Below are 87,888 nucleotides of genomic sequence, written 5' to 3' on the forward strand. Positions count from 1 at the left end.
AGCCCCACACACAAACAACTTGACACGCTCTGATAAAGGCGCGGGCGATGCCTCGTGTCTGGGGCCGATGTCGGGGCTGGAGAAGAATCGGCAAACCTATCACGAGGCGGTCGCCGCTCTGTCTGACCCGGCACAAACTTCACTGGTTCTGGTGGCCAGAGCTCAAATCTCGACTCTGCAGGAAGCTAACCGTTCCACCGGTGAACTACTTGAGATGGGAATCGAACCGGCACTGTTGGTGATCAACGGCATCCTGCCAGTAGGCGCCGCTACTGATCAGCTGTCAGAGTCAATTTATGCCAGGGAGCAGGCATTACTTGATGGCCTTGCCACAAATCCTGAGCTGAGCGCGATCAATAGTATTCCAACGGTACGGCTCGAGTTGAAGGCTAACCCGGTGATGGGGGTAGACGGCCTATTACACCTGGGCGAGCCTGACGATAATGAAAGTTCGAACGCGGGTCGCGCCCTAGAGCCGGGCTTGACGCAGTCCGTTTCAAATTCGCACGTTGATTTATCCAATCTGGTGGATGAGCTAGCAGAGGGGAAACCGAAACTCGTCTTGTGCATGGGCAAAGGTGGGGTTGGCAAAACCACCGTGGCGCAAATGCTGGCATTGGAGCTCGCTAAGCGCGGCAAGCCGGTACATCTGTCCACCACGGACCCTGCGAATCACCTCGATGGTTCCCTCGAAGACAGCGTCAAAGGTTTGACGGTGTCATCTATCGATCCTGACGCGGTGACGGCTAGCTACCGAGAAGAAGTGCTCGCCAGCAAAGGCGCTTCTCTCGATGCCGACGGGTACGCACAGTTGGAGGAAGACCTGCGCTCCCCGTGCACAGAAGAAGTGGCCGTTTTCAACGCATTTTCTGAGGTCGTATCAACGGCTGAAAACCAATGGGTTGTCCTCGACACCGCCCCCACCGGGCACACCCTGCTGTTACTGGACGCCACTGGGTCCTACCACCGCGAACTCATGCGTCAATCTGGACGTGACGATTCTGCGACCACGCTCCAACACTTGCAAAATGCGGAAGTGACCCGGCCAATCCTCGTGACACTGCCAGAAACCACGCCAATGCTCGAGGCGCAATCCCTCGCAGCTGACCTGTCGCGAGCAGGTATTGAGTCGTGGGCATGGGTAATCAACCAGTCGCTCCCAGCAACCGAGACCTCCTCACCGTTCCTGTTACGACGAGCCAATGCGCAACAGGGGGTAATTAATTCGGTCGTTGACCAGGCAGGGGTACAAGTGGTTCAACTACCCGTCATACCCGACTAAGAACTATGCAAATATCGATTTGCCGAAGCTAAGTCGTATAGGTCACCTCGTCTCTTCAGCCAGTTTTAAACTGTTGGATAGACGAAGTGGCCGTTTTTCTGAGACTTGAATAGCTTTGTTCACCGCTGCAGTCGACGAGTACATCCAGTGGTACAACACGCAACAACTCCAACAACGACTCAAGGGCCTGGCCCCGATGCAATATCGGAGTCAGACCCTTGAAACCCTAACCGCCTAGAGTTAAACCAGTCCAACTTTCGGAGGCAAGTTCAATCCGTCAGGCATGGGACGATCTTCGCCCCATGCTCCTTCCGATGATCATCGGCGTGGCCATCGGTGCATTCATCTACGGGGTCGTGCCCGAAGACGGCCTGAGATTTATGGCCGGTGGAAACGTCTGGTGGCTGATTCCACTGGCTGCGGCGATCGGTATCCCGCTGTATGTCCGACTGGAGACGATGCTGCCGGTCGCCTTGGCTTTATCGGGTGCCGGGGTGGCCATCGGCCCGATCTTCGCGATGATGATCAGCGGGTCCGGGGCCTCGCCACCGGAAATCTCGATGTTGGAGGCAGTGTTCAAGCCGAAACTGTTGGCTACCTTCGTGATCACGATTCTGCTGCCGGCCATGCTGGCTGGCTACGCGATGACGATCATCCTCTAAACCACGTACCTCTAACGAAAGGAGACCCTCATGGGCTTCAAAGAGCTGTTTCACAAGAAGAATACGAACTCCGATTGCTGCAGTATCGAGATCGTCGCCGACGACACCGACACCACCAGTGGCCAGGAGGAGGAGCATCCGCAGGCTCAGTCCTAACCTGCCACGCTCCTGGTATCTACCAGCATGTCCGGTTTCAGGCCGACGACGCTGATGATCAGTTCAGGCATCAACGACCCCGCGCGAGTTCGCGCGGGGTCGTTGATGGTGTGAGGTGGGGTGATCAGTTCTCGAGCAGCTCGGCAACGAGCCGGCGTACACGCGTGTCGATATCGTCACGGACCAGACGCATGCGCTCGATCCCCTCTATCCCCCTCCTAGACGGCTCGTCGGTCACCCACCGTTCGCACGTTCCGTGGGCGTCGTCGGGAAGCTCCAGCTGGGCATCACCTCCCAGGATGATCACGCGGTCAACCTCGCGCAACAGCTGTGGATCTACACCCTTAGGATGGCCTGCGGACATGTCGGCACCGGCCTCGGCGATCACCTCGACGGACTGGGGGTTGAGCTTCGTGCCGGGTCTCGTGCCGGCGGAGTGGATCTCGATCCGGTCACCAGCGTGCTTAGCGGCTAGGGCTGCGGCCATTTGGGACTTGCCGCCGTTGCCGACGCAGACGAACAGAACTGTTGGGCGGGTGCTCATGAGGTGAAGGTCTCCTTCTCGGATACAGCAGTTTGCGAGGACGGTGTCGAGGATACGGGTAGGGTCGGATCCTGGGGGAAGAGTTTCGGTCCCAGCCACCGCATGGTGTAGACCAGGCCGACAAGCACCGGGATCTCGATCAACGGGCCGATCGTACCGGCCAGCGCCTGTGCGGAGGTCGCCCCGAAGGTGCCGATGGCCACGGCGATGGCCAGCTCAAAGTTATTGCCCGTGGCCGTAAACGACACCGACGCCGACTGGGCGTAATTCATTCCCGACGCCTTCGCAGCAATCAGTCCGACGGCGAACATGCCGACGAAGTAGGCCAGCAGCGGCACAGCCACGCGGGCCACGGTCCACGGCTGGGAGGTAATCTGCTCGCCCTGCAGGGAAAACAGCAGCACGATGGTATAGAGCAGGCCGACCAGTGCCAGCGGGGAGATCTTCGGCAGGTAGGTGTTTTCGTACCAGGCACGGCCCTTGGTTTTTTCACCGATGATCCGGGAGGCCACTCCGGTGGCCAGCGGGATGCCAAGGAATACGAGCACGGAAGCCACGATCGACCAGAAGGAAAATTCGGCCGAGGTAGTCTCCAGGCCCAGCCAGGCCGGCAGGACCTGGAGGTAGAACCAGCCGAGTACGCCGAGCATGATGACTTGGAACACCGAGTTAATCGCCACCAGCACGGCCGTGGCTTCCCGGTCACCACATGACAGATCACTCCAGACGAGCACCATCGCAATACACCGAGCCAGGCCGACGATGATCAACCCGGTGCGCAGTTCCGGCTGATCTGGCAGGAAGATCCAAGCCAAGGCAAACATGAAAGCCGGACCGACCAGCCAGTTGAGGACGATGGACACCGTCATCAGGCGTTTATCGGCGGCGATCTCGGCGGCCTTGTCGTAGCGAACCTTCGCCAGTGGCGGATACATCATCACCAGGAGGCCAAGCGCTATCGGCAGGGAAATCCCACCGACCTCTAAAGCGCCCAAGGCGTCACTAATACCGGGGACCACCCGGCCGATGAGTAGGCCAGCGGCCATCGCGAGAATGATCCAGACCGGCAGGAAGCGATCTAAAAAGGTCATGCGTGGGCGGTTATCAACATTCATATTCATACGAGCCTTTCACAGTATTGACAAGCATCAATACAAAAAGTAGCTTTCATATTGATGATTGTCAATATAGAATGGTTGGTATGACACTCTCGCAGACTCTCCCGCTGGCGGACTTGTCCGACTGTTGCTCACTGGGTGCTGGCCCCTTGACCAGTGGTGAGGCCGAACGCTATGCCACATTGTTCAAGGTGTTGGCCGATCCCGCCCGCCTGCGTTTGCTATCGCAGTTGGCGGCCGAAGGCTGCGGCCCGGTCAGCGTCGGGGAGCTAACAGAGACGTCGGGGTTGAGTCAGCCGACCGTGTCGCACCACCTGAAGCGGTTGACCGAGGCCGGGTTATTGGACAAGGTCCGGGTCGGTCGGACGGTGACCCATCAGGTGCGCCCGGAGCTGTTCGCGGAGCTGCGCACCGTGTTGCAAATGGACTGAATCACCACCGACGAGAAGGAGATGACCATACACGTGACCAGCAAAGACTTCGAGGCGATCATTATTGGCGGTGGCCAGGCGGGGCTGGCCACCGCCTACTACCTGCTGCGAGCAGGCGTGGACATCCTGGTCCTCGACGATCAGGAGGATGCGGGTGGGGCGTGGCGGCATGTGTGGCCATCAATGACGTTGTTTTCCACCGCGGAGTTTTCCAGCCTGCCGGGCAAGCCTATGCCAGCCTACGAGGGGTTTCCACCGTCGGACCATGTCATCGACTACCTTGCCGACTATGAGCAGCGCTACCGGATCCCCGTCGAGCGCCCCGTGCACGTGGACCGCGTCGAGCGGGTGGCTGGAGGCTACCGCCTCCACGCCGGTGATCGGTCGTGGACGGCTCCCCATGTCGTAGCCGCCACCGGTACCTGGTCTACTCCCTTCGTTCCGGCCTACCCGGGATTGTTTACCGGCACGCAGTGGCATTCGGCGAACTATCCGGGGGTGGGCCCCTTCCAGGGGTCGTCCGTGGCTGTGGTGGGGGCGGCGAACTCCGCCGCGCAGATCGCCGCCGAGCTCACCGGTGTTGCCGAAGTCATCTGGTATACCCGCCATCCACCACGGTGGATGCCCGATGAGGTCGACGGACGGGTGCTGTTTCGCCGGAACCGGCAACGCGCCCTGGCCGTCCAGCGCGGCGAGACCGATCCAGGGGCCGACTCGGAGCTCGGCGACATTGTCGTGCTGCCTCAGGTGCGCGCTGCCCGCGACGCCGGATGGTTGGCGGCGACGCCGATGTTTAACTCCCTCAACGAAGTACGGGCCGATCATCTGATCTGGTGTACCGGGTTTCGGCCGTCCCTCGGGCCGGTGCGCCGGCTCCTAGCCGGCACGACCCCAAAATACCCGGGCCTGCACCTGGTCGGTTACGGCGACTGGACCGGCCCCGGATCCGCCACGCTCACCGGGGTAGGCCCCTACGCCAAGCAGACCGCACGGACCATCGCGGACTCATTCGGCATGACCGTCAAGTAATCCCCGCCTGGCTGGCAACCCCGAGGGGCATTCTGTCGTCAGCACAACGAGAGGAGTGGAGTTTCGATCGCTGCAGGAAACACCGACACCTCATCCTCCGGGGGCCGAAAAGTGTTCCACATCTTCCCGCCCGGCGGAGTTTGAATGTGATCCGATCCGGGAGCGGAGACAGGCCGGTCTGGAGGCTGCCTGGGTTCGTGGCCGCACGGAAAGCCGGCCACCACTGCTCAGCGGGGACAAGCTGCGCACCGCGCGGGAAAATCCGCGAGAAGGTCAGTTACCACCCCTGAACCCTCGCGGTGGCGTGTCAGAAGTCGGTATATCTATCGTCGGGACATCCCCAGTTCTTCGGCGACCGCATCAGCAGTGCTTACTCCGACACGAGCTCTAGGCCACGGGCTTCGTCCTCGTTTGAGAACCAGCCGGTGGCCTTGGTCGGGCTACGCCGCAAGCGGTGGCGCGTTGGGGAAAGCGTCGGTGCTAGTCTCATTGCGTCCGCGGGTGAAATTGGGTAGCCGAAAGTTTAATTGCTGGGATTCTGTAAACTCTGTGTGATTAGATTCACACGCCCCGACAGCGCTTCAAAAAGACCTTCCAGGTGTTATAGGAGCCACCGATAACGCCCGGTCGGGGCCGTTTGGAACGCTGCCGCTACGTCAGAGCCCGAAGGCTCCGCCGCTGACGAGGATCACGATACCGAGGCCGATGAGAACGATGGGAAAGAGGATGTGCTCAAAGCGTTCGAGCACTTCCGCGATCGGGGGGCGGGTTGCGACGAACCTTGCCAGGGCCACCAGGACCGCAACGAGCGCGAGGAAGATAACACAGTAGGCGACTACTGCGAGAGGCTCCACGCTGAGGAATACAGGGGTGTAGACGCCGATATTGTCGCCGCCGTTGGCAAAGGTGACGCCTGCGACCGCCCCCACGCCGACCTTCTTGCCGGCAACCTTGGCCTCGTCATCGTCGTCACCGTCTCCGCGCCAGGCCTCCCATGCAGCCCAGAGGCCGAGGCCCAGAGGGATGAGACCAAAGTATGGAATGGCTGCCGGGGGCAGAAATGCTCCGGCGCCGGTGGTCACAAGGATCGCGGCGACGAGGATGCCCGCGAATCCGAGGTACTGGCCGGCCAGAATGCGGGCGGTGGTGCCGCGCCGGCCTGCCCCTCGCGCGAAGAAGAGGGAGAGCACGATGATGTCGTCGATGTTGGTAGCTGCGAACAGGCCTATCGCCTGCAAGACCGAGGTGAGGATCATGCGTCCTCCCCAGCTGCGTAGCACCCGGGAAGCGTGCAGACGGGATCGATGCACGGGGCGTCTTCGTCTACTGCCAGGGTGGCATCGACCAGTGCTGTCAGTGCCTGTGCCAGGTGCGGATCGGCGATCTCGTATCGTGTCCGACGCCCCTCTGGCTCGGAGACGACAATCCCACAATCGCGCAAGCATGTCAGGTGGTTGGACACGTTCGGGCGTGTCAGGTCCAGATCTCGGGATAGTTCCGCCGGGTAGGCGGGATGGTCGAGCAGGGTCAAGATGATCCGGGATCGAGTGGGGTCGGCCAGTGCACGACCCAGGCGGTTCATCACGTCGAGACGCGAAGCAATAGTCAGCATGCGCTGAACTATACAGCGATCGCTGAACTAGTCAAGTTCCGGGTAGCGGTGCAGCTGTGTGCGCTGCTGAAGAGACAGTGAAAGTAGCAGAGATGGCGCAGATTCCGGCAAAGTTGCGAAAACAGCTGAACCACGCTCGTTTCTGATGATCGGCCCATGTGCGATTTGTGCCGCGCCGAAGGCAACCGAATTGGCTCGAAGTTCCGTAGCGTTGAAAGTTTCCGCTCGAACCATAAGTCACCGGAGGTGCTCACCTTTGACGAACTTGTCGAACGTTCACCGTGGAGCGTGGAGCTTGCCGAGAGGCAGGAAGAGTCGGAAGCGGAATTTCCTGACTTCCCGTTCTCAGGAGCGCTCCTGCTCACGTCAAAAATTTACTTCTGTTGTGTAACCCGAGGCGAAACTGCGTGTAACCGGGGTGTTGCCGCGGACCTAATACATCTGGTCAGGAAGTTTCATAAAAGCCCCTCGTCCGTCACGGGGCTTTCAAGAAACATCTTCAATCTTTCCACGAAACCCCTGGCCGGCCGAAGGAAAACGGCGCTCAATAAAAGGAAACTCCCCTAGTGCTTCTCGTCGTTGGAAGCACTAGGGAAGAATCCATATCCGCAGTACGGGATATGCTCTTTAAAAAGCCATGCTGAGCTGCCATCGTGAACATCACACCATCGAAATCCGGAGATGGAAACCACAGAAGTTTCCACTCCGGTTCTTTTTATTTTTCCTAGTCGCAGTTCTTCTGCTTAGTACGCAGCATATCCATGCTCATCAATCATGTACTGGGTAGCAGTATTTAATTCCTGCTGGGAAATATCCCGCAAACTCGGCCCCGCCGCTGACCCTCCCCAGTGGTCGTAGTAGCGGGGGTTGGGGTGGAGTTCGGATAGTCCTGCGAAGTGCTCATAGCACTAAGGCAACCACACCCACGCCCGCTACGAAAGGCCAACCACACTAACCTTGTGGACAACCCGCACAGGGCTAGTGTGGTTATCCACAGAAATCCACGTTGGTTGCAGTGTTCGATAGCGTTTAGGCGGGCATGTCGGTATGGGCCTCTTGGCTTGAGGCATAGGCTTTTTAGAAAACCTCCTCAACCGCTACACCCCACGCATGCCGTGCGAGCCGGTCTTTGCGGTCATTGATACCGAAACCACCGGCTTTAACAAGCGCTATGACCGCATCATTGGACTTGCTGCCATGCGCGCTGACGCGAACTTCAATCCCGTTGACTCCTGGCACACATTGCTCACCCCTGACACCAACGCCGTGTTCACTACTCGGGGGACACCCCCGCCCACCTCGGCATTCAACCCTGCTGTGGGGGTTACTCGTAGCGAAGCGAGCTGAGCATCCCGGTTTCCATGTGATAGGCGTTATGGCAGTGAAATGCCCACTCACCGGGGTTGTCAGCGATCAGGTCGGCGATCATGGTTTCACCGTGGCGGAGAAGGACGGTGTCCTTGCGTAGTCCGCCGCTGCCGGGCAGCGCCCACGTGTGGCCGTGGATGTGCATGGGGTGGGGCATCATGGTCCTGTTGCGCATGACCATCCGCAGGCGCTGGCCCTCCTGCACGGTCGCGGAAGAGGATTGGCCGTCGGTGAGAATGCTCCATTCGTACGGCATCATCTGCCCGCCCAGGTCGATGCTGACTTCTCGGTCTGGTGTGTCCTCGGGTAGGAGTGCACGGTCTGCTGGCTTCAGGGAGGACAGAAGCAGTCCGGTGGACGACAACTCGGGGAAGTCGACATCGGGGTGGGGGGCCTGGCCGCCGGCGGTGCGGATGACGGCGAAGGCGCGGTCGTCCTTACCCACCGCCAAAGCCGTGAGCGGGAAGATGCCGTCGCCGAGGATGACCTCGACGTCGACACGCTCGCCCATCGACAGGTAGATCGATTCGGTCTCCCGGGGCTGGACGGGGAAGCCGTCGGTGTGGGTGACGGTCATGCGGTGACCACCGAGGGCCACCTTGAAGATGGTGTCACCGCCGGAGTTGATAAACCGTAGGCGGGCCTTGTCGCCCGGGTGAGCCTCGAAGGTCCGGTGAGCACGGGGGATACGTCCGTTGATGAGGTAGTGCGGATACATCACATCGCCGGCATCCCCGCCCAGTACCCGGTCCGGGATGCCGTGCATCATATGGCCGTGGCCTCCCATCCCCTTCTTCCCGTTATGGTCGCCCGAACCCATTCCGGTGAGCTTGTCGAGCTCATCGTCGGGAGTGCCCTGAATGCCATCGACCCAGTCGTCGAGCACGATGGTCCACTCGACGTCCTGGTCCTCAGCGTCTTGCGGGTCACGGACTATCAGTGGGGCGTGGAGGCCGCGATCAAGCTGCAGGCCGGAGTGGGAATGGTAGAAGTAGGTGCCACCGTGGGGGACTTCAAAAACATAGGAGAAAGACTCGCCAGGTTCAATGGGGTCCTGGGTCATGCCGGGCACACCATCGGCTGCGTTGTGGAGTGCGATGCCATGCCAGTGGATGGAGGTGCTCTCAGGCAGTTCATTGGTGATATCGACCTGGAGGACGTCGCCGGCGGTGGCCTCAATGGCCGCATCCCCGGTGTCAGAGACGTATCCCCACGTCTTGGCTTCGATGCCGCCGATATCCAGAGAGAGGGGCCGGGCGGTCAGTGTCCGGCGCACCGTCGGCTCACCGAGCGCAGTGGGGGTGGGAGTGGGGCGAAGAGAGGAACCTGGTGCCGAGGCAGCGGGTCCAGGGTCGCTGGTGCAGGCGGCCACGGCCCCGGTGCCGGCAAGGACGAGCCCGCCGAGCAGAAACTGTCGTCGGGAAAATCCGTTCATCATGATTTAACCTTCCTTGGTGTTAGATTTCAGTGACACGGGAGACAGGCGCAGGTGAGGACCCTGCTGAGCCATCACGTCAGGTGCAGGTCTGTGACACAGGTGGCACCGTCGTCGGCGGTGGAAAACTCCGCGGTGCCGGTGCGCCCTTGGTAGCTGACCTCAATCAGGCCGGTGGCATCATCGGGAAGCCAGAAGCCAATAAACCCGTTGTCGAAGGTGGTTGTCGCCTCGTCCACCAGCACCTCACCGGTCGCCTCATCGGTGATCGTGACCTGGATATCCTCATTGTCGAGTTCCCCCAGGCAGGTCGTGAGGCTGTGGTAGAAGCAGTCGTGGGTGGAGGTGAGATAGGGTGCGATCGAGACATACGTCTGATTGTCGGGAAGATCGACCACGACTTCCTGGTCATCGCTCGAGAGCAGCAGTTCATCGGCACGCACTGAGGCGATCAGATCCGTGGGACGCTCAGTGACCTTCTGCCGGTCGAGGTGATCAATGATCTCCACCGCGTCCATGGCGGCCAGGCCATGGGTAGTCAGGAATGTATCCTGGGACACCGTCCCGTCGGCGGTGGGTTCCGGGTCCGCGGCCGAACACCCCGTGAGGGCGAGGGCGGCGGCTGCGATCGCTGCTCGTTTCACGTCAATCTCCTTGGATCGTGGTAAGACCGTGAGAAGGCACCGCCTCAAGGTCGATGCCATACCTTTATCTAGCACGGGTGCCTGACGGACTAGAAATCAAAAACCCTGCTCACAGCTTTATAACAGGGCGAAAAGAGGGTGAATTCGGTGGGCTGGGTCACCACCGGGACACCACCCCACAGCCGTGGGCGATGTCCTTCTACTCGCCCCGGGTATGCGGTGCAGGCAGTGAAATCCCTGGTGGCTCCTGCTGAACCGACCAGGGGAGGCGATGCTGCTGGCCCGGGGTGGGGCACAGGGGCGACGGCGGTCGAAGGGTGATGTTTGAAGATTTGATGAAGATTTCCCCGCCGGGCACTGAGCGAGGGTGGTATTCCCCCTGACCGGAGCGATACTGGGGTCTATGGCTGACCGCACACCGACCACCACCACGCCCCCGGGGCGGGTGCTGGTCGTCGATGATGAACAACCCCTGGCTCAGATGGTGGCCTCCTACCTCATCCGGGCCGGTTTCGATACCCGCCAGGCGCACACCGGCACCCAGGCCGTGGACGAGACCCGTCGCTTTTCCCCCGATGTTGTGGTGCTGGATCTGGGGCTGCCCGAACTCGACGGCCTGGAGGTGTGCCGACGGATCCGCACCTTCTCGGACTGCTACATCCTCATGCTCACCGCGCGTGGCAGCGAGGACGACAAGATCAGCGGTTTGACCCTGGGGGCGGATGACTACATCACCAAACCTTTTAGCATCCGGGAACTGGTGACCCGGGTGCATGCGGTGCTGCGCCGCCCGCGCACCAGCACCACCCCACCGCAGGTGACCACCCCCTTGATCGTTGGTGACCTCATTCTTGACCCCGTCGCCCATCAGGTGCGGGTGGGGGAGACGACTGTGGAGCTCACCCGCACGGAGTTCGAGCTGCTGGTTGCCCTGGCCCTGCGCCCCGGCCAGGTGCTGACCCGCCACGACCTGGTCACCAAGGTCTGGGACACCACCTGGGTCGGTGATGACCGTATCGTCGATGTCCACATCGGCAACTTGCGTCGCAAGCTCGGCACCGACACCCAGGGCCGGGGGTTTATCGACACCGTGCGTGGCGTGGGCTACCGGGTGGGGCAGCCATGAATCACGGACCCGGCCTGACCTTCCGCTTCCTGGCCGCCCAGGTGTTGGTCGTGGTGATTAGCCTGCTAGTGGCCGCGGCCGTGGCCACGATGGTGGGCCCGACCCTGTTCCATGATCATATGTTGATGACCGGCCGGGAGGACCCCTCGCTGGAGCTGTTCCATGCCGAGCAGGCCTACCGGGGCGCTAACCTGATCACCCTGGTCGTCGCCCTGCCCACCGCCTTGATCTGCGCCCTGCTGGCCAGCCTGTGGTTATCGCGTCGTCTGCGCACCCCCCTGCAGGATCTCACCCGCGCCGCTACCAGCCTGACGGCCGGCAACTCCCGTATCCGCGTGCCCGCCGGAAAAGCAGGCCCCGAGGTCACCACCCTGGCGCATGCCTTCAACACCATGGCCGACCGGTTGGAACACACCGAACAGGTCCGCCGCCAGATGCTCTCTGATCTGGCCCACGAAATGGGCACCCCCTTATCGGTGCTCACGGTCTACCTCGATGGTCTCCAGGACGGGGTCGTGGACTGGAATAATGCCACCCACACGATCATGGCTGACCAACTCACCCGCCTGACCCGGTTGATGGAAGACATTGACGATGTCTCCCGGGCCCAGGAACACCGGATCGATTTGGACCTGGCGGAGGAAGGGCTCGGGAATCTGCTCCATACCGCCGCTGCTGCCGCGGGGGAAGCTTATGCTGACAAAGGCGTCGATTTACAGGTCGAGACCATTACAGACACCGCCCGGGTGCTCGTGGACCGGCAACGCTTCGGCCAGGTGATGAGCAATCTCCTGTCGAACGCGCTACGGCACACCCCGGCCGGCGGACAGGTCCGGATCAGCGTCCACCGACAGGGGGCGTCCACCGCGCTCATCCACGTCGCCGATGACGGCGAGGGCATCCCATCTGACCAGCTCGGACACATCTTCGAACGCTTCTACCGGGGGGATGCCGCCCGCAGCCGGGACGCCGCCGGGGCCGGTATCGGTCTGACCATCTCCAAGGCATTGATCGAGGCCCACGGCGGCACTCTCACAGCCACCTCCCCCGGACCCGGTCGCGGAGCGGTGTTTGCCCTCCACCTCCCGCTGTCCCCTTCCGACAGTGAGGAGGTTGCTCGGTGACCACACCCTGCCCCGCGTGAGGGCCGCGCCCTCCACCCTTGAAAATATACCCCGGGGGGGTATGCTGAAAATATACCCCCTGGGGGTATACGCTAGAGGGCGGCATCTCCGCACCCCACCGAACCGAAGGAGCTTTCCCATGATCACCTCCCCGCCCCGCCTTTTGCCGATGGCCTCCCACGGCTGCAGCTGTTGCGGACCTGCCTCACGTGCCGACACCGCCTCCATCCCTGCCGCCAGCGACTCGTCAGCAGGAGGGTCCTCCCCTAGCTACCAGGTCACCGGCCTGACCTGCGGGCACTGCGCGAAAAGCGTGACCCAGGCCCTTCAGGCCCTCCCCCAGGTCGACGACGTCCAGATTGATCTCGCTGCTGGTGGAGTTTCCACCGTCACGGTCACCGGTGTCGTACCTCCGGAGATGGTTTGCCGGGCCATCGAGGAGGCCGGCTACACCGTCTTATCCTGATCAGTCTTACCCATCATCTCGATCCCGACCGGGTTGAGCGAAAGGAACGTCATGAGCACTCCCCACCATTCCGGTGATCACCATGGTGATCACCCCGCTCCGGAAACAGACCACACCCACCACCCAGATCATGCCAGCCACGAACACCACGCAGATCCCGACACCCACGGCCAGGCGATGCCCCACGATCACCCGCACTCCGCCCTGGACGAAGACCACCACGTGCATGGTCACGGCGAACACGCCGGACACAGCACCGCAATGTTTCGGGACCGCTTCTGGTGGTCTCTGATTCTGTCCATTCCCGTCGTTATTTTCAGCCCCATGGTCGCCCACCTGCTCGGCTACCACCTCCCGGCATTCCCCGGATCCACCTGGATCCCCCCGGTGCTAGGCACAATCATCTTCGTCTACGGCGGAACGCCTTTCCTCAAGGGCGGATGGAAAGAACTGAAATCCCGCCAACCCGGGATGATGCTCCTGATCGCCATGGCCATCACCGTGGCGTTTGTCGCCTCCTGGGTCACCACTCTGGGGCTGGGCGGTTTTGAGCTGGACTTCTGGTGGGAGCTGGCCCTGCTGGTGACCATCATGCTGCTGGGCCACTGGCTGGAGATGTCCGCTCTCGGGGCCGCGTCCTCCGCGCTTGATGCGCTGGCTGCCCTGCTGCCGGATGAGGCCGAGAAAGTCATCGACGGGACCACCCGCACCGTGGCCATCTCCGAGCTGGTCGTCGACGACGTCGTGCTGGTGAGGGCCGGTGCCCGGGTGCCGGCCGACGGAACCATCCTCGACGGAGCCGCCGAATTCGATGAGGCGATGATCACCGGCGAATCCCGTCCCGTCTTCCGCGACACCGGTGACAAGGTGGTCGCCGGTACCGTGGCCACCGACAACACCGTCCGCATCCGGGTGGAGGCTACCGGCGGGGACACCGCCCTGGCCGGGATCCAACGCATGGTTGCTGACGCCCAGGAGTCCTCCTCCCGGGCCCAGGCCCTGGCGGATCGGGCGGCGGCGTTGTTGTTCTGGTTCGCGCTGATCTCCGCTCTGATCACCGCGGTGGTGTGGACCATCATCGGCAGCCCGGACGATGCCGTGGTGCGCACGGTCACGGTGCTGGTCATCGCCTGCCCGCACGCCCTGGGCCTGGCGATTCCGCTGGTCATTGCGATCTCCAGCGAGCGGGCTGCGAAATCCGGGGTGCTCATCAAGGATCGGATGGCGCTCGAGCGGATGCGCACCATCGACGTGGTGCTCTTCGACAAAACCGGTACCCTGACCGAGGGTGCGCACGCGGTCACCGGTGTCGCGGCAGCTGTCGGCGTCACCGAGGGCGAGCTGCTGGCCCTAGCCGCCGCCGCGGAGGCCGACAGCGAGCACCCCGTGGCCCGCGCCATCGTGGCGGCCGCGGCCGCCCATCCCGAGGCCTCCCGTCGGCAAATCCGTGCAACTGGTTTCAGCGCCGCCTCCGGCCGGGGGGTTCGGGCCACTGTCGATGGCGCTGAGAGCCTCGTGGGCGGGCCGAACATGCTGCGCGAGTTCAACCTCACCACCCCGGCCGAGCTCACCGACACCACCAGCGCCTGGACCGGGCGTGGGGCCGGTGTGCTCCATATTGTCCGCGACGGTCAGATCATCGGTGCGGTGGCCGTCGAGGACAAGATCCGCCCCGAATCCCGCGCCGCCGTGAAAGCCCTGCAGGACCGCGGGGTGAAGGTCGCGATGATCACCGGCGACGCGCAGCAGGTGGCCCAGGCGGTTGGTCAGGACCTAGGCATTGATGAGGTCTTCGCCGAGGTCCTGCCCCAGGACAAAGACACCAAGGTCACGCAGCTGCAGGACCGGGGTTTGAGCGTGGCCATGGTCGGTGACGGTGTCAATGACGCCCCCGCTCTGACCCGCGCGGACGTCGGTATCGCCATCGGTGCCGGCACGGATGTGGCCATGGAATCTGCCGGGGTGGTCCTAGCCAGTGATGACCCGCGGGCAGTGCTGTCGATGATTGAGCTGTCCCAGGCCAGCTACCGCAAGATGATCCAGAACCTGATCTGGGTCTCTGGCTACAACATCCTCGCCGTGCCGTTGGCCGCCGGAGTGCTCGCCTCGATCGGGTTCGTGCTGTCCCCGGCCGTGGGCGCGATCTTGATGTCTGCCTCGACCATCGTGGTGGCCCTGAACGCCCAGCTGTTGCGCCGCATTGATCTGGATCCGGCTCACCTGGCTCCGACCGATTCGAAAGAGGAACACACCACGCCTACTCCGGCATCCACCGCCGTCCACTGATCCACCACTTCTCTCCACTGCCCCCATATGACCCTGAAAGGTGCTGTTGCAAAGTTGGGGCAGTAGGAAGAGTGACGTGAAATAGTCACAGCCATGGGTATCTTTTCCGGTCGTCATTTCCCCCGTGACATTATTCTGTGGGCAGTAGGTGGTACTGCCGCTACGGGGTGAGCTACCGCGCTCTGGAGGAAATGATGACCGAGCGGGGCGTGCCGGTCGATCACACCACGATCTACCGCTGGGTCCAGAAATACGCCCCTGAGCTGGACAAGCAAACGGCAGGTACCTGACTGGCAGGCCAGTTCCTGGTGGGTGGATGAGACCTATATCCGGGTCGGCGGCAGGTGGTGCTACCTCTATCGGGCGATCACAGCCGGTGGCCAGACCCTGGACTTTTACCTCTCTCCGAAGCGAAACGTGGCCGCAGCGAAGCGTTTCCTAGCCAAGGCCGTCAGATCAAGACAACAAGCAAGATGACTTGTTGACACCATCGAAAACAAAAGTACGAAAGCCGAGAGTGGGAGTTCGGATGTAAATCCCCACACTTGCAATCCTTGACCGCCAAAGTTCAGAAAAACAAAGAAACCGAAGGTCACGAACCCTTTCGAGTTTGTTACCTCCGGTGTCACAGTTTGTACAACTGCTCAGCGTGCCCGGGGCGGGACTTGAACCCGCACGTCCTATAAGGACACTGGCACCTGAAGCCAGCGCGTCTGCCAATTCCGCCACCCGGGCTGGGTACCTAAATGTCTTGGCGACCAATTAACATTAGCACGCAGTAGCTAAGAATCTACAAATCCGCAGGCAAACACGAAGTTTTCTGGGGAAAAGCCCCTTAAAAGCATCGGAACTTTAGGCGGCGCGGCTACGTTTAGAAGGGGTAGGCACCCTATAATTAGCCTGTCATAGAAAAGGAGGACAGCACGTGGCAATTTTTGAAAAGCTCGCGAAGCTGGATTCCGCCATGCAACGAGGCTTGGACAATGGCATGGCCTTTGTCTTCGGAGGCAAGGTCGTTCCCGCGGAGATTGAAGAGCTCCTCAAGCAGGAGGCGCAGGACAATCTCGCACGCGGTGATGACGAAAACCTCTACAGCCCCAACGTCATGACAGTAGGCGTATCTTCCAAGGACTTGGAAAACCTCTCCCGTGACCCAGATCTGCCCGCAGATTTCGCCGACCAACTCACCCGCTTTGTTAGAAACCACGGCTGGTCATTCGCCGGCCCGGTCATCGTACGCATCGCGGAGGAATCAGGATTACGTACAGGACAGCTTCGAGTGTCTTCGTTTATTGATCACGAACCCGCCGAGGAAACCGGATTCGACGCAATCTTCCACGAAGACGATGGTCAGGAGGACCACATGAGTAACCCGTTTAATGCAGACGAGGCAGCAACCACCACTTTTATGGCACCGGATCAAAATCCAGAGCAGCCACACTCGCAGGGCCCCGCAGTGAACTTGATGCTGCAGGATGGTTCCTCCCGCGTGTACCACGTGCGGGAAGGTTCCAACATCATCGGCCGCAGCAACGACGCCGACCTTCGCCTGCCCGACACTGGCGTTTCCCGCCAGCACGCGGAGATTACGTGGAACGGACAGGATGCCGTCTTGGTAGATTTGCAGTCCACCAACGGCACCACTGTCAACGAGACGCCAATTGAAAACTGGCTGCTAGCCGACGGAGACGTCATTACCATGGGACACTCCCACATCGAGGTCCGTATCACCGGCACCGAGAACAACCACAACTACTAAACCCCGCCGAGAAAGTAAGGAGGTCACCATGGATTCAGTCGTTTTGCTAGCTCTTCGCATCGGCCTTCTGGCACTGTTGTGGCTTTTCATCTTGGTGGCCTTGAACGCAATGCGCCGGGACGCCAATAAGGCTGCCGGCGTCTACCAGCCTTCGGCGCAGGCGAAGGCCACTCCGCGGCGTCGCGAAACGCCCAAGCAGATCAACATCGTGGACGGGCCCCTGCGTGGCTCCCACATGCAGCTCGGCACGCTCGAAGAGTGCACCATGGGCCGTGCGCAGGACTGTGACTTTGTCACCGGCGATGACTTTTCTTCCGGTCATCACGCGCGCCTGTTCCGCCGCGGCAGCGAGTGGTTTGTGGAAGATCTGGAATCCCGCAACGGCACCTTCGTGGGTGGCGTTCGCATCGATCAGCCGGAGCGAGTTGGCGTTGGCACCGACATCAAACTTGGCCGCACGACCGTGAGGTTGATGGCATGACTTTAAGCCTTAAATTCACCGCGATCACAGATCGCGGTCTAGTACGCCAAAACAACGAGGACAGCGCCCACGCTGGTCCCCATCTTTTGTTATTGGCAGACGGAATGGGCGGCCACGCCGCCGGCGAGGTGGCCTCCCAGCTCATGGTTGAGCACTTGGAGCACCTCGACCAAGACCCCGAAGACAATGACATGCTCGCGCTGCTGGGCGCCGCGGCGGAGGATGCAAACGCGTCCATTTCCGCACACGTCGAGCAGCATCCAGAGACCGAGGGCATGGGCACCACGCTGACCGCGATGATGTTCAACGGCACCGAGTTCGGCGTGTGCCACGTGGGTGACTCCCGCGGCTATCGCCTGCGCGACGGCAAGCTGACCCAGGTAACGCGCGATGACACGTATGTGCAGTCCCTGGTGGATGAGGGTCGCCTCGACCCCGAGGACGTTTCCTCCCATCCGCAGAAGTCGCTGATTCTTAAGGCCTATACCGGCCGCCCGGTGGATCCCACCTTGTTCATGCTGGATGCCAAGGTCGGAGACCGCCTGCTACTGTGCTCCGATGGTCTTTCGGATCCGGTTACGGCAACCACCATCGAACTGGCACTTTCGCAAAGCACGCTTGACGACGTCGCGGTTACCCTCCGCGATCTCGCCCTGCGTTCCGGCGGCCCAGACAACGTCACCATCGTCTTGGCCGAGGTAGTCGAGGGCAAAGGCGATAGCTCGCCGGTCAAGGTCGGCGCCATCGCAGGCGTCGTACCTGAGCCGACACACCCGGATTCCTCCGCCAGCCGCGCGGCTGCGCTAACAAGGCCACGGGAGGCGTCGCCTGCGCCCCAAGAAGAGGAAGACGACACCGAGGAACCTCACAGTCCAAAGAAGAAAGTTGGTTGGAAGGTAATCGGCGCCCTCGTAGTGGTGCTCGCGCTCGTCATCGGCGGCGGATTCTGGACCAAGAACGAGATTTCTAACAACTTCTACGTCGCCACCGACGAAGAAGGGGCACTCAGCATCGAGCAAGGCGTAGATTTCTCAGTCTTTGGGCGTTCTTTGCACCACAAATACCAAAATGCGTGCGTCGATAAAGCAAACACGCTGCGTCTCGGATCCACTCCGTGTGAGGGGGATTTCGCCCCGTTCAAGGTCACTGACCTGCCAGATTCCGAGCGCGCGGCCGTAGATAACCTGCCTTCGGGTTCCTATGCCGAGGTACAAACCCAGCTTTCGAGCCTGTCCTCCAAGGCACTCAAGCCGTGCATCAGCACGCCGAGCAAGAAGACGGACGAGAAGCTAGAGAAGAAAACCGCTAAACCAGGAATCACGTGCCGGGAGGTGAGCTAAGTGAAGAAGATCTTTTCCCGCGGCACTGAGCTCGGGCTGCTGATTCTGGCGGCCGTGGTCTTTGCCATCACCACCGTCAGCCTGGAACTTTCCCAGGGCAATATTTTGACCATGGATGTCCTCTACCTCATCGGTGGATTCATCGGCGTCTTTACCGTCGCCCACCTGGTGCTGTGCTTCCTGGCGCCGCATTCGGATCAGCTCATGCTGCCGATTGTGTCTCTGCTCAACGGCACCGGCCTGGTCATGCTGGCGCGCCTCGACCTCGTCAATGACGGCGACCTGGCCCGGCGGCAAGTGATGTGGACGATCGTCGGCCTTATCCTCTTCGTGCTGGTGCTGGTTGTATTGCGGGATCACCGCTCCCTCACCCGCTACTCCTACATCCTGGGCGCAGCCGGTCTCATCCTGCTGGCGCTGCCGCTGGTGTGGCCGCAGCCGCCGGGAGTCGAGGCGCGTATTTGGCTGTGGCTGGGCCCATTTTCTATCCAGCCTGGCGAGTTCTCGAAGATCATGCTCATCTTGTTCTTCGCCATGTTGCTTACCCAAAAGCGCTCGCTGTTCACCGTTGCCGGTTACCGCTTCTTGGGCCTTTCCCTGCCGCGTCTGCGTGACCTCGCGCCGATTCTGGTGATTTGGGGAATAGCCATCGTCATCATGGGCATCTCCAATGACTTCGGCCCGGCGCTGCTGCTGTTCACCACCGTCCTCGGCATGCTGTTTATGGCAACTGGCCGTGTCAGCTGGCTGCTCATTGGCCTGCTCTTGGTAGGCGTTGGTGGTTTTGGCATCTACCAGATCTCTTCGAAGATCCAAACGCGCTTTTCCAACTTCCTGGACCCGCTGGGCAACTACGACAGCGGCGGTTATCAGCTTTCCCAGGCACTGTTCGGCATGTCCTCCGGCGGCATCTCCGGAACGGGCTTGGGCCAAGGCCACCCAGAGATCGTCCCAGTGGCGCACTCCGACTTCATCCTCGCCGGCATCGGTGAGGAGTTCGGCCTCATTGGCCTAGCCGCCGTGCTGGTCATGTTTGGCATGCTGGCTTCTCGCGGTTTCAATACCGCGCTGAAGTCCCGTGATTCCTACGGCAAGCTGGTTGCATCCGGTTTGTCGCTGACCCTGGCAGTCCAGGTCTTCGTGGTCACTGGCGGTATTTCCGCCATGCTGCCGATGACCGGCCTGACCACCCCATTTATGTCGGCTGGCGGTTCCTCGCTGATGGCTAACTACATGCTTCTGGCAATCCTGCTGCGCATCTCTAACGCGGCTCGTCGCCCAGCGCGTGAGACCAGCAGCAATGCGCCTACCGATACTTCCATGTTCCCCGCCGTACAGGAGGCAACCCGATGAATAAGTCGATCCGCCTCGTCTCTCTCTTTGCCATCCTCTTGACCGCAGTGTTGCTCGTAAACCTCACCGTGGTGCAGGCATTTTCAGAGGACAAGTACGCACATAACCCGAAGAACATGCGCGGTTTCTACGCCATGCAGACCACCCCGCGTGGCCAGATCTTCGCCGGCGATACGGTGCTGGCTAAGTCCACCGAGGATTCCGAGGGCAAGTACTCGCGTTCCTACCCCACCGACTCGCCAGCCTTTTCCAACATCACCGGCTACCTTTCCACCCAGTTCGGTGCTTCCCAGTTGGAGGCTTCCCAGAATGAGATCCTCAACGGCACCGACGATTCCCTCCTCACCCAGAACTGGCTCGACACCATTTCCGGCAAGGAAAAGGTAGGCGCCAACGTTGAGGTCACCATCGATCCTGCGCTGCAGCAGGCCGCCTATGATCAGCTGGTTGGCCCGGGTTACAACGGCGCGGCGGTGGCCATCCAGCCTTCCTCCGGCAAGATCCTGGCCATGGCTTCCTCGCCGAGCTACAACACCAATGATCTCCTCGGTGAAAACGCCGACGAGACCTGGAGAGCGCTGCAAGAGCAGGAGGGCACCCCGCTGCTCAACCACGCCACGCAGGAAACCCTGCCTCCTGGTTCCATCTTCAAGATCATCACCACGGCCGCCGGCCTCAACAATGGTTTCAACCCCGGCTCCTCGCTGACGGGTGCTAATTCCATCGTGCTGCCGGACTCCGTGACGGAGCTGACTAACTACGGCAACCAGATGTGTGGCGGCTCCCAGTCCGTTACCTTGCAGACTGCCTTCGCCCTTTCCTGCAACACCGCCTTCGTGGAGATGTCCGAGTCCATCGGCGCTGATGAGCTGCGCAAGTACGCGGAGGCTTTCGGCGTGGGCGAAAAATATGATCTCGGAGTTAACAGTGCCGCCGGTAATTTGGGCGAGCTTGCCGACGGCGCGCAGGTTGCCCAGTCCGCCATCGGTCAGCGAGACGTGACCATGTCTGCACTGCAGGCGGCCATTATGGCCGGCACTGTAGCCAACAAAGGCAAGCGCATGGAGCCTTACCTCATCAACCGCATCACTGATGCGCAGATGAATGAGATCCGCGCGACCAAACCCCGCCAAGCCGAGCAAGCGGTAACGGAGGATGTTGCGAACACGATCAAGGAATTGATGTACGGTTCGGAGCACTCGACCTTCGGCTACGATGGCAACTCCTTTGCTTCCAAGACCGGCACCGCAGAGCACGGCGATGGCCTGGCTCCACACGTGTGGTACGTCGCGTTCGATCCGGACCGCGACATTGCCGTCGCCGTCGTGGTCAAAGACGGTGGCAATCTCGGCGAGTCTGCCACCGGCGGCCAGGTTTCTGCCCCTATCGGACGCACCATCCTGCGCGCATATGGAGGACAGTAAAAGTGAGCAACTCAGATAATAAAGAGCATCTCCAAGCCCTCATCGGCGATGACTACCAGCTGCAGTGGATCATCGGCCACGGAGGCATGTCCACCGTGTGGCTGGCTGACGACGTCCGCGGTGACCGCGAGGTAGCAATCAAGGTACTGCGCCCTGAGTTTTCCGACAACACCGAGTTCCTCAGCCGTTTCCGCAACGAGGCTCAGTCGGCAGAGTCGATTACCTCTGAAAACGTGGTGGCCACCTATGACTACCGCGAGCTCGAGGACAACGGCCGTACCTTCTGCTTCATGGCGCTCGAGTACGTCCGCGGCGAGTCCCTCGCCGATCTTCTAGCCCGCGAGGGCGCCCTGCCGGAGACCCTCGCGCTCGATGTCATGGAGCAGGCAGCGCATGGCCTCGCCGTGATCCACCGCATGGGTTTGGTGCACCGCGATATCAAGCCCGGCAACCTGATGATCACCCAGAACGGGCGGGTCAAGATCACCGACTTTGGCATCGCCAAGGCAGCAGCTGCGGTTCCTCTCACGCGCACCGGCATGGTGGTCGGCACTGCGCAGTATGTCTCCCCAGAGCAGGCACAGGGTCTCGATGTCACGCCGGCTTCCGATGTCTATTCCTTGGGCGTCGTGGGCTACGAAATGCTCGCCGGCAAGCGCCCGTTTAGCGGCGATTCCTCGGTGTCCGTCGCGCTCGCGCACATTAGCCAGGCACCGGAGCCACTCTCGACGTCGATTAGCGCCCCTGCTCGTGAGCTCATCGGGATTTCTCTGCGCAAGGATCCCACCACCCGTTTTGCGGACGGCAACGAGTTCACCAACGCCGTCGCCGCAGTGCGCAACGGCCAACGCCCGCCACAGCCTAAGTCGGGGGCATTGGCACCAATGGCGGCCGAGCCTTCCCCTTCCGCATCCACGGAGATGCTCGCCAGCGTGGCCAACCCCAAAACCGCCACCCCGGAGCGCGCCCCAGTCAAGGACACCCCACACCCCGTGCCAAAGGAGAAAAAGAAGAGCTCTGGATTTGGTGTAGGCCTTCTTATTGCTGCCGCATTGGCCGCCTTGGCGGCATTGGGATTCTTCGCGGCAAACTTCTTCAAAGGCGCAGGCGAGTCCACGGAGCCCACCACTCCGCCGGAATCCATCGTGGTTACGGAGTACCGCGATCCCGTAACAACCGAGGTCGTTACCCCCGAAGAAACCACGGAAGATACCCCTGAGCAGGTCACTGTCACCACCACGCACTCGGTTGAGGAGGAGACACCTACGCAGGAGAAAAACACCCCGACCCGGCCGGTTCATACCCCCACGCAGCAGGAAATCCCTACTACTGTCCAGCAGGAGACCGAAGTCAATGAAACACCAACGTCTCCAACCGCAGTAGACTCGCTGCCTGATAACCCCCTAGAAAATCTACTACCCCAGGATGGTGCCTAGAACATGGTCAATGACCGCTACCACCTTCGCCAGGTCATCGGATCCGGCGGCATGTCTGAGGTTTATGACGCCGAAGACAAGGTTCTGGGGCGCGCGGTTGCTGTCAAGATGCTGCGCCCCGAAATGGCGCGTGACATTAATTTCCGCGAGCGCTTCCGCCGCGAGGCTCAAAACTCCGGCAAACTGAACCATCCCAACATCGTCTCTGTTTTCGATACCGGTGAAAAGACCGTCGATGGCATGGCGATCCCCTACATCGTGATGGAGCTGGTTAACGGCCGTACCCTGCGCGATATCGTTCGTGAAGACGGCCCACTTCCAGCTCAGGAGGCAGCGCAGCTACTGGCACCCGTGGCAAATGCACTGCAGGCTTCCCACGAAGCCGGCATCATCCACCGCGACATCAAGCCCGCCAACATCATGCTCACCAACACCGGCCAAGTGAAGGTGATGGACTTCGGCATCGCGCGTGCGCTCGATGATTCCACCTCCGCCATGACACAAACCTCTGCGGTCATCGGCACCGCTCAGTACCTGTCTCCTGAGCAGGCCCGTGGCAACCCAGCGGATGCACGCTCCGATGTCTACGCATTGGGCTGCGTGATGTACGAGGCCGTCACCGGCCGCACCCCTTTCGAGGGCGAGACCCCGTTCGCGGTGGCGTACCAGCATGTTCAAGAAGAGCCGGTTCCGCCTTCGCAGTACATCGACACGACGCACCTGACTAATACCCAGCGCCTCAACATCGATGCGGTCATTCTGACTGCCATGGCCAAGCACCCGGCGGATCGGTACCAATCCGCCTGGGAGATGAGCGAAGACCTGCAGCGCATGGCCAATGGCCAGCTCACTGAAGCTGCGCGCGGCCACGTTAGCGAGGAAGAGCAAGCGACTTCGATGGTCTCTCCCGTTGTGGGTGCACATCGCGCTCCTGTGCAATCCACTCGCCCGGAAGAGGAAGAAGAGGGCGGCAATGGCTTGAAGTGGCTCGCGCTTTTCTTGGCGGGCCTGTTGGTTGCCATCATGGGCTACTTTGCTTGGGACTTCTGGAATGCCTCGCGCGAGGAAGATCGTGCTGCTCAGCAGCAAGAGGAGGCGACCGCCCGCGCCAATATGGTCGTTGTTCCCGAGGTAGAAAAGCGCCCACGCAACGAGGTCGTCGCCGAACTCGAGAAGATGGGCCTGCTGGTTACCGTCAACGAAGAAGCTAACCCGGATATTAAGCGTGGCCAGGCAATCCGCGTGAACCCTGCGCCGGGTTCGGAGCTGCAGAAGGGTTCCTCGATTACGTTGACTGTTTCCTCCGGTGACGAGATCACCGATGTGCCGGATCTCTCCGGTATGACCTTGGAAGAGGCGGGCAAGGCGCTTAGCGACGCCGGGCTTTCCCTCAACGAGCAGGTCGAAGAGAAAAACGACGATGCTCCTGCCGGCCAGATCATTTCTCAGAATCCCGCCGGCGGCTCGCAGCTGTCTAAGGGCTCAAAGGTCAAGGTCACCGTGTCCAAGGGCAAGGAGGAGGCGAAGGTCCCTGACGTAACCGGTATGCCACAAGACCGCGCTGTCAGCATGCTGGAGTCGGTGGGCTTTGAGGTCAACGTCAACGTCGTGGACTCCCAGGAACCGGCAGACCGCGTTCTATCCGTCAGCAGCCAGGGCGGCAAGCTGGCCAAGGGTGAGACCGTCACGATTGAGGTCTCCAATGGCATGCTCATCACGGCACCGAACCTGTTGCACAAAACGCCTTCTGAGGCTGAGTCCGCACTGCGCTCTGCCGGCTGGCAGGGTAGCGTGCGCACCGGCCCCGTTGTTCCTACCGGTGCGCTGGTGGATAACGGCCGCGTGGGCTGGGCTTCTGTGAATGCGGGCGATACTATTCGCAAGAACGCAACCGTGGAGCTCCGCGTCTGGGAGTTCACCACCACGGAGCTGCTCCCGCGCTAGTAGCAGGCGAATTTCGCCTGCTAAAGTAACCGTTAAAAAGAATGCCTAAAGAAAAGTTGAAGGTTTAGCAATGCCAAAGTCAAAGATCACCCAGAGCTCGGGCGTTCCGCAGTCCTCTAGCTCTGCGACCAATCGCACTCCGGTCAAGATCAATTCCGAGGGCACGCCGAAGTGGTACATCGCCATCATGCTAGGCCTGATGATCATCGGCCTGCTGTGGCTCGTGGTCAACTACTTGGCCGGCGAGTCCATCCCATTCATGCAGGAACTGGGCCCATGGAATTACGGCATCGGTTTCGGCTTAGCCATCATCGGCCTGCTCATGACGATGGGCTGGCGCTAAACTTCATCCCCAGACCATGAACTCTACGAGGTTCTATCGTTTCGCTGGCGTCGGCTGCATCATCGTGGTGATGCTGACCGTCGCCGTCGATCCATCTTCCCTAACTCCTGGCGCGCTATTGCTTGCTGTCCTCGGCGTGGCTCTTACCCCGCTCGGTATGAACCACCCACTTTGGGCTGCTACTGCATATAGCGCACTTTTTGGTATTTGCACATGGCATACTGAATGGCGCTCGTTCTTATTGGTCGCATGGAGCGCAGTCATCGTTGGGCTAATTTCCTACCGACGTCCGTGGACTCACGCCGTTATCCCAGGGCTGGTGCTGGTACTTCTTTCCATTATCGATCCTGCACAGGGCATCTGCACCTCGCTCGACCTCTTTAGCTTTGTTCTGGTGTCCGCGATCAATTTGCTGGGTATCATTTTCGGCGTTTCGCTTAAAAAGGCGCGCCAACGCAGGCTCGCCGCTGAGCAGAGGAACCAGGAATACCGCCACGCGCTGATGACCACGCTGCATGATTCCGTGGCAACGACGTTAACCTCGGTGATCATGCGCTCAGAAACACTCGGCCTTCTAGAAACCAACCCGAAGGTGGCTGAGAACTCCACAGCCATCGCGGATGACGCGCGCAAGGCAATGGGTGAGGTCCGCGATCTGCTGCACCTAATGAAAAACGAGGACCTTCCAACGTTAAAGAAAGCACGCTCCACCATCGCAGAAGAACTGGAAGTAATGCAGAGCTTCCTGAAAAGCCATGGTTTCGAATGCACTGTGAAAGGAAAGCTCGGGAAATTAGCGCGTTCCATGGCTTTGCCCAACGATCTGCATTTGGTCTTTTCAGAACTTAGCGCCAACTTGATCAAATATGCCGAAGCAGGTTCCGAAATCACCATCCGGCTACAACGCAATTACCGCGGTCTCGATATAGAAGTCCATTCACTCATCGCTGGAGCCCAGGCAGATCATCATATGACGACTAGACTGGGTCTTTCAGAAATCGAAAAAAGAGTTGCCGCAGCAAACGGCACTTTCAGCAGCGGCCCCCACAATGGTAAGTGGGTAAGTACGCTTTATATCCCAATTTCCAGCATGGTGCGCAGATAAACTTACCTTGTAGTAGGCTAAGGCCCATCGTCTTTATTTCTCTCCCCAATAGGAGTATCCACATGCGTTTTCGTTCTGCTGCAGCCGCTGCCGGTGCGGCCCTGTGTTTGATGGGCACCCCGTTTGCTAGCGCTGCTTCTTCCTTCGGTTCTTCCAATGCCGCTGAGTCTGCTACTCAGACAGAGACCGCCTACACCGGTGGCTTCACCTACTACACCTCTCAGGCAGAAGACTTTGCAAACGTATTCCGCTGCTCCACCAGCCCGCAGCGTTGGTGGTGTGGTCGTAGCCACTAAGCCTCGATGTCCATAAGAGTCTTTCTCGTTGATGATGACCCGCTGGTCCGCTCATCGCTACGACTTTATTTCGAAACCACCGATGACATCGAGGTGGTAGCTGAGGCAGCTAATGGCGCAGAATGCCTCTCGATGCTGGACAACGTTGATGCCGACATCGTCTTGGCAGATATTCATATGCCCACGATGGACGGCATCACTTTGCTGCGCAAAATCAAGGAAAGGCCCTACCCGCCAGTTTTCTTGGCGGTGACATCCTTTGACTCCGATGACACCATGCTCAAGATTCTGCAAGAGGGCGGCGCTGGTTACATTCTGAAAAATCAGCGACCGCAATCCATCATCGATGCTGTCCGGGAGGCCATCCACGGCGGCACCGTCGTTGCACCCGTAGCGATGCACCGCCTGGTGGGATACATCGGGGATGCGCCCCGTAAGGATCCGGTCGCCACCGCCATCGAGACGCATCACCTCAGCACCAACGAGATCAATGTGCTCAAACTGCTGCTACAGGGCAATTCGAATTCCGAGATCGCAGCAGCGCTAGAGATCTCAGAATCTTCGGTGAAAAAGCACGTCTCCAGCCTCATCGTCACCTTTAACGCAAGCACCCGCCTAAATCTTGTGACCAAGATTTTAGGCGGGGCAGGTAGCTAGGCACTGAGGCTAGAACACGGCTTAATACACCGGGGCGTCGTCAATGCGTAGCTCCGAATAGCGCGAGTACGGTGCGCTGACAAAGTACGGCGCACCCTTTTCTATCCACTGCTGATCCTCGGAACAACGCACATCCTGCGAATCCGCGTCGAGCATCATAAAGCCCCACACGAGCTTGCCTTGCTGATTGGCTTCCAAATCGTAGGGGCCAATTTTTTGACCGAGGCTCCAATGGATCTGGTGGACGAAGTTAAAGCCAAACGTGTTCGACATGTACTTTTCAATGTCACCGATTGGCTTCACCGAAACGCTGACCTCAGTGGTCTGCGTACGCTTATCAGTCACGGTGTGGCTAACTGGAACAGTGTAGTCGTTGCGATTAGCCACGCTGGCGGCATCAGTCTGCTTAAACCACATGCGCTCCGCCGTGACATAGGTGCCCTGTGCGCCCGGTGTTGCACAGTGCGTGCCCGGCTTGTAGTCATCGTTCCAGCGCTGCGGCAAGCGGTAAGAAGCCGCGCCGTCGACAGCCTGCGCAGCCGGAGTGGCCGCGCTTACTGCCACCAGCAATGCTGCGGCGATGCGTGCAAACTTGCGCACAGTTGCCTCCCTTAGTTGAACTTCATGTTGTCGCGAGTGGAGACCTCAACGTGGCGCTCTGCTGGCAGAGACGCGGTGAAGGTCTCGCCGGTGCCCTGCCAGGTTCCGTCCTGGCCGCACACGGTCTTCTCACCTTCAAAGTCGGAGACAACCCAGCCCGCGCGCATGACGGCGGTCTTGCCAGGTGCAACGTTGTACGGACCGACAGTCTCGCCCACCTCGTAGGTCTGGGAATCGGTGTAGCCAGCGTTGAACTTGATGTTGACCAGCTTCAGGATGTCGAAGTCAACGCCTACGGAAACGTTCCAGGTCTTGGTCTTGGTCTCCTTGATGGCGCGGGTCAGCGGCAGTGGCTCCGCGTTGTAGTTGGAGACGGTCCAGGTGCCTGCGGAACCATCAAAGTAGGTGCGGACAATCTCAACGGTCTGGCCGGTATCGCCTGGGTTGACGCACTTTTCACCGATGGTGGTCGGGTTAGCAGCGCCGTGGTTGACGGCAGGCAGTGCCATTGCCGGTGCAGCGGCGATGGAAGTTGCAGCAATTGCGGATGCTGCCAGTGCGAGAGTGCGGTTAAAGCGCATGGTGTTACTCCTATTTAGTGAGAAAGAAAGTGAGGTTGGTAGGCGGTGTCGTGGTGTTAATAAGCGGTCTGGGTCGCAACTGGTAGGTCACGCCACTCATCTGGGGTGACGTCAACCTTGCGGGTCGAGCCATCCTTGCCAGTGACGGTGGCTTCTGCCCAGAAACCTGCCGGCGCGGAGGCCTGCTTGAAGTCGTGGACGAGGCTGTACTTACCGTCGCGGCCGCAGTGCAGCTCGCTGTAGTTCACGCGCATCATGGTGGTGCCGTATTCGATGCGTGCGCGCTCACCTGGCTTAAGGTCGAGTGGCGCCAACGCGGTACCCACCGGCATGTAGGCACGCTGTACAGCACCGATGGAGCCGAGCCAGCCCTCCGGCAGGCGGCCTTTATTGCCCAGCCAGTTCATCTGGCCGTTGTACTGCGCGCCCACCAGGTGGTCGGTGATGCCACGATAGGTGTAGTCAGCCTCAGTCCAGTTCATGAAGTCCTGGGAAAAGCCCGGCTTTCGGAAAGTAGGAGCTACGCCCTCAATGGTGTTCGGGTACCACTGCATATCACCAGCGGTGCACTCTTCGCCTTCGCTCGGCCAATTCTCGCGCTGCAGGTCGGTCGCAGGGTTGACCACATGGTCCTGCTTTTCATCGGCAATCTTCTCCAGGCTTGGGCCGGAGACGGCATTGTAGCCACCGTCAACAACCTTGCTGTTCGCACCCGGCGCGCGGGAAGGAATCTCAAGCGCTTGGTCATCAACGGTGCCGTCGGCGTGGATTACGGTTGCCCAGGCATAACGCTCGGCCGGTGCGGTACCACGGATGACATTTGCACCCGAGATATTGGTATAGATGCCATCCTTGCAGTCCACGAACATGGAAATGAAGTCTTTTTCCACGGTGCCGTATTCCACGCGGAAGGAATCGCCAGGCGCAAGCTTGATCGGCCCGATGGTTTCCCCCTCTATCCAGCCGTTGGACAGAGTCAGACCGATGTCTGCCTTTGCGGTGGTGTTCCAGTTGGAAGGCCACTTGGCGGCAGAGTTTGCTTCGATCTCGTGATTAGTACCGGATTCGACGGTGGCGGTGTACGGAACCGTCTGCTTGGTGGTGTTGGTGAACTGGATGGTGCCATCCGAAAGGTAACGGCGGCCAGTTTCACCAAAGTGCCAATCTGGATAGCCCGCTGCATTAGCTTCTGCTGGGCTGCACTCCTGGTAGAGATTCTCAATCGGATAGCCCTGTGGCATGGCGGGGATCTCTGCGTGCGCCGCAGCGGGGGCAACGAGGCTTGCCGCAGACAGTGCGGCGGCTGCTACGTAGTAGCTGAGACGGAGGCGGGGAATGCGCATCACTACGTTTCCTTTTATTCACTATTTTTTGAAGTTTGAGGTTCACAGCGGCGCGGTCTCTCCCTCCACGCGCTGTGAACTACTCACATGACGCTAGTAGGCCACCATCGCATCCTTCAATACCTCAGATACTTTCGGATAATCGCCACTTGAGCTTGCATTTTCCAGAATTTTCCCAGCTATTTTTGACTCCGCGCGCAGCCAAAATTGTCCTTTCGTACACACCCGCTTCTGCCCCCTTCCCGAGTTGCCAACAAGATGGGAAGAAAGTTATCCACAGGCTGGGGATAACTCTGTGAAAATCAAATTCCCCAGGTTTCTTCCACAGCCTGTGGATAACTGTTTTCACCCACTTCCACAGGGGTTAAATTGCAAGGATGTAAGTCTTCTTGCCTGCGTGATCAGGCAAAACTCCGGCCATGCGTTCGAGAAATTACAAAAATGTAGTTATCCACATTGTGGATAACTACTGTGGAATTCTTTCGCACAAGCGTTTGGTGAATAACTCGCCGGAGTTATCCCCAAAACCCAGCTTGAAGGCCTAAAAAGAAACTTAAAGCCAAGAAAACCGTGAAAACTCCGGTCCATCGCACTCCCCGACGGCTGTTAAAAACAAAAAATGCGAGAATCACGCCTGTGAACAAACCACCCAAATGACCCCATAGGGATACACCGGACATCAAAAACGTATAAGCCACGTTGGCCACTACAAGAACAATGGGTGCCCGCAGATCCATACCGCGAGAGTTGTAGAGCCCTACCAGCAAAGCGAGCAGTGCATAGATAGCTCCCGAGGCCCCCACCGTCGGTGTTTGGTAATCCATCCCTAGCATGGCCGCTGAGGCGCCCAGCAAAGAGAGCAGATATACACAGGCATACAACGCCCCGCCTAAGGCCTGTTCGATTTCGCGGCCTACAAGCAGCAGAAGGAACATATTGACAGCGAGATGCCCGAGATCGATATGCATGAACCCGGCGCTTAGCGCCGTCAACGGCGCAGCCTCAAAGTCCGGGCCCCACAGCGTCCAGTCATAGGCCAGCGAAGAGCCGTAATAGGACGCAGTAAGCGAATGCGACTGGATGGCGGTAGCCGCCCACGTCAAGGCGCAAAAGGCGATGACTGTTGCGGTGACCGGCGCTTGTTTTAGGTAGCTTCGCAATGTCTTTTCCATATTTTCCCCAAAAACTTCAATGAGCCCACCGCCACTTTTAATAAGTGGTGGTGGGCTCAGTTGTTAAGAGCTCTTAGGCGATCTCGATGGACTCGATGATGACGTCCTCACGCGGGCGGTCCATGCGGTCCGTATCAACCTTGGCGATCTTGGACACGACTTCCTGGGATGCCGGGTCGGTGACCTCACCAAAGATGGTGTGGTGGTTGTTCAGGTGCGGGGTCGCAGCCACAGTGATGAAGAACTGGGAGCCGTTGGTGCCTGGGCCAGCATTTGCCATAGCCAGCAGGAATGGACGGTCGAACTGCAGCTCTGGGTGGAACTCATCCTGGAACTGGTAGCCAGGGCCGCCACGGCCGGTGCCGGTTGGGTCGCCACCCTGGATCATGAAGTTATCAATGATGCGGTGGAAAATTGCGCCATCGTAGAACGGTCCGGACTGCTCGCCCTTTGCGTTCTGGGTGGAGTAGTCCTTCTCGCCCTTTGCCAGGCCGATGAAGTTCTCCACGGTTACCGGTGCATGGTTACCGAACAAGTCGATAACGATATCACCGTGATTGGTGTGCATCGTTGCAGTTGCGGTCTTCTGAGTCATGCCGACTATTGTATGGAATTTCTTGCTCGCGCGCCGCAAATGACATAACGCCCTAAGCGATCACTATGCTTGAGCCTATGATTCGCGCTGTGCTCTTCGACCTCGATGACACTTTGATGGACCATACCTCGGCTATGCGCGAGGGTCTCGACGAATGGTGCCGCGAGCTAGGGCTTCCCACTGGCCAACATGAACGCTTTGCCGCCATCGAGCGCAAGTGGTTCGCCGCCTATGAGCGCGGCGAGGTCACCCATCATGGCCAGCGCATCGCCCGCTGCCGCGAGTTTCTAGAAAAAGACCTTTCGGAGCACGACGCATTGCAGGCCTATTCGGGTTATCTTGCCGCATACCAGCGCAATTGGCGCGCTTTTGCCGACGCCCTGCCCGCCCTGCAGCGAGCCCTGCAAGCAGGTCTTCGCGTTGGCGTCCTCACCAACGGCGCCCGCGAGATGCAGGAGGCAAAGCTGCGGGCCGGCAAGTTAGATCTGCCAGAGGTGCGTCTCATCGCCACGGTGGATCTGGGAATCCCTAAACCGCAGGCCACCGCCTACCTGGCAGGCTGCCAGGAGGTGGGTTCTACTCCCGCAGAAACGCTGATGGTGGGTGACTCGCTGGCTAACGACGTCGAGGGCGCCCGCGCCGCCGGGCTGCAAGCGGTGCACCTGCGTCGCGACGGCTCGGGCGATATTTCTGGCCTAGACCAATTGGGGTTCTAGCGCGGAGGCCAGCACTTCCTCGCGTGCCAAGACGAGATTGCGCAAAGCCGCTTCCGTCTCGGCGTAGCCGCGGGTCTTAAGACCACAGTCTGGGTTAATCCACAGCCGCTCAGCCGGCACATGGCGTAATGCTGCACGGATGAGCTCGGCCATCTCCGCCACGGATGGGATGCGCGGCGAGTGGATGTCATAGATGCCTGGGCCAATCTCCGAGTGGAACTTCTCATCGATGTCTTGCAGCAGCTCCATGCGTGAGCGCGCCGCCTCGATGGAGGTGACATCGGCATCGAGGCCTGCCACCGCATCGATGATCTGCCCGAACTCGGAGTAGCACAGGTGCGTATGAATCTGAGTGGTCGGTTGCGCCTCGAGGGCAACCAAACGGAAAGCACGCACTGCCCAATCAAGGTAAGCCTGGCGTTCTTCTTGACGCAGCGGCAGCAGCTCCCGCAGTGCGGGCTCGTCGATCTGGATGATGCTGATGCCGGCGTCTTCGAGGTCATGCACCTCGTCAGCCAGCGCCACACCCAGCTGATCCGCGGAGACTGATTGATGCACGTCATCGCGGGTAAAGGACCACGCGAGGATGGTTACTGGACCGGTGAGCATTCCCTTGACGTGCTTTGCAGATAGCGACTGCGCGTACTTGGCCCACTCCACCGTCATCGGCTGCGGGCGGGAGATGTCACCGACAACGATTGGCGGACGAGTACAGCGCGAGCCATAAGACTGCACCCAGCCATTTTCAGTGACCACGAAGCCATCGAGCAGCTCCGCGAAGTACTGCACCATGTCATTGCGCTCCGGCTCGCCGTGCACGAGTACGTCCAGCCCTAGACGTTCTTGCAGGTCGATGACCTGCGCGACCTCCTTGCGCAACGCCTTTTCATAATCGGCGTCGGAAAGCTCGCCCTTGCGGTGCGCGGCGCGCGCGGCACGAATCTCCTGGGTCTGTGGGAAGGAACCGATCGTGGTGGTCGGAAGCTGCGGCAGGCCCAGGGACTTCTGCTCCTCGATGCGCTCGGCAAACAGCGGCTGACGCTGGACCTGCCCTTCCGGCAGCCCTGCCGTGCGCTTGGCGACGTCCCGGTTATGCGTGCGCGCCGATTCCGCCCGGGTACGCACCGCGCGATCGGCCTGGGCATAAGCCTCTGGGGCATCAAGCGGGCCGGCGAAAAGGGCCACGACCTCGCGTACCTTTTCATCAGCGAAGGAGAACCACGTCGCGACGTCAACTGGCAATGTGGTTTCGGCAACGACGGTATGCGGAACGTGCTGCAAAGATACCGAGGTAGTAACCGAGGCGCCCGGAAGCTGCTCCAGCTTGGCACGCAGATCGCGCAGGTTCGCCGCCCACACATTGCGGCCATCAACAAGGCCCGCGCTCACGTGCACCGGCAACTGCGCTACGCGCTCCAAATAATCTGGTTCCAGCGCCAGGGTTCCCACGCTCAAGTCCACCTGGACTGCTTCTGGGCGTAGCTTCGCAATCGCGTCCAATCCCCTGCGAGCTGCGCCATAAGGCGTGGTCAGGTAGATCTGTGGGCGCTTCGCAGTGCCGAGGATGCGTTCGTAGGCCTGAATAAGGGCGTCGGCAAGCGTAGCGTCATCTGCTGCCTGCAGATCAGCCACCAGCGCAGGCTCGTTGAGCTGAATCCACTCCACGCCCGCCGCATGCAGGTACCCAAGCACCTCGATATAGGAATCCACCAGCTTGCCCAGATGCTCGAGAGGCTGGGTGTGGGAACCTTCCGCCGGCTTGGACAGTGCAAGCAGCGTCACAGGACCCACCAGCACTGGGCGCACCTTGTGGCCTGCTTGCCGGGCTTCCTCTACCAGCTTCAGCACGCGCTGCGGACGCGCCTGAAACTCCTGCTCGTCAGCAATTTCTGGGACGATGTAGTGATAGTTGGTGTCGAACCACTTGGTCATCTCCAGTGGTGCTGCCTGTGCATTTCCGCGCGCTAGACGGAACTCATCGGCAAGGGTTTCGCCCTCGACTGCGCCCACCGTCAGCGCGGTTTCGAGGACGTGATCGTAATAGGCCACGTCCGCCGGGATGGCATAATCCTCGCTCAGTCCAAGGTCATGCAGGCGGGCATAGGTATCAAGGCGCAGCGAGTGCGTGGCCGATTCGAAGGTCTCCTCATCGATCTTGTCGGCCCAGAAGGCCTCGAGTGCGCGCTTTAGCTCGCGGTTCGCGCCGACGCGCGGATAGCCTTCGATGGTTGTGTGAGGAAATGGTGCGTTCATCGATTTACTCCGATTCTGCTCAGTAGGTCTTGGGTGATGGCTGGGTTGTTATGCGTATATATATGGAGGCCCTCCGCGCCCGCGCGCAGAACGCCGCGCGCGAGTTCAGCCGTGAGCTCCATACCGATTTCTTGTTCGTCTTCTGGGGTTTTCGCTGCCGCGAGCGCTGCCCGCACTTTTGGCGGGACGTCGAGCCCGGACAGCCCCGCCATTCGCTCAAGGCGGGCCACGCTGGTCATCGGCATGATTCCGGGGATAAGCGGAATGCGCACGCCGGCGAGCCGAGCGCGTTGATAAAAGCGCGCATAGTCTTCCGGGTCGAAGAAGAGCTGAGTTATGGCGAAGTTCGCGCCCAGGCGCTGTTTGGTCAGCAGGACATCGATGTCTTCATCAGCATTGGCTGATTCCGCATGACCATTGGGATAGCACGCCACGCCGACGGCCAGGTTGCCTGCGGCGAAACGTGCCGCTTGCGCTGCTTCCCGACGCCGAATGAGCCGGATTAGCTCATCAGCATGCTGCAGGTAGCCCGCGGGCATGCCGTCTTCCGGAAGATCCCCGCGCAGTGCGAGGAATCCGCGGACACCGGAATCGACGAGTACGTCGACCCACTCGCTAAGTTCCCCTGGGCTACCGGCAGTGCAAGCAAGATGCGCCAGGGGACGCATCGAGGTAGTGCGCGCAATCTGCTCAATGAACGCGGCCGTGCCACGCAACCATCCGGAGCGCTGCGAGCTGGTTACTGCGATGTAATCAGGGTGATAGCTCTGCAACACTGCAAGCAGTTCAGATATCTTGCTCGCATCGGCGTCGTTGCGCGGCGGAATCACTTCGAAGGAAAGCGCGGTGCGCTGACGCACCCGAGCCGTCCATTCATTGATTTGGTCTAAAGGCGCAGAGGCCGAGAGTCGCGGCGTCATGCCCACCTCCTTCGCTGGTCACTTCGATTTCGTTGAGATGAAATGTACCAAGCGGTCTATTAAGAAAGGAGGGCTAAATTTTAGATACTATCTTTAAAACGGTTCTGCCTGCGGGGTTAACGCTTATTTGCGCGAATAAAAATCGCCCAAAATGAACCAAGCTGTCTATCCAAAAGGCGTGGCGGCGGGGGTAACCGGCCTGAAAAAGCAGTAGAATCAAGGCCAATTCCCAATGGCAGACTTGTCTGTACCACCTCTCTTAAACAAGTTGCGACCAGCTCCAAACGCAAACGACATCGAGGCTCTCTCTTGAAAAAACATAAGATTTTGACCAAGCTCTCTGCTGTCTGCGCTGCAGTAGTAACCACCGCAGCTCTTGGAACGGCAGCCGCATCAGCTCAGCAATCCGAGACGGTCCTCTTCGGCGACTCTATTTTTGCCAACCCCACCTTCGATCAAATCGGCTCCCCCATTGCCGAGCTGTCTAGCGCCATGAAGATCGGCAGCGACCCAGGCGCTCCGAGCCCACAGGGCTGCCCGCAGGGCGCATCCAACGTTGGCCGCGAGCTCGGCCGCGCCTCGGGCCAGCGCGTCATCAACTACGCTTGCTCCGGCGCTACCGCTGCTGGCTCCACGCCGCGCTCGGACTTTGTCCAGCAAGTTAACCACGCAGTGGATACCCACACCCTCAACCCGGGCACGCGCAACGTGCTGATCCAGTTCGGTTTCAATGACGTCGTCAACACGAACTTCATCCTTGACCCGAACCGCACGGCTTATAAGAACGCGATGCGCAATCAGATAAACCGCATCCGCGCTGCCGCCCCGAACGCCAAGATCACCCTGGTGGGCTACCCAGCCTTCTCTGCGGCAAACGGCTCCATTTGCCCAATCCGCATCAAAGAGAACCCAGGCCTAGGCGCTAACCTCTCCGCGCTGGGCAGCGTACGCACCATCGAAGACAACGTTAACCATGCGATGTTCCAGGCCGCCCAGGAAAATCATGTGGACTATTTTGACCTACGTTCGGCCACCATCGACCACAATATGTGTGCGCCGACCGGCATGCGCTGGATGGGAGGCGTCTACGAGTTTGCGGAGCCGCATAACTTCTTCAACCACCTGACCCACTCCGGCAACGTTGGCGTGGCGCGCATCCTTTCGGATCGCGTCCTCGCACGCTAGGAAATCCACATAAGGATTAATGGCTGATTAATGGCTATAGTGGCGGGGCCCTCGCGCCGTCACTACGCTGGGGTGAAGCGCACCATAAACTAATTTAAGGAGCATCTGGGATGAACCCCACCGCAATTTCCGCCTCCATCGGTCTAGCGAACAATCTGTGGAGCCGTTTCAAGGATTACCGCGAGGAAAAAGAACTCGAAGCTTATGCTGCCCTTGAAGGCGCCGCCGCACGTGCGGAAAGCCGCAGCAAGGATCTCTTCCCAGAGGCACGCCGCAACGCCGGTGCTGTAACCCAGGCTGCCCACGAGCGTCTCGAGCGCACCATCGCCGAGCTCAAGGAGCGCGGCCAGGAAGCTGGCAAGCAGGCATCTGAGCGCTTCGAAGAGGCTCGCAAGGATGCCAAGAAGGTACAGAAGAAGACCAAGAAGCAGGCAAAGAAGCAATCCAAGGCTGCACGTAAGGCCGCAAACAAGGCGCAGAAGCAGAGCGCAAAGAAGCTGAATAAGGCAAAGAAGGTCAACTTCCGCAAGGAAGACAAGGGCTCCAAGTTCTGGCCATTCGCTCTTGTCCTGACTCTTGTCTCCGCAGTTGCCGGCGGCGCTTACTACTTCTTCAAGATCCGCAAGGAAGCTCCCTCCGAGGTTCCACCTCGGGTTGAGGACTTCGGTGGCGGCGCAGACGCAGCGGCTGAGGGCTCCACCTTGGTCTACACCTCCACCTCCGAGCAGGACCTCAAGAAGGATTCCGACCTCGCTGAAGAGGGCGTCGTCGAGCGCGATGAGGAGCTGCTGGGCTCCATCGATGAGCAGCTGGCAAAGCACAAGGAAGAAGCTGCGGCCGCTGAGGCCGATACCTCCCGCATCACTGATGACCGCGAGGATGAGGGCAAGCACCGCCTGCAGACTGACGAGCAGGAGTAGTAATATCCCCCGAGCAAGGGGGTAGCACTCAAGTTGTCTTGATCTCAATTCTTTGATTAAGAGACCTAGAGCTGATTGAATTCTTGAGTATTTCGAACCTATCTCAAGGAGAGTAAATGAGCTTCGAGTCTCTCATTGTCAAGCTCAAAAGCGGAGCGACCTACTACTTCCCAGCCGGCTCCGTCAGCGGGGATCCTTCACATCGTGTTGACAATCTCCGCTTTGCAATTGAGAACGGCACTATCTTCCATTCTGTTGATGACAACGGTATCGACCGCGAGTTCTCTGGATACGACGTATCGAATTACCACCTTGCATAAAACCTGCAGAGCATAAAACCTGCTAAGGCTGCCTTTCTTTCCGGATAATCCGAACAAAGGAAGGCAGCCTTTCTTATAGGATAAGCAGCTATGACTGTCTATCCTCGCATGAAAACCTGGTCTTGGTACCTGCCAAGCCAGCCACCCGCCGGGGAGACCTCTCTCACCGAAACCACCAATTGGTCTAAACCCCGCAGCGCAACCCGGCGCCTGCTCTTTGCGCAGCCGGTGGGCGTGGCCGGCATTCTCATCTCCGCCGCCATCAACGCGCCATTGGGCGCGCTTGTCTCCGTGGTCATTGGCCAAGCCACGCAATACGCATTCAGCGACCCTTCCTGGCGCACACTCGCCATTCCAGTGGCGTTGACCGCACTGCTGCTTTTCATCGTCTATCTCGCCGAAGCCACCGCGGATGCCTTCACCGATCTCAGCCAGGCCCGCACCACGCATACGCTGCGGCTCGGGCTGCTGGAGAAGCTGCTCGGCGCTTCTACCTCCGGACTTAACCCAGGCCGCCTGCTCAACACGATGGACGAGGATTCCCATTACATCGGCCAGCTCAAGCAGGTGCTCAACTTTCCGCTGACCATGGTGGGCTATCTGCTGGGCGCGATTTTCAGCCTAGCGCCGATCTCGCCCGTGGTTTCCATCGTGCTTTTGATAGGTGCCGTCGTCACCGCGGCAGTATCTTGGGCCACCGCAAAACCGTTGACGAGTGTGGCGGCAGCTCGCCGCCAAAAGGAAAACACGGCGCTTTCGCTTGCAACGGACTACGCGCAGGGCTCCCGCGTTATTAAAGGTCTAGGCGCTAACGAGGTGGCCAAGCAACGCTTTGGCACCGCTGCACACACCGCCCTCGACGCCATGCTGCGCGAGCTAAGGCTTAGCGTCTGGTTGAACTGGTTGCGTCAGATGGTACCCACCGCGTTTACCATCGGTCTGCTCGCATGGACCTCATGGCAGATGTACCTGGGCAATATTTCCCCAGGTGGGATGATGAGTATCACGATGCTCGCCCCACCGGCGCTCAACGTCCTTGGGATCGCGCTGGGCCATCTCACCGAGGCGTGGGCGCGGGCCCAGGCCTCCGTGGAGCGCATCGGTGAGTTGCTGGAGGACCTGGATAAAGGCGACGTCGCAAAGCACGGCGATGCGCTTTCCTTAAGCCCTGGCTTGCAGGTCTGGGTACCGGAGACCACCAAAGGGCGCGCGCTTGTCGACGCCACCATATCCCGCCTTTCTGCCCACGGCGCCCTGTGCCCGCCGCACCGGATTTCCGTGCTGGAGGGGACGCTGGCCGATAACATCAATCCGCTCGGCAACATCCCGGCATCGCAGGTTCGCGCGGCGCTTGAGGCCGCGGCCTGCGAGGACATCGTCACTCGTCTCGGCGGTTTCGATGACTCTGGCGCCTTGCCGGATGCCCCCATCGGGGAGGCTGGACTGAACCTGTCGGGCGGTCAACGCCAACGCGTTGCGCTTGCCCGCGCGCTTGCCACAGACCCGGAAATCTTGGTGCTTGATAACCCCACTACGGGCTTGGATTCGCTAACACTCGCGACGGTAGCTGAGCGCGTGGCGCGCTTGCGCAAGGACCAGATCACCGTCGTAATCAGCGGCGCGTCGACGTGGGCGGCTAACGCGAAGGAGGTGCTAGAACTATGAGTAAACCCGCAGCAGATGCCCTAGCTCCTGCCTCCGCCCGTGAGTCCTGGCAGTTCCTTCGCACGCTGCCTTCCGCTCCGTCGAAGGCGAAGCTGGCCGTGGTATTTGGCATCTTTACGCTGACCATCGTGATGATGAACCTGGGCTCGCAGGTACTCGGCCGCCTCGTGGACATCATCCAGGGCGGCGAAGTCCCTGTGATTGGCTCTGGGCGCAATGCGATGATTACCGCATTATGGATCATCGCAGCCTGCCTCATCGTTGAGGTCAGCGGCCGGGCGCTCGGCGGCTATCTCATCAACGCCCGCACGCGCCGACTGGCTGTGGATCTGCGCACCGCAGCTCTAGACTCGGTGCTACGCGCGCCCGTACCGCGCGTGATGGAGCTGGGAACCGGCAACGTGATCACGCGCTTGTCTAAGGACATCGACACCGTGGTCACGGCGGTGGCCATGATGGGCGAGCGTCTCGCCGTCACCATCTTCATTCTGCCGCTTACTTTCCTGACCATGGCTTTCATTCACCCGGCTTACCTTTTACTGTGCATGCTCGCAGTCGCCGTGATGTATCCGTTTATCAAGGGAACGATTCGCGATATCCCCGCCGTGGCTAACGCCGTCTCCACCGTAGAGGCCCGCCGCAACAACGTATTGCTCGATACCATTCGCGCCTTGGAGACCCTCCGGATTTTCCGCCTCGACGGCTGGGCCACGCGCCGCATGGAGAACTATTCTTGGAATACCGTGCAGGCCTGGGGCGATAAGGTGCCGCTTATCAACCGCATCATCGGCCAAGGCAGCATTGCTTTCGGCGTGCTGCTCCTCGGTTCACTCTCCATGTCAGTGCCCATGGTGGCCTGGGGTTGGCTCACACAAGGCCAGGCCACGGCCGCGGTCTTGCTGGTCATGCGCCTAGAGATGCACGTTTTCAACATCTTGTTCTTCGCTGGGGAAATTCAGCATTCCGCAACTTCCTTGGGCCGCGCTGTGGCGCTGGCTCTGCTGGGCGCTGACGTGCCAACCAAGGAAGTAGCGCCGCTCGAGCAAGCCCCCGCGGTGCATATCGACGCCATGAGCTACTCCTACCCCGGCGGCGCCAAGGTCTTAGACGGCATTAGCCTCACGCTGGCGGCCGGCACCACGACCGCGCTGGTGGGCACCTCAGGCGCGGGCAAGTCCACCTTGGCCGCACTAGTGGCCGGGCTGCAGTACCCCACTGCGGGCAGCATCCGCCTTGACGACGTCGACACAGCAACGGTGCCCAATACCTGGGTGACCGAGCACGTCGCGCTGATTACCCAGGAGGTTCACCTCTTCTCCGGCACGCTGCGCGAGGATCTTCTGCTCGCCCGGCCACATGCTAGCGATGCGGAACTATGGGCAGCCCTCCACGAGGTGGGATTGACGGAAGACTCGCGCTGGCTGCCTGACGGCCTCGATACCCGCATCGGCGCCGGCAACGAGGAGATGGGCGCCGAAGCCGCCCAACAGATCTCGCTGGCGCGCATGGTGCTGCGGCAGCCGCCGGTGCTCATCATGGATGAGGCCACCTCAGAGGCCGGCTCTGAACACGCCGCCGTGCTTGAGGAAGCTGCCCGGGCCGTCACCCGCGGGCGTACCTGCCTAGTAGTGGCGCACCGCTTGGACCAGGCTCGTGAGGCGGACCGCATCATCGTGATGGAGCAAGGAGAAATCGTCGAAGACGGCGACCACGCCTCACTCATGGCGCGCGGTGGGCGCTACGCCAAGGCCTATGCGCAGTGGGAGCACGGCCACTAAGCCAGAAGGCTTAGTCTTGTTCCAGGTCTTGTTCCAGCCACTGCTCCAAACTTGGCCCGGCTAAATTTCCTCCCCTCCCCTTCTCTCCTTCACTTCTCCTCTCTTCGAGAGATGGTCCTCTTTGCTTGGCTCCCTTTGTGGGGGACGCAGAACCGAGTCTCGGAAGAGGCGGGCCGAGGGCAACGCAGGAACGACGAAACCCGGCACCGAATGGTGCCGGGTTTCTGGGCTGTGGAGCATAGGAGAATCGAACTCCTGACCTTCTGCTTGCAAAGCAGATGCTCTACCAATTGAGCTAATGCCCCAGTGCGTTTAATGCTACCCCAGGGGTATCGCAGAAAGAAAATCGCTGGCCCGGCCGGGAGTCCCATCAGTCACAGTAATTAACTCTTTTCACTCTGGTTGCGTGTCACTACGGCTTTTAGAAACGGCGGCGACCATAATCAAGGAACAGAAACACCCTCGTTAGAAAGGCTTTTGCATGCGCCGCCTCGCTGCCGCTACCGCTGCACTCTTACTTACCGCTGCACTTCCAGTCTCAGCCCACGCAGCGCCGGCAGCGCCCTTCCCGGTCCCCAACTTGCCGCAGATGCAGCTGCCGAACCTCCAGCAAGAAGCCGAGAAGCTCAACAATGACTTCCTAAACTCCTTGCCACCAGAGCTCGGTTCATCGAGGCCGGCACCACAAAAGCGCACCCCGAGTCCAGCACCTGCACCGACGCAAAAGTCTGACTGCTCCAACTGCGTCGCCATCACCTACGACGACGGCCCCAGCACCCTAACCAACCAACTGCTCGACACCTTGCGCGAAAAACACGCACACGCCAGCTTCATGGTGCTCGCCCCTAACGCCACAGCCCACCCAGAGCTGCTGCGCCGCATGCAGGCAGAGGGGCATACCATCGGCAACCACACCAACACGCACCGCGAGCTGAACAAGCTCGCCGCCGGCGACGTAGACGGGGAAATCAAGGCAGGTGCCGGCGCCATCAAGGCGGCAACCGGCCAGAGCCCTCGTTGGCTGCGCCCACCGTACGGCGCCACCAACGGCACTGTCGACGCCGCGGCCAAAGCCAACGGCCAAGCCGAGGCCATGTGGTCCGTGGACACGCTGGACTGGAAGGACCGCAACCCCGAGCACGTATGCAGCGCTGCAGTCAGCGGCGCGCAGCCGGGCGGCATCATCCTCATGCATGACATCCACGCCACCACGGTTAATGCTGCCAACTGCGTCATCGACGGCCTGCGCGCCAAGGGGCTCGAGCCGGTTAGCCTCGATACTCTTATCCCCACCCCACAGCCGGGGAAGCAGTACTACTCTCGGGGCTAATGATTGATTTCTCGGCTCCCGCAGACGTGGTGGCGCCTCAGCTTTTGGGTGCCACGCTCACCTTCAATGGCGTCAGCATCCGCCTGACGGAAGTCGAGGCCTACCTTGGCGCCGAGGACCCCGCCGCGCACACGTACAACGGCCCGACCCCGCGCAACGCCACGATGTTCGGCCCGCCCGGGCGCCTTTACGTCTATGCCTCCTATGGCATCCACCGCAACGGCAACATCGTGTGCGCCCCGGAGGGCACGGGCCAGGGTTGTCTGCTACGCGGCGGCGAGGTCATCGAAGGTACCGAGCTCGCTTTCCGACGCCGCGGCACCACCGACTTCCATAACCTCGCCCGTGGGCCGGGGAACCTCGGTAAGGCGTTAGGACTCGACCTCACAGACAACGACGCTATCCCCACGATCAAGGAAAGGGCCTCCGAACCGGAATGGGTTCGAGGCCCTCGCATTGGTATCAGTAAGAACAAAGACGCACCACTGCGCTTTTGGATTCCTTTCGACAAGACCGTCTCGGCGCGCAGAGGCCTGCCGCCGAGCTAATGAGGCCTAGTAACGCCCGCCGTAGCGTTCATCGCTCTCGATGGCCGCGAGGATGCGATCGTTGATCTGGTTGAGCTGGCGCACCTGCGTGCGGGTGAGGTTGTCCATCACGGAACGACGCGCCTGGGCGGCGTGCCCAGGCGCGGTGGCGACAACCTTGTCCCAGCCGGCGTCGGTAAGCTGCGCCAGCGTTGTGCGGCCATCATTCGGATCTGGACGGCGCGTAACCCAACCTTGCTTCTCCAAGCGCGTGACCACCTGGCTAAGCCGTGAGAGCGAGCCGTTCGCCGTGTACGCAAGGTCGCGCATGCGCATCTCACGATTCTCCGACTCAGAAAGACGAGACAGAACGGTGTACTCGAAGAAGCTCAAGCCGGCGTCGTCACGCAGCTGGGCATCCAGAATGTTGGTTAAGCGGATGGTGACTCCCATGAGGGATACAAAGGAAGCGAGTTCCTCCTCATCGAGCCACTTCTTATCCTTCTCGGTCATGAAATTAATTCTAGCAATGAAGCTTTATTTGTTAAGCATCTGCTAGGCAGATTTCAGCGCTTCCCGGAGAAGCTGCGCCGCCTGGCTCGGGGTTTTGCCGACCTTCACGCCGGCCTCCTCTAACGCAGCCTTCTTGCCCTCTGCGGTTCCGGATCCTCCAGAGACAATCGCTCCTGCGTGCCCCATGGTTTTGCCGTCCGGCGCGGTAAAACCAGCAATGTTGGCCACCACCGGTTTGGTCACGTGCTCCTTGGTGTAGTCGTCCAGTAACTTCCATCAAACACGAGAGTAAACTTAAGTACTGCCACCCGTGAGTTTACTGGCCTATTTAAAGACCAGCCCGCCGAGCATGAGGACATCACCGTTCCAGACTTTCTCAACCGCGAAGAACTCGACGCGACCGCCACCGGACAGATGCTGAACAAACTTTTCGGACACGAAGCGGCCAAGATGGGACACCAGATCCTCGACCAGGCCGAGCCGTTTAACGCTGCCCACACCACCAACTGGGGACTACCTTGCAAGCCCACCGTCACGTGCGGCTAACGCACACGAGTCCACCGGCCGATAAAAACGCCCAGTACGCGTGTGTATCATGCGCGTGCTGGGCAACTTTCGCTTTCAGTGTGATGTCCTCCTTTTAGGATGCTGCGAGCTTTTGAGCGCGCTGGTAAGACACGCCGAGGACTGTTCCCATATCTCGTACGGTCATTCCAGCGTTTCTCATTGCAACAGCGAGGTCATGAGTGCTTGCCTGTGCTGCAGCGGCCAGTCGTGCCGCTTCTTCGCGTTCTTTTTCGGCGCGAGCTTTCATTTCCGCAAGGTCCGGTGGAAGAACAACATCAACAATAATGTTGAGTTCGTCTGGGTCTAGGCCTGCCTGGTAGGCCAGTGCTTCGCGCATCTCGTCGGCAGCATTAGCCAGCCGCTTAGTTTGAGACACTGCCCCTAGTTCGGCGCATTCGAGCACCCATACTCCGCTGGTTCCACGTTCTGCGGTTACTGTGTATGTCGTGGTCATTACCTCCACCAGCCTTTCCCTAATTCTTGGGCGTATTGGTCAAAAAACTTCTTGACTGTCACATCGTCAATCTCACGGTGCCTACCTAAGGTTCGGGTTGTGCTGCCTACCCGATAAGCGTCATGGCGCGATAGGGCGATTTCCTCAAATTCAAGACCACGCCGCTTAGCTTCCGCTTTCAATTTCTTGATGACGGCGTTTCGCTTCATAACGGTAGTCTACCGACAGGAGACTGAACAAGTCAACCATGGGTTGACATTTTTCTTGATTATGCTCCTTCGCCAATTGAACTGGGCACTACCCCACAAACCAACCCTCCAGCGCCCCTAAGGCGTGACTGACAAAGTGCGTCAAAGCCGCTGAAATATTGCAACCGCAAAACGGCCCAGGCCAACAGCATAAGAACGATGAACAGGCCAGCGACGGCACCCCAGCCCACCTTGACAGTCCACGTGGCCGATCTGCTCATGGCAAACACCGCGACAAGCACCGGCAGAGCTAGGAAAACTTCGAGAATCAAAATCGTCATAAGTTAAGTGTCGCAGGCGGGTGTGCACATTCTCGGTCACCAGCAACAACACCATTTCCGAGGACTAGAAATAACGAAATTTTGCTACTTAGCCCCCCGGAACGGTGCACACCCCAAAACAACAAAGAAACCCGACACCATTACGGTGCCGGGTTCCGAGCTGTGGAGCATAGGAGAATCGAACTCCTGACCTTCTGCTTGCAAAGCAGATGCTCTACCAATTGAGCTAATGCCCCATTGTTCCGTGGTGGGCCTAGCAAGAATCGAACTTGCGACCTCATCGTTATCAGCGATGCGCTCTAACCGACTGAGCTATAGGCCCCTGTGCGGAACGAGATGTAACTTTACATACCGATCCGGCAAATACACAAATCGCCAGCGCAGCCAAGGTTTTAGAAGGTTGTTTAAAAAGCGAAACCGGCACCGTCTCTTAAGAATTTAAACCTAAAAGACGATGCCGGTTAGATGTGGGCTAGCGGGCTCGGGCTTTAGCCATGACCAGACTGGATACCCAGCTTGAAACCACCGAAGACGTCCACGATGGCGTTATAAAGTACCGCGAGCAGCGGCGCCAGCAGCATGTTGAACACCGCCACGATTGCGCCGAAGAGAGCAGAGATAGACAAGACCACACCGAAGGTCACTTCGAAGGCGCCGCCCACTCCGCCGACAAGGCTGTTGAGGGAATCCCAGATTCCTGCCTGATCGAGGCCGAAGTAGAGCAGGCACACGGCAAGCAGCCATGCTATAAGCCCGACGAGGGACATCGCCAAGCCCACGCGGAAGGCCGAAATCGGTGAGATCCGCGTAAGGGTTACGTCTCGTCTTGCCATGGATTACTCCTCGCTATCTGCTGCGTTCTTGGAATCCGCAACCTTGAGGTGTTCCTGCTGAACGTCCTCAACGGATTTCTCGCCCTTGGCCACAGCCTGTGCATCTTCCTCACCATCGTCCTCAACGTTGCGGTCGATTGCAAGCAATTCGACGTCGTCGGAGAGATTGACCAGGCGCACTCCCATGGTGGCGCGGGAGGAAGGACGAATCTGGCCTACCTCGGTGCGGATGACGCCCCCAGCGGAGGTGATAGCGAAGATCTCGTCTTCCTCATCGACGGAGATAGCGCCGATGAGCTTGCCGCGCTTCGGGGTGTACTTGAAGGTCATAACGCCCAAGCCACCGCGGCCCTGTGGCGTGTACTCCTCGATAGCGGTGCGCTTGCCGTAGCCGCCGGAGGTGGCAACCAGCAGGTACTCGCCATCGTGAACCACGGACATGGACAAAAGCTGGTCATCGTCGCGGAAGCGCATGCCCTTCACACCGGCGGTAGCACGGCCCATCGGGCGCAGCTGGTCGTCGTCAGCGGTGAAGCGGATGGCCTGGCCCTGCTCAGAGGTCAGCAGGATGTCATCGCCTTCGTCGACGAGGGACGCGCCGATGAGCGCATCACCCTCGTTGAGGTTAATGGCGATTAGACCGGCAGAACGTGCGGACTCGTAATCGGTGAGGCGGGACTTTTTGACGCGGCCCTGCTTGGTGGCCAAGACGAGGTAAGGAGCGTCCTCGTAGGACTGAATCTGAATGACCTGTGCGATCTTCTCCTCCGGCTGGAACTCCAGCAGGTTAGCCACGTGCTGACCACGTGCGGTACGGCCTGCCTCCGGCAGCTCATAAGCCTTGAGGCGGTAAACACGGCCAAAGTTGGTGAAGAAGAGGATCCAGTCGTGTGTGGAACAGACAAAGAAGTTCTTGACGATGTCGTCCTGCTTGAGTTCCGCACCGCGCACGCCCTTGCCGCCGCGCTTCTGCGCCTTGTAGGCATCAACCTTGGTGCGCTTTGCGTAGCCAGTGGAGGTGATCGTGACGACCACGTTCTCGCGGGCGATAAGATCCTCGTCGGTGACGTCGCCAGAAGCGGCCACGATCTGGGTACGGCGCTCATCGCCGTACTTTTCAACGATCTCAGCGAGCTCGTCGTGGACAATCTGACGCTGGCGTTCCTCGCGGGCGAGGATGTCCTTGAGGTCAGCAATGATCTCTTCGATCTCAGCCAACTCGTCAATGATCTTCTGGCGCTCCAGGGCTGCCAGCTTACGCAGCTGCATCGCGAGGATGGCGTCTGCCTGTACATCATCGACGTCGAGAAGCTCCTTCAACCCTTCTCGCGCTTCGTCGACCGTTGGGGAACGGCGGATAAGCGCGATGACCTCGTCGAGCATATCGAGGGCCTTGACCAAACCACGCAGGATGTGGGCGCGCTTTTCGGCCTCATCCAGGCGGTACTGGGTACGGCGAACGATGACCTCGATCTGGTGCGCAACGTAGTAGCGCAGCATCTGGTCCAGGCGCAGGGTGCGCGGCACGCCATCGACGATGGAGAGCATATTGGCGCCGAAGGAGGTCTGCAGCTGGGAGTGCTTGTAGAGGTTGTTGAGCACGACGCGAGCGACGGCATCGCGCTTCAGGGTGACCACGATGCGCATGCCAACTCGGTCGGAGGACTCGTCCTCAATCTTGGAGATACCGGCGATCTTGCCGTTGGCCACGGACTCCGCGATGTTGGAGATCATGTTATCCGGGTTGACCTGGTACGGCAGCTCGGTAATAACGATGGTCTGGCGGGAGCCAGACTCCTCGATGGAGGTCACACCGCGCATACGGATAGAGCCGCGGCCGGTGGTGTAGGCATCCTTGATGCCCTGGTCACCAACGATGAGGCCGGCGGTTGGAAAGTCCGGACCCTTCACGCGTTCCATGCAGGCTGCCAGCGCCTCTTCGTCGGAGGCCTCTGGGTTATCCAGCAACCAGAAGATAGCCTCAGCCAGCTCGTTCAGGTTGTGCGGCGGGATGTTGGTGGCCATACCAACGGCGATGCCGCCGGAGCCGTTCATCAGCAGGTTTGGAACGCGGGAAGGCAGGATGTCCGGTTCCTGGGTCTTACCGTCGTAGTTCGGGGAGAAGTCGACGGTGTTTTCGCGAATGTCACGGACCATTTCCATGGCCAGCGGGGTCATGCGGCACTCGGTGTAACGCATTGCCGCTGGGCCGTCGTTGCCGCGGGAACCGAAGTTACCCTGGCCGTCGACCAGCGGGTAGCGCATGTTCCAGGACTGCGCCAGACGCACCAACGTGTCATAAATTGCGGAGTCACCGTGCGGGTGGAATTGACCCATGGTGTCCGAGACCGGGCGGGCGGACTTCACGTAGCCGCGATCGGGGCGGTAGCCGGAGTCGAACATCGCGTAAAGGATGCGGCGGTGCACCGGCTTCAGGCCGTCGCGTACCTCTGGCAGAGCACGGCCGACGATGACGGACATGGCGTAGTCGATGTAACTCGACTCCATCTCCTCGTTGATATCAATCGGTTGAATACGATCAAAGAGATCGTCATTTTGGTCACTCATAACGGCAAATTCTACCCTCTGCGCCCCTCTCCCGCCGGCTACGCCGCGCTAGTGATACCACGGTGATACCATCGGGCCATGGCTATGACTCTTCGTCTTACAGCAGAACAGGATCACGCGCTGACCCTTCTGGCTTCCGCGCAAGGCACCTCCAAGCACGAGGCGGTGGTGCGTGCAGTTGTGGCGGCTGCGGCGCGCACGCTTTCCGACGCCGCGGTCCAAGACGCCGCACGCCAGCTCCTGCCCGGCCGCGCCGAGCTCGAGGCAGAAATCCGTAGGGCTCGATCATGACCGCAGAGCAGCTCCTTCTCGTCGCGCGCGAGTTCTGCGCGCAACACAAAACCACGGTGACTAACTTTGGCGCGTTAGTTGCCGCCGCGAGCGTCTCAAGTGCCCGAATTGATGGCATCCCCGTCCATGCAAACCGGCAGCAAGCAGCACAAGCAATGCAGCAGATATTGGTGGCTTATCCTGCGCTTAACAAGCACAACCGCACCTTCGCAGCTCTTAGCGCCCGAGTATTCATGGAGACGGAATCACGTCTTAGCCTGCGCTGACCTATCCTTTGTTGCCCGAGTTATGTAAGTTATAGCTGGTAATACTTAACTATTCCCTCGATAACCCGCGCGGCTTGGCCTTGAGGAATGACTGAAGCGTCAATGCAACGCGTAGGAAAGGAAGACATGTCTCTGAAGAAAGCCATCGCTGCGGGCGTAGTAGCAGTATCCCTAAGCACCGCTGTCACCCCAGCCGCAACCGCCGCCTCCAGCACCCCTGAGACCACCAACACCTGGGAAAAACAGGTCAATCCTAATTTCAAGCAAGGCGAGGAAACTTCCTCTCTCACCGGCTCTTCCCCACTCGATTTGGGCATCATCATCGGCGGTTCCGTCGCTGGCGCCGCGCTTATTTTCAAGCTGGTGACCGATTTCGCTCCGGCACTTCTCACCCAGGGCGTCCCGAACCTCGACCTCGAGCGTCTTGCTCGCGACAATGGCTTAACCCAACTTGCAGATCAGATTGCTGCTCTGAAGGGCTAATTGCCGCATTCGGGTTTCAGTAAGATTACTGCCATGTCTAATCTTTCCCAGCTCCTGGAAGAGCCAACCCGCACCAGCGTTGTCACCGCGCTTGTTTCCTTGGTCGATAACACTGTCTCCGAACAATCCGGCATCACCGGCATGGCCATCAAGGGCGCGGTGGCCGCGGCGAAGAAGGTCGACGCCGACATCGTCTCAAAAGGTATCAACCGCGCCCTGCCGGATCTCCTCGGCGAGATGGAATCCTACTGGCAGGAGTTCGAGACCTCCCCGCAGGAGAATTTCGGCACCTACCTGGCCGGAAACGACAAAGAGGTGGCAGATTCCATCTTGGGTGTGGCTGATCGTAATGCAGACCAGGTAAATAATCCGGCGCTGGTAAAGACCTACAACTCCCTACGCAGCAAGATCGCTAAAATTATTGAGCCCCAGATTCCGGAGCTCGCGCGCATTTTGCAAAAGCATATGTAACCCCATATGTAAGAAGGTGTAGTCTGGCGCGCCTGATTTCAAGCAATAACTATTCTGAATTCATCCGCAGCCGCCACTCCGCCCGCGCCTACCTACCAGAACCAGTTCCGGCAGAGGTTATTAAGCAGGTGCTTATCGACGCCCAGTCTGCACCGTCTAATTCCAATACGCAGCCATGGGACGTGCACGTGGTTAGCGGTGAGAAGCTCCGCGAGCTTTCTGATGCGCTCATCTCCGAGTTCAATGAAAACGGCATCAACCCGGATTTCACCTTGGACTACGGCGAGGGCGTGCACCCTTCCCGTTCCATTGAGCTGGCAAAGAAAATGTACGGCATCCTAGGAATCGCCCGTGAGGATAAGGAGGGCCGCACCGAGTTCGTGCGCGAAAACCTCCGCTTCTTTGGCGCCCCGCACGCAGCACTTCTTTATATTCCGCCAATGGGCGATCGCATTCGTGCTGCCTTCGATCAGGGCACTTATGCAGAAAACTTCTTGCTTTCCCTACGTGCCCACGGTTATTACGGAACCCCTTTGGGCATGATTTCGCTCATGGCGCCGACCACCCGCAAGTTCCTCGGCATCGATGAGGAGCAGAAGATGGTCGTCGCCATCGCCTTCGGTAAGGCGGACGAAGACAGCCCCGTGTTCAACGTAGAGCCGGGCCGCGCCGATCTTTCTGAGACGGTCACCCTGCACGGCATCGATTTGGACATCTAAGGCCAAATTACAGAAAGCGCCCTGCTCTCCCATTCGAGGAAGTGCAGGGCGCAAGTTTCTTCTGGCTCGTGTAAAGCCTTTGGCTTTACACGTCCAGGAAGCGAACGTCCTTCGCGCGGCGGGTAATGAAGGAGCGGCGAGCCGAGACATCGTCACCCATCAGGATGGAGAAGAGCTCGTCGGCGCGCTGTGCGTCTTCCAGATCCACGCGGCGCAGGATACGGGTGGTTGGGTCGAGTGTGGTCTCCCACAGCTCGGATGCGTTCATCTCACCCAGGCCCTTGTAGCGCTGGATGCCATCGTCCTTGTTGATCTTGCGATTAGCTTCGAGGCCTTCTGCCAGCAGCTTGTCGCGCTCGGCGTCGGAGAAGGCATAGCCCGGCTGGCCCTTTGCCCACTTGAGCTTGTACAGCGGCGGATTAGCCAGGTAGACGTGGCCATCCTCAACCAGCTGCGGCATGAAGCGGAAGAGCAGGGTCAACAGCAACGTCGCGATGTGCTGGCCGTCAACGTCAGCGTCGGCCATCAGCACGATCTTGTTGTAGCGCAGCTTGGAGATGTCGAATTCTTCGTGGATACCGGTGCCCAAAGCGGTGATGATCGCCTGGACCTCGGCGTTTTTTAGAACCTTATCCATGCGTGCCTTCTCCACGTTCAGGATCTTGCCGCGCAGCGGCAGGATTGCCTGGAACATGGAGTCACGGCCGGCCTTTGCGGAGCCGCCTGCGGAGTCACCCTCCACGATGTAAAGCTCGGAGATCTTCGGATCCTTAGAACGGCAATCGGCAAGCTTGCCGGGCAGGCCGCCCAAGTCGGTGGCGGACTTACGGCGCACCATCTCGCGGGCCTTACGCGCTGCGACGCGTGCGTGCGCGGAGGAAACGGCCTTGTTGATAATCGCTTTTGCCTCTGCCGGGTTGGCATCGAACCAGTCGTTGACGTGCTCGTTGACGGCGCGCTGGACGAAGCCCTTAATCTCAGAGTTGCCGAGCTTGGTCTTGGTCTGACCCTCGAACTGTGGGTCACTGACCTTGACGGAAATGACGGCAGAAAGGCCCTCACGGCAGTCATCGCCGGAGAGGTTGCCGTCCTTCTCCTTGACCAGCTTGTGCTCCTTGGCGTAGCGGTTCATCAAGGAGGTCAGCGCGGCGCGGAAACCCTCTTCGTGGGTACCGCCCTCATGGGTGTTGATGGTGTTGGCGAAGGTGTGGACGGACTCCTTATAGCCCTGGTTCCACTGCAGAGCGACCTCGACTTCGTGATCCTCGCCCTTGACGTCGAAAGCGACGATGGTGGGGTGGATGGCGGTCTTGGTCTTGTTGAGGTGCTTGACGTAGTCAATCAGGCCGTCTGGGTAGTGGTAGACAACCTTCTTCTGCAGTTTCTTTGCCGGCTTGTCCTCGCTCGGGCCGTCTGCTTCGGAATCGACGTCGACGTCGTCAAAGGACTCAGCGTCCAGGGCGGTCTCGCCGGATTCGGCGTCGGCAATTGCCTCGAGCTCAAGCTGCTCCTCGGTAACGCGCTCGTCGATAAGCTCGATGGTCAGGCCCTTGTTCAGGAAGGCCATCTCCTGCAAGCGGCGTGCGATGGTCTGGTAGTCATAATCCGTGGTCTCGAAGATCTCTGGATCGGCCCAGAAACGGATCGTGGTACCGGTACCGCGCGCATTGCCGCCTTCCACCAACTCATCTGGGATGGCGTTAGAGAAGTTCTGATACCAGTGCTTGCCGTTGCGCTTGATCTCTGCCTCAACGCGAGTAGACAAAGCATTCACAACGGAGATGCCGACGCCGTGCAGACCACCGGAGACTGCGTAGGAATCGGAATCGAACTTACCACCGGCGTGCAGCTGGGTCATGACAACCTGGACGGTCGGCGCACCGGAGGCGTGCATCTCCACAGGGATGCCGCGGCCATCATCGATGACCTCAACGCCGCCGTCGGCGAGCAGCTTGACGACGACCTTGGAGGCATAACCAGCCATGGCCTCATCGACCGAGTTATCCACGACCTCCCAAATCAGGTGGTGGAGACCGCGTACGCCGGTGGAACCGATGTACATACCCGGACGCTTGCGGACGGCCTCAAGGCCCTCCAGGATGGTAATGGAACTAGCACCATATGCGTGTTCTTCAGCCACGGAAACGTGTACTCCTTTTGGCTATAGCAAAATCTAAGACTTTAGCTATTCTACACGGTGTCCCCCTACTAGAGAGCACTCCACACCAGTGAGAGGGCGGAATTTAGCCCGATTTTTCGATCCAGATTTTTGTCCCGAAGCGGCTATCCGTAGGTATCTTGCGAGCCTTGCGGCTTCACCCACTGCCGGCCCTGATAATTGCGATGTTGCTTGGGGCCTTGAATACGCAGTTCAACGATGACGTCGGGCCCGAGGCGGTCCGCGATCTTGCGCAAGATCTGGCGTTGCAGATAGCGCAGCTCGGTGGCCCACACGGAGGCGTCGCAAGAAATATAGACGACCTTGTCCTTAATGCGCTCGGGCTTCGTGTGCGCGGCGATGCGCTCGCCCACCAGGTTGGTCCAATTGCCCATGACCCAACCATCAGCAAGCTCGTTTTCCCAACCGCGGCGGACAATCTCCTTGTTCAGCGTGGCACCGAGACTGGGGATATCCAGGCTGCGACGCTGCCTCCTGCCATCGGGGCCGGTGGGTCTGCCTACGCGGTATTTCTTCGCCGGTGCATCGTGACTAATTTTCATCTTCGGCGCTGGCTTATCCAGTTTGGGAGCGTTCTTGGAATTTGAACGCACACGATCAAAGAAATCCTGAATAGGATCAGTCATCGTCGCTCACCTTTGCAATTTCAGAAATTCGCCCCTGTTGAGTATCCCGGACGGAGACTTCATAGCGAACGATGGGCTCTAAGTTGCCGGGCAGGTCCTTGTCCACGGCGGCGGTGATCAGCACTTGCTCGGCTTCGGTAGCCAGGTGCACGAGCTTCTCCCGGCGCTTGGCGTCGAGTTCGGCGAAAACATCGTCGAGAATCAAAATCGGATCAGTGCCTTCCTCGCGCAAGAGGTTGAACTCGGCAAGGCGCAAAGAAATGGCATATGACCAGGTCTCACCGTGACTAGCAAAGCCTTTTGCCGGCTGCGTTCCGAGGTTGAGCACGAGATCATCGCGGTGCGGGCCCACCAGGGAGATGCCGCGCTCGATCTCGCGCTGCCGCTTAGCGGCAAGCTCGGTGAGCATCACGGCTTCCAGTACGTCGCGGTCAGAGACGTCGATCGTAGATTTGTACTCGATGTGGGCTGGCCGCGATTCCGGGGCCAGGCCTGAATAGGCGGATGGGATCAACTCGCTTAAGGCGTCGACAAGCGCGAGGCGTGCCTGAATCACCTGCGCGCCTAGATGTGCCAGCTGGGCGTCCCATACATCCAACGTGGCCAAAGCCGAGGCACCATCGGCGTCATCGTAGCCGCGGCGCAGGCTTGACGACGCCGACTTTAAAAGCGCATTGCGTTGCTTTAAGACCTTGTCATAATCCGCCTTTACCCCAGCTAAGCGCGGGGTACGTGAGGCGATGATGGCATCCATGTAGGTGCGCCGCTCAGCCGGCTCACCACGCACGAGCGCGAGATCCTCAGGCGAGAACAACACGCTTTTGACCACGCCCAATAACTCACGCGGGCTTTTCAGCCGCGTGCGATTTATCTGGGCCTGGTTAGCCGCGTGCGGTTTGATGAGCAGATGCGCGGTAAGCTCGCGGCCCTGGTTGACGGCAGTGGTGGAGATTCTGGCATTAGCGGCGCTTTGACGTACCAAAGGGGCGTCGTGGCTAACACGGTGCGAGGACAGGTGGGCTACGTACCCGATCGCCTCGACGATGTTGGTCTTGCCAAAACCGTTGCGTCCGACGAACAAAGTGATCCCCGGGCCGAGCTCAATATGCAGCTCAGGCCACGAGCGAAAATCCCGGACGTCGAGTTCGCGAATGAACATTAACCTGGCAGACGGACCGGCATCAGAAGGTAGGTGAAATTGGTCTCGGGGGTTGGGAAGACTCCATCCTCATCTGCCATCGGCATCTCCTCTGGCTCCGGAATCATAATTGCTGGGCGGGAAGGCTCAGTGAATCCGAAGACCACGCGGTCAGTGTGGACCACTGCCAGGCCATCCTTGAGGTAGCCCGGGTTAAAGGCGATGGTGAATTCATCGCGGCCGGTAAATGCACAAGGCAAAGTCTCGTCTGCCTTACCGGAATCCGCGCCAGCGGCCAGGGTGACCTGACCTTCAGAAAAGTCCATGCGGATCTGGGCGTTGCGATCAGTCAGCAGGGAAACGCGGCGGATGGCTTCCTGCAGCGGAGCAACTTCGATGCTGGCCATCGCGGTATGCGTCTTAGGCAGCAGCGGAGAGACGTTTGGGAAGTCTGCATCCAGCATGCGGGTGGTGGTCTCACGGTTATCCGCGTGCAGACCAAACAGGCCCTCTGCGCCAATGTTTTCGCCGGTGCCTACCGCGATCTCCACTGGGATGTTGAGGTGAGTATCAAGGGAGCGGCCGGTGTCTTGCAAGGTCTTCGCAGGAACTAGCAGCTTTGCCTTTACGTCAGGGGATACCGGATCCCACTCGAAGGTGCGCATAGCCAAGCGGAAACGGTCGGTAGCAGTCATTTCAACGTGGGAACCGTTGATTTCCATATGCACGCCGGTCAGCATCGGCAGAGTGTCATCCTTGCCGGCAGCGGATGCGACCTGGCTGATGGCCTCAACGAAAAGCTGTGGGTTGATGGTGCCGGTGACCTCCGGCAGAACCGGCAGCTGCGGGTAATCATCGAGTGGAATGATGGGCAGCTCGAAGCGGGAGGAACCGCAGGTGAGCAGGACCTTGGAATCCTGCTGGGTCATCTCAACTTCCTTGTTCGGAAGGGTAGCAACGATGTCTGCGAGCAGCTTACCGGCGACGGCGATGCGGCCTGGTTCGTCGATCATTGCCGCGATGCGTACGCGAGTAGAAACTTCGTAGTCGAAGCCGGTGAATTCCAAACCATTGTCATCGGCGGTGATAAGCATCGCGCGAAGAACAGGCTGCGTCACCTTGGAAGGCAAACTACGGGCTACCCAAGCAACTGCGTTGGCCAGATCATCTTTGGCAACACGAAATGACACAGATTGGTCCATGGTCTCGATGAGCTCCTTGCTGGGTTCTAGCTGGGTTGATTTTTGTAAGTAACAAAAGCTGTTTCCAACTTACCGCATAGGCGCCGTGCGACAGACTTTTGTAATTCACTCGCGGCCTGGCGCCTCGGGCCGAGGCGAGGGCGAGAATTACACACATCCCCTTTTTACTTAAGGGATCAGGAAAATTAGTTAGTAGTAGTAATAACCGTTGTGGGATCTGTGGATAACGTCCTAAACGACAAGGTGGTGGGCCCGATCCGCGCTGTGATCGTGGCTGTGGGATCAGTGTGATCAAATTACATAAATTGTGAGTAACTGGAGGGGTGCCGGTTTTATCCACAATCTATCCCCAGGATTGTGGAATTTGATCACAGCGTTGATCACAAGCTCCTGATCAGGGCGAATGCTTTGTGGAAAACAAAAATGTGTCGAAGATCTATGAATTACAACAATGAAATTACACAGATGTGAATAACGCTGTGGATAAAAATAACCCGCCACCTAAGTGCAGGTGGCGGGTTACATTTCTAGCTGCAGAAAGCGTTTTAAGAACGGCTGTGGTTTTTGATCCTTTGGGTCAGCGCCTGGATCTCATCGTAGGTATTGCGGTTTTCTGTCATTTCCTTACGGATCTTGCGGTCGGCATAAATGACAGTCGTATGATCCTTGCCTCCGAACTGATCACCAATCTTCGGCAAAGAAAGCTCAGTCAGCTCGCGGCAGAGATACATAGCCAACTGGCGGGCATGAGCGACGGCGCGCTTCTTGCCCGCACCGCGCAGGGTCTCAACGTCGATGTCGAAGAACTCTGCTGTTACTTCTATGATCGCGGTTGCCGTAATTTCACGTCCCGCTGCATCGGGCGCGAGATCGTGCAATGCGATCTCCGCCATCTCCAAGCTGATCGGCTCGTTAACCAAAGAGGAATAAGCGGAAACGCGAATCAGCGCGCCTTCAAGCTCGCGAATAGAAGACTCGAAGCGCGAAGCGATGAGCTCGAGAACAGATCGATCTACTTCGGTGCCGTCCGCAGCTGCCTTCTTCATCAAGATAGCTATGCGGGTCTCAAGGTCTGGCGGCTGAATATCCGTGATCAAACCACCTTCGAAGCGAGTGCGCAGGCGATCCTCCAGGGTGGTCAGCTGCTTCGGCGGACGGTCAGAAGATAAGATGATCTGCTTATTGGCTTGATGCAGCGCATTAAAGGTATGGAAGAACTCCTCCTGAGTCGATTCCTTACCCTCCAAGAACTGAATGTCATCAACCATCAAGATGTCCAGATTGCGATAACGCCGCTTGAAGGACTCCTGCCGGTCATCGCGCAAAGAATTGATGTAGTCGTTAGTAAATTCCTCGGATGAAACGTACTTCACGCGCAGCCCCGGATGCAGAACCTGCGCGTAATTGCCTGCGGCGTGCAACAGGTGGGTTTTGCCCAGACCGGAGCCGCCCCAAATAAACAGCGGATTATAAGCACGCGCTGGATTTTCCGCTACGGCCACTGCCGCGCCGTTGGCAAAGCGGTTGGAGGAACCGATAACGAAGTTTTCAAACGTGTGCTTTGGGTTCAGCGACTCTTCCCTATTGGGATCGTGCGCCGGCTGCTCACGCGGAATGCGGGCATCTGCATTGTGCTGCGGCTGGTACTGCTGCTGTTGCTGGTTGTAGTGATCGGCCAGTTCATCCAAGCTCGCCGGGGCATGGCTGGTCTGCCAAGCCTGCTGTGGCGGCTGGTACTGCTGCGGTGAAGGCGCCTGCGGTGCTTGAGCCGGGGCGTCGTTAAGCGGCGCTTCTTCCTCCACCGGATTGGCCAGAGTTACAGCAAGCGTGCACGGCCTGCCCAGGTGCCGGGTAAGGGCACGCGAGATGTGTGGGCCGAGATCGGTTTCGATGACTGCCTTGGCCTTTTCATTGTGTGCTGCCAGCAGTGCGTAGCCATCCATCATCATGATGGGTCGCGCGAGCTGCAGATACAGTCGCTGCGTGTGGTTGAAGTTGGGTACCTCTGAGTTGGGTTTCTCAGATTGGGCGAGCAGATCTTCTACTACTGCTCGCCAGTTGGCGTTAAGTACCGCTTGTTGATCAGTCAACGCGCCTACCTTGTGCGGCCTTCCCAGAAGAAGGCCATAGTTCGGACGGAGAAAAATTTACAGTGAATTTCACGGACGTATCCACATCGAAAATTGCGGCACGACCTTGATCTCCACAGAGTTATCCACAGATGTGGAACAAATGTTTATCCACAGCCTAGTCGATGGCTGTGGATAACTATCAATCGGGTACTTTAGGCTATTTACCTGCTGGAATACAAAAAGTCTAAAGCTGAGATTTAGAGTTATTCACACCTTGTGGACGGCTGTGGAATTCGATTCTTTAGTTTTACCGTCGAGTTAGCGGGGCTGTCTAACGCTTTTCGGCACATGCATGGCGTGAACTTAAAATGCAAGCCGCCACATGTGCTCTGACCCCGCAAAGTAGCCTTTTAGCTGCAGATAAAAACATCTTTGTAATTTTGGGTACACCCGGGTGTCGATTTGTTCAAGGCTGCATTCGTCACGTAATCTGTCATGGTCTATCGCAACAGAAGACGTTGCGCGTGAGTGCGAACCCACTCCCAAGGGTTGCTAACTACTCACATATCCATTCATCAGTGGAGCTGGGGGGAATGACTTTCCCTGGGCTCCGCGCACAACTTCAAGGAGATAATCGTGGCAAAGGGTAAGCGTACCTTCCAGCCCAACAACCGTCGTCGCGCTCGTAAGCACGGCTTCCGCACCCGCATGAGCACCCGTGCAGGTCGCGCTATCGTCGCAGCTCGTCGTAAGAAGGGCCGCGCAAAGCTGTCGGCATAATCGTGCTTCCAGCCCAGCATAAGCTCACCTCGCCAGCGGAATTCCGCAGGACGATCAAGGGTGGCAAGCGGGCCGGTACACGTACGGTTGTTGTGCACTTTCGTAACAACACCAGCCAAGACACCAAATTCGATATTGCGGCCGCCGGCCCAAGGTTCGGATTGGTTGTTTCAAAAGCCGTCGGGAATGCAGTGGTTCGCCACCGCACCTCCCGGCGGCTTCGGCATGTGTGCAGGTCCCTCTTTCCGGATCTCCCACCGACCGCAGATCTGGTTATCCGTGCGCTTCCCGCAAGCGCCACAGCGAGCAGTGAGCAATTAGAAAAAGACATCCGCAAGGCTCTGCGTAAATGCGGTATGTAAATTCTTCCGGTGCCGAAATCCCGGAAGCTAAGGGTGTGGCAAAACCGATGGTAAAAGCGGTGCGCTTCTACCAAAAGTATTTCTCACCCCTTAAGATGGTTTCTACCTGTCGTTTTGAACCGACTTGCAGTGCCTACGCCCTCGAAGCACTCTCCGTTCATGGAGCTTTCAAAGGCGCCGGCATGGCCATCGCTAGGGTTTGCAAATGCGGCCCTTGGCATCCGGGCGGGTTTGATCCCGTACCCGGCACGAACAACAACTGAGGACTATCCTTGCTTAATATCATTTATTGGCCGATCTCGGCCGTCTTGTGGTTCTGGCACTGGCTTTTGAGCTTCGTGATGGATCCTTCTTTGGGTATCACGTGGATTCTCTCGATTGTCCTGCTGACGTGGACGCTCAAGGCCATCATGGTCAAGCCGACCATCACCCAGCTGCGCTCATCCCGCAAGATGCAGGAGATCCAGCCGCAAATCCAGGAGCTGCGTACCAAGTACGCGAATGACCAAACCAAGGCTGCGCAAGAGATGCAGCGCATCTACAAGGAATCTGGCGTTCGCCCGATGGCAGGCTGCCTGCCGATTTTCGCTCAGATCCCAATGTTCATTGGTCTGTTCCATGTTCTGCGCGCCTTCGACCGCACCATTCAGACTGTGGGTGGCTTCGGTCACCCAGCTGATGAGCCAATGTCGGTGGAGGCTAACGCGAACACTGCGAACTACATCTTCAAGCCGGAATTGGTGCAGCAGTTCCTGGACGCCAAGATCTTTGGCGTTCCGCTGATTACCAACTTGCGCGTGAACTCGCCGATTCTGGATCAGCAGGGCATCACGACGTCGCAGGCAGCGGTCATCATCGTTCCGTTGATTGCCATCATTGCGGTTTTGACCCACTTCAATGCCCGTATGTCGCTCAACCGCCAGGAGGCACGCCGTGCTTCCGGTAAGACTCCGACCCCGCAGGGCCAGAACGCTGAGATGATGCAGCAGCAGATGGCAATCATGAACAAGATGATGCTGTGGGTCATGCCAGGCATGCTGGTCTTCTCCGGTGCTATTTGGCCTATTGGCTTGCTGTTCTACATGTTGGCTAACACCGTCTGGACCTTCTTCCAGACTCGCATCGTGTACAAGAAGATGGACGAGGAAGAGGAGCGAGAGGCAGCTGCCAAGGCAGAACTCAAGCGCACTTCCGCACCGAAACCAGGTGTGCGCAAGAAGGACAACCGCACCAAGAAACAGCGCAAAAACAACAAATAAAAACAGGAGTTTCTAGTGTCCGATTTGGACCCGTCTGAAGTATTTGGCTCCCGCCTGCCACTCGCGCAGGCTTACCACGATTCGCTCGCTACAGACGGGTCCATTCGTGGTTTTATAGGCCCGCGCGAAGTCCCGCGCCTGTGGGAGCGCCATCTTCTCAACTGTGCCGTGATCGGCGATGTCATGCCGGAAGGCGCCCGTGTAATCGACGTCGGCAGTGGCGCAGGCCTCCCAGGCATCCCGCTGGCCATTGCGCGCCCAGATCTTGATATCACCCTGATCGAGCCGCTCCTCAAGCGCTCTAATTACCTGTCTGAGGTCAAGGAGCTGCTGGGCCTAGATAACGTCACCGTCATCCGCGGCCGCGCCGAAGAAGGCCCCGTGAAAAAGGCCGTGAAGGGTGCAGACATCGTGACCTCTCGCGCCGTCGCGCCTTTGGGCAAGCTTGCCAAGTGGTCGCTGCCATTGGTCAAGGTGGGCGGCGAGATGATCGCTTTGAAGGGCGAGTCCGTGCATGAGGAGCTGGAGCGCGACGCAGCTGAGCTAAAGCGTGCTGGCGCAGGTAAAGCCGAGGTCACCACCATCAAGGGCACGACTATCATCCGTGTCCCCCGCGTGAACTAAAGTAGACGGCATGACTAATCCACGTCTTATCACCATCGCGAACCAGAAAGGCGGCGTCGGCAAGACCACGTCGGCTGTCAATCTAGCCGCGGCGCTCGCTGAGGCCGGCAAAAAAGTGTTGGTGATCGACCTGGACCCGCAGGGCAATGCCTCAACTGCGGTGGGCGCTGCCCATACCTCGGGCACTGATTCGAGCTACGAGGTCTTGCTGGGAGACCGCACTGCGGAGCAAGCAATGCAGCCGTCTCCTTCTAGCGCCAATCTCTTCTGTATTCCCGCCACCATTGATCTGGCTGGCGCGGAGATCGAAATGGTCTCGCTGGTACGCCGTGAGTTCCGCCTTTATGACGCACTCCATAACGGCTTCCTTGAAGAGCACGGCTTCGAGTACGTCTTCATTGATTGCCCGCCTTCGCTGGGCCTTTTGACCATCAATGCCATGACCTGTGCCGAAGAGGTCATCATTCCTATCCAGTGCGAGTACTACGCACTGGAGGGCGTGGGTCAGCTGCTTGGCAACATCTCCATGATTCGTGAGCACCTCAACGAGGAACTACATATTTCCGCCGTTTTGCTCACCATGCATGACGCCCGCACCAAATTGGCAGAGCAAGTTGCCCATGAAGTGCGCGAACAATTCGGCGCCGTAGTTCTTGGTAATGTAATTCCGCGTTCGGTGCGCGTGTCTGAGGCGCCGGGTTACGGCAAGACTGTTATCTCCTATGATCCTTCTTCCACCGGTGCTAGGGCTTATTCGGCGGCGGCCCGCGAGCTCGATTCGCGCGGTGACTACCGCCCGCACCCCACCACTGGCGCCATCGGCGTTAGCCCAGAGATTTTCGCTGAATTGGAAGGATAAGTTTTAGCATGACGGAACAAAAGCAAGGTGGCCTCGGCAAGGGTCTTGCAGCACTTATCCCTTCTGGCCCCGATGCCCCATCCCGCAAGCCGCGCCTTGGTAACGATGCAGCAGATATCATCCTTGGCGCTGCTACCGGCGGTCCAACTGGTGATAAGCCCCGCGTGAAGGGCGCGCCAACCATTCCACAGGGCGCTAATAAGAAGCGTCAGGCAAAGCCTTCCGTGATCGGCGCTACCTACCGCGAGATCGCGGTCGGTGACATCATTCCTAACCCAAAGCAGCCGCGTACCGTCTTCGACGAAGAAGGCCTCGCAGAACTCGTTCATTCCATCAAGGAGTTCGGTCTGCTCCAGCCGGTCGTCGTGCGCCCGGCAGATGAGGGCGGCTTTGAGCTCATCATGGGTGAGCGTCGTTGGCGTGCTTCCTCCAAGGCGGGACTTGCCACCATTCCGGCCATCGTCCGCGATACCAAGGATGACAACCTCCTGCGCGATGCCTTGCTGGAAAACATTCACCGCGTGCAGCTTAATCCATTGGAAGAGGCACACGCCTACCAGCAGTTGCTGGAGGAATTCGGCGTCACCCAGAACGAGCTGGCTGATCGCCTCGGCCGTTCCCGCCCGCAGGTGACCAACATGATTCGCCTGCTCAAGCTCCCGGTGAACGTGCAAAAGCGCGTCGCTGCTGGCACCTTATCCGGCGGCCATGCGCGTGCCCTGCTGGGCCTGCCCGATGCTGAGGCCATGGAGCTCATCGCCAACCGCATTATCGCAGAAGGCCTGTCCGTCCGTGCCACCGAGGAAGCGGTTACGCTGTACAAGAGGGGCGATAAGCCACAGGAGAAGAAGCCTGCTGCCCCGCAGCCACAGTACTTCACCGATTCCGCAGAGCGCCTGTCTGACCGCTTCGACACCAAGGTCACCGTCACCATGGGCAAGCGCAAGGGCAAGATGGTCGTCGAATTTGGCGATCAGGAAGATTTCGAGCGCATCCTTGGTCTCATCGAGGGCAAGTAATGCTCGTCGAGTCAGTCAAGGAAGGGGTGGAAATCAACCCCTTGGCGGCTCGTTCCATCTTTTGGGAGCTTGATACTGAGGTAACTGATCCCGCCTTCGAGAAAGAGGCGTGGATTTCCGCTGTGCTCCTAAGCGCCGGCGACTGTGGCCTAACGGTGGGCAACGAGGCTACGGTCTTCTTCTGCCCCGCTGATTATGCGCCTGGGGCGTCCAAGCTGCCTACCGCACCCGTGAGCCAGGACGCAGCTTTGCTGTCCTCATTGTTTGTGAAATCCCATCGCGCGGCACGTGGCTTGGAAGCGGTGCTTCTCGACGCCGCGATTATGAACCTTTCCTCGCGTGAGTTCAGCGCGGTAGAAGCTTTTGGCTACCGCGACGCAAAAGAGGCAGAGTTCCTATTACGCGAAAAACCCGCCTTCATCGGGCTTCTGTCAGTAGAAACCTTAGAATCGGCGGGTTTTATGGTGGTCCAAGACCACCCCGTTACTCCACGGCTGCGCCTGGATCTCCCACCAGCCTTCGACCTGCTCTCGGCCGCTGCGGTAGAAGATCTGCTAGCAAAAGCTTTGGCTTAAGCCTCCTCGGCGCGCAGCAACTCCGAGAACTTATAGGTGCCGGTGACAGCATCGTCATCATCGAGCAGGTAGAGGCGCTTTACAGAAACCACGATTGCTTCTGCAATATCATCGCGCTTGGCTGGCGTAGTAAGCACTTCTACGTCACCAGGGTTGGTGAGATAGCCCAAGACAACCTGGACAACTGGCATCTGCGTCAGGCGCAAAAGATCCCAGGTGCGGCCGTGGTTCCAGCAGTTTTGCAGTGGCGTGCGAGCCACGATCTCGCGCTGGATGAAACCAGAAAGAGTTTCACCAATGAGCGAGGAGCTGCCGATCTCTGAACCAAAGTAGAAGGTGGCAATGCCATTGGCCTTCTCGTTTGGATAGCGGTCACAAGCCAAAGAAATAACCAGATCGGCGTCGAAGGCGTTTGCCAGATCCGCACGGTCCTTGACAGAAGGATTATCGGTACGTGGACGCGAGATGATGGTTTCCATGCCCGCTGCAATCATGCGTCCGGCCACGCGCTCTGCCAAGTCCCACAGAAGCTCTTCTTCGGTGACGTCACCAAAGCGGCCCTTGACCTTGATGCCCTTCTCGGCACCGCCTAAGGCAGGGTCGATGACGACGCGCTTGCCTGCAAGCTGTGGGCCGGCGTTGCGGACACGCTCGCGCTCTTGGATGTTGTGTGCGGAACCGCCGGTGATGCGGCGGCCCAGCAGATTAAGAGCGTTGATCGTGGTCGGACCACACACACCGTCTTTCTGGAGACCGCTGTTGAGCTGGTATTCCATGAGTGCGGCGTGAGTATCGGGACCGAAGTGGCCATCTACTCGGTTCTGGTAGAAACCGAGTTCTTGAAGTTGCTGCTGAAGTTGTGCGACATCGTCGCCAACTAAAACGTTGCCCGGCTCGTACGTGAGTACGCGCGCGCCCAAGCTATAAGAAGCCTGGCGCAGCTCACGAAGGGTAAGGTCATCGATTACGCCGGTGGGCACAATGCCGCGGGACTGCTGAAAGGCCTTGATGACCTCAGAGAGTTCGGCGTCGAATACTTTTTCCGTCTCGGAATACTTTTGTTGCTTCCAATCGGACAGTGCGCCCCGGTAATCCTTCATGAGGCCGAGACGGGCGAGGGTTGCACGTGCTTCGGCGACGCGGACACTTTGGTCACCGACCTGCAAAACGCGATTCACACCTACCCCTTTTCTCGTGTTAAAACTGTGCGCCCTGTGACGCATGTGAATAAGGCTACCAGTTAGAGCTGCTTTTGAATTTGTGCCACGATGTCCGGCTTGGAACGCAGGCCGACAAATTCGTCGACCTTCTCGCCGTTGCGGAAAATCAGCACAGAAGGAATCGACATGATCTGGAACATGCCGCCCAGAGTGCGCTCCTCGTCGACATTAACCTTTACGACGGAAACATCCTCGCCCAACTCGCTGGCGACCTCATCCAAAATTGGGGAAAGCTTCTTGCATGGACCACACCATTCAGCCCAGAAGTCCACGACGACAGGCTTGGATGCCGAAGCCTCAACGACGTCAGTACGGAAGGTATCCGTGGTTACGCTTTTTACGTTGCTCATGATTATTAAACGCTTTCTGCGAGGAAGTGTTCCGCATCGATTGCTGCGCGGCAGCCGGAGCCTGCCGCGGTAATAGCCTGCTGGTAATGGTCATCAACCAAGTCGCCGCAGGCGAAGACGCCCGGCAGGTTGGTCTTGGTGGAAGGCTGCTCAACGACGACGTAGCCGCCCTCGTTGAGCTCAACCTGGCCTTCCAGGAAGGCGGAGCGTGGATCGTGGCCGATGGCAACGAACATCGCGGTGACGTCCAGTGTGGAGACCTCACCGGTGATGGCGTCCTTGATCTCCAGGCCGGCAACCTTGCCCTCACCCTCGAGAACGCGCTCTACGGTCTTGTTGGTAGCCCACTTGATCTGTGGATTGGCCTTTGCACGCTCCAGCATGATCTTGGAAGCTCGGAAGTTCTCGGAGCGGTGAATGATGGTTACGGTCTCTGCGAACTTGGTGAGGAAGGTTGCCTCTTCCATTGCAGAGTCACCACCGCCAACGACGGCGATGTTGTGGCCCTTGAAGAAGAAGCCGTCACAGGTAGCGCAGGCAGAAACGCCGCGGCCAGCCAGCTCGGCCTCACCCGGGATGCCCAGGTAACGCGGTGCTGCGCCGGTGGCAAGAATGACGGTTCGAGCTTCGAAGACCTCGTCTCCAACGTGCAGCTTCTTGATATCCCCTGCCAGCTCGACAGAGTCAACAACTTCCATGCGCAGGTCCGCGCCGAAGCGGATGGCCTGGGAACGCATTTCTTCCATGAGCTCTGGGCCCATGATGCCCTTCTGGAAGCCTGGGTAGTTCTCCACCTCGGTGGTGTTCATGAGTTCGCCGCCGTACTCGAAGCCTTCGAAGACGATCGGCTTCAGTTCAGCGCGTGCGGCGTAAAGCGCCGCGGTGTAACCGGCAGGGCCGGAGCCTACGATGGCGACATCGTGGACGGTCATTAAAAACTCCCTTGCAATGTTTTGCTGGATCAACCCCACAAATCCTACCTGTGCCATGGTTAAATTCGGGTATCAGAAACGGGGTTGATGCTTAAACGTGACCTGTCCTGCAACGCTAAATATCGCAAGCTTATTTCCTTATTTAGGCCATGGCCTTGCGTAATACGCTTCGTGCGCGGGCTCTACGGGATTTGATAGTACCTGGCGCTACTCCCTGTGCTGCGGCGACTTCGGCGATGCCATAGCCTTCAATGTCGGTCCAATACAGGGCGTCGCGTTGGTCTTGGCGCAGCAGCTCTAGGGCTTCGCGGACTGCCAGTTTGTCATCCAAGAACTCGTTCGGGTTATGCGCAAGCAGGTGGTTGCGGTCATCATCGATGAAGTCCACATCGAGAGAAGAATTTTGCTGGTTGGAGCGATGCTTAACGTAGTCATAACCACAATTCATGACCAGCCGATGCAGCCACGTAGAAAGCGCTGACTTGCGCCGGTACTTGTGCAGATTGCAGCTGGCGCGAAGCAGGGCTTCCTGGACGACGTCCTGCGCATCGGTGTCGTTGTGCGTATAACGGCGCGCCACAGTTGTAAGGCGGGCGCGGTGCCTTTCTACTATGACGGAAAAGGCTTTGTTATCCCCCTCGATGAAAGCCTCAACCAATTCATGATCACTGCGTTCAGACATGTAGATTCCCCCCGGATCAACAAGTATGTGAACCTGTTTTAACCGAGGGGAATCTAGTCGCGCTAGCGAACTGTGTCTTTCCTATTGACCACTTTTGACCCGCAGCGTGCGGCGTAGGTGATCCTGGCATTCGAGTAGCACGCGGCGCAGGGCACGTGGGCGCTCAATGCGCAGGAACTCGTCCGTCGCGCCGTCTGCCATAGGCAGCTCTGGGTAGAGCCCACGGACGAGACGGTTGGCGATTTCGATCGGATGCTCCTGCCAGATCTTGTCCAAGACCGTGAAGAACTCTTCGGCGAAAGGCTCGGTGAGCTGCTTCGAACGTGGCGCGTTGAAAGCGGCCAGCAGGGAATCGACCTCGGCATTCGAGTAAGCGCCAGGTTGCAGGACCATATCAAAGACCTCGCGCTTGTGCCCTGGGAAGGAACGGGATACGCCGAGGTACGCCGCTGCACCGGTCAGCGTGTTATCGCGCTGCTTTTCTGCTTCCAGCTCCTCCTTCGTCACTGCCTCACGGGCTGCGAGTGCACGCAGCGCGGCCCAGCGAATATCGGGATCCGTGGCGTCGTCAAGCACTGCACGCAGGCGCTCGTTGGTGTCCTCCGGGCTGTCACCGAGCGCCGCGATGGCCGCGCGCGTGAGCAGCAGGTGGGTATCGGTACCTTTCTCTGCGTCCTGCAGCAGCTGCCAAATGTGGTTGGCAAAGTCGGGTGATTCCGGCAGATAATGGCTAACGGCATACTGCGCATTGTTCAGGGCCGTGGCCAGCAGTGACGGCGACTCCCCTACTGCGTGCCGCAGTACGGTATCGACGTAGTTTTGAGCCGGCCATTCGCCATCGCGCGTGAGGTTCCACAGGGAGGTCCAGATGACGGCGCAGGAAAGCTCATCCTCAATCGCAGAGAGCTTGTCTTGGATGGTGGCAAGTGAGGTTTCGTCGAAGCGCACCTTGGCATAGGTGTGGTCGCCATCGTTAAGCAGTAGCAATGCGGGCGCTGCCAGGCCAGAGGCGGCATCGACAATCGTGCGCGGGCCGGCGACATCGACGTCGAGGACCCCGTACTTGTTGAGATCGGCGTCGAAAAGCGCGGCGTTGAGGCGGTGCGGGCGTGTCTCATCCTCGGCCTCGGCGAGCACGGCCAACTCCGTGATTTTTTCTCCTTCTACGTGCAGCTGCGGGGTCAGGGTATCTGGACCCCAGGTCTTGAGCCATGCTGCAGACCACGCGTCGAGATCGCGCTCGGTGTGGTTTTTCAGCGCATCCAGGAGATCAGCGAAGGTCGCAGCGCCGAAAGCATGGGCCTGGAAGTAGTCCTGCGCGCCCGCATAGAAGTTCTCACGGCCGACGTAGTGCACCAATTGCTTGAGTACGGAAGCGCCCTTGGCATAGGTGATGCCGTCGAAGTTCTGGCGCGCGGCATCCACGTCTGGGATATCGGCCTTGATGGGGTGCGTGGTGGGCAGCTGATCCTGCAGGTAAGCCCAGTTCTTGCGCTGGCCTGCGAAGTTCGCCCACGCCTCGGTGTACTCGGTGGCCTCGACGGAGGAATCCGCGCCCATGAATTCCGCGAATGACTCTTTGAGCCAGAGATCATCCCACCACTTCGGTGTCACGAGATCGCCGAACCACATGTGCGACATCTCGTGCAGGATCGTGTTGGTGCGACCCGCTTGCTGGGCACGGGTGGCCTGGGAGCGGAAGAGGTAGGTCTCGGTGAAGGTCACCAGGCCCGGGTTCTCCATCGCACCCAGGTTGTACTCCGGCACAAAGATGGAATCGTACTTGCCCCACGGATACGGGAACTTGTACGCCTGGTGGAAGAAATCCATGCCTTGTGCAGTGATTTCTAGGATCTCATCGTCGAGGTACTGTTCCATCGACGCACGTGCGAAGGCGCGCAGCTGCGCGCTTAGGGTGCCATCCGGCGCGTTCCAGGTGCGCTGCTTGGACACGTAGGGCCCAGCGGCAAAAGAGGTCAGGTAGGTAGAAAGCAGCGGAGTGGATGCGAAGGTGACGCTCACGGAAGCGCCGGACTCGCTGCGGTTTTCCTCCGGCTGGTTCGAAAGCAGCTGCCAGCCTGTTGGGCCGCTCAACGTTACCGTGAAATTCGCCTTGAGATCCGGCTGATCGAAGCATGGGAAGATGCGGCGGGCGTCGGAAGGCTCAAGGTGCGAGTAAAGGTAGGTATTCCCATCGGCCTGATCCTGCATGCGGTGCAGGCCCTGTCCGGTGCGCGAATAGCGTGAGGAGCCCGCGATCTCCACGTTGATCTCCTCGCCTACCGGAAGATCGCGCAGGTAGATGCGCCCACCATCAAAGGTATTTTCCACCTCCGTGCCGTTTAGCCGCACGGAATGGACCTTTTCGCCTAAGTAGTCCACGAAGGTCTCAGGTGCGTTAGTAGTAAAGGTGATGCGGGAAGTTACCTCAAATGTCTCCGCCGAGGTAGGCGCGCTGTTGACATCAAGGTGCAAGTGATAAGCGGAAATCTGCAGCGCCGCACTGCGGGCCTGTGCTTCAGCCTGTGTGAGGTTCGCGGTTTTGCGGGAAGTCGTGTTAGCCATGTCGCTTATTTTAGGGATTGCTGTGCCCCGCGATGCCGTTTTTTATCTGCTTGGTCTGATTGTTTCGGCTTGGCGGGTGCAAGGACCTTGTGGGGGAACTTTGTGGGAGAACCTTGCGGGAGAGCATTGTGGGCGCATGACTAAACCCCAACATCGACCGCACTTTGGGCGCGTTATCGGTGATGGGGCTTATGGCTGCTAGTCGGGCCAAATTTGGCCGCAAATTTCTTACTGCTTGATGGCGGAGATCTCGAGCTCGATCTTGATTTCCTCGGAGACCAGCACGCCGCCGGTCTTTAGCGGTGCGTTGAAGTCGATGCCGAAGTCGGTGCGGTTGATCTTGGTGGTTGCCTCGAAGCCGAAGCGGGTGTTGCCGAATGGATCCTCTGCCAGGCCCTCTGCCTCGACGTTCAGGGTGACCGGCTTGGTGGTGCCCTTGATGGTGAGGTCACCGGTAACGGTGCCGTTGCCAGTTTCGTCAACGTCAAAGGAGGTAGCGCTAAAGGTCAGCTCTGGGTACTGCTCGGCGCTGAAGAAGTCATCGCCCTTAACGTGTGCGTCGCGGTCCTCGTTGCCCGTGTTGATCGAAGCGGCCTTGATGGTGGCCTCCGCCTTGGAATCGGCGATGTTCTCAGCGACGGTGATGGTGCCCTCAAACTCGTCGAACTTGCCGCGGGTCTTGGTGACCATTGCGTGGCGAGCTACGAAGCCGATGGTGGAGTGTGCTGGGTCGATTGCGTAAGTGCCTGCGAACATGGTGTTCTCCTAAAAAGTTTCGCTTTTGTTGATGTGACAACATTGATTCTAGTTGTCGTCTTGAAATAGTCAACGGTTTAAGTAAAACTACTATTTTCAAAGACAAACGCCACCATGCCTAAGCAGGCATGATGGCGCTATTGAATCGTGAATAAAATTATGGCAATCCAACGACTTGCATCTCTGAGACGGCCGTCTTGCCGTCAAACATGATGAGCACGCCGTCGAAGCCCTCCTGGACCTTCTCTAATTCGATGTCCTGCTTGGAAGAGCTCAGCTTACCTTCGGCCAGCTCGGTGCCCTCCGGGTCCTGCGGATCGAAGTCGGCCATGTCGACGCCATAAATCGTGAACTTGTTTCCCGTGGCGCCGTACTGGCTCAGCTGCAGCACGTGCAACTGCGTTTTCTTCTCAAGGGTGACCAGCGCGCCTTCCTCCACGTTGACGCGGTCAGCTGTCTTGCCATCAATGAGCGCCTTCTGCGGCTTATTATCCGGAACCGTGAAGGCTTCCTTTTCCTTCAGCAACACGGGCGGCGTATTCGGGAAGCTCGTTACCGAAGTCGAAGGCTTCGACACTGGCGAGTCATCGCCCACCAGGGACATGATCCACGCCGTCAGCGCCGCCATCAACACCACGAAGACCGTGGCAAAGACGCCCAGCACAATCGCGCCCGATCCCGAGTAGCCGCGGCCGCCGAAGCCTGGGATGGCCTCTGGTTGTTCAACCTTTTCTTCCGGAACGTCGAGCTTGTGGACCTCAGGTGCTTCGCCCTCGCCTTCGAGCTCCGCGTCCTCCTTGGCGAACTCCTCAAGCTTCTGCGCGCGCTCGGCCAGTCCGTCTTCGGAATCGGCAATTTCTTGCAGCTCGCTGGAACCCGCGGCCTCGGTCAACAACGTGATCGTGGAGTTGATTCCATCGAGGTCGGTTTCTTCTGTGTTGCGCTCCAGCACAGCGGGGAAAGCCAGCTTTGCGACGCCGTCGGTACCGATCTGCACGCGGCTGCGGTTATCCAGACCCAACACCAAGCCGTTTTCGTGGGCCGTAGCGATATCAGCAACCAGCGGAGCCAGAGCACGTGCGACGGCCTTTGGATCCAGGTTGTGGTCTTCTGCAACCGTCTTCAACGGCGTGCCCTCAATCCAGTCAGCCACTACGAGGCAGCCCTGACGATAGGACAGGATCTTGATGTTTGATGCAATCGCTGAAAGATGAAGCTCGCTGAGCTTGCGGGTATTGCGGGAGATCTCAGCCGAGCGGCGGGCAGCTACCGCCGGGGTGGCCGGTGCCAGCGGAGCCTCACCAGTGGTGTCCACGAAAGTCAGAGAGACGAGCCTGCCAGAGGACTGTTCGCGGGCCTTCCAGAAGCGGGCACCGGGGACGGAGCCGTAGTCTTTCAACAAGCGGAAGCGGCCATCAGAGACCGGAGCGCCCGGCACCAGGCTCGGGCCGCGGACAATGCCAGCAGACATCGGTGGCGGAACCGGCGAGGAGTTGAATGCGTCTGCCGTGTAGACCGGCTGAATCTCTCGCACCTCCGGTTCTTCGATCTCGATGGCTTCGGCGTGCTCGATCTTGATGATCTTCGACATGCCCGGAATGCGCTGCAGCTGGCGGCCCAAGTTGATGACTTCTGGCAAGCCGGAACGCGAAAGCACGATGCCGGCCACGACCACGAATACAACGCCCAGAAACGCTACTTCGAGCAAGTAGACGATGGAAGGAATGCTGTCCGGCAAGACGCGGTTGAAGCACCAGTGGAGGGCGGTTGCTGCGAGCAAGCCAATGCCACCAGCCAGGGTGGACCAGATGACGGTGGTGCGCAGTTCGCGGCCGCCCAGGCTGCCCAGCTTGCGCTTAAGCAGGAAGCCGCCGATAACCGCACCGGAGAGGAAGCCGAAGCCGTTCGCGGTACCCAGCAGGATGACCACGCGGTCGGTGGAGTCAGCGACCATCGGAGCAAGCAGGGTCAGCGCAATCTTGGTGGCCGTAATGCCGGCGATGATGAAGGTCGGCGTCCAGGTTTCCTCCCGGGCGTAGAAGACGCGCAGGTGCAACAGCACGAGCGCATAAGGAATGAGCGTGAACGCGGAGAAGCTAATAGTCAGGCCGAGCTGCTCTGCGCTCGATGCGCCATAAGCGCCGTATTGGAACAGCGCGCGGGCGATTGGAATACCGAAGCCGGTCATGAAGATGACGATCGGAATAAGAGCGATAAGCGTCAGCTTCGAACCCAGCGTGAGATCGCGCACCACGGCTTCGACATCGCCGTTCGCTGCGTTGCGCGAAAGCCGCGGCATGATGGCGGTCAGCAGCGTGACGCCGATGACGCCATAAGGCACCTGCAGCATTAGCCATGCGTTCTGATAGACCAACATCGCGCCGTGGTCGGCGTAGGAAGCCACCTGGGAAGTGACAATGTAGCCGGCCTGGGAAATGGCAACGTAGACAATAATCGCCAACGCCATTCCGCCGAACTGCTTGATGCGATGATCGATTCCCCACTTCGGGCGCAGATCGATCTTGGCCTTAACCAGATAGGGAACCAAGATGAGGCACTGGACTACCACGCCCAACGTGGTGCCCAAGCCAAGCAAGATGACGTGCTTATCTGTCACGGGGGAAGCTGCCGTCGGATCCAGCTCGCCCGGCAGCAAGCGGTACATCAACAGCACCGTAATGGAAATGACGTTGTTGATAACCGGCGCCCAAGCGCCCGGCCCGAATACATTCTTCGTATTCAGGATCGCCTGGAAGAGCGCGAATAGACCATAGAAGAGGATCTGTGGAAGCAACAGATACGCCATCGACGTGGCCTGGAAGGCATTAACTTTACTGTCTTCCGGGACCATCAATCTGGTAATCAGTGGCGCGAAAACGATCGACAAAATCGTCACCACCGCAAGTAGCGACATCGCCAGGGTAAACAGCCTTCTCACGAAGGTTCTGCCGTTATCCGAGTCTTCCTTTTCGGCTCGAACCAAAACTGGAACCACCAAAGAAGTCAGCACGGCGCCCAGGACAATCTCAGTAATGAGGTTAGGGATCTGGTTTGCCGTACCGAAGGCAGTTCCGACTACTTCACCGAGGGTTGCGCCAATGAGCATCTGACGCAGGAAGCCAGTGATGCGCGAAAATAGCGTGGCAATCGCCATGGTGCCTGTCGCGCGAACAATCGAGCTATTGGAGTCTGCCTCCTGCTCGTGGTGAGAGCCACGCAGCGTCGACTTGTCTTCTTCCGGAACGACCTGGACGGGTTCGATCCGTTTCTCCGGCACAGGTGCCGGTGGCGTCGGCGTCACGATGCGACGGCGGGAGCCATATTCATTAGTCATAAAAGGAACTAACTATCTCTTTTTCGAACTTTTCTTTTTCTACGGCCCAGCCGAAAGAGCAGGGTCAAAATGAGAGCAAGAGCGGCAATGGCGCCGACTCCGTACACGCTTACGATACCGGCACGAGTCTGAACAGCGATATTTATCGGCTCGGAGATGGTCTGCTGGTTAGGCGTGGCCAACCACAAGCTGATGTCTGTTCGGTCGACGTCCGGCATATCTGCGGTCATGGTTACCGTAATGGAACCCTTTGCTGGGATGCGCACGCGCGACGGAGTGTTGAGCGAGGCGTCGTCGGACTCATAGATAAGCGAGGCGTCGACAGGCAGCGGCAGTCCATTTTCCGCCACGATGAGCAGCGGCGATGAATCCGAGACGCGGGTATAGACGTTGCCCGGTGGGATCAGCGACACCGAAGAACGCAGAGTGCGCAGCATCTCAGATTGCTTGGACAGGCGGTAATCAAAGTCCCGGGACAGCGCCAACAGCAGGTCGCGGCGCAGCGGCAGCGTAAACTCATAGCGCGTCATCGCAATCGCCGGGTCGTTGACCATGATGTTGGTCAGCTCATCCGTATAACGCGCCTGCTGCTCCACGCGCACGATATCCGTGTCGCTGTAGGCATTTTCATCCTCATAAGGCGAGCCCGACGGGCGTTCAGTCTCCTCCAACGGCAGCTGCGTCACTGGGCGCGGCTGCACCTTGTCATGCTCGATGAGCCGCGCCGCGGTCTCGAGCACCTTCTGGCCTTTTTCCGGGCTCAGGTTATTGGGCAGCTTGGCCACCACATCTTCTTCACTTGCCGCAATGCTTAGCGATGCCGCGCTGCTCAGCGCCTCAGCCAGCGCAGAGTTCTCTGCCTCATCGTGGCGCAGATACGGGTTGCCGTAGCCCGCCTTCGGATCCAGAAGCGCTCCCAGCGAGGCGTTGAAAGTTGCAGCTTTACCAGACCAGCCGGTGTTATCGGCCACCAGAGCCGGGCGTGAAAACTCCTGGGTGACATACCCGGCGTCGGGAAGCAGCAGCGTCGACGTCGGCTTGCCCAGCAGATCATCGAAGTGGCGGTCGATCGCCTCATTAGTCAAGAACTGATTATTAATGTGGGCTACCGCATTGATATCGGTGTTGCCCCACGGCAGCGCCATCGTGCAATCGATCTGCTTGAGGCGCTCAATCCACGCCTTCGCATCCGCGGAACCGCTGCCCTTCTCGCCGCGCTCTTCGGATTTATCCCTAAACCAAGAGTCGCGCAGGCGCTTCGGGCGCTCCGCAATAGAAGGACGCGTGGAATTGACCGTATAACCATCGGCCATGCGGTTCACCGTATCCACCAGCGCAGGATCCAAAGCCACGCAGCCCGCACCCTTTAAATCATGATCCAGGTAGGAGTCCAGCAACTTATCCAGCCGCCCGCCCTCACGCAGCTCCCCGGCCAGATGATCATCGCTCAAGATGAGGGACTCTCCCCCGGTCTCACCAGGCACGATGTTTATGTCCGCGGTGATCGGGTAGATCAGCGTCAGGGCGTGACGATTTTCCACCGGCGCATTGAAATCAAAGATCATGCGCTCCTCGGCAAAGCTATTGGCTTGCCCATCCTGGGTACCCGTCAGCGTGAAAAGCAGCGGGTAATTGCCCGGCTCCGTCATTGCGAGCGTGGGCTCCTGCCCCAAAGAAAGCGGCGCTTTGATCGTCACTTCCTTGGTATCCCCTGGGCCAATGCTGCCTGCGCTTGTCGACGCCCCGTAGTACGGGTAGGTGCCCGCCGCCAGCTCTTCCTGGGCCTGCGCAGTGGTCGAAATGGCATCGCTGCGCCGACTCGTTATCTGCAGATCCTCGATCTCTTCTTCCGTCGGATTATGGATCCGGAAGGTCGCGGACATGACTCCGTCTTCGGTTGACTCGGTGAGCATGTCGAAGTCGAGCGTGCCCGACGACGTGGTCTGCGTGGTCTGCGCCTGCGCAGGAATCGGGGCAGCCAATGCTCCCGCGAGGATCAGTGCTGCCAGCCGCTTCACCGTGGGGTCGCCTTTCCTGCGGCGGCTTCCTTTCGGGCCAGATCCGGCAGCAGATCGTGCGCGATGCGCGCCAGCTTGCGTTCATCGGCATAAGCCAGGTGCTCGATGAGCTCCGAGACCGGGATCCAGGAGACCTCGGTGACTTCTGGGTCCTCGTCGTTCAAGACGCCGTCGACAAAGCGCAGCAGGTGGTGATGCACCGTCTTGTGGATGCGCACGCCCTCAGAGACGAACCAGTAATCAATCATTCCAAGATCCGCGAAGACCTTGCCGTGAATACCCGTTTCTTCCCAGACCTCACGCTCAGCGGTGACGTTTTTGTCCTCGCCGTTTTCCACGTGCCCCTTCGGCATGGACCACAGCAGGCGGCCGCGGCGGTCGAGGCGCCCGATGAGCGCCACATAGATACGGGACAGATCTACCTGGTCCCCATCGACGGCTTCGGCGAGTCCGGACACGACAAGTCCGCCTGCGGAAGTCTCGTCACGCGTGGTCATGTGCGTGGCGGAGCTGCGCTGGGGGCGTCTTTCCGGACGGCGGCGGCGACGCCGTCTGCCCGAGCCTTGTTCGTGCTTAGTCATCCTGGTTAATCGTAGTAGACTCACATCCGTGAATTTTCAGGACACTCAGCTAAACGGCGTTGAAAAGACTCTAGCCTCGCTCAGTGGCCTCGCAGAGCAATTTCGTGCTCGCGGAAACCGGCTCTATCTAGTCGGCGGCTCTGTGCGTGACGCGTTGTTGTCGCGCCTCGGCCACGATCTCGACTTCACCACGGATGCGCGTCCCGAGGTGGTCCAGGAGATCTTGGAAGGCTGGGCCGAAAAGGTCTGGGATACCGGCATCGACTTCGGCACTGTATCGGCCGTCTATAAAGGCCAGCAGATCGAGATCACCACTTTCCGCTCCGATTCCTATGATGGGGATTCCCGTAACCCCGAGGTAGTCTTCGGCGACACCCTCGAAGGCGATCTGGTCCGCCGCGACTTCAAGGTCAACGCCATGGCCATCGAGCTCAAGGAAGATGGGTTTGAGTTTCACGACCCGATGGGTGGCCTAAGCGATCTGCAAAACAAGATCCTCGATACTCCTGATAAACCGGAGATCTCTTTCCACGATGACCCGCTGCGGATGCTGCGTGCTGCGCGCTTTGCCTCGCAGCTGGAATTCCAGGTGGCAGATCGCGTCAAGGCCGCGATGGAAGAAATGGCCGGCGAGATCCGCCGTATCACCGTCGAACGCGTGCAGGTAGAGCTGGATAAGCTGATCCTGGGCAAGCGCCCGGAAACGGGCATTGACCTGCTCGTTGATACCGGAATCCTAGATCATGTTTTCCCCGAGATCCCGGCGTTGCGTATGGCGCCCGATGAGCATGCACAGCACAAGGACGTCTATGTCCACTCGCTGACCGTGCTGCGGCAGGCCATCGATCAGGAGGAAGAGCCGGACCTTATCCTGCGCTGGGCAGCCTTGCTTCACGACGTCGGCAAGCCCGATACCCGCGATACCACCAACGGCAAGGTGACCTTCCATCACCACGAGGTCGTAGGCGCGAAGCTGGTGCGCAAGCGCCTGCGCAAGTTGAAGTACCCCAAGGCCACCACCGAGGCCATCGGCCAGCTGGTCTACCTGCACATGCGCTTCCATGGCTTTGGTGAAGGCCAATGGACCGACTCCGCCGTGCGCCGCTACGTCACCGACGCGGGCGATCTCCTTCCTCGCCTGCACAAGATCGTGCGCGCCGATTGCACTACCCGCAACGAAAAGAAGGCTCGCCGCCTGCAGCGCACTTACGATCACTTGGAAGAACGCATCGCGGAGATCGCTAAGAAGGAAGATCTGGCCAAGGTGCGTCCGGATCTCGACGGCAACGAGATCATGGAGATCCTCGGTCTGCAGCCCGGGCCGGAGGTTGGCCAAGCTTGGTCTTATCTTAAGGAATTGCGCTTGGAGGAAGGCCCGCTGGGGCGCGAGGTTGCTATTGCGAAGCTGCGTCAGTGGTGGGAGTCTAGGTAAGTAATGTATGCCGATAGACTTTTCAATGCCCTAGAGCGCAACGAGCCCGCCCCCGGCCAGCTTTTGATCGCTGCACCGGGCATGCTTTCTCCTGAATTCGCTCGCTCGGTGATCTTGGTGATCGAGCACAACGACGTGATGACCTTCGGCGTCGATCTGACCAAGCGTTCCGAGGTGGCCGTGTTCAACGTGCTTCCTGAGTGGCTGCCCCTCGTGGCTAAGCCGCAGGCGCTTTACATCGGTGGCCCGATGAATCAGCAATCCGTCATAGCGCTTGGCATGACTAAGCAGGGCGTGCGCATCGAGCAGGAGCCACAGCTCAACAAGCTTGCCCCGCGCCTGGTGCACGTGGATCTGCGTGCCGAGCCCGAGGAGATCGCTGAGCTTGTCGACGGCGCGCGTTTCTTCGCCGGCTACGCGGAGTGGGGCCCTGGCCAATTATCGGAAGAAATTTATCGCGGCGACTGGTATGTTGCTCCGGCGCTTGCGCAAGACGTGCTCACTCCCGGTGCCGCTGACCTGTGGGGCGATGTTATGAAGCGTCAGCCTATGCCGCTGCCTTTGTATTCCACATACCCGGCGAATATTAATGACAACTAATGATCTAGTATTTGCGCATGCGTGAGGAGATTCTTAAAGGTCTGAAAGATACTGCGCCGGTAGCCTTAGGACTCGTACCGCTTGGACTCGCGTTCGGAATCCTGATTGTGCAAACCGGCTACGACTGGTGGTGGGCTCCCATCTTTTCCACCGTTATTTATGCGGGTTCGATGGAGTTCCTCGCCATCAATATGGTTACGGCAGGCACTAGTGCAATTGCCTCGTTGGTCACTGGTTTCATGGTTAACTTCCGCCATATTTTCTACGGGCTTACATTCCCACGAGATAACATCCACAGTCGTCTGGGCCGCGCCTATGCCACTTATGCGCTAACCGACGAAGCCTATGCCATCGTTTCCTCCAAGCCCAAGGATGAGGAAGTTAGCGGCCCACACATCCTTACTATTCAGGGCCTGATTCAGTCCTCCTGGGTGTGCAGCGGAATCGTTGGCGCTCTTGCCGGCCAGGTTATCCCCGCGGATATCAAGGGCCTCGAATTCGCCCTCGTGGCGCTCTTCGTCGTCCTGACCATGGATGCCTTCCAAAACAACAAGGATTACTCTCTGCCGCTTTCCGCAGCAGTGTGTGGCATTCTTTCCGCGGTGCTGTTTCCGGGGCAGGTTCTCATGGTCGCACTGGCAGCCTATTTCTTGCTGCTGTTGATGCGTCACTTCTCTCCGCGTCTGGATACCGCAATGATTCTGCGAAGGGGTGAGCGTTAATGCCAGCAGGCGTAAGTCTGTCCATGGTAGCGGCGGTGTTGTTGCCAATCTGCGTCGTTACTCTGCTGTTGCGTGAGCTGCCCTTTTCCTTCATCAAGGCGCTGAAAGGCAGCCAGTTCATCGGCCTACTCGGTATGACCATGCCGGTGGGCGTTATGACCGTGCTGGTGGTTTATACCGTCTACGGACAAAAAGAAGCGCCCGGCGGAATCCTCGCCGCCTTGATTGGTGTGGCGATTACTGCCGGGCTGCACTGGTGGCGAAAGAGCTCCGCTTTCTCGATCTTCGGCGGAACTGCCGCTTACGTGCTTTTAGTTAACTTCGTCTTCTAACGCTTCCACGCCGAAGCGTCCTATAGGTCTCCGTAGAGCGCCAAGGCCTCGGTCCACAGTGCCGTGAAATCCTCTTCGGAGACATGCTCCGCGCTGATATTCGGGTAATTGTCGTAGGTGTTTGGGTGCGGCACCGTGGACTGCGGGATGTCGGCGTTTCCCACCGATTTATTTGGGGTGGCGGCGCCTGCCACGGCGTCGTTTGGCGCGAGCGCAATCATGCGCAGCATGGTGCAGGTCTCGGCGTCTACTTCTTCCATTTCCGCTACGTGAATGGCGGAACCGACGCCCGGGACCTCTATGGTGGTGCGGATGTACATCAGGGTGCTCATGACTGCCCAGCATACCGGGCAGCCAGCCAGGAGCAGATCATCAGCTGAACCTGGTGGTAGATCATCAGCGGCAGGATCAAAAGCCCCAGTGAGGTCCCACCTGCCGCGAAGATAACTGACGCCATGGGCAGCCCGGTGGCGAGAGACTTCTTGGAACCACAGAATTCGATGGCGATTACGTCCTCGCGCCCGAACCCGATGTGGGAGCTTATTATGCGCGTTAGCCACAGCATGAAGGCCACCATCGCGATGGAAAGCGCCACGAGGAACACCAGCTCCCAGATCTTGATTGAGCCCCAGATGCCGTCGACCACTCCCTTGGAGAAGGCGCCATAAACCACCATCGTGATCGAACCACGGTCGACGATCTTTGTGCCTTTGTTAGCGGCAAAGTCCTTTACCCAGCGACGCGTGAGTTGACCTAAAACGAAAGGTGCAAGCAGAAGCAGACTGATCTCCAGGAAGACTCCCCCGTCTACCGATATGCCATCTCCCGCGCCCATCAGCGCCATGACTAACAAAGGAGTTAGGACGACTCCGACTAGGTTTGAGGCCGAGGCAGACACGATGGCTCCCGCGACATTTCCTTTCGCCACCGAGGTAAAGGCCACCGAGGATTGCACTGTTGATGGCACCAGCGTCAGGAACAGGATTCCCAGATACATGTCCTGTGAAATGAATGCCGTAAGTGGGCGAAGTGCTAATCCCAGCAACGGATAGGCCACGAAAGTAAAAGCCAAGATCGTTAAATGTAAGCGCCAATTCTTCAGGCCTGCCAGTGCCTCCGCAGTAGAAAGACGAGCACCATAGAGGAAGAACAGCAGCGCAATAACGATGTTCGTTAACGAGTCGAAGACTGCGGCAAATTCTCCTCTGGCTGGGAAAACAATAGCAACTATTACCGCGGAGACGATGAGCAAGATGAGCGGATCTATCTTCTTGAGGCGCGAAATCATGAGCAAATCTTATCGGTAGCATGTGTTCATGACTAAGTTATTTACTCCGCTAACCCTGCGCGGCGTCGAGTTTCCCAACCGCGTGTGGATGCCGCCGATGTGCCAGTATCAGGCAGTACAAGGCGTACCTCAGCCCTGGCATATGGTTCACTATGGCTCGCATGTTGCCGGCGGCTTTGGCCTCAGCATCGTAGAGGCCACCGCCGTCTCCCCAGAAGGCCGCATCTCCCCGCAGTGCGCCGGTATCTGGACCGACGAGCAGCGCGATAAGTGGAAGGAAATCGTCGACTTCGCGCATAGCGTTGATGCTCGCATTGGCATTCAGCTGGGCCATGCCGGGCGCAAGGCTTCTACTTATCCGATGTTGCCCGGCTATGCACGCGGCTCCGTCCCCGTCTCCGAAGGTGGCTGGGAAACTCTAGGCCCCTCGCCCATCGCTTATCCCAACTATGCGGTTCCACGGGAGATGGCTCCTGCCGACATCGCGCGCGTGGTGGAAGACTTTGCCGCCGCGGCAAAGCGCAGCGTCGAGGCTGGCTTCGACACAATCGAGCTCCATATGGCGCATGGCTACTTGCTGCACAACTTCTTGAGCCCGTTAAGCAATCAGCGTACTGACGCTTATGGCGGCAGCCTAGAAAACCGTTTGCGCCTTCCCCTTGAGGTCGTCGACGCAGTGCGTGCGGTAATCCCCGAGGAGATGCCGCTTATCGCGCGTGTCTCTGCCACCGATTGGATCTTTGATCGTCCAGCCTGGGATGTCGAGGACACCGTCACCCTTGCTGTGCGGCTGCGTGAACGTGGGGTCGACCTGATTGACGTATCTACCGGCGGCAACGCGCATGCCGACATTCCGGTTGGACCTGAATATCAGGTGGATTATGCCACTAAGGTCCGTGAAGCGGGCCTCCCGGTTTCGGCGGTTGGCCTCATTACTGAGCCGCAGCACGCCGAAGAAATTCTTGCTGCCCATCGTGCCGATGTCATTGAGGTTGGCCGTGCCGCTCTGAAGGATCCCTATTGGCCGCGACGCGCTGCTGAAGAACTCGGTTCACCGTTGGAGGCGCTCCCCTCCTATAGCCGCGCTCGGTGATTGTGTCTTAATGTTTTGGCGCTATTAATCAAAAGAGCGAGTGTTTCACGTGAAACACTCGCTCTTTTTGGCCTTAAGCCGAGACGTTCTTAACCTTGTCGCCCTCGGTCTCGACGTCATATTCGGTTAGCGGTTTGGTTCCAGGGCCGTCGATGACGGAGCCGTCTTTCAAGTTGTAGGAAGTAAAATGCGTGGTGCAGGTTGCCGTCATCTCGTCGATCTGGGTGATTAGGCTGCCCTGGTGTGGGCAAGTCTGCGAGTATGCTTTAAACTCACCCTTCTTGGGTTGCGCGAAGATGACCTTGTCTACAATGACGGCCGAGCCGACCGGAACCTCGGTGGCTGCGATTTCTGCGCTTGGTTCCTTACCGCATGCGGCAAGGTAGGCGCCCGCGAAGGTGGTTGCGGAGCCGAGAAGGAAGATGCGACGTGAACACTGAGTCATGTGTCTACCCTATCGCATTCTTTCGGAAAATCGGCTCAGTTTCCTTTCGGTCGGTGAGGCCAAGTCTTGGAATAAACAAATTCTTTATACTCCCCATTTTCGGCTGACATTAGTTGCCAATCTTAAAGTCACTCATGACGATAAGTCCTTAGACTATCTGATTTGTTAATTAACGTCACTGTGTCTTTACAAAACGCTATGAAAATAGCCCCCGCGGCGCGAGGGCTGAAGGCTTGCTAGGCGTGATCTGCTTGCTCGGCTGCCTTGCGGAGCGCCCCGAGATCTACCTCGGGTTCGGTGGAGCCGCATCCATCGTCGCCACAGTTGCAGCTGTCACCGCAGCCCTCTTCTGCCTTGTGGGCTTCATCCCACAGGAAGGCTGCGCGAGAACCCATGTTAGATCCGATGGACAGCGCCAGGATGGAAATCACAAAAGTCAGGGCCGGGATGGTCCACATCCAGCCGCGTGCGGAGATCGCCACGACTCCGCCGAAGAGCAAAGAGACACCAGCCAGCATCCAGAATGGGCCGGCGATTGCATGAGCATTGTCCCAAGCTTCCTTAGTCTTGCGGATTTCTACCAGGCGGAGGCCCACGACACTATTACCGGGGAGCTTACGCGCGGTGGCGAGGCCGCCCACGATGAGGAAGATGGCGGCGAGGGTAAAGAAGATGATGGCTATCGCGAGCATGTCCCCTAGTTTATCCCTGAATTTGCCAGAAGAAAATCCAGCTCTTCGTGGGTTCGCGGCGATTTTACGATGAGTGTGAAAAGCTGCTCGTTTGGTAATATTCTGCTCGTGTTGCGCCAAAGAAAGCAGTGGTCACACGCACCACATAACAATGAAAAGAAAGCTAAATGAACCTCAAGAGTATTACTAGCTCTTTGCTCTTTAAGATCGTCGCCGCGATCATATTGGGCATTGCTGCCAGCTTCATTCTGCCGGAATGGGCCGCGCGCATCTTCGCCACCTTCAATGGGCTCTTCGGAAACTTCCTGGGCTTCTTCATCCCAGTTCTGATTTTCGCTCTCGTGGCGCCTGCGATTGCGGGGCTTGGTCGCGGCGCTGGCAAGTGGCTCGGAATGACGGTCGCACTCGCGTATGGCTCCACGATTCTCGCGGGCTTCATTGCCTATGGATTGTCAGTCGCGCTTTATCCAACGATGCTTGCGGGCCAGACCATCGATACCAACGTTTCCGATATTGAGGAAGGCGCGCTGCAGCCCTACTTCACCGTGGATATGCCGCCACCTTTCGAAGTAATGTCGGCGTTGCTTTTGTCCTTCTGTATCGGCGTTGCGATGACTGCGGTGAAATCCGACACTCTCTACGCGGTGACTAAAGAGCTGGAAGCCGTCGTAGTCAAGATCATCTGGGGATTCGTCGTTCCGCTTCTGCCGATCTACATCTTCGGCATGTTCTTGTCGCTGGGAATGAATGGCAATCTTGGCGACGTCCTCGTTGCCTTCTCTAAGGTGCTTATCCTCGCCGTCGTCATGACCATCGTGTACCTTCTCTTCCAGTACCTGATCGCTGGCGCAATCGCGCGCAAGAATCCCTTCGTCGCGCTAAAGAATATGGCGCCGGCCTATTTCACCGCGCTGGGTACCTCATCCTCAGCGGCCACGATTCCGGTCTCCCTAGAGTCCGCGCTTAAGAATGGCATCTCCCGTCCGGTGGCTGGTTTCGTCATTCCGCTCGGCGCAACCATCCACATCTCGGGCTCGATGATCAAGCTGACTCTGTACGCTTTCGCCATCGTCACGATGACGGGCATGGATGTTTCCTTCGGCGAGGCGGCAGGGTTCATCTTCCTTCTGGCCATCATGATGGTTGCTGCGCCTGGCGTCCCAGGCGGTGCGGTGATGGTTGCGGTGGGTCTTCTGCAGGCAAACATGGGCTTCGATGATTCCCTCGTGGCGCTCATGATTGCGGCATACATTGCCATCGACTCGGTCGGTACCGCAGCGAATGTCACGGGCGATGGTGCAATCGCGATGATTGTGGATCGCTTCGCGCGCGGCAAGATTGAGGGCCTTGACAAGGAGACCACTACCCCAGCCGAACAACAGTAAGAGCTGTTCTTATAGGCGCTTAATCCAAAACTAGGACCCGAGGAAAGTTCATGCGAGAACTTCCTCGGGTCTTTTTATATGCGTTTTGATGCGCTCAGTTTTTTAGGTGCCGCTACTTCTTGGTCGCCGCCTTCATGGATGCGACGAAGTCGGTGATGTTTTGCTTAAGGGCATCGACATCAATGTCGGTTTCACGTGAAACGTGCTTCTCAATGATCTTGGTGATTGCGGAGCCGGTGATAGCGCCCGCTGCGCCGGCGGCGATGGCGTCGGCAACATGTTCTGGGGTGGAGATGCCGAAGCCGAGGAGAACCGGAGCGCCTTCGAAGCGTTTGACGTTGGCAACCACCTCGTCGAGGCCGCGGGTCTCTGAGGCTTTCTCCGTACCAGTCACGCCATCGCGGGAGATGGCATAGATGTAACCCTTGGAGTACTTAGCCACGCCTGCCAAGGTCTTCTCGCTCGCCTGTGCCGGTGCGATGAAGATTGGGTCGACGCCAGCCTTTTCCGCGGCCGCGACGAATGGGGCGCCTTCGCGCACCGGGACGTCGGGAAGCAGGATGCTATCTGCACCCGCATCGTGGAACTCCTGATAGAAGTTCTCGATGCCGCGGGTGAATGGGACGTTGCCGTAGATCAACATGCCGATGGGAAGCTCCGGAAACTCGGAGCGAATCTGCTTGATCTGCTCAATTGCGGCATCGACGGTCGCGCCGTTGGCCAGCGCGCGGATGTGCGAGGCCTGAATCGTCGGGCCATCGGCAACTGGGTCAGAGAAAGGAACGCCCAACTCGAGGGCGTCAGCACCGCCGGCGACGGCCGCGCGGACGATCTCCAGAGCTACTTCCGGAGAGGGATCGCTCAGCATGATGAAAGGAACGAATGCTCCCTCGTCCTTGAGGGCAGCAAACAGGGTGTCGTAGCGGCTCATTAGTTTTCCTCCTTGAGGCGCAGCTGTGGGTTCTGCTCGAGGGTGTGGCGGACGTGGTCGATGTCTTTATCGCCGCGGCCAGAAAGGGATACGAGGATGGTGATGTCTTCTTCTTTACGCTTCAACGCATAGGCGAGGGCGTGGGAAGATTCGAGGGCCGGGATGATGCCCTCCTTCTTGCTCAGTAGCTGAAAGGCTTCGAGTGCCTCGGCATCGGTGATGCCGACGTACTTAGCGCGGCCGGTCTTAGACAGGTGTGCGTGTTGTGGGCCGACACCCGGGTAATCCAGGCCGGCGGAGATGGAGTAAGACTCCTCTACTTGGCCGTCAGCATTGCGCATCAGATAGGAGCGCGCGCCGTGGAGGATGCCCACCGTTCCGTTGTTGATGGTGGCACCGTGCTTACCGGAGTCGAGGCCCTCGCCTCCTGGCTCAGCGCCAACTAGCTCGACTCCCTCGTCCTCGATGAAATCGGCGAACATGCCGATGGCGTTGGAGCCGCCGCCGACACAGGCGACGACGAGGGCCGGCAGTTCGCCGGTTTGTTCAATCATCTGCGCCTTTGCCTCTTCGGAAATCACCTTGTGGAACTCGCGCACGATGGTTGGGAACGGGTGTGGGCCGGCTGCAGTACCGAGGAGATAGTGGGACTCGTGGAAGGTTGCGGTCCAATCGCGCAGTGCTTCGTTAACGGCGTCCTTGAGGGTGCCGGAACCGGTGTCGACGGGGACGACCTTGGCGCCCATGAGTTCCATGCGGTAGACGTTGGGTTGCTGGCGCTCGACGTCCTTGGCTCCCATGTAGACCACGCACTCAAGGTCGAGCAGCGCGCAAGCCAGTGCGGTGGCGGTGCCGTGCTGGCCGGCGCCGGTCTCTGCGATGATACGGGTCTTGCCCATGCGCTTGGCCAGCAGAGCTTGGCCGATTACCTGGTTCGTCTTGTGTGCGCCGCCGTACACCAAGTCCTCGCGCTTGAGGAAGATGCGGGCCTTGCCGCCTAGCTTGGTTGCCTCGGTCAGCGGAGTCGGGCGGCCGAGGTAATCCTTCAGGTAGCCGGCGAGCTCCTCACGGAAGGAGGGATCGTTCTGGGCATCTACGAAGGCTTGCTCAAGCTGATCGAGAGCTGGGATGAGAGATTCCGGCACGAATTGCCCGCCGAATTCGCCGAAGTAGGCCGGGAGCAAGGTTTCCCTGGTTTCTTGTGTTTCAGTCATGTTCTTTCCTGTGTCGGGGTGTTGTGAAGAAGGCTATTTAAGGATTTGTGTAGTTGCGGATGGTTTGGAAGGCGCGGGCGATGAGGCCAGAGTCCTTGCCGCGGGAGGTCTCCAATCCGGAGTTGAGGTCGAGGCCGGCGGCGCCGATGGCGAGCGCGTCCTCCAGATTCTCGAGGTTGAGTCCCCCAGCGAGGAGGGCCGGGACATCACGTGGAACCGTGGACCAATCGAAGGTCTGCCCCGTGCCGCCGCGGCCGGTGTCGAGAACGAGGAGATCCGCGTCTCCGGCAAGCGCCCGCGCCAAGTCCGGGGCATCCGGCGCCGTCATATCGATGGCACGCCAGACAAAGTTCGAATGCTTGCGGGCCTCCGCGATGAGCGCGCGCTCGGCTTCGACGCTCCCCTGATATGGGGCATGCAGCTGGATTGCGTGGATGCCCTCGAATGCAATCTCCGCGAAGTTGGAGGTGCGGCGCGAGACCGCAACGTAGCGCAGCCCCGGCTCGTGGCTGATGATCTGTTCCGCAGTTTCACGTGAAACATTGCGCGGAGAGTCCTCCTCGAAGATGAGTCCACCGTAGATGGCACCGGCCGCGCGGGCTGCCTGTGCCGCGGAAGGAGTGCTGAGTCCGCAGACCTTATTGTCGCCGTAGACGAGGCGGCGCGCGGCCAGGTCAATGTCCGGCTGGCTCGTCAGTTGAGAGCCGACGAGGAAAGCGTTGGCGTGGCCGCCGATGCGACGCACCGTCTGGTTATCGCGGATTCCTGACTCGGAGACAATGATCTTGCCTTGCGGAACATATTCCGCGAGCTTTTCCGAACGCGTCAGGTCGATGCTCAGATCGTGGAGGTTCCGATTATTGATGCCGATGATGTCGACGCCGAAGGCGACGGCGCGGTCGACCTCCTCCTTGGTAATCGCCTCCGTCAGTACGTCCAGTCCTAAGGAATCGGCAAGGGCTTTCAGCTCGGCGTAGGTCTCGTCGTCGACGATGGACATCATCAACAAGACGGCGTCGGCGCCGTAGTAGCGCGCGGCATAAACCTGAATCGGGTCGATGATGAAGTCCTTGCACAGCACCGGCAGATGTGTGGACAACGCGACGGTTTGCAGATGATCATAATCGCCGCCGAACTTATCGGGCTCGCACAGTACCGAAATTGCCGAGGCATAGCGGGAGTAGATGCGCGCGATGGTGCCCGGCTCGTAGTGCTCGCGGATGAGCCCGAGCGAAGGCGAAGAAGACTTGCACTCCATGATGAAGCGATTGGTGCCATCCAGGGCGTCGTAAAGCGAACGCTCCGACTTCGGCAGGTTCGCCAGATCCACGTGGGCGATGCGCTCACGGATCTCCGCGAGGTGGGTGCGACGCCCCGCGACGATCCCCTCCAGCACCGTTGGCAGCTTAGGCATAGTTCGCCTCCTCGTGGGTGCGCAACCAATCGGCTACCTGGCCGGAGTCGATGATTTCCTTCGCGTGGGCGACGCCCTCGGCGATGGTTGCGGTTTTGCCGTAGAGATAGAACATCGCACCCGCCGCGGCGACGATGGCATCGCGGTGTGCGGGCTTGCCCATTACGTTGTTAGCAGTTCCACCCCA

89 protein-coding genes, 4 tRNA genes and 4 pseudogenes are annotated in these 87,888 nt (G+C 59.1%); 50 read left to right on the plus strand and 47 right to left on the minus strand.

Annotated features, from left to right (window positions below; all coding sequences use genetic code 11):
- From HMPREF2888_RS04605 to HMPREF2888_RS13185, 4 genes and pseudogenes are all read left to right on the plus strand, one after another.
- Positions 1-1,282 (plus strand): ArsA-related P-loop ATPase (locus HMPREF2888_RS04605; protein WP_070518438.1); only part of this gene is annotated, 1,282 nt, incomplete at its 5' end.
- Between the two features lie 118 nt (positions 1,283-1,400).
- Positions 1,401-1,520 (plus strand): annotated as a pseudogene (locus HMPREF2888_RS12425) (IS3 family transposase); the annotation flags it as partial.
- A gap of 34 nt (positions 1,521-1,554) precedes the next feature.
- Positions 1,555-1,944 carry a permease gene (locus HMPREF2888_RS04610; protein ID WP_256374948.1) on the plus strand — a complete coding sequence of 130 codons (390 nt, stop codon included), beginning with the start codon at positions 1,555-1,557 and terminating at the stop codon, positions 1,942-1,944.
- A gap of 30 nt (positions 1,945-1,974) precedes the next feature.
- Positions 1,975-2,100: a hypothetical protein gene (locus HMPREF2888_RS13185; RefSeq protein ID WP_256374946.1), complete on the plus strand. Its 126-nt coding sequence runs from the start codon at positions 1,975-1,977 to the stop codon at positions 2,098-2,100.
- Between the two features lie 124 nt (positions 2,101-2,224).
- Here HMPREF2888_RS13185 and HMPREF2888_RS04615 read toward each other — a convergent pair whose 3' ends face one another.
- Together HMPREF2888_RS04615 and arsB are read right to left on the minus strand one after the other, a co-directional pair.
- A complete protein-coding gene (locus HMPREF2888_RS04615; protein ID WP_061925658.1) occupies positions 2,225-2,644 on the minus strand; it encodes an arsenate-mycothiol transferase ArsC in 420 nt (139 codons plus the stop codon).
- Complete coding sequence (arsB, locus tag HMPREF2888_RS04620; protein ID WP_061925737.1) at positions 2,641-3,759, minus strand: ACR3 family arsenite efflux transporter; 1,119 nt, start codon at positions 3,757-3,759, stop codon at positions 2,641-2,643. Before arsB ends, HMPREF2888_RS04615 begins: the two co-directional genes overlap by 4 nt.
- 86 nt (positions 3,760-3,845) lie before the next feature.
- On the opposite strand from arsB, the gene HMPREF2888_RS04625 reads away from it, so the two are divergent.
- Both HMPREF2888_RS04625 and HMPREF2888_RS04630 read left to right on the plus strand, forming a co-directional pair.
- Positions 3,846-4,193: an ArsR/SmtB family transcription factor gene (locus HMPREF2888_RS04625; protein ID WP_070518371.1), complete on the plus strand. Its 348-nt coding sequence runs from the start codon at positions 3,846-3,848 to the stop codon at positions 4,191-4,193.
- Positions 4,194-4,214: 21 nt separating this feature from the next.
- Positions 4,215-5,222, plus strand: a complete 1,008-nt coding sequence (locus HMPREF2888_RS04630) for an ArsO family NAD(P)H-dependent flavin-containing monooxygenase (RefSeq protein WP_070518372.1) — start codon at positions 4,215-4,217, stop codon at positions 5,220-5,222.
- A 656-nt stretch (positions 5,223-5,878) separates the two neighbouring features.
- Here HMPREF2888_RS04630 and HMPREF2888_RS04635 read toward each other — a convergent pair.
- Together HMPREF2888_RS04635 and HMPREF2888_RS04640 are read right to left on the minus strand one after the other, a co-directional pair.
- Positions 5,879-6,478 (minus strand): cadmium resistance transporter, encoded by a 600-nt coding sequence (locus HMPREF2888_RS04635; RefSeq protein WP_070518374.1) that lies wholly within the window; start codon positions 6,476-6,478, stop codon positions 5,879-5,881.
- Entirely contained in the window at positions 6,475-6,834 is a 360-nt protein-coding gene (locus tag HMPREF2888_RS04640; RefSeq protein ID WP_003849933.1) for a Cd(II)/Pb(II)-sensing metalloregulatory transcriptional regulator CmtR, read from the minus strand. Before HMPREF2888_RS04640 ends, HMPREF2888_RS04635 begins: the two co-directional genes overlap by 4 nt.
- A 1,110-nt stretch (positions 6,835-7,944) precedes the next feature.
- On the opposite strand from HMPREF2888_RS04640, the gene HMPREF2888_RS04645 reads away from it, so the two are divergent.
- Positions 7,945-8,181 carry an exonuclease domain-containing protein gene (locus tag HMPREF2888_RS04645; RefSeq protein ID WP_235591099.1) on the plus strand — a complete coding sequence of 79 codons (237 nt, stop codon included), beginning with the start codon at positions 7,945-7,947 and terminating at the stop codon, positions 8,179-8,181.
- Here the strand turns inward: HMPREF2888_RS04645 and HMPREF2888_RS04650 are convergent.
- The gene (locus tag HMPREF2888_RS04650; protein ID WP_070518376.1) at positions 8,159-9,640 is read right to left on the minus strand and encodes a multicopper oxidase family protein; all 1,482 of its coding nucleotides are present in this window, start codon (positions 9,638-9,640) and stop codon (positions 8,159-8,161) included. The genes HMPREF2888_RS04645 and HMPREF2888_RS04650 overlap by 23 nt on opposite strands.
- Positions 9,641-9,711: 71 nt before the next feature.
- Positions 9,712-10,281, minus strand: coding sequence for a CueP family metal-binding protein (locus HMPREF2888_RS04655; protein WP_023020258.1), 570 nt, complete (start codon positions 10,279-10,281; stop codon positions 9,712-9,714).
- 403 nt (positions 10,282-10,684) lie between these two features.
- Between HMPREF2888_RS04655 and HMPREF2888_RS04660 the strand changes: the two genes are divergently transcribed.
- From HMPREF2888_RS04660 to HMPREF2888_RS12450, 5 genes and pseudogenes are all read left to right on the plus strand, one after another.
- Positions 10,685-11,407, plus strand: coding sequence for a response regulator transcription factor (locus HMPREF2888_RS04660; RefSeq protein ID WP_061925638.1), 723 nt, complete (start codon positions 10,685-10,687; stop codon positions 11,405-11,407).
- Complete coding sequence (locus tag HMPREF2888_RS04665; RefSeq protein ID WP_061925635.1) at positions 11,404-12,531, plus strand: sensor histidine kinase; 1,128 nt, start codon at positions 11,404-11,406, stop codon at positions 12,529-12,531. Before HMPREF2888_RS04660 ends, HMPREF2888_RS04665 begins: the two co-directional genes overlap by 4 nt.
- Positions 12,532-12,670: 139 nt before the next feature.
- Positions 12,671-12,997 carry a heavy-metal-associated domain-containing protein gene (locus HMPREF2888_RS04670; RefSeq protein WP_023020261.1) on the plus strand — a complete coding sequence of 109 codons (327 nt, stop codon included), beginning with the start codon at positions 12,671-12,673 and terminating at the stop codon, positions 12,995-12,997.
- Between the two features lie 51 nt (positions 12,998-13,048).
- On the plus strand, positions 13,049-15,283 hold the full coding sequence (locus HMPREF2888_RS04680) for a copper-translocating P-type ATPase (protein ID WP_083296615.1): 2,235 nt from the start codon (positions 13,049-13,051) through the stop codon (positions 15,281-15,283).
- 93 nt (positions 15,284-15,376) lie between these two features.
- Positions 15,377-15,742, plus strand: a pseudogene (locus HMPREF2888_RS12450) (IS6 family transposase); the annotation flags it as partial.
- 191 nt (positions 15,743-15,933) lie between these two features.
- On the opposite strand, the gene HMPREF2888_RS04690 reads toward HMPREF2888_RS12450, so the two are convergent.
- A tRNA-Leu gene (locus HMPREF2888_RS04690) sits at positions 15,934-16,018 on the minus strand.
- A gap of 190 nt (positions 16,019-16,208) precedes the next feature.
- Here HMPREF2888_RS04690 and HMPREF2888_RS04695 point away from each other — a divergent pair.
- The 11 genes from HMPREF2888_RS04695 to HMPREF2888_RS04745 all read left to right on the plus strand — a co-directional run bounded on the left by HMPREF2888_RS04695 (position 16,209) and on the right by HMPREF2888_RS04745 (position 27,421).
- A complete protein-coding gene (locus HMPREF2888_RS04695) occupies positions 16,209-17,042 on the plus strand; it encodes a DUF3662 and FHA domain-containing protein (protein WP_062036439.1) in 834 nt (277 codons plus the stop codon).
- 28 nt (positions 17,043-17,070) lie between these two features.
- Entirely contained in the window at positions 17,071-17,523 is a 453-nt protein-coding gene (locus HMPREF2888_RS04700; RefSeq protein ID WP_061925626.1) for an FHA domain-containing protein FhaB/FipA, read from the plus strand.
- Positions 17,520-18,863: a PP2C family protein-serine/threonine phosphatase gene (locus HMPREF2888_RS04705; RefSeq protein ID WP_070518379.1), complete on the plus strand. Its 1,344-nt coding sequence runs from the start codon at positions 17,520-17,522 to the stop codon at positions 18,861-18,863. The genes HMPREF2888_RS04700 and HMPREF2888_RS04705 overlap by 4 nt, the downstream gene beginning before the upstream one ends.
- Positions 18,864-20,216, plus strand: coding sequence for an FtsW/RodA/SpoVE family cell cycle protein (locus HMPREF2888_RS04710; protein ID WP_061925620.1), 1,353 nt, complete (start codon positions 18,864-18,866; stop codon positions 20,214-20,216).
- A complete protein-coding gene (locus HMPREF2888_RS04715; protein WP_070518381.1) occupies positions 20,213-21,640 on the plus strand; it encodes a penicillin-binding transpeptidase domain-containing protein in 1,428 nt (475 codons plus the stop codon). The genes HMPREF2888_RS04710 and HMPREF2888_RS04715 overlap by 4 nt, the downstream gene beginning before the upstream one ends.
- Positions 21,641-21,642: 2 nt before the next feature.
- Positions 21,643-23,076: a serine/threonine-protein kinase gene (locus tag HMPREF2888_RS04720; RefSeq protein WP_070518383.1), complete on the plus strand. Its 1,434-nt coding sequence runs from the start codon at positions 21,643-21,645 to the stop codon at positions 23,074-23,076.
- Positions 23,077-23,079: 3 nt separating this feature from the next.
- Complete coding sequence (pknB, locus tag HMPREF2888_RS04725) at positions 23,080-25,020, plus strand: Stk1 family PASTA domain-containing Ser/Thr kinase (protein ID WP_070518384.1); 1,941 nt, start codon at positions 23,080-23,082, stop codon at positions 25,018-25,020.
- Positions 25,021-25,090: 70 nt separating this feature from the next.
- The gene (gene crgA / locus HMPREF2888_RS04730; RefSeq protein ID WP_062036453.1) at positions 25,091-25,363 is read left to right on the plus strand and encodes a cell division protein CrgA; all 273 of its coding nucleotides are present in this window, start codon (positions 25,091-25,093) and stop codon (positions 25,361-25,363) included.
- A gap of 70 nt (positions 25,364-25,433) precedes the next feature.
- On the plus strand, positions 25,434-26,468 hold the full coding sequence (locus HMPREF2888_RS04735; protein ID WP_168163252.1) for a sensor histidine kinase: 1,035 nt from the start codon (positions 25,434-25,436) through the stop codon (positions 26,466-26,468).
- Positions 26,469-26,530: 62 nt separating this feature from the next.
- Positions 26,531-26,764 carry a hypothetical protein gene (locus tag HMPREF2888_RS04740; protein ID WP_070518387.1) on the plus strand — a complete coding sequence of 78 codons (234 nt, stop codon included), beginning with the start codon at positions 26,531-26,533 and terminating at the stop codon, positions 26,762-26,764.
- Between the two features lie 6 nt (positions 26,765-26,770).
- Positions 26,771-27,421 carry a response regulator gene (locus tag HMPREF2888_RS04745; protein WP_070497346.1) on the plus strand — a complete coding sequence of 217 codons (651 nt, stop codon included), beginning with the start codon at positions 26,771-26,773 and terminating at the stop codon, positions 27,419-27,421.
- Between the two features lie 21 nt (positions 27,422-27,442).
- On the opposite strand, the gene HMPREF2888_RS04750 is transcribed toward HMPREF2888_RS04745, so the two are convergent.
- The 5 genes from HMPREF2888_RS04750 to HMPREF2888_RS04770 form a co-directional block, all read right to left on the minus strand.
- On the minus strand, positions 27,443-28,021 hold the full coding sequence (locus HMPREF2888_RS04750; protein WP_070518389.1) for a hypothetical protein: 579 nt from the start codon (positions 28,019-28,021) through the stop codon (positions 27,443-27,445).
- Positions 28,022-28,032: 11 nt separating this feature from the next.
- Positions 28,033-28,602, minus strand: a complete 570-nt coding sequence (locus HMPREF2888_RS04755; RefSeq protein WP_062036461.1) for a hypothetical protein — start codon at positions 28,600-28,602, stop codon at positions 28,033-28,035.
- A 56-nt stretch (positions 28,603-28,658) separates the two neighbouring features.
- Positions 28,659-29,945 carry a hypothetical protein gene (locus HMPREF2888_RS04760; RefSeq protein WP_070518391.1) on the minus strand — a complete coding sequence of 429 codons (1,287 nt, stop codon included), beginning with the start codon at positions 29,943-29,945 and terminating at the stop codon, positions 28,659-28,661.
- A 515-nt stretch (positions 29,946-30,460) separates the two neighbouring features.
- Complete coding sequence (locus HMPREF2888_RS04765; protein ID WP_210386804.1) at positions 30,461-31,117, minus strand: rhomboid family intramembrane serine protease; 657 nt, start codon at positions 31,115-31,117, stop codon at positions 30,461-30,463.
- 73 nt (positions 31,118-31,190) lie between these two features.
- Positions 31,191-31,712, minus strand: coding sequence for a peptidylprolyl isomerase (locus HMPREF2888_RS04770; RefSeq protein ID WP_061925588.1), 522 nt, complete (start codon positions 31,710-31,712; stop codon positions 31,191-31,193).
- A 77-nt stretch (positions 31,713-31,789) separates the two neighbouring features.
- Between HMPREF2888_RS04770 and HMPREF2888_RS04775 the strand changes: the two genes are divergently transcribed.
- Positions 31,790-32,428 carry an HAD family hydrolase gene (locus HMPREF2888_RS04775; protein ID WP_070518441.1) on the plus strand — a complete coding sequence of 213 codons (639 nt, stop codon included), beginning with the start codon at positions 31,790-31,792 and terminating at the stop codon, positions 32,426-32,428.
- Here HMPREF2888_RS04775 and metE read toward each other — a convergent pair.
- Both metE and HMPREF2888_RS04785 read right to left on the minus strand, forming a co-directional pair.
- Positions 32,408-34,681 carry a 5-methyltetrahydropteroyltriglutamate--homocysteine S-methyltransferase gene (gene metE, locus HMPREF2888_RS04780; protein ID WP_070518393.1) on the minus strand — a complete coding sequence of 758 codons (2,274 nt, stop codon included), beginning with the start codon at positions 34,679-34,681 and terminating at the stop codon, positions 32,408-32,410. The genes HMPREF2888_RS04775 and metE overlap by 21 nt on opposite strands.
- Positions 34,678-35,601 (minus strand): methylenetetrahydrofolate reductase, encoded by a 924-nt coding sequence (locus HMPREF2888_RS04785; protein ID WP_070518395.1) that lies wholly within the window; start codon positions 35,599-35,601, stop codon positions 34,678-34,680. Before HMPREF2888_RS04785 ends, metE begins: the two co-directional genes overlap by 4 nt.
- Before the next feature lie 309 nt (positions 35,602-35,910).
- Here HMPREF2888_RS04785 and HMPREF2888_RS04790 point away from each other — a divergent pair, with 309 nt between their 5' ends.
- From HMPREF2888_RS04790 to HMPREF2888_RS13285, 5 genes are all read left to right on the plus strand, one after another.
- Positions 35,911-36,786, plus strand: a complete 876-nt coding sequence (locus tag HMPREF2888_RS04790) for a GDSL-type esterase/lipase family protein (RefSeq protein WP_168163253.1) — start codon at positions 35,911-35,913, stop codon at positions 36,784-36,786.
- A 110-nt stretch (positions 36,787-36,896) separates the two neighbouring features.
- Complete coding sequence (locus HMPREF2888_RS04795) at positions 36,897-37,706, plus strand: hypothetical protein (protein ID WP_061925579.1); 810 nt, start codon at positions 36,897-36,899, stop codon at positions 37,704-37,706.
- A gap of 116 nt (positions 37,707-37,822) precedes the next feature.
- Positions 37,823-38,026 (plus strand): hypothetical protein, encoded by a 204-nt coding sequence (locus HMPREF2888_RS04800; RefSeq protein WP_070518396.1) that lies wholly within the window; start codon positions 37,823-37,825, stop codon positions 38,024-38,026.
- Between the two features lie 90 nt (positions 38,027-38,116).
- Complete coding sequence (locus HMPREF2888_RS04805; protein WP_070518398.1) at positions 38,117-39,691, plus strand: ABC transporter transmembrane domain-containing protein; 1,575 nt, start codon at positions 38,117-38,119, stop codon at positions 39,689-39,691.
- The gene (locus HMPREF2888_RS13285) at positions 39,688-41,469 is read left to right on the plus strand and encodes an ABC transporter ATP-binding protein (protein ID WP_070518400.1); all 1,782 of its coding nucleotides are present in this window, start codon (positions 39,688-39,690) and stop codon (positions 41,467-41,469) included. Before HMPREF2888_RS04805 ends, HMPREF2888_RS13285 begins: the two co-directional genes overlap by 4 nt.
- Before the next feature lie 232 nt (positions 41,470-41,701).
- On the opposite strand, the gene HMPREF2888_RS04815 is transcribed toward HMPREF2888_RS13285, so the two are convergent.
- Positions 41,702-41,774 (minus strand) — tRNA-Ala (locus tag HMPREF2888_RS04815).
- Positions 41,775-41,950: 176 nt separating this feature from the next.
- Here HMPREF2888_RS04815 and HMPREF2888_RS04820 point away from each other — a divergent pair.
- Together HMPREF2888_RS04820 and HMPREF2888_RS04825 are read left to right on the plus strand one after the other, a co-directional pair.
- Positions 41,951-42,799: a polysaccharide deacetylase family protein gene (locus tag HMPREF2888_RS04820; protein WP_070518401.1), complete on the plus strand. Its 849-nt coding sequence runs from the start codon at positions 41,951-41,953 to the stop codon at positions 42,797-42,799.
- Entirely contained in the window at positions 42,799-43,347 is a 549-nt protein-coding gene (locus HMPREF2888_RS04825) for a DNA-3-methyladenine glycosylase (protein WP_061925566.1), read from the plus strand. Before HMPREF2888_RS04820 ends, HMPREF2888_RS04825 begins: the two co-directional genes overlap by 1 nt.
- A gap of 6 nt (positions 43,348-43,353) precedes the next feature.
- Here the strand turns inward: HMPREF2888_RS04825 and HMPREF2888_RS04830 are convergent, their stop codons facing one another.
- The 10 genes and pseudogenes from HMPREF2888_RS04830 to gyrA all read right to left on the minus strand — a co-directional run bounded on the left by HMPREF2888_RS04830 (position 43,354) and on the right by gyrA (position 48,790).
- Positions 43,354-43,839, minus strand: a complete 486-nt coding sequence (locus tag HMPREF2888_RS04830; protein ID WP_061925562.1) for a MarR family winged helix-turn-helix transcriptional regulator — start codon at positions 43,837-43,839, stop codon at positions 43,354-43,356.
- A 42-nt stretch (positions 43,840-43,881) separates the two neighbouring features.
- Positions 43,882-44,100, minus strand: a pseudogene (locus tag HMPREF2888_RS04835) (succinate--CoA ligase subunit alpha); the annotation flags it as partial.
- 63 nt (positions 44,101-44,163) lie between these two features.
- Positions 44,164-44,337, minus strand: a complete 174-nt coding sequence (locus tag HMPREF2888_RS12850; RefSeq protein WP_168163254.1) for a hypothetical protein — start codon at positions 44,335-44,337, stop codon at positions 44,164-44,166.
- Positions 44,338-44,479: 142 nt separating this feature from the next.
- Positions 44,480-44,860 (minus strand): hypothetical protein, encoded by a 381-nt coding sequence (locus HMPREF2888_RS04840; RefSeq protein WP_061925555.1) that lies wholly within the window; start codon positions 44,858-44,860, stop codon positions 44,480-44,482.
- Complete coding sequence (locus HMPREF2888_RS04845) at positions 44,860-45,069, minus strand: hypothetical protein (RefSeq protein ID WP_005325312.1); 210 nt, start codon at positions 45,067-45,069, stop codon at positions 44,860-44,862. Before HMPREF2888_RS04845 ends, HMPREF2888_RS04840 begins: the two co-directional genes overlap by 1 nt.
- A gap of 59 nt (positions 45,070-45,128) precedes the next feature.
- Entirely contained in the window at positions 45,129-45,389 is a 261-nt protein-coding gene (locus HMPREF2888_RS04850) for a hypothetical protein (RefSeq protein ID WP_070518404.1), read from the minus strand.
- 163 nt (positions 45,390-45,552) lie between these two features.
- A tRNA-Ala gene (locus HMPREF2888_RS04855) sits at positions 45,553-45,625 on the minus strand.
- Positions 45,626-45,634: 9 nt separating this feature from the next.
- Positions 45,635-45,711: transfer RNA gene (locus tag HMPREF2888_RS04860), tRNA-Ile, on the minus strand.
- A gap of 166 nt (positions 45,712-45,877) precedes the next feature.
- Positions 45,878-46,222: a DUF3566 domain-containing protein gene (locus HMPREF2888_RS04865; protein WP_062036487.1), complete on the minus strand. Its 345-nt coding sequence runs from the start codon at positions 46,220-46,222 to the stop codon at positions 45,878-45,880.
- 3 nt (positions 46,223-46,225) lie between these two features.
- Entirely contained in the window at positions 46,226-48,790 is a 2,565-nt protein-coding gene (gene gyrA, locus HMPREF2888_RS04870; RefSeq protein WP_061925545.1) for a DNA gyrase subunit A, read from the minus strand.
- 78 nt (positions 48,791-48,868) lie between these two features.
- Here gyrA and HMPREF2888_RS04875 point away from each other — a divergent pair, with 78 nt between their 5' ends.
- The 5 genes from HMPREF2888_RS04875 (at position 48,869) to HMPREF2888_RS04895 (ending at position 51,020) form a co-directional block, all read left to right on the plus strand.
- On the plus strand, positions 48,869-49,081 hold the full coding sequence (locus HMPREF2888_RS04875) for a hypothetical protein (protein WP_061925542.1): 213 nt from the start codon (positions 48,869-48,871) through the stop codon (positions 49,079-49,081).
- On the plus strand, positions 49,078-49,347 hold the full coding sequence (locus HMPREF2888_RS04880; protein ID WP_061925539.1) for a hypothetical protein: 270 nt from the start codon (positions 49,078-49,080) through the stop codon (positions 49,345-49,347). The genes HMPREF2888_RS04875 and HMPREF2888_RS04880 overlap by 4 nt, the downstream gene beginning before the upstream one ends.
- A 126-nt stretch (positions 49,348-49,473) precedes the next feature.
- Positions 49,474-49,830: a hypothetical protein gene (locus tag HMPREF2888_RS04885; RefSeq protein WP_061925536.1), complete on the plus strand. Its 357-nt coding sequence runs from the start codon at positions 49,474-49,476 to the stop codon at positions 49,828-49,830.
- 33 nt (positions 49,831-49,863) lie between these two features.
- The gene (locus HMPREF2888_RS04890; protein WP_070518405.1) at positions 49,864-50,301 is read left to right on the plus strand and encodes a DUF6918 family protein; all 438 of its coding nucleotides are present in this window, start codon (positions 49,864-49,866) and stop codon (positions 50,299-50,301) included.
- Positions 50,302-50,363: 62 nt separating this feature from the next.
- Positions 50,364-51,020, plus strand: coding sequence for a nitroreductase (locus HMPREF2888_RS04895; protein WP_246815036.1), 657 nt, complete (start codon positions 50,364-50,366; stop codon positions 51,018-51,020).
- A gap of 85 nt (positions 51,021-51,105) precedes the next feature.
- Here the strand turns inward: HMPREF2888_RS04895 and gyrB are convergent, their stop codons facing one another.
- The 5 genes from gyrB to dnaA all read right to left on the minus strand — a co-directional run bounded on the left by gyrB (position 51,106) and on the right by dnaA (position 58,255).
- Positions 51,106-53,160, minus strand: a complete 2,055-nt coding sequence (gyrB, locus tag HMPREF2888_RS04900) for a DNA topoisomerase (ATP-hydrolyzing) subunit B (protein WP_070432485.1) — start codon at positions 53,158-53,160, stop codon at positions 51,106-51,108.
- Between the two features lie 143 nt (positions 53,161-53,303).
- The gene (locus HMPREF2888_RS04905) at positions 53,304-53,825 is read right to left on the minus strand and encodes a DciA family protein (protein ID WP_061925529.1); all 522 of its coding nucleotides are present in this window, start codon (positions 53,823-53,825) and stop codon (positions 53,304-53,306) included.
- Complete coding sequence (recF, locus tag HMPREF2888_RS04910; protein WP_070518408.1) at positions 53,818-54,984, minus strand: DNA replication/repair protein RecF; 1,167 nt, start codon at positions 54,982-54,984, stop codon at positions 53,818-53,820. The genes HMPREF2888_RS04905 and recF overlap by 8 nt, the downstream gene beginning before the upstream one ends.
- Positions 54,984-56,165 carry a DNA polymerase III subunit beta gene (gene dnaN, locus HMPREF2888_RS04915; protein WP_082778674.1) on the minus strand — a complete coding sequence of 394 codons (1,182 nt, stop codon included), beginning with the start codon at positions 56,163-56,165 and terminating at the stop codon, positions 54,984-54,986. Before dnaN ends, recF begins: the two co-directional genes overlap by 1 nt.
- A 545-nt stretch (positions 56,166-56,710) precedes the next feature.
- A complete protein-coding gene (gene dnaA, locus HMPREF2888_RS04920) occupies positions 56,711-58,255 on the minus strand; it encodes a chromosomal replication initiator protein DnaA (RefSeq protein WP_070518409.1) in 1,545 nt (514 codons plus the stop codon).
- 618 nt (positions 58,256-58,873) lie between these two features.
- Here dnaA and rpmH point away from each other — a divergent pair.
- From rpmH to HMPREF2888_RS04955, 8 genes are read left to right on the plus strand one after another with little or no spacing between them, the layout of a single operon-like run.
- A complete protein-coding gene (gene rpmH, locus HMPREF2888_RS04925; protein ID WP_005530694.1) occupies positions 58,874-59,017 on the plus strand; it encodes a 50S ribosomal protein L34 in 144 nt (47 codons plus the stop codon).
- A 2-nt stretch (positions 59,018-59,019) separates the two neighbouring features.
- On the plus strand, positions 59,020-59,379 hold the full coding sequence (rnpA, locus tag HMPREF2888_RS04930) for a ribonuclease P protein component (protein ID WP_062042802.1): 360 nt from the start codon (positions 59,020-59,022) through the stop codon (positions 59,377-59,379).
- Positions 59,367-59,642: a membrane protein insertion efficiency factor YidD gene (gene yidD, locus HMPREF2888_RS12460; protein ID WP_235591096.1), complete on the plus strand. Its 276-nt coding sequence runs from the start codon at positions 59,367-59,369 to the stop codon at positions 59,640-59,642. Before rnpA ends, yidD begins: the two co-directional genes overlap by 13 nt.
- Positions 59,643-59,651: 9 nt before the next feature.
- Complete coding sequence (yidC, locus tag HMPREF2888_RS04935; RefSeq protein ID WP_082778673.1) at positions 59,652-60,638, plus strand: membrane protein insertase YidC; 987 nt, start codon at positions 59,652-59,654, stop codon at positions 60,636-60,638.
- Between the two features lie 15 nt (positions 60,639-60,653).
- Positions 60,654-61,262, plus strand: coding sequence for a 16S rRNA (guanine(527)-N(7))-methyltransferase RsmG (gene rsmG, locus HMPREF2888_RS04940; protein ID WP_061925517.1), 609 nt, complete (start codon positions 60,654-60,656; stop codon positions 61,260-61,262).
- A gap of 10 nt (positions 61,263-61,272) precedes the next feature.
- Positions 61,273-62,121, plus strand: coding sequence for a ParA family protein (locus HMPREF2888_RS04945; RefSeq protein WP_070518411.1), 849 nt, complete (start codon positions 61,273-61,275; stop codon positions 62,119-62,121).
- Positions 62,122-62,129: 8 nt separating this feature from the next.
- The gene (locus HMPREF2888_RS04950) at positions 62,130-63,140 is read left to right on the plus strand and encodes a ParB/RepB/Spo0J family partition protein (protein ID WP_061925510.1); all 1,011 of its coding nucleotides are present in this window, start codon (positions 62,130-62,132) and stop codon (positions 63,138-63,140) included.
- The gene (locus HMPREF2888_RS04955; protein WP_061925507.1) at positions 63,140-63,715 is read left to right on the plus strand and encodes a hypothetical protein; all 576 of its coding nucleotides are present in this window, start codon (positions 63,140-63,142) and stop codon (positions 63,713-63,715) included. Before HMPREF2888_RS04950 ends, HMPREF2888_RS04955 begins: the two co-directional genes overlap by 1 nt.
- Here HMPREF2888_RS04955 and HMPREF2888_RS04960 read toward each other — a convergent pair.
- The 9 genes from HMPREF2888_RS04960 to HMPREF2888_RS05000 form a co-directional block, all read right to left on the minus strand.
- Positions 63,712-64,893, minus strand: a complete 1,182-nt coding sequence (locus HMPREF2888_RS04960; RefSeq protein WP_070518412.1) for an N-acetylmuramoyl-L-alanine amidase — start codon at positions 64,891-64,893, stop codon at positions 63,712-63,714. The two genes, HMPREF2888_RS04955 and HMPREF2888_RS04960, sit on opposite strands and share 4 nt — an antisense overlap.
- Before the next feature lie 62 nt (positions 64,894-64,955).
- Positions 64,956-65,285: a thioredoxin gene (gene trxA, locus HMPREF2888_RS04965; protein ID WP_062036519.1), complete on the minus strand. Its 330-nt coding sequence runs from the start codon at positions 65,283-65,285 to the stop codon at positions 64,956-64,958.
- Positions 65,286-65,290: 5 nt separating this feature from the next.
- A complete protein-coding gene (gene trxB / locus HMPREF2888_RS04970; protein WP_061925499.1) occupies positions 65,291-66,217 on the minus strand; it encodes a thioredoxin-disulfide reductase in 927 nt (308 codons plus the stop codon).
- A 142-nt stretch (positions 66,218-66,359) separates the two neighbouring features.
- On the minus strand, positions 66,360-66,899 hold the full coding sequence (locus HMPREF2888_RS04975; protein ID WP_062036523.1) for a sigma-70 family RNA polymerase sigma factor: 540 nt from the start codon (positions 66,897-66,899) through the stop codon (positions 66,360-66,362).
- Between the two features lie 81 nt (positions 66,900-66,980).
- Complete coding sequence (gene pepN, locus HMPREF2888_RS04980) at positions 66,981-69,464, minus strand: aminopeptidase N (protein ID WP_070518414.1); 2,484 nt, start codon at positions 69,462-69,464, stop codon at positions 66,981-66,983.
- 228 nt (positions 69,465-69,692) lie between these two features.
- Positions 69,693-70,220, minus strand: a complete 528-nt coding sequence (locus HMPREF2888_RS04985; RefSeq protein ID WP_070518416.1) for a YceI family protein — start codon at positions 70,218-70,220, stop codon at positions 69,693-69,695.
- 157 nt (positions 70,221-70,377) lie between these two features.
- Positions 70,378-73,554 carry a murein biosynthesis integral membrane protein MurJ gene (gene murJ, locus HMPREF2888_RS04990; RefSeq protein ID WP_070518417.1) on the minus strand — a complete coding sequence of 1,059 codons (3,177 nt, stop codon included), beginning with the start codon at positions 73,552-73,554 and terminating at the stop codon, positions 70,378-70,380.
- Between the two features lie 8 nt (positions 73,555-73,562).
- Positions 73,563-75,572 (minus strand): DUF6049 family protein, encoded by a 2,010-nt coding sequence (locus HMPREF2888_RS04995; protein WP_070518419.1) that lies wholly within the window; start codon positions 75,570-75,572, stop codon positions 73,563-73,565.
- The gene (locus HMPREF2888_RS05000) at positions 75,569-76,153 is read right to left on the minus strand and encodes an NUDIX hydrolase (RefSeq protein ID WP_061925480.1); all 585 of its coding nucleotides are present in this window, start codon (positions 76,151-76,153) and stop codon (positions 75,569-75,571) included. Before HMPREF2888_RS05000 ends, HMPREF2888_RS04995 begins: the two co-directional genes overlap by 4 nt.
- A 28-nt stretch (positions 76,154-76,181) precedes the next feature.
- Here HMPREF2888_RS05000 and HMPREF2888_RS05005 point away from each other — a divergent pair, with 28 nt between their 5' ends.
- From HMPREF2888_RS05005 to HMPREF2888_RS05020, 4 genes are read left to right on the plus strand one after another with little or no spacing between them, the layout of a single operon-like run.
- Positions 76,182-77,585, plus strand: coding sequence for a CCA tRNA nucleotidyltransferase (locus tag HMPREF2888_RS05005; RefSeq protein WP_070455773.1), 1,404 nt, complete (start codon positions 76,182-76,184; stop codon positions 77,583-77,585).
- Positions 77,586-77,588: 3 nt separating this feature from the next.
- A complete protein-coding gene (locus HMPREF2888_RS05010; RefSeq protein WP_070518420.1) occupies positions 77,589-78,185 on the plus strand; it encodes a YqgE/AlgH family protein in 597 nt (198 codons plus the stop codon).
- 17 nt (positions 78,186-78,202) lie between these two features.
- Positions 78,203-78,907 carry an AzlC family ABC transporter permease gene (locus HMPREF2888_RS05015; RefSeq protein WP_061925471.1) on the plus strand — a complete coding sequence of 235 codons (705 nt, stop codon included), beginning with the start codon at positions 78,203-78,205 and terminating at the stop codon, positions 78,905-78,907.
- Positions 78,907-79,239, plus strand: coding sequence for a branched-chain amino acid transporter permease (locus HMPREF2888_RS05020; protein ID WP_061925468.1), 333 nt, complete (start codon positions 78,907-78,909; stop codon positions 79,237-79,239). The genes HMPREF2888_RS05015 and HMPREF2888_RS05020 overlap by 1 nt, the downstream gene beginning before the upstream one ends.
- A gap of 20 nt (positions 79,240-79,259) precedes the next feature.
- Here the strand turns inward: HMPREF2888_RS05020 and HMPREF2888_RS05025 are convergent, their stop codons facing one another.
- Both HMPREF2888_RS05025 and HMPREF2888_RS05030 read right to left on the minus strand, forming a co-directional pair.
- Positions 79,260-79,571, minus strand: coding sequence for a hypothetical protein (locus HMPREF2888_RS05025; protein ID WP_070518422.1), 312 nt, complete (start codon positions 79,569-79,571; stop codon positions 79,260-79,262).
- Positions 79,568-80,527: a bile acid:sodium symporter family protein gene (locus HMPREF2888_RS05030; protein WP_070518424.1), complete on the minus strand. Its 960-nt coding sequence runs from the start codon at positions 80,525-80,527 to the stop codon at positions 79,568-79,570. Before HMPREF2888_RS05030 ends, HMPREF2888_RS05025 begins: the two co-directional genes overlap by 4 nt.
- Positions 80,528-80,555: 28 nt before the next feature.
- Between HMPREF2888_RS05030 and HMPREF2888_RS05035 the strand changes: the two genes are divergently transcribed.
- Positions 80,556-81,620, plus strand: coding sequence for an NADH:flavin oxidoreductase/NADH oxidase (locus HMPREF2888_RS05035; protein ID WP_070518447.1), 1,065 nt, complete (start codon positions 80,556-80,558; stop codon positions 81,618-81,620).
- A gap of 73 nt (positions 81,621-81,693) precedes the next feature.
- Here the strand turns inward: HMPREF2888_RS05035 and HMPREF2888_RS05040 are convergent, their stop codons facing one another.
- Together HMPREF2888_RS05040 and HMPREF2888_RS05045 are read right to left on the minus strand one after the other, a co-directional pair.
- A complete protein-coding gene (locus tag HMPREF2888_RS05040; protein WP_070518426.1) occupies positions 81,694-82,065 on the minus strand; it encodes a Rieske (2Fe-2S) protein in 372 nt (123 codons plus the stop codon).
- Positions 82,066-82,301: 236 nt separating this feature from the next.
- Entirely contained in the window at positions 82,302-82,757 is a 456-nt protein-coding gene (locus tag HMPREF2888_RS05045) for an SdpI family protein (protein WP_061925457.1), read from the minus strand.
- A gap of 167 nt (positions 82,758-82,924) precedes the next feature.
- Between HMPREF2888_RS05045 and HMPREF2888_RS05050 the strand changes: the two genes are divergently transcribed.
- Positions 82,925-84,142 (plus strand): dicarboxylate/amino acid:cation symporter, encoded by a 1,218-nt coding sequence (locus tag HMPREF2888_RS05050; protein ID WP_070518427.1) that lies wholly within the window; start codon positions 82,925-82,927, stop codon positions 84,140-84,142.
- Between the two features lie 112 nt (positions 84,143-84,254).
- On the opposite strand, the gene trpA is transcribed toward HMPREF2888_RS05050, so the two are convergent.
- From trpA to HMPREF2888_RS12465, 4 genes and pseudogenes are all read right to left on the minus strand, one after another.
- A complete protein-coding gene (gene trpA, locus HMPREF2888_RS05055; protein WP_070518428.1) occupies positions 84,255-85,073 on the minus strand; it encodes a tryptophan synthase subunit alpha in 819 nt (272 codons plus the stop codon).
- Complete coding sequence (gene trpB, locus HMPREF2888_RS05060; RefSeq protein WP_070518430.1) at positions 85,073-86,287, minus strand: tryptophan synthase subunit beta; 1,215 nt, start codon at positions 86,285-86,287, stop codon at positions 85,073-85,075. The genes trpA and trpB overlap by 1 nt, the downstream gene beginning before the upstream one ends.
- 37 nt (positions 86,288-86,324) lie before the next feature.
- Positions 86,325-87,701: a bifunctional indole-3-glycerol-phosphate synthase TrpC/phosphoribosylanthranilate isomerase TrpF gene (gene trpCF / locus HMPREF2888_RS05065; RefSeq protein WP_070518432.1), complete on the minus strand. Its 1,377-nt coding sequence runs from the start codon at positions 87,699-87,701 to the stop codon at positions 86,325-86,327.
- Positions 87,694-87,888, minus strand: a pseudogene (locus HMPREF2888_RS12465) (hypothetical protein); the annotation flags it as partial. The pseudogene HMPREF2888_RS12465 and the gene trpCF, both read right to left, overlap by 8 nt.

It is taken from the genome of Corynebacterium sp. HMSC077D03, from assembly GCF_001808545.1.
GTDB classification, from domain to species: Bacteria; Actinomycetota; Actinomycetes; order Mycobacteriales; family Mycobacteriaceae; genus Corynebacterium; species Corynebacterium simulans.

Excerpts from the sequence above, each read along its gene's own strand:
- HMPREF2888_RS13185 (WP_256374946.1), top strand. The coding sequence starts at position 1,975 with ATGGGCTTCAAAGAGCTGTTTCACAAGAAGAATACGAACTCCGATTGC.
- HMPREF2888_RS04615 (WP_061925658.1), bottom strand. The coding sequence starts at position 2,644 with ATGAGCACCCGCCCAACAGTTCTGTTCGTCTGCGTCGGCAACGGCGGC.
- arsB (WP_061925737.1), bottom strand. The coding sequence starts at position 3,759 with ATGAATGTTGATAACCGCCCACGCATGACCTTTTTAGATCGCTTCCTG.
- HMPREF2888_RS04625 (WP_070518371.1), top strand. The coding sequence starts at position 3,846 with ATGACACTCTCGCAGACTCTCCCGCTGGCGGACTTGTCCGACTGTTGC.
- HMPREF2888_RS04630 (WP_070518372.1), top strand. The coding sequence starts at position 4,215 with ATGACCATACACGTGACCAGCAAAGACTTCGAGGCGATCATTATTGGC.
- HMPREF2888_RS04635 (WP_070518374.1), bottom strand. The coding sequence starts at position 6,478 with ATGATCCTCACCTCGGTCTTGCAGGCGATAGGCCTGTTCGCAGCTACC.
- HMPREF2888_RS04640 (WP_003849933.1), bottom strand. The coding sequence starts at position 6,834 with ATGCTGACTATTGCTTCGCGTCTCGACGTGATGAACCGCCTGGGTCGT.
- HMPREF2888_RS04645 (WP_235591099.1), top strand. The coding sequence starts at position 7,945 with ATGCCGTGCGAGCCGGTCTTTGCGGTCATTGATACCGAAACCACCGGC.
- HMPREF2888_RS04650 (WP_070518376.1), bottom strand. The coding sequence starts at position 9,640 with ATGATGAACGGATTTTCCCGACGACAGTTTCTGCTCGGCGGGCTCGTC.
- HMPREF2888_RS04660 (WP_061925638.1), top strand. The coding sequence starts at position 10,685 with ATGGCTGACCGCACACCGACCACCACCACGCCCCCGGGGCGGGTGCTG.
- HMPREF2888_RS04665 (WP_061925635.1), top strand. The coding sequence starts at position 11,404 with ATGAATCACGGACCCGGCCTGACCTTCCGCTTCCTGGCCGCCCAGGTG.
- HMPREF2888_RS04670 (WP_023020261.1), top strand. The coding sequence starts at position 12,671 with ATGATCACCTCCCCGCCCCGCCTTTTGCCGATGGCCTCCCACGGCTGC.
- HMPREF2888_RS04680 (WP_083296615.1), top strand. The coding sequence starts at position 13,049 with ATGAGCACTCCCCACCATTCCGGTGATCACCATGGTGATCACCCCGCT.
- HMPREF2888_RS04700 (WP_061925626.1), top strand. The coding sequence starts at position 17,071 with ATGGATTCAGTCGTTTTGCTAGCTCTTCGCATCGGCCTTCTGGCACTG.
- HMPREF2888_RS04705 (WP_070518379.1), top strand. The coding sequence starts at position 17,520 with ATGACTTTAAGCCTTAAATTCACCGCGATCACAGATCGCGGTCTAGTA.
- HMPREF2888_RS04715 (WP_070518381.1), top strand. The coding sequence starts at position 20,213 with ATGAATAAGTCGATCCGCCTCGTCTCTCTCTTTGCCATCCTCTTGACC.
- pknB (WP_070518384.1), top strand. The coding sequence starts at position 23,080 with ATGGTCAATGACCGCTACCACCTTCGCCAGGTCATCGGATCCGGCGGC.
- crgA (WP_062036453.1), top strand. The coding sequence starts at position 25,091 with ATGCCAAAGTCAAAGATCACCCAGAGCTCGGGCGTTCCGCAGTCCTCT.
- HMPREF2888_RS04735 (WP_168163252.1), top strand. The coding sequence starts at position 25,434 with ATGCTGACCGTCGCCGTCGATCCATCTTCCCTAACTCCTGGCGCGCTA.
- HMPREF2888_RS04740 (WP_070518387.1), top strand. The coding sequence starts at position 26,531 with ATGCGTTTTCGTTCTGCTGCAGCCGCTGCCGGTGCGGCCCTGTGTTTG.
- HMPREF2888_RS04745 (WP_070497346.1), top strand. The coding sequence starts at position 26,771 with ATGTCCATAAGAGTCTTTCTCGTTGATGATGACCCGCTGGTCCGCTCA.
- HMPREF2888_RS04755 (WP_062036461.1), bottom strand. The coding sequence starts at position 28,602 with ATGCGCTTTAACCGCACTCTCGCACTGGCAGCATCCGCAATTGCTGCA.
- HMPREF2888_RS04760 (WP_070518391.1), bottom strand. The coding sequence starts at position 29,945 with ATGCGCATTCCCCGCCTCCGTCTCAGCTACTACGTAGCAGCCGCCGCA.
- HMPREF2888_RS04765 (WP_210386804.1), bottom strand. The coding sequence starts at position 31,117 with ATGGAAAAGACATTGCGAAGCTACCTAAAACAAGCGCCGGTCACCGCA.
- HMPREF2888_RS04770 (WP_061925588.1), bottom strand. The coding sequence starts at position 31,712 with ATGACTCAGAAGACCGCAACTGCAACGATGCACACCAATCACGGTGAT.
- HMPREF2888_RS04775 (WP_070518441.1), top strand. The coding sequence starts at position 31,790 with ATGATTCGCGCTGTGCTCTTCGACCTCGATGACACTTTGATGGACCAT.
- metE (WP_070518393.1), bottom strand. The coding sequence starts at position 34,681 with ATGAACGCACCATTTCCTCACACAACCATCGAAGGCTATCCGCGCGTC.
- HMPREF2888_RS04785 (WP_070518395.1), bottom strand. The coding sequence starts at position 35,601 with ATGACGCCGCGACTCTCGGCCTCTGCGCCTTTAGACCAAATCAATGAA.
- HMPREF2888_RS04795 (WP_061925579.1), top strand. The coding sequence starts at position 36,897 with ATGAACCCCACCGCAATTTCCGCCTCCATCGGTCTAGCGAACAATCTG.
- HMPREF2888_RS04800 (WP_070518396.1), top strand. The coding sequence starts at position 37,823 with ATGAGCTTCGAGTCTCTCATTGTCAAGCTCAAAAGCGGAGCGACCTAC.
- HMPREF2888_RS04805 (WP_070518398.1), top strand. The coding sequence starts at position 38,117 with ATGACTGTCTATCCTCGCATGAAAACCTGGTCTTGGTACCTGCCAAGC.
- HMPREF2888_RS13285 (WP_070518400.1), top strand. The coding sequence starts at position 39,688 with ATGAGTAAACCCGCAGCAGATGCCCTAGCTCCTGCCTCCGCCCGTGAG.
- HMPREF2888_RS04820 (WP_070518401.1), top strand. The coding sequence starts at position 41,951 with ATGCGCCGCCTCGCTGCCGCTACCGCTGCACTCTTACTTACCGCTGCA.
- HMPREF2888_RS04825 (WP_061925566.1), top strand. The coding sequence starts at position 42,799 with ATGATTGATTTCTCGGCTCCCGCAGACGTGGTGGCGCCTCAGCTTTTG.
- HMPREF2888_RS04830 (WP_061925562.1), bottom strand. The coding sequence starts at position 43,839 with ATGACCGAGAAGGATAAGAAGTGGCTCGATGAGGAGGAACTCGCTTCC.
- HMPREF2888_RS04840 (WP_061925555.1), bottom strand. The coding sequence starts at position 44,860 with ATGACCACGACATACACAGTAACCGCAGAACGTGGAACCAGCGGAGTA.
- HMPREF2888_RS04845 (WP_005325312.1), bottom strand. The coding sequence starts at position 45,069 with ATGAAGCGAAACGCCGTCATCAAGAAATTGAAAGCGGAAGCTAAGCGG.
- HMPREF2888_RS04850 (WP_070518404.1), bottom strand. The coding sequence starts at position 45,389 with ATGACGATTTTGATTCTCGAAGTTTTCCTAGCTCTGCCGGTGCTTGTC.
- HMPREF2888_RS04865 (WP_062036487.1), bottom strand. The coding sequence starts at position 46,222 with ATGGCAAGACGAGACGTAACCCTTACGCGGATCTCACCGATTTCGGCC.
- gyrA (WP_061925545.1), bottom strand. The coding sequence starts at position 48,790 with ATGAGTGACCAAAATGACGATCTCTTTGATCGTATTCAACCGATTGAT.
- HMPREF2888_RS04875 (WP_061925542.1), top strand. The coding sequence starts at position 48,869 with ATGGCTATGACTCTTCGTCTTACAGCAGAACAGGATCACGCGCTGACC.
- HMPREF2888_RS04880 (WP_061925539.1), top strand. The coding sequence starts at position 49,078 with ATGACCGCAGAGCAGCTCCTTCTCGTCGCGCGCGAGTTCTGCGCGCAA.
- HMPREF2888_RS04885 (WP_061925536.1), top strand. The coding sequence starts at position 49,474 with ATGTCTCTGAAGAAAGCCATCGCTGCGGGCGTAGTAGCAGTATCCCTA.
- HMPREF2888_RS04890 (WP_070518405.1), top strand. The coding sequence starts at position 49,864 with ATGTCTAATCTTTCCCAGCTCCTGGAAGAGCCAACCCGCACCAGCGTT.
- HMPREF2888_RS04905 (WP_061925529.1), bottom strand. The coding sequence starts at position 53,825 with ATGACTGATCCTATTCAGGATTTCTTTGATCGTGTGCGTTCAAATTCC.
- recF (WP_070518408.1), bottom strand. The coding sequence starts at position 54,984 with ATGTTCATTCGCGAACTCGACGTCCGGGATTTTCGCTCGTGGCCTGAG.
- dnaN (WP_082778674.1), bottom strand. The coding sequence starts at position 56,165 with ATGGACCAATCTGTGTCATTTCGTGTTGCCAAAGATGATCTGGCCAAC.
- yidD (WP_235591096.1), top strand. The coding sequence starts at position 59,367 with ATGCGGTATGTAAATTCTTCCGGTGCCGAAATCCCGGAAGCTAAGGGT.
- HMPREF2888_RS04945 (WP_070518411.1), top strand. The coding sequence starts at position 61,273 with ATGACTAATCCACGTCTTATCACCATCGCGAACCAGAAAGGCGGCGTC.
- HMPREF2888_RS04950 (WP_061925510.1), top strand. The coding sequence starts at position 62,130 with ATGACGGAACAAAAGCAAGGTGGCCTCGGCAAGGGTCTTGCAGCACTT.
- HMPREF2888_RS04955 (WP_061925507.1), top strand. The coding sequence starts at position 63,140 with ATGCTCGTCGAGTCAGTCAAGGAAGGGGTGGAAATCAACCCCTTGGCG.
- trxA (WP_062036519.1), bottom strand. The coding sequence starts at position 65,285 with ATGAGCAACGTAAAAAGCGTAACCACGGATACCTTCCGTACTGACGTC.
- trxB (WP_061925499.1), bottom strand. The coding sequence starts at position 66,217 with ATGACCGTCCACGATGTCGCCATCGTAGGCTCCGGCCCTGCCGGTTAC.
- HMPREF2888_RS04975 (WP_062036523.1), bottom strand. The coding sequence starts at position 66,899 with ATGTCTGAACGCAGTGATCATGAATTGGTTGAGGCTTTCATCGAGGGG.
- pepN (WP_070518414.1), bottom strand. The coding sequence starts at position 69,464 with ATGGCTAACACGACTTCCCGCAAAACCGCGAACCTCACACAGGCTGAA.
- HMPREF2888_RS04985 (WP_070518416.1), bottom strand. The coding sequence starts at position 70,220 with ATGTTCGCAGGCACTTACGCAATCGACCCAGCACACTCCACCATCGGC.
- murJ (WP_070518417.1), bottom strand. The coding sequence starts at position 73,554 with ATGACTAATGAATATGGCTCCCGCCGTCGCATCGTGACGCCGACGCCA.
- HMPREF2888_RS05000 (WP_061925480.1), bottom strand. The coding sequence starts at position 76,153 with ATGACTAAGCACGAACAAGGCTCGGGCAGACGGCGTCGCCGCCGCCGT.
- HMPREF2888_RS05010 (WP_070518420.1), top strand. The coding sequence starts at position 77,589 with ATGTATGCCGATAGACTTTTCAATGCCCTAGAGCGCAACGAGCCCGCC.
- HMPREF2888_RS05015 (WP_061925471.1), top strand. The coding sequence starts at position 78,203 with ATGCGTGAGGAGATTCTTAAAGGTCTGAAAGATACTGCGCCGGTAGCC.
- HMPREF2888_RS05020 (WP_061925468.1), top strand. The coding sequence starts at position 78,907 with ATGCCAGCAGGCGTAAGTCTGTCCATGGTAGCGGCGGTGTTGTTGCCA.
- HMPREF2888_RS05025 (WP_070518422.1), bottom strand. The coding sequence starts at position 79,571 with ATGAGCACCCTGATGTACATCCGCACCACCATAGAGGTCCCGGGCGTC.
- HMPREF2888_RS05030 (WP_070518424.1), bottom strand. The coding sequence starts at position 80,527 with ATGATTTCGCGCCTCAAGAAGATAGATCCGCTCATCTTGCTCATCGTC.
- HMPREF2888_RS05035 (WP_070518447.1), top strand. The coding sequence starts at position 80,556 with ATGACTAAGTTATTTACTCCGCTAACCCTGCGCGGCGTCGAGTTTCCC.
- HMPREF2888_RS05040 (WP_070518426.1), bottom strand. The coding sequence starts at position 82,065 with ATGACTCAGTGTTCACGTCGCATCTTCCTTCTCGGCTCCGCAACCACC.
- HMPREF2888_RS05045 (WP_061925457.1), bottom strand. The coding sequence starts at position 82,757 with ATGCTCGCGATAGCCATCATCTTCTTTACCCTCGCCGCCATCTTCCTC.
- HMPREF2888_RS05050 (WP_070518427.1), top strand. The coding sequence starts at position 82,925 with ATGAACCTCAAGAGTATTACTAGCTCTTTGCTCTTTAAGATCGTCGCC.
- trpA (WP_070518428.1), bottom strand. The coding sequence starts at position 85,073 with ATGAGCCGCTACGACACCCTGTTTGCTGCCCTCAAGGACGAGGGAGCA.
- trpB (WP_070518430.1), bottom strand. The coding sequence starts at position 86,287 with ATGACTGAAACACAAGAAACCAGGGAAACCTTGCTCCCGGCCTACTTC.
- trpCF (WP_070518432.1), bottom strand. The coding sequence starts at position 87,701 with ATGCCTAAGCTGCCAACGGTGCTGGAGGGGATCGTCGCGGGGCGTCGC.